Annotated in this window: 77 protein-coding genes, 2 tRNA genes and 3 pseudogenes (1 of these 82 running past the window's edge); 37 read left to right on the forward strand and 45 right to left on the reverse strand. The window is 45.6% G+C overall.

Going from position 1 to position 83,062, the window contains the following annotated elements:
* The 4 genes from fusA to S2091_RS14750 all read left to right on the forward strand — a co-directional run.
* On the forward strand, positions 1-64 hold the 3' portion of the coding sequence (gene fusA, locus S2091_RS14735; RefSeq protein ID WP_105532710.1) for an elongation factor G. 2,048 nt of this gene lie to the left of the window's left edge; 64 of the gene's 2,112 nt are visible here — the last part of the coding sequence; its start codon lies beyond the left edge, outside the window; the stop codon is at positions 62-64.
* Positions 65-325: 261 nt separating this feature from the next.
* Positions 326-1,381: an alkene reductase gene (locus tag S2091_RS14740; protein WP_105532711.1), complete on the forward strand. Its 1,056-nt coding sequence runs from the start codon at positions 326-328 to the stop codon at positions 1,379-1,381.
* A gap of 165 nt (positions 1,382-1,546) precedes the next feature.
* Complete coding sequence (locus tag S2091_RS14745) at positions 1,547-1,792, forward strand: hypothetical protein (protein ID WP_105532712.1); 246 nt, start codon at positions 1,547-1,549, stop codon at positions 1,790-1,792.
* A gap of 202 nt (positions 1,793-1,994) precedes the next feature.
* Entirely contained in the window at positions 1,995-2,768 is a 774-nt protein-coding gene (locus S2091_RS14750) for a quinone oxidoreductase family protein (RefSeq protein WP_105532713.1), read from the forward strand.
* Positions 2,769-2,990: 222 nt separating this feature from the next.
* Here S2091_RS14750 and S2091_RS14755 read toward each other — a convergent pair whose 3' ends face one another.
* Positions 2,991-4,535, reverse strand: coding sequence for a sensor histidine kinase (locus tag S2091_RS14755; RefSeq protein ID WP_105532714.1), 1,545 nt, complete (start codon positions 4,533-4,535; stop codon positions 2,991-2,993).
* 1,033 nt (positions 4,536-5,568) lie between these two features.
* On the opposite strand from S2091_RS14755, the gene S2091_RS14760 reads away from it, so the two are divergent.
* Positions 5,569-6,411, forward strand: a complete 843-nt coding sequence (locus S2091_RS14760; protein WP_105532715.1) for a Crp/Fnr family transcriptional regulator — start codon at positions 5,569-5,571, stop codon at positions 6,409-6,411.
* Between the two features lie 406 nt (positions 6,412-6,817).
* Here the strand turns inward: S2091_RS14760 and S2091_RS14770 are convergent, their stop codons facing one another.
* The 5 genes from S2091_RS14770 to prs form a co-directional block, all read right to left on the reverse strand.
* Complete coding sequence (locus S2091_RS14770; RefSeq protein WP_105532717.1) at positions 6,818-7,462, reverse strand: 5' nucleotidase, NT5C type; 645 nt, start codon at positions 7,460-7,462, stop codon at positions 6,818-6,820.
* A gap of 51 nt (positions 7,463-7,513) precedes the next feature.
* Entirely contained in the window at positions 7,514-7,879 is a 366-nt protein-coding gene (locus tag S2091_RS14775; protein ID WP_105532718.1) for a hypothetical protein, read from the reverse strand.
* A gap of 105 nt (positions 7,880-7,984) precedes the next feature.
* Complete coding sequence (locus S2091_RS14780) at positions 7,985-8,503, reverse strand: O-acetyl-ADP-ribose deacetylase (protein ID WP_105532719.1); 519 nt, start codon at positions 8,501-8,503, stop codon at positions 7,985-7,987.
* Between the two features lie 146 nt (positions 8,504-8,649).
* A complete protein-coding gene (locus tag S2091_RS14785; protein WP_105532720.1) occupies positions 8,650-10,119 on the reverse strand; it encodes a nicotinate phosphoribosyltransferase in 1,470 nt (489 codons plus the stop codon).
* Positions 10,119-10,982 carry a ribose-phosphate diphosphokinase gene (gene prs, locus S2091_RS14790; protein WP_105532721.1) on the reverse strand — a complete coding sequence of 288 codons (864 nt, stop codon included), beginning with the start codon at positions 10,980-10,982 and terminating at the stop codon, positions 10,119-10,121. Before prs ends, S2091_RS14785 begins: the two co-directional genes overlap by 1 nt.
* 210 nt (positions 10,983-11,192) lie before the next feature.
* Here prs and S2091_RS14795 point away from each other — a divergent pair, with 210 nt between their 5' ends.
* The 6 genes from S2091_RS14795 (at position 11,193) to S2091_RS14825 (ending at position 20,866) form a co-directional block, all read left to right on the forward strand.
* Positions 11,193-11,882 carry an NUDIX hydrolase gene (locus S2091_RS14795; RefSeq protein WP_105532722.1) on the forward strand — a complete coding sequence of 230 codons (690 nt, stop codon included), beginning with the start codon at positions 11,193-11,195 and terminating at the stop codon, positions 11,880-11,882.
* 25 nt (positions 11,883-11,907) lie between these two features.
* Positions 11,908-14,004 (forward strand): hypothetical protein, encoded by a 2,097-nt coding sequence (locus tag S2091_RS14800; RefSeq protein ID WP_133166921.1) that lies wholly within the window; start codon positions 11,908-11,910, stop codon positions 14,002-14,004.
* A 675-nt stretch (positions 14,005-14,679) separates the two neighbouring features.
* Positions 14,680-14,970, forward strand: coding sequence for a co-chaperone GroES (locus tag S2091_RS14810; RefSeq protein WP_105532725.1), 291 nt, complete (start codon positions 14,680-14,682; stop codon positions 14,968-14,970).
* 74 nt (positions 14,971-15,044) lie between these two features.
* Positions 15,045-16,691: a chaperonin GroEL gene (gene groL / locus S2091_RS14815; RefSeq protein WP_105532726.1), complete on the forward strand. Its 1,647-nt coding sequence runs from the start codon at positions 15,045-15,047 to the stop codon at positions 16,689-16,691.
* Positions 16,692-16,893: 202 nt separating this feature from the next.
* Entirely contained in the window at positions 16,894-19,194 is a 2,301-nt protein-coding gene (locus S2091_RS14820) for a M28 family peptidase (protein ID WP_105532727.1), read from the forward strand.
* Between the two features lie 541 nt (positions 19,195-19,735).
* Positions 19,736-20,866 (forward strand): ABC transporter substrate-binding protein, encoded by a 1,131-nt coding sequence (locus S2091_RS14825; RefSeq protein ID WP_105532728.1) that lies wholly within the window; start codon positions 19,736-19,738, stop codon positions 20,864-20,866.
* 152 nt (positions 20,867-21,018) lie between these two features.
* Here S2091_RS14825 and S2091_RS14830 read toward each other — a convergent pair whose 3' ends face one another.
* From S2091_RS14830 to S2091_RS14850, 5 genes are all read right to left on the reverse strand, one after another.
* Complete coding sequence (locus tag S2091_RS14830; protein WP_105532729.1) at positions 21,019-21,897, reverse strand: DNA ligase; 879 nt, start codon at positions 21,895-21,897, stop codon at positions 21,019-21,021.
* Positions 21,898-22,038: 141 nt separating this feature from the next.
* Positions 22,039-23,298, reverse strand: coding sequence for a hypothetical protein (locus S2091_RS14835; RefSeq protein WP_133166922.1), 1,260 nt, complete (start codon positions 23,296-23,298; stop codon positions 22,039-22,041).
* Between the two features lie 153 nt (positions 23,299-23,451).
* Positions 23,452-24,993, reverse strand: a complete 1,542-nt coding sequence (gene nagZ, locus S2091_RS14840; protein WP_243405437.1) for a beta-N-acetylhexosaminidase — start codon at positions 24,991-24,993, stop codon at positions 23,452-23,454.
* 390 nt (positions 24,994-25,383) lie between these two features.
* Positions 25,384-25,460: transfer RNA gene (locus S2091_RS14845), tRNA-Pro, on the reverse strand.
* A 237-nt stretch (positions 25,461-25,697) separates the two neighbouring features.
* A tRNA-Pro gene (locus tag S2091_RS14850) sits at positions 25,698-25,774 on the reverse strand.
* 213 nt (positions 25,775-25,987) lie between these two features.
* On the opposite strand from S2091_RS14850, the gene S2091_RS14855 reads away from it, so the two are divergent.
* Positions 25,988-28,036 (forward strand): M13 family metallopeptidase, encoded by a 2,049-nt coding sequence (locus S2091_RS14855; protein ID WP_165794998.1) that lies wholly within the window; start codon positions 25,988-25,990, stop codon positions 28,034-28,036.
* A gap of 105 nt (positions 28,037-28,141) precedes the next feature.
* A complete protein-coding gene (locus S2091_RS14860; protein ID WP_105532733.1) occupies positions 28,142-28,972 on the forward strand; it encodes a spherulation-specific family 4 protein in 831 nt (276 codons plus the stop codon).
* A 59-nt stretch (positions 28,973-29,031) separates the two neighbouring features.
* On the opposite strand, the gene hrpA is transcribed toward S2091_RS14860, so the two are convergent.
* A complete protein-coding gene (gene hrpA, locus S2091_RS14865) occupies positions 29,032-32,883 on the reverse strand; it encodes an ATP-dependent RNA helicase HrpA (RefSeq protein WP_105532734.1) in 3,852 nt (1,283 codons plus the stop codon).
* Positions 32,884-32,955: 72 nt separating this feature from the next.
* Here hrpA and argA point away from each other — a divergent pair, with 72 nt between their 5' ends.
* The 7 genes from argA (at position 32,956) to S2091_RS14900 (ending at position 38,186) form a co-directional block, all read left to right on the forward strand.
* Entirely contained in the window at positions 32,956-34,266 is a 1,311-nt protein-coding gene (gene argA / locus S2091_RS14870; protein WP_105532735.1) for an amino-acid N-acetyltransferase, read from the forward strand.
* 17 nt (positions 34,267-34,283) lie between these two features.
* Entirely contained in the window at positions 34,284-34,556 is a 273-nt protein-coding gene (locus S2091_RS14875) for an oxidative damage protection protein (RefSeq protein ID WP_105532736.1), read from the forward strand.
* A gap of 407 nt (positions 34,557-34,963) precedes the next feature.
* Complete coding sequence (locus tag S2091_RS14880) at positions 34,964-35,566, forward strand: bacilysin biosynthesis protein BacA (protein ID WP_105532737.1); 603 nt, start codon at positions 34,964-34,966, stop codon at positions 35,564-35,566.
* A complete protein-coding gene (locus S2091_RS14885; RefSeq protein WP_105532738.1) occupies positions 35,563-35,964 on the forward strand; it encodes a DUF2000 domain-containing protein in 402 nt (133 codons plus the stop codon). Before S2091_RS14880 ends, S2091_RS14885 begins: the two co-directional genes overlap by 4 nt.
* 6 nt (positions 35,965-35,970) lie before the next feature.
* The gene (locus S2091_RS14890; protein WP_105532739.1) at positions 35,971-36,717 is read left to right on the forward strand and encodes a formylglycine-generating enzyme family protein; all 747 of its coding nucleotides are present in this window, start codon (positions 35,971-35,973) and stop codon (positions 36,715-36,717) included.
* 123 nt (positions 36,718-36,840) lie between these two features.
* Complete coding sequence (locus tag S2091_RS14895; protein ID WP_105532740.1) at positions 36,841-37,479, forward strand: molybdopterin-dependent oxidoreductase; 639 nt, start codon at positions 36,841-36,843, stop codon at positions 37,477-37,479.
* A gap of 86 nt (positions 37,480-37,565) precedes the next feature.
* Positions 37,566-38,186, forward strand: a complete 621-nt coding sequence (locus tag S2091_RS14900; protein WP_105532741.1) for a LysE family translocator — start codon at positions 37,566-37,568, stop codon at positions 38,184-38,186.
* A 103-nt stretch (positions 38,187-38,289) separates the two neighbouring features.
* Here the strand turns inward: S2091_RS14900 and S2091_RS14905 are convergent.
* From S2091_RS14905 to S2091_RS14915, 3 genes are all read right to left on the reverse strand, one after another.
* A protein-coding gene (locus S2091_RS14905) for an IS3 family transposase (protein ID WP_423828244.1) occupies positions 38,290-39,653 on the reverse strand; the annotation gives its coding sequence in 2 pieces (ribosomal slippage) (positions 38,290-39,158 and positions 39,158-39,653; 1,365 coding nt in all).
* Positions 39,654-39,747: 94 nt separating this feature from the next.
* The gene (locus tag S2091_RS14910) at positions 39,748-40,038 is read right to left on the reverse strand and encodes a YciI family protein (RefSeq protein WP_105532742.1); all 291 of its coding nucleotides are present in this window, start codon (positions 40,036-40,038) and stop codon (positions 39,748-39,750) included.
* Between the two features lie 209 nt (positions 40,039-40,247).
* Positions 40,248-40,799 (reverse strand): FKBP-type peptidyl-prolyl cis-trans isomerase, encoded by a 552-nt coding sequence (locus S2091_RS14915; RefSeq protein ID WP_105532743.1) that lies wholly within the window; start codon positions 40,797-40,799, stop codon positions 40,248-40,250.
* Between the two features lie 195 nt (positions 40,800-40,994).
* Between S2091_RS14915 and S2091_RS14920 the strand changes: the two genes are divergently transcribed.
* The 3 genes from S2091_RS14920 to rarD all read left to right on the forward strand — a co-directional run bounded on the left by S2091_RS14920 (position 40,995) and on the right by rarD (position 43,777).
* Entirely contained in the window at positions 40,995-42,128 is a 1,134-nt protein-coding gene (locus S2091_RS14920; RefSeq protein ID WP_105532744.1) for a cupin domain-containing protein, read from the forward strand.
* A 338-nt stretch (positions 42,129-42,466) separates the two neighbouring features.
* Complete coding sequence (locus S2091_RS14925) at positions 42,467-42,697, forward strand: hypothetical protein (protein WP_105532745.1); 231 nt, start codon at positions 42,467-42,469, stop codon at positions 42,695-42,697.
* 177 nt (positions 42,698-42,874) lie between these two features.
* Complete coding sequence (rarD, locus tag S2091_RS14930) at positions 42,875-43,777, forward strand: EamA family transporter RarD (RefSeq protein WP_105532746.1); 903 nt, start codon at positions 42,875-42,877, stop codon at positions 43,775-43,777.
* Between the two features lie 56 nt (positions 43,778-43,833).
* Here the strand turns inward: rarD and nadC are convergent, their stop codons facing one another.
* From nadC to S2091_RS24070, 3 genes are all read right to left on the reverse strand, one after another.
* Positions 43,834-44,733, reverse strand: coding sequence for a carboxylating nicotinate-nucleotide diphosphorylase (gene nadC, locus S2091_RS14935; protein WP_105532747.1), 900 nt, complete (start codon positions 44,731-44,733; stop codon positions 43,834-43,836).
* On the reverse strand, positions 44,733-45,866 hold the full coding sequence (gene nadA, locus S2091_RS14940) for a quinolinate synthase NadA (RefSeq protein WP_105532748.1): 1,134 nt from the start codon (positions 45,864-45,866) through the stop codon (positions 44,733-44,735). Before nadA ends, nadC begins: the two co-directional genes overlap by 1 nt.
* A 275-nt stretch (positions 45,867-46,141) precedes the next feature.
* Positions 46,142-46,282 (reverse strand): hypothetical protein, encoded by a 141-nt coding sequence (locus S2091_RS24070; protein WP_165794999.1) that lies wholly within the window; start codon positions 46,280-46,282, stop codon positions 46,142-46,144.
* On the opposite strand from S2091_RS24070, the gene cysS reads away from it, so the two are divergent.
* Positions 46,276-47,664, forward strand: a complete 1,389-nt coding sequence (gene cysS / locus S2091_RS14945) for a cysteine--tRNA ligase (protein ID WP_105532749.1) — start codon at positions 46,276-46,278, stop codon at positions 47,662-47,664. The two genes, S2091_RS24070 and cysS, sit on opposite strands and share 7 nt — an antisense overlap.
* A gap of 50 nt (positions 47,665-47,714) precedes the next feature.
* Here cysS and S2091_RS14950 read toward each other — a convergent pair whose 3' ends face one another.
* The 3 genes from S2091_RS14950 to S2091_RS14960 form a co-directional block, all read right to left on the reverse strand.
* Positions 47,715-48,974, reverse strand: coding sequence for a YncE family protein (locus S2091_RS14950; RefSeq protein WP_105532750.1), 1,260 nt, complete (start codon positions 48,972-48,974; stop codon positions 47,715-47,717).
* A gap of 62 nt (positions 48,975-49,036) precedes the next feature.
* On the reverse strand, positions 49,037-49,882 hold the full coding sequence (locus S2091_RS14955; protein ID WP_243405438.1) for a creatininase family protein: 846 nt from the start codon (positions 49,880-49,882) through the stop codon (positions 49,037-49,039).
* Between the two features lie 378 nt (positions 49,883-50,260).
* Positions 50,261-51,640, reverse strand: coding sequence for a tetratricopeptide repeat protein (locus tag S2091_RS14960; RefSeq protein WP_105532752.1), 1,380 nt, complete (start codon positions 51,638-51,640; stop codon positions 50,261-50,263).
* Between the two features lie 95 nt (positions 51,641-51,735).
* Between S2091_RS14960 and S2091_RS14965 the strand changes: the two genes are divergently transcribed.
* Positions 51,736-51,972 (forward strand): antitoxin, encoded by a 237-nt coding sequence (locus tag S2091_RS14965; protein ID WP_105532753.1) that lies wholly within the window; start codon positions 51,736-51,738, stop codon positions 51,970-51,972.
* Positions 51,972-52,376 (forward strand): type II toxin-antitoxin system VapC family toxin, encoded by a 405-nt coding sequence (locus S2091_RS14970; protein WP_105532754.1) that lies wholly within the window; start codon positions 51,972-51,974, stop codon positions 52,374-52,376. The genes S2091_RS14965 and S2091_RS14970 overlap by 1 nt, the downstream gene beginning before the upstream one ends.
* Before the next feature lie 9 nt (positions 52,377-52,385).
* Here S2091_RS14970 and ftsB read toward each other — a convergent pair whose 3' ends face one another.
* The 9 genes from ftsB to S2091_RS15015 form a co-directional block, all read right to left on the reverse strand.
* Positions 52,386-52,673: a cell division protein FtsB gene (ftsB, locus tag S2091_RS14975; protein ID WP_105532755.1), complete on the reverse strand. Its 288-nt coding sequence runs from the start codon at positions 52,671-52,673 to the stop codon at positions 52,386-52,388.
* 26 nt (positions 52,674-52,699) lie between these two features.
* Complete coding sequence (gene eno / locus S2091_RS14980) at positions 52,700-53,983, reverse strand: phosphopyruvate hydratase (RefSeq protein WP_105532756.1); 1,284 nt, start codon at positions 53,981-53,983, stop codon at positions 52,700-52,702.
* Positions 53,984-54,085: 102 nt separating this feature from the next.
* On the reverse strand, positions 54,086-54,937 hold the full coding sequence (gene kdsA / locus S2091_RS14985) for a 3-deoxy-8-phosphooctulonate synthase (protein ID WP_105532757.1): 852 nt from the start codon (positions 54,935-54,937) through the stop codon (positions 54,086-54,088).
* On the reverse strand, positions 54,934-56,565 hold the full coding sequence (locus tag S2091_RS14990; RefSeq protein ID WP_105532758.1) for a CTP synthase: 1,632 nt from the start codon (positions 56,563-56,565) through the stop codon (positions 54,934-54,936). The genes kdsA and S2091_RS14990 overlap by 4 nt, the downstream gene beginning before the upstream one ends.
* Positions 56,566-56,982: 417 nt before the next feature.
* Positions 56,983-58,233, reverse strand: coding sequence for a radical SAM family heme chaperone HemW (gene hemW / locus S2091_RS14995; RefSeq protein WP_105532791.1), 1,251 nt, complete (start codon positions 58,231-58,233; stop codon positions 56,983-56,985).
* 2 nt (positions 58,234-58,235) lie between these two features.
* Positions 58,236-58,847 carry an RdgB/HAM1 family non-canonical purine NTP pyrophosphatase gene (gene rdgB, locus S2091_RS15000; RefSeq protein WP_243405439.1) on the reverse strand — a complete coding sequence of 204 codons (612 nt, stop codon included), beginning with the start codon at positions 58,845-58,847 and terminating at the stop codon, positions 58,236-58,238.
* A complete protein-coding gene (gene rph, locus S2091_RS15005; protein WP_105532759.1) occupies positions 58,847-59,575 on the reverse strand; it encodes a ribonuclease PH in 729 nt (242 codons plus the stop codon). The genes rdgB and rph overlap by 1 nt, the downstream gene beginning before the upstream one ends.
* 69 nt (positions 59,576-59,644) lie before the next feature.
* Positions 59,645-60,592 (reverse strand): PP2C family protein-serine/threonine phosphatase, encoded by a 948-nt coding sequence (locus tag S2091_RS15010; RefSeq protein ID WP_105532760.1) that lies wholly within the window; start codon positions 60,590-60,592, stop codon positions 59,645-59,647.
* A gap of 58 nt (positions 60,593-60,650) precedes the next feature.
* The gene (locus S2091_RS15015) at positions 60,651-61,664 is read right to left on the reverse strand and encodes a serine/threonine protein kinase (RefSeq protein ID WP_105532761.1); all 1,014 of its coding nucleotides are present in this window, start codon (positions 61,662-61,664) and stop codon (positions 60,651-60,653) included.
* 168 nt (positions 61,665-61,832) lie between these two features.
* On the opposite strand from S2091_RS15015, the gene S2091_RS15020 reads away from it, so the two are divergent.
* From S2091_RS15020 to S2091_RS15050, 7 genes are all read left to right on the forward strand, one after another.
* A complete protein-coding gene (locus tag S2091_RS15020) occupies positions 61,833-62,723 on the forward strand; it encodes a YicC/YloC family endoribonuclease (protein ID WP_105532762.1) in 891 nt (296 codons plus the stop codon).
* Positions 62,724-62,752: 29 nt separating this feature from the next.
* The gene (gene gmk / locus S2091_RS15025) at positions 62,753-63,403 is read left to right on the forward strand and encodes a guanylate kinase (protein ID WP_105532763.1); all 651 of its coding nucleotides are present in this window, start codon (positions 62,753-62,755) and stop codon (positions 63,401-63,403) included.
* Positions 63,404-63,464: 61 nt separating this feature from the next.
* On the forward strand, positions 63,465-63,668 hold the full coding sequence (gene rpoZ, locus S2091_RS15030; protein WP_105532764.1) for a DNA-directed RNA polymerase subunit omega: 204 nt from the start codon (positions 63,465-63,467) through the stop codon (positions 63,666-63,668).
* A 161-nt stretch (positions 63,669-63,829) separates the two neighbouring features.
* Entirely contained in the window at positions 63,830-66,151 is a 2,322-nt protein-coding gene (locus tag S2091_RS15035) for a RelA/SpoT family protein (protein ID WP_105532765.1), read from the forward strand.
* Positions 66,152-66,335: 184 nt separating this feature from the next.
* Positions 66,336-66,761: a DUF6249 domain-containing protein gene (locus S2091_RS15040; protein WP_105532766.1), complete on the forward strand. Its 426-nt coding sequence runs from the start codon at positions 66,336-66,338 to the stop codon at positions 66,759-66,761.
* A 10-nt stretch (positions 66,762-66,771) separates the two neighbouring features.
* On the forward strand, positions 66,772-67,371 hold the full coding sequence (locus S2091_RS15045; RefSeq protein WP_165795000.1) for an RNA polymerase sigma factor: 600 nt from the start codon (positions 66,772-66,774) through the stop codon (positions 67,369-67,371).
* Positions 67,372-67,394: 23 nt separating this feature from the next.
* Positions 67,395-67,784, forward strand: a complete 390-nt coding sequence (locus tag S2091_RS15050; RefSeq protein ID WP_105532768.1) for a DUF5056 domain-containing protein — start codon at positions 67,395-67,397, stop codon at positions 67,782-67,784.
* 130 nt (positions 67,785-67,914) lie between these two features.
* Here the strand turns inward: S2091_RS15050 and pip are convergent, their stop codons facing one another.
* Together pip and S2091_RS15060 are read right to left on the reverse strand one after the other, a co-directional pair.
* Positions 67,915-68,880 carry a prolyl aminopeptidase gene (gene pip / locus S2091_RS15055; protein ID WP_105532769.1) on the reverse strand — a complete coding sequence of 322 codons (966 nt, stop codon included), beginning with the start codon at positions 68,878-68,880 and terminating at the stop codon, positions 67,915-67,917.
* Positions 68,881-69,151: 271 nt separating this feature from the next.
* A complete protein-coding gene (locus S2091_RS15060) occupies positions 69,152-69,472 on the reverse strand; it encodes a DUF190 domain-containing protein (RefSeq protein ID WP_105532770.1) in 321 nt (106 codons plus the stop codon).
* 145 nt (positions 69,473-69,617) lie between these two features.
* Here S2091_RS15060 and crcB point away from each other — a divergent pair, with 145 nt between their 5' ends.
* Positions 69,618-69,998 (forward strand): fluoride efflux transporter CrcB, encoded by a 381-nt coding sequence (gene crcB / locus S2091_RS15065; protein ID WP_105532771.1) that lies wholly within the window; start codon positions 69,618-69,620, stop codon positions 69,996-69,998.
* 27 nt (positions 69,999-70,025) lie between these two features.
* The gene (locus S2091_RS15070; RefSeq protein ID WP_105532772.1) at positions 70,026-71,324 is read left to right on the forward strand and encodes a voltage-gated chloride channel family protein; all 1,299 of its coding nucleotides are present in this window, start codon (positions 70,026-70,028) and stop codon (positions 71,322-71,324) included.
* A gap of 17 nt (positions 71,325-71,341) precedes the next feature.
* Here the strand turns inward: S2091_RS15070 and S2091_RS15075 are convergent, their stop codons facing one another.
* The 7 genes from S2091_RS15075 to S2091_RS15105 form a co-directional block, all read right to left on the reverse strand.
* A complete protein-coding gene (locus tag S2091_RS15075) occupies positions 71,342-71,722 on the reverse strand; it encodes a nuclear transport factor 2 family protein (RefSeq protein ID WP_105532773.1) in 381 nt (126 codons plus the stop codon).
* Between the two features lie 19 nt (positions 71,723-71,741).
* Positions 71,742-72,191, reverse strand: a complete 450-nt coding sequence (locus S2091_RS15080; protein WP_105532793.1) for a molybdenum cofactor biosynthesis protein MoaE — start codon at positions 72,189-72,191, stop codon at positions 71,742-71,744.
* 16 nt (positions 72,192-72,207) lie between these two features.
* Positions 72,208-72,477: a molybdopterin converting factor subunit 1 gene (moaD, locus tag S2091_RS15085; protein ID WP_105532774.1), complete on the reverse strand. Its 270-nt coding sequence runs from the start codon at positions 72,475-72,477 to the stop codon at positions 72,208-72,210.
* A gap of 13 nt (positions 72,478-72,490) precedes the next feature.
* The gene (locus tag S2091_RS15090) at positions 72,491-73,714 is read right to left on the reverse strand and encodes a molybdopterin molybdotransferase MoeA (RefSeq protein WP_105532775.1); all 1,224 of its coding nucleotides are present in this window, start codon (positions 73,712-73,714) and stop codon (positions 72,491-72,493) included.
* Between the two features lie 432 nt (positions 73,715-74,146).
* Positions 74,147-75,097 (reverse strand): alpha/beta fold hydrolase, encoded by a 951-nt coding sequence (locus S2091_RS15095; RefSeq protein WP_105532776.1) that lies wholly within the window; start codon positions 75,095-75,097, stop codon positions 74,147-74,149.
* A gap of 31 nt (positions 75,098-75,128) precedes the next feature.
* Positions 75,129-76,604 (reverse strand): M20/M25/M40 family metallo-hydrolase, encoded by a 1,476-nt coding sequence (locus tag S2091_RS15100; protein ID WP_243405440.1) that lies wholly within the window; start codon positions 76,602-76,604, stop codon positions 75,129-75,131.
* Positions 76,605-76,736: 132 nt separating this feature from the next.
* Complete coding sequence (locus S2091_RS15105; RefSeq protein WP_105532777.1) at positions 76,737-76,988, reverse strand: hypothetical protein; 252 nt, start codon at positions 76,986-76,988, stop codon at positions 76,737-76,739.
* A 466-nt stretch (positions 76,989-77,454) separates the two neighbouring features.
* Here S2091_RS15105 and S2091_RS15110 point away from each other — a divergent pair, with 466 nt between their 5' ends.
* Positions 77,455-78,168, forward strand: coding sequence for an IS6 family transposase (locus tag S2091_RS15110; RefSeq protein WP_105532778.1), 714 nt, complete (start codon positions 77,455-77,457; stop codon positions 78,166-78,168).
* 75 nt (positions 78,169-78,243) lie between these two features.
* Positions 78,244-78,867, forward strand: a pseudogene (gene tnpC / locus S2091_RS15115) (IS66 family transposase); the annotation flags it as partial.
* 427 nt (positions 78,868-79,294) lie between these two features.
* Here the strand turns inward: tnpC and S2091_RS15120 are convergent.
* From S2091_RS15120 to S2091_RS15150, 6 genes and pseudogenes are all read right to left on the reverse strand, one after another.
* Positions 79,295-79,522, reverse strand: a pseudogene (locus S2091_RS15120) (RHS repeat domain-containing protein); the annotation flags it as partial.
* 249 nt (positions 79,523-79,771) lie between these two features.
* Positions 79,772-80,110 (reverse strand): hypothetical protein, encoded by a 339-nt coding sequence (locus S2091_RS15125; RefSeq protein WP_133166923.1) that lies wholly within the window; start codon positions 80,108-80,110, stop codon positions 79,772-79,774.
* An 11-nt stretch (positions 80,111-80,121) separates the two neighbouring features.
* A pseudogene (locus S2091_RS24815) lies at positions 80,122-80,679 on the reverse strand (RHS repeat-associated core domain-containing protein); the annotation flags it as partial.
* 616 nt (positions 80,680-81,295) lie between these two features.
* Complete coding sequence (locus S2091_RS24820) at positions 81,296-81,961, reverse strand: RHS repeat-associated core domain-containing protein (protein WP_423828245.1); 666 nt, start codon at positions 81,959-81,961, stop codon at positions 81,296-81,298.
* Positions 81,962-82,146: 185 nt separating this feature from the next.
* Positions 82,147-82,437 (reverse strand): Imm32 family immunity protein, encoded by a 291-nt coding sequence (locus tag S2091_RS15145; protein WP_133166924.1) that lies wholly within the window; start codon positions 82,435-82,437, stop codon positions 82,147-82,149.
* Positions 82,434-82,979, reverse strand: a complete 546-nt coding sequence (locus S2091_RS15150; protein WP_105532786.1) for an RHS repeat-associated core domain-containing protein — start codon at positions 82,977-82,979, stop codon at positions 82,434-82,436. Before S2091_RS15150 ends, S2091_RS15145 begins: the two co-directional genes overlap by 4 nt.
* Positions 82,980-83,062 lie beyond the last annotated feature (83 nt).

The raw sequence follows: 83,062 nt of genomic DNA on the forward strand, positions 1-83,062 counted from the left end.
CTACGCAATCGTGCCGAAGCATATTCTGGAGCAGGTGATGGTAAAAGCTGCCACAAAACACTAACACTAACTTTAGCTTCGAATTAAATTTTATAGGTGAGCTAGATTTATAGCCTATGAGTTGTTTCATTATTTTTTTAAACTGTGCTTATGTGCGTTACATAATATTATATTACTCCAGACTGCTTAAATTTACGGAGCCAGAATGAAAGAGACGAGGAGCAACGTCTTAGGCGTCATCCGTGATGCTTTTTCACCCCGCTCACTTGCACTTCGCTGCCCTGCAACGAAGTGCATTCACCTTAATTAAATGAAAGAAAGAACTATGTCCGCACTATTTAATCCGATTCGCATCGGCGATCTTGATCTTCCAAATCGCATCATCATGGCACCACTGACGCGTGCGCGCGCTGTGGGCAAGGGGCGAGTTCCCAACGAGTTGATGGCGCAATATTATGCTCAGCGCGCATCGGCGGGCTTGATTATCAGCGAAGCTACCTCCGTGACTCCGCAGGGAGTGGGTTACGCCGACACCCCAGGCCTATGGTCTGCCGAGCAAGTTGCAGGTTGGAAGCAAGTCACCTCCGCCGTGCATGCTGCCGGAGGACGCATACTGGCGCAACTCTGGCACGTGGGCCGCGTCTCCGACCCAATTTTTCTTGATGATGAATTACCGGTAGCTCCTAGCGCGATCGCTGTTGAAGGTCATGTAAGTCTGCTGCGCCCAGAGCGCCCTTATGTCACTCCACGCGCTCTTGAAATTGATGAATTACCTGGGATTATCGCGGCGTTCCGCCAAGGCGCAGAAAATGCCAAGGCTGCAGGCTTCGACGGCGTGGAAATACATGGTGCCAACGGATACTTACTCGACCAATTCCTACAAGATGGCTCGAACAAGCGCGCGGATATCTACGGTGGCTCAATCGAAAATCGCGCACGACTGTTGCTTGAAGTAACAGATGCGTGCATCTCGGTATGGGGCGCATCACGTGTCGGTGTGCATTTAGCACCGCGCGGCGGCTACTACTCCATGTCAGACTCAAATCCCGCAGCCACCTTCGGCTACGTTGCGCGTCAACTCGGCGAGCGTGGCATTGCCTTCATTTTTTCACGCGATGCCCTCGTTGATGCCCCGCTTAGCGCAGAACTGAAAAAGGCATTCGGTGGAACTTATATTGCCAACGAACAGCTAACTGGAACCACTGCCGAACAAATTCTCGCTGACGGTAGCGCCGATGCAATTGCTTTCGGCCGGTTATTCATCGCTAATCCTGATCTACCTCGACGCCTATTAGTGGGCGCACCATTGAACGAGCAGCGGCCGGAAACTTTCATGACGGCTGGTGCCGAGGGCTATATCGACTATCCCGCCCTTGCTTAAGTAACCTTAATCGGAATCAACTAATGGATTCCGATTAATGCATTAAAGATGATTTATTTTCATAACAAAACTGTTTGATCAATCGCTGAAAGTTTGCATAGCGCCACTTGAAGTCTAGTTAAATAAAACTAGACTTCAGCAGGCCACGTTAAAGCATGGTTTCCGTTGCTGTGGGGTGCTGACAAGATCAAAGAAGGCCTGAATGGGGACGACAAACCGGTCCCACTCGGGATGCCGACGGGAGGCGAAGTCAAGCTCAAGTCAGGTTTCTTTATTAGTCTGTTAACGCTAGATCCTGCGGCAGAACTTGTCAGTTACAAAGGGCCACTCTTCGTCGCCGTTGGGACCAAGGATACGATTGTGTTTCCGCAACCAGCCATAGGTCAGAGTTTAATTAAATACCACCACTGACAAGGCGAACTCTTTGTAGGACCCACGGATCATTTTTTCAATGTATCCCAAGACGAAAAGCAGATTGACGAATTGATCGCTGTTACCGGCGTATTTTTTGCAAAGCACGCTCACTGAGCGAGCACCTTATGTAATTCAAACTAGGGCAACGTAGAGCAGCAACCTGGCGGCTCCGCTTTCAATTTTTTATTGGGGAAAAATTATGCTGGCAGTTCAATATCAAGCTTATGGCGGCTATGAAGAAAATCGCGTGGACGACCTTCCTCGACCACAACCGGTGGATGGTGAGGTGTTGCTGGAGATGCGCACTGTCGACATTAATCCGCTCGACAATACGTTTCGATCCGGGCACTTTTATGCCGCTACCGCAGACAATTTACCTCGCATTGGCGGTCAGAACGGTGTCGGGGTAGTGATAGAAACAAAAAGCCCAGCCTTCGCGGTAGGAGATCGCGTGTTCGTATCCGGGAAAGGTTTTGGCCTGGCCGCAGATGGTACCTGGCGTCAATTTATCGCAATGCCGGCAGCAGGTTTGAAACGCGTTCCCGCCAACATCGACGACGATCATGCGGCTGCGTTCCTGGCCGGTGCCGGTTATCCGATCGGCTATCTGGCACTCACCGAATTTGCACACTTCAAACCGGAGAAAACGGTATTGGCACCCGGCATTGGCGGTGCCGTCGGCATGGAGACCGTACAGATTGCAAGGCGGCTGGGCGCATCAATGGCGATTTTTACTGCGAGTACCACGCACAAGACGGAACTGGCACGCGCAGCCGGTTACGAGCATGTGATCGACCTGTCACGCGAAAAGCTCCAGGACGGTGTGATGCGCTTGACGAACGGCAATCTCGCTGCTGGCGGGCTCCAACCGACGATTGCTAACGTGTTTCCCTTATCCGAGGCGGCTGACGCAGTGCGCCATCTGATCGAAGACCGGCCATTCGACCGTGTGTTGATGAGAGCCAATGGATAATCGGCCAGCTCGATGATCTCTAATTAAGAATGCGCCCGGTATCCGACTCTTTTTAAAGTCCCCTATTTCTATTTCAAAAACTAGCTCAATAAACTAGTGCGGCCGAATTAACGCTGCGATACCACTGCGGGCATTTTCGCAAACAGTCAATTAGATAGCTGCATTCTGATGGAATAAAAATGTACTTATTTAATTCCGATTTTCACCGCCGCCTCAATCGTGTTAACTCGACAGAACCACTTTGGGCACTACAATTTCAACAATGGTGCCACGTGGCGAGGCCATCTTTACACTGATATATCCGCCCAGAATACCCGTAACAATGTTGTACGCGATTGTCATACCAAGTCCATTCGTGCCTTGCCCCATTTGGGTTGTAAAAAATGGTTCAAATATACGCTGAAGAACTTGCGGATCCATACCTGCGCCATCATCAGAAAAAGTAATTTCGACCATGTTTTGATCCATTTCCCTGGCAACAATTTCAATACTGCCTGGCGAGTTTTCGTCAAATGCATGCGTCAACGCATTGTCGATCAAGATGTTAAATACCATCGTAAGACTATCCGGGTATGAATCGAGCGCCAAGCCCTCAGGTAGCCGCATTTGCACGTCGCAGCGAGCCTTCTGAAAATAAGGGTGACGCTCAACCAATATCGCGTTCAACAGTTCGGCCAATTCAAAGCGCTGTCGACGCTCATTACGCTGATCCATCGCGATGAATTTGAAGGAAACGATAATATTGGCTGCCTTCTGCAATGATCCTTCGATCAAAGCACAACAATCCTTGATCTGCGCCGCATGCTTGACGAATGTCGAACGCGCCATCCCCTTGCCGAGCGAGGTTTCAAATTCCGACGCTAAATCCGATAACGTTGTGGCCATTAACAGGCCATTACCTATTGGTGTATTAAGTTCATGCGCGACACCTGAAACCAAACCGCCCAGCGCGACTAACTTCTCGGCTTGCACCAGTTGTTTTTGAGTAGCCTGCAAATGCTCTACCAACTTTGTCATTTCATCATTGGCAATAGCCAACGCCTGAGTGCGCGCTGAAACTTTTTCTTCCAGTCCCTGATTGGCTTCCGCCAGAGAACGATTCGTTTCCTGCAGCAATGCGCTATGGTGCGAAATCGTACGCCAGGCAAGCATTGTTGCCACCGTCAAAACCATCAAAACAAGAACCAGCAATAAGTTAAAAAAGTTGCGCTGCCATGCCCGCATATTTTCATAACGCCGCTGCTCCGATAGCTGTATAGAAGCAATTTTGTCCTGCAATACACGCTCGAACTCGACATAGTTATTCAAGCTTGACGTGATTGGCCGAACGATCCCCATCCAGTCAGCGTTTTTGGCAGCGGTGAAAGCTGGCGTAATATCATCCCGGTAAAAGGTATCGTATAACCCGCGTAATTCGCGCAAGTCGGTTTCCGGTATCTCCGGCCTAGTCTTTAGCTCTTCCCATAACATTTGGTTCTTTTTTATTTCCGCTTCGATGATATTAAAATGAATGGAAATAGGATGATCATGCAGAACGCTGACGTCCAATTGCTTGTTGTGCATAAAGCTCGCATACAGCTGAAAGCGTAGGTTCTTAGTATTCGCGTCAATTTCCTGCAAGGGCAGAACCGATTTCAGATAGACAGAATTAATGGATTGTTGCGCGGCGTCAAATTGATTCTCTACGATCAGCAACGCTACCGTAAACACGAATGAACTGCCTGCCAGAAGGGCGATCAGAACCACGCCGAGTGTTTTCAACTTCATCGACTCTTTCCCCTGTCCACTTGTTCTTACGACTACCCAGGCATTTTTTCCGGTCACATAGAGATCAAAAACACTGGCAGTTCGAGTCCGGGCGATAGCCTCTCGCAATAAATTAGTCTAGGCGAATTTAGGCTTTATTGCATAAATAAAAGTACTCTACCAGTCGAGGATCAGGTCAAGGAACGTTCTCCCCTGCGTAAGCGGGCTGCCTTGGTTCCTATTGAGCCTTTTTCTTATTTGAATTATTAAAAATAATTCATGTCGTTAACGGGCGACAGACCATTTCCATTTCTAAATAAACTCGGTGTAAATGGATGTTTTTACAGGAGACGATAAAGTTCAGGGTGATTACTATCAGCTACGCACGCTGAATTAATGACAGCGGTATTAATCGGCTGATAGCTAATGCACAAACCCGTTCAACGAAGCTATACAACTTCCCAAAGTTGTCTTGCCATAGTGCAACAACGAAAGCTGAAATGGTGTCCGATGCAAATCCAATAAATTGTTTTTGGTGTTTTTTTGATGCTCATCAGCTATTTCTTGCAAAAATGTTGCGCCAACATTGCTCCACAATTTACTACTAAAAATCGCCTATATCACCTATGTCGCCTCTCGACAACAGAAATAATCCCAGTTAATTCAAAGGCTTACCGAATTACAGAAAATCCCTGTCGCCTGATGACGACAAAATTTAGCCAAAACCAAAGGCGCCGACATTGCTTGCCAGCATTAAATCCATCTAACTAATTGAATATTAAAATATTTTTCATTCTGGCACAGCGATTGCTACTACTCGATACAACGATAACTGGAGCGCGCCGCGCAGATTACACAAAACATCGAAGGCGTGAAGACCGTCAACAATCAATTGAGTATCAAAGCCGCAAGTTGATTGATGACTTCTAGCTGCGATGAAAAAATATTCAGTTGATACATTCAATATCGTTGCAGCGGCATTTAATCGTCAAGCTGGTATTTCTCGTTTGAGGCGGTACGTTTAATTTTTCTAGTGAAATTCACGGAGGAAAACATGAATAACTCTTCATCCAAAACAATTTCAACAAATGCGCGGTTGGCTTTCCAATCCACAGCTTTACTCACTAAGACGTATTCCTCTGCTGCGGGAAAGTTTACCCCGAGCCCGATCGGTGCGACACAAAATGATCTGCTAGCATCGCTTCATCCCGACGAACTGGCGTACTTGTTGCCGCACCTTGAACTAGTAAAGCTTCCATTAAACAAGGAACTGCATCAGCACGGCAGCGAGATATCGCATGTTTATTTTCCAACCACGGCAATCATCGCATCGCTGTTTTTACGGGCGGATGGAAACGAGACGGAAATAGGCGTGACCGGCCATGAGGGTCTTATAGGCACGTCGATTTTGATGAGCGATCGCGCGCTTGGAACCGCCAGGGTTCAAAGCGCCGGTTTTGCATACAAAATGGATGCAGCAATACTCAAGGAGGTCTGCATGCATTGCAGCAAGTTGCATGATCTGTTGATGCGCTACATGCAGGCCTCATTTTCCAAGATGACGCTAATCTCAGTGTATGAAAATCATTGCACTGTCGATCAAAAGCTCGCGCGCTGGTTGCTTGACCGGCTGGATCGCTCTGCCACCAATGTATTAAACGTGACTCAGGAAATGATTGCCACCATGTTATGTGTGCGGCGTGAAAGCATTACCGAGGCGGCGTGTAGATTGCGAAATGCGGGGTTAATCAGCTATCTTCGCGGCATTATTGTTGTGCTTGATCGAGATGGATTAGAGATCAATGCAGGCGAAAGCTACACCATGGCCAAGCAAGAATTCGATTTGATATTGTCTGATCCCAATTCGAATCTGAGGGGACATATGTACGCCACATGATGTCCGAAAGAGTGAATGGGATTTATCAAAAAATTCAATAAACTCGCTATCTTCTTGAAGTCATTGATGCGATAGGTCACCTGACCTTGAACAGCAATTTGCTGGAAATCGCTCGAATTTTCTTCAAAAATAAAAGCAACATCTTCACTGCCCATAGATACAACCACCATCGAAGTGGTAGGCGCGTAGTAAAAGAAGGAGAGTCCTGCTCCTCGCGCTTAACACTTCCGTTCTTGTATTGCTGCACATAGGCGGTTGGCTGAAACTTGATAAATTTGACGTTAAACATGATTTTCATTTTTTTAAGTTAGATTCTTTCAAATCTACTTCGCTAAAATCTTCGTTCCAACAACATTAATTCTTGCGTATATGGCAAACACGTCGTACCGCACTAATGCATAAAAATTTATTCAACGCATCTGGATTCACTAAGCCACCACGATGCAAAGGCCTGCAAATCTGGATGAAGCGAATGCGCGAGATTTAATTCTCCCCCCAGATTAGGACTACCATTCGGCTCGCGCATGATCAGTGCGGCGTGAATATCATCTGGAATACCACGCAAATACGGTAAAAAATCATCAACAAAGGCAATCGGATTCAATTCACGTAACGCCGCAGCTTTTGGACTAATGCCAGTATTCGAACCGGAAGTGGCAATTACTCTTTCAATAGGGAATCCGCATTCTTGAAGATTTTGAAGGCGCGCATGCTGAAATTGAGATTCAATTGCTGACACGCAAACCAGTTCGTATCCGGCAGAGCACAATTCCTCGCAAGCTTTTACCGCATTTGGAATTGCAGGTATCGATTTCCAGTATTGCTCATCAAAGCATGCGCGAAATTTGATCAGTTCCATTCCGTCGAGACGGCTCACATCCCAGCGATCAATTGCCCAGTAAGCGTTCTTGTCGCGAAGATCCGGCAACAGCCCAAATGCCCTCTCCCAAGCCAGGCGATAAGCTGCGTTATAGTCCAACAATACGCCGTCGGCATCAAGTGCGATGATTGAACCTGATCTTTGTTTAAATGAATTATTGTATTTTTTCATCTGCAGCTCTTAAGCAACGAGGCCAATCTTTAAAATAAATTACTCAGGTTGTTATTTATAAAAAATAATCACCTGAATACCGGCTTGTTCAGCCAACTCAACAGCATGTCGGGTCCCGAGTGCCAATCCTGGTTTTCCATATTCTGGATGAAATGCAAGTAGCAAATCGATTCCTGTTCTGATCATTCGATCATTGAGCCCTTTCCAACCGTTATCTGGGTAGGTTTCGTAATCCTCCTTAGTCTTTTTCATCAATTCAACGACAAATCCGAACTCAGGGGCAACCTCGTTGGCGAAAGCATCAACACCAGAAGTATCGCCAGTAATAATTATGGTTTCCTTTGGAAGGAAAGCAAATTCTCGACGCAGAGCTTTAATATCAGTCCAAGTCGTCGAGCCAGTTATGAGTACACGCATTTTAGAACCAACTCCACGTCACATTGCACAAGGAGGGATATTTAAAGTCTACGAAATAAATGACAAGGTTATATACAGGATTTGTAAATTCATTCGACATACCAGTTATACAGATGCTTCATTCAGCACCTTTTCATAAACAGCAAGGTCACTGCCAGAGAAACAGCAAAACATAACCTCTTTAATATTACTGTATTGCTGAACTGCCGCTCTCACTGTAATGACAGCAACTTCTGCGGCCAATTCAATTGGGTAACCATAAATTCCAGTGCTAATACTCGGAAATGCGAGCGTGCTGATGCCTTGCTTGGCTGCGATATCAATCGAAATGCTGTAGCACAATCTCAGGAGATCAGATTCTCCATTTGTACCTCCGCGCCAAACCGGCCCAACTGTGTGAATAATATATTTTGCTGGTAAGAGATAGCCTTTTGTCAGCTTCGCCTCCCCAGTTTTACAACCACCTAACAGTCGACACTCGTGCACTAAATCCACCCCTGCTGCCCGATGAATCGCGCCATCAACACCACCACCGCCAAGCAATGATGAATTAGCAGCATTTACGATCGCGTCTACCTGCATCTTTGTAATATCAGCATGAACCGCTTTGATTATCGCAGGCATAGAATTACTGAGCTCCTTAGGGATTAGTTTGCGCGATTTTTTTATGCTGATTCGGTTATCAATCAATTGAACAATGGAAGATTCAAACGTCTTCCACTGTTATCCGCAGAAAATTATCTTCAAAAAAGGTAAGCGAAACAACACTCTTAAATTGTGGCAGCCAATCTAGCCCTGACTTCAGCAAGCGTCACTTCATTAAGTAATTTTCCATTTTCAAACACAGGAACAAATTCGCACTCGTTGACGTTATTCCAGCTTACTTGGTCCTTCAGATAAAATTCGCCTTGATCATCTTTGTAGACGGCCACTAATCCTTTAGCTGAGTTTTTGGTGCCGTCACCGGTTTTTGGCGCTTTAAAAATTTCACGATTTTCTCCGGAAATTTTGGCGAAAGTCGCTTTCACGGCGAAGCCATCGGTGTCGCGAGTGACGTGTTGATAGGTGTAACTGCCAATTCCAAACACCACATTGGTTGAGGCAAATCCCTTGGCTTTCAACCCTGCACAAATCGCCGTGGCGCGTTCTATGGTGATGGAATCGCCATAAATCAGACCGACATGCGGGTCCAGGATTTTATAACCTTGCTTAGTTTCGCTACCGCCAAACACTTCCCACAAACATTCAATCGCGCCTTTGTATTCTGGTGTACCGATTTCTGCATCGGCATCGCCGCAAATCATTTTAACGGGGCAACCGGTATCCGGGCGGAACACCACTTTGCCATCGCGCGCTACTATTTGTTCTTTCAGTTTGACAGTGAAATCCGTCATCACTTGCCAGAAATCCCAAGAGTCCGACACGATGCTCACGATACCAGCCGGATAGATGTCTTGAATCAAGCGACGGAAAGTTTCAAGCTCGTTGTCCATACCACCCGCACACATCACAGAATGCTCAGTTGCTGCGACACTGCCGCCAACCAGTTCAAGGTCACTATTTGCTCCGTAATAGTCTTCTAGAAAATCGATGGCAGGAATAGTATCGGTGCCAGTAAAACTCAGTAAATGCGCAGCACCGCTCATTGCAGCAGCTTCAGCTCCAAACATGCCGCGGAAACTAAAGTCGTGCCCTTGCCAATTTACAAAATCAGTACTGCCATCGGTTTCCAGTGCATAAGCGGTAAGTAATTTTTTGTATTCATGTGCTGTCGTGGCGCTGGTGCACATGCCCCATACATTGGTCGACAGAATGGTTTCCAAATAATTGGTGAGCCAGAAAAAACGCTCGTCCGTATTAAAAATAACCAGGCATGGAACTCGTAACGGATAAACCGAACCTTCCGGCAGGGCCATGATTTTGATCGGTAAATAGCCGAGGTCGTGAAGATCCGCAATATGCTGAGTGCCAACGTTGTTTGGACCTAAATAATTGTTAATGCGGCGGGAAAAACGGCGGATCACTTCGTCTTTTGGCTGTTTAAAAAAATCTTCTTCCCAGTTTTTTATCAAGAAGCTTTTTATGAAATACTGCAAGCCAAAAAACACTAAATAACTGGTATATTCGCGACGTGTTGTTCTGGCGGTTAAATTACTGAACACAACTTGGGTATTGTCTGGATATTGACGACGATGATCGACTTTGTAGCCATCAATTGCGGTAGCGGGATTCAAGTTCATTATTTTTCTCCTTGTGTTGGCATAAAGCGCCAAATGTTTTTTACATTTAATAATTCCGTTGCGACCAAGTCTTGCAAACTGTTGGTGGTGTATATCGCATCAATGCCACTTTCCGCTAATTTTTTCTCATCCGCAGTGTCTTCATAATGCGATACAACCAAGACAATTTTTTCGCAGTTTTTGGCTTTGAGTTTCTTCGCCAATTCGATAAAGGTTCGACCGCCGGCACAAATATCATCGACAATCACCGCCGTTTTTCCGCTTAAATCATCACAAAAAACTTCGGTGCCGATAATTGCCCCATTCCGTACATCACGTATTTTGTCCGCCCGAACTACCGGCAAGCCGCCCAGTTGACTGGATAATTCAAAGATTTTTTTATTTGATCCGGCATCCGGCGAAATCAAAATAAGATTCGCGCCAATTTCACTAACGACTTCCCGGATAAATTGATGGTTTTTTACACAATAGACATTATTTAATAAGGCGACCACCACATCGCTGTGCGGATCAAAAACACAAACCTTTTGATAATGCTGTTGATTGATTAAATCGGCATAAACCTTGACCGATAATGCCTCACCCTGATTACAAACACGGTCTTGCCTTGCACCGGGAAAATACGGAATAAATAAGTCGATGTTAGTCGCACCTTGGCGACGTAATGCATCGGTCAGCAGTAGGAGCTGAATGAGCGATTGATCTCCGCTGTAGCGAAACATAATTTCCACATGGGAACTGCTGGGCGCTAAAATTTGCAGATGATTTTCACCGCTCCCAAATTGAAAAAGCTTAAATAAATCTCCGGCTTGTTGAGGATTTGGTAAAAAATAGCGATTCTTGGTTGTAACGTGGCTATCCATTTGTTAACCCTGTTTCGAAGTAATCAGAACACAGTCAATTCTTGCTTGCTTGACTATGCTTTCTTTTATTTTATCGAGGGATAAAATAAAACATGAGATGATATTAATGTCCGTGAGACACAAAGTCAAGCGAGGCGTCACAACTTTTATCAAACTGTAACTTATGCTATAAAGAAAGTGTCCCAAAGACATAAAATACGAAATGACAAAATGAATACGATATTGCAAATAGAGAAACCTTTATTCACTGTGGACAGTGTGCTATTCACTGTTCACGATGGTGTTTTGAAAGTGCTCATGGCCAAGCGCGCAGAATCGCCGTTTGAGGGATATTGGGGACTGCCCGGTGGATTTATTGATATCAATGTGGATGAAAACACTGATATGACTGCACGTCGAAAGTTGCTGAACAAAACGGGCTTAGTGCCGAGCTATTTAGAACAACTGCAAGTCATTTCTGGACCTAAGCGTGACCCGCGGGGATATAGCGTAACGCTTGCCTATTATGCGTTGGTAGCACATCAAAACGTTGAGTCTAAAATCGCGTCCGTAGAGAGCGCCTGTTGGTTAAGTGTGAGTGAATTGCCCAAGTTATTGATCGCATTCGATCATCGACACATCATTGATATTGCGCAGCAGCGACTACAACAAAAAACACTGTATTCAATGATTCCAGTATTTTGTTTGCCTGAAAAATTTAGCATCGGTCAATTGATCAAAGTGATTGAAGCCATCATCGAAAAGCCAATTCAAAGAAAAAGTTTAATGCGGCGAATTGAAGCATCAGAAATGTTTGAAATTTCCAATGAAAAAATATCTTCAGGAGGACGCTTAGCTCAGCTCTATTCCCTGAAGCCGGGAGCTGACATTGTTAACTTCGAACGCAATTTAAGTCTTTAATATAAGAAAAACCGTTAAGGAAAATATGATGGCATTTAACGCGCCTGCGCCGATTCTCGGGTTATCAGAGAATAGTGAATTCCCAGAAGTTATCGACGATCTTTCATCTTTGTTCTCAGTCACGCAACCAGATAGCGTAGATGGCATCGTTTTCGAAATACTCGATAAATACGCAATAACTCTCGATACGCAAAGTTATCCGGCGAGCCTCTATGCGGAATCGCTCCTATACATGGTTTATTGGTACCACCGCCTACGTGACCCCATCCGCAAGAATGGGATCGAAATTTGCATCGGTAAATATCTAAACGTGGATCCTCAATCCGCCGTAGTGAACGCGTTGTTGTCCGATCAAGAGCTCAAAATTCAGGCAAAGCAGCGAATTGATCAGGGTGTCATGGTTCGTAAGACTATCGACGTACTAGTAATGCGCGATGGACAAAGCGGACGGGAATTCCTGACGTTGAATCGGACTTTTTTTCCTGAAGGCTTGTCTCTACCTGGCGGCCTACTCCGGGATGAAGACGAACAAAACGAAATCGGAATCCCAGCCCACATTTTTGCAGCACTTCGGGTAACGGGCACGAAAGTGTTCGGATCTGCAACGTTGGAATATGGAATTTCGGAATCAGACGGTCGTAAATACTATTTCGTCCGGAACGAAGCAGGAAAAGTCGCGAGAATCTATATGGATAGAACCATTTCTCACGGATATCGCGATCACCTTAAAGAAATCGCTGTTCCGTCAGATCCGCGTCATATCGTCGACACAGTTGGATTCCTCGTAGAAATTTCCGATACCGAAGGCGTTGAGGGGCGATGGCTTCCTGAAAGCATGATTACTACGCCGAACGCGAAAGAAGGCTCGTTTGCCTTCGGTCACCACAAACAGATTGCCGCTGCGCTCATTGCGAAAAATTTTAGCAAAACGCAGGGAATTTCTCATCACGAGTGGATACGGGAATCAGTAAATAATCCATTGGATGTATATCGTGGATTGCGGGTACGGTTTGCGTTGAATAACGACAGTTTGGATACGCCAATCATAGAATTGTTGCCAGTAGTTGAACACTTCCGCAGCCAGATGATGCTCCCGGCGATAGTAGGGAAGTGTCGCGACAATGCAGCACTTGCGTCGATGCGCGATCAGTTACTGCATAAACTTCACCACGTTACGATCCAGAATGGCCCGATGTGTCCTTATGCCCCGACGTTACGCATCTTGTTCGAAGCTGTAGGTTTCTTTGATGTAGTGTGCCGTACCGAGAAGAATCTGAGCACCCATTTCCAAAAGAAATATTGGTATCGATACGAAGAGCTGATGCACCGAATCCCGGATGTGATCATCATTCCGACTTTTGACAATATTTCCGCCACTGATCTCATGAGAATCCGAGGCACTCCAATCTATTTTATAGGGGTATCAACGGAGCCTGTGTATGTTGATGAATTCTGGCAGTCTCCACTCGAATTCCTCATTCACGACCTTAATCATGCCTGGAAGATGATGGACATGGACAGCAGATTTTTGCAAAAACAGCCAAAGTTGAGCAGAGATGAACTCATGAATAAATCCAATACGTTCATCCGTGAGTACTTCCCGAGTATCGCCATCCGAAAAACAGATACGGAACAACAGAAAGAAATGAAGAAGCTCAAGAAAATTCTCCTGTTTGAAGTCAGTCACGAAGACGCGAGGCCTCTGTTGCCGAATATCGTTAATGAGGCACTTCTGGAAGATGAGGGATACGAGTTTCCGGACGACGTAGTACGTTATGAAGAAGATGTGAATCAGGCCTATTTGGAAAAGCGCACTATTCCTGGCATTACTGCGCTTTCCTACGTAAGGCATAAACTGCAACATGGTTTCTTTGACCAGACTGACTCGCAGAACATCCAGATAGTGTCCCCAAAATATCGCACGGTAGAGTGGATTGTAAGAGCGACGGAAGAATTACTAACGGAAATGCAAGCGACAATTCCACCTGCGGTTCAGGCGGAAGGTTTGACGGAATACCTGACGCGACAGGCCTGCTCCCGAGGCCCCACGATTCTTCACTCACCAGAAAACCTAGACCCGGTTGTGGGAGAGTATGGGGATGGAACGATTATTCAGGCGTAGCTTAGCGGAGCGCAACACACATGGATATTCAAGTGATTCGAAATTTGGTTCTTGCTGCCATTGCTAAAAACGATGGGCTATGGAGCTGGTATCAAATAGATCGCGCGCTAGCTACCGAGCGCCCTGAAATCAGTGCAGTCCTTATACCTGCGCTCTCTACTCTTGAAAGCGAAGGAAAAATAAACTCTCGGCAATCGAACGAACATCCTAGCCTACCTCGATATTCAATAACAGCAAATGGGTAATAAGGGAAGCCTGTGATAACGCGGAATAGCTAAAACCAGGACACGTCAAGCGGAGTAACCTGATTCGAGAGTCATTCAACACAAGGAAGATCATTTAATTAAAAGAATAAGTCGCCATACTTCAAACCAAATAACTTCCTTTATTACATATCAAATATGCATCAACCATTTATATAAAATCAAGTTACAACCGAAATAATTCAAAGTTAGCTGAATTTTAACAACAACTTTTTCAGCTAAAGAAATTATCTTCACCTCTTGTCCTTGAAAATCCAGACCTTCGCCCATATAATTAGCACTCGACGGGAGAGAGTGCTAACAATGTCTCTTAATTACGGCACATTGCCGTTGCGACATTGTTTAAGCTTGTACGTGTCCCCTTACTTTCGTTAAAACCTTTTTTGTTACAACCATTATTTAAGGAGTGTGTATGAACCTTCGTCCCCTGCATGATCGCGTTATCGTTAAGCGTCTGGATCAAGAAACAAAAACAGCATCTGGCATTTTGCTCCCGGAAGCAGCCGCTGAAAAACCAGATCAAGGTGAAATTTTGGCAGTTGGTAACGGCAAAATTTTAGATGATGGCAAAGTACGTCCATTAGAAGTTAAAGTTGGTGACCGCGTTTTGTTCGGTAAATACTCCGGCCAGGCATTCAAAGACAATGGCGTTGAATTGTTGATGATGCGTGAAGAAGACATTATGGCGATCGTTCAGAAGTAATTTTACTTTCTGATATCCACACAAATTTTTAGACTGACGCACAAGCGTTAATCTCAACAGTTCAGGAGTTTCACATGGCAGCTAAAGAAGTAATTTTCGGCGACGCAGCGCGCGCCAAAATGGTTGAAGGCGTTAATATTCTAGCTAACGCAGTTAAAGTAACTTTAGGCCCTAAAGGCCGTAACGTTATTCTGGAACGCTCATTCGGCGCGCCTACTATCACTAAAGATGGTGTTTCTGTAGCAAAAGAAATCGAACTCAAAGACAAGCTCATGAACATGGGCGCGCAAATGGTTAAGGAAGTTGCTTCCCGTACTAGCGATAACGCTGGTGACGGTACAACTACTGCTACTGTATTGACGCAAGCTATCGTTCGCGAAGGCATGAAATACGTTGCAGCCGGTATGAATCCAATGGATTTGAAGCGCGGTATCGACAAAGCAGTTGCAGCAACAGTTGAAGAACTGAAACGCATCGCTAAGCCATGTACAACAACTAAAGAAATCGCTCAAGTTGGTTCGATTTCAGCTAACAGCGACACATCTATCGGTGACCGTATCGCTGAAGCGATGGACAAAGTTGGTAAAGAGGGCGTTATTACTGTTGAAGACGGTAAATCATTAAACGACGAATTAGACATCGTTGAAGGTATGCAGTTTGACCGTGGCTATTTGTCACCATACTTCATCAACACTCCTGAAAAGCAAGTAGCGATTCTGGAAAATCCATTTGTTCTGTTATACGACAAAAAAATCTCCAACATCCGTGACCTGTTACCAACATTGGAACAAGTCGCTAAAGCTGGTCGTCCATTGTTGATCGTTGCTGAAGATATCGACGGCGAAGCATTGGCAACTTTAGTTGTGAACAACATCCGTGGCATCTTGAAAACTTGTGCAGTTAAAGCACCAGGTTTTGGTGACCGTCGTAAAGCTATGTTGGAAGACATCGCTGTATTGACTGGCGGCCAAGTGATTGCTGAAGAAGTTGGCCTGACTTTGGAAAAAGTAACTTTGGCTGACTTGGGTCAAGCTAAACGCATCGAAGTAAGCAAAGAAAACACCATCGTTATCGACGGTGCTGGTCAAACTTTGGCGATCGAAGCACGCGTTAAACAAATCCGCGTTCAAATCGAAGAAGCGACTTCTGACTACGACCGTGAAAAATTGCAAGAACGTGTAGCTAAATTGGCTGGCGGCGTTGCAGTGATCAAAGTTGGTGCTGCTACTGAAGTTGAAATGAAAGAGAAAAAAGCTCGCGTTGAAGATGCTCTGCATGCTACTCGCGCAGCGGTTGAAGAAGGTATCGTTCCTGGCGGTGGTGTTGCTCTGTTGCGCGCTCGTGCAGCGATCAACGTTAAAGGCGACAACCCAGATCAAGAAGCTGGTATCAAGATCGTTCTGCGTGCGATGGAAGAACCATTGCGCATGATCGTTCAAAATGCTGGTGAAGAAGCGTCTGTTGTTGTAGCTGCTGTATTAGCTGGCAAAGGTAACTTCGGTTACAACGCTGCTAACGGTACTTACGGCGATATGGTTGAAATGGGTGTGTTGGATCCTGCTAAAGTAACGCGTTCAGCGTTGCAAAATGCAGCTTCTATCGCTTCCCTGATGTTGACAACCGATTGCATGATTGCTGAAATCGCTGACGACAAAGCAGCCGGTGGTATGGGCGGCATGGGTGGTATGGGCGGCATGGGCGGTATGGACGGCATGATGTAATTAACCTGACCAGATTTAATCTGGTCGCGTTTAATAAAAAGCCTCGCAGTGAAAACTGCGGGGCTTTTTTAATGTGCGTTTAATGTGTGTCAATTCAGACTTAATCCGACATAAATTGCCTGAATCTTAAAATAGATTTGACCGGACTTTTACTCTTGGTATTTAATGCTTTAAGTCACTAAATCACCATAAGGTTCCAAGCATGTCTACACAGCTTCCCGTAGTACAAAAAATAAATTATGTCGCTGGCCTTATTGCGCTGATTATCCTAATTGCTGTAGCCGCATTCGGAATCCAATCCGAGCGACCACCGAAACCGATTACAGCAGAAGCGGCCACTAAAGATTTTTCCTCCGCACGAGCCATGTCTTATTTACGGCATATTGCGCAAGAACCGCATGCAACCGGCACCGACGCGAACGCTAAAGTTCGTCAATATCTGTTGACCGAACTCAAGGCTCTAGGACTGACGCCACAGATTCAGTCGGGAATGGGAACCTATAAATCTTCGCGTGGCGGCTCCATTGCCATGGTTCACAATATTCTGGTGCGAATACCGGGACAAATACCAGGGAAAGCGTTATTGCTAGCAGCACACTATGATTCAGTACCCGGTGGCGCTGGAGCTGCCGATGATGGCGCTTCAGTCGCGGCAATTCTTGAAACAATCAGAGCCTTGCAATCCGGTGCTCCCTTACAAAACGATTTGATTTGCCTCTTTACCGATGGCGAAGAAGCGGGCTTGCTGGGGTCTGAATTATTTACCGCAGAAAATCCTTGGGTTAAGGATATTGGATTAGCGTTGAATTTCGAATATCGGGGCAACGGCGGCCCCGTCTTAATGTTTGAAACCAGCATCGGCAATGGCGAATTAATTACCGGATTTGCTAACTCGGTCACCCATCCCGTATCCAACTCCCTGCTGTATGAAGTCTACAAATTGATGCCGAATGACACCGATTTCACCAACTTCAAAGCCGCAGGTATTCCGGGAATGAATTTTGCCGCGATTGAAAATCCAAGCAGTTATCACACCCAGCTGGATCGTCCCGAATTATTAAATGAAGGCACTCTCCAGCATCAAGGGGACATGATGCTGCCGTTAGTGCGCTATTTCGGCAACCGCCCGTTGATTGATCTAAAATCCTCGGATCACGTTTATTTCAATGTGCCGGGGCATGGATTAATACATTACCCGGTAAGTTGGGTATTTCCCTTATTTGCATTGGTCATTGTGCTGTTCATGCTAGTGTTGATCGCTAACATGAAAAAAGCTGAAGTACGCTTGGGACGAATGTTTATCGGCGCCCTTGCCTTCGTGCTGATAACGATGTTGCTGGCCGGAGTCTGTCACTTGTTATGGGGCGCGGCAACCTGGCTTCACCCTAGCTATCAACTACTACAAAATCCATACAATAGTCATTGGTATTTGCTGGCATTTGTTGCGCTCGTGATTGGATTTTTTGGTGCAATCCAATCAGGCTTGGCACGCTGGCTCAGGCCACTGGAACTGGGACTTGGTGCGATGTTGTGCTGGATAGTACTGCTCGTTGCATCAGGCTTTTTAATGCCGGGAGCAAGCTTTGTCCTCACCTGGCCGTTACTTGCCGTACTGGTGGCGCATCTCACACTATGTTCAGAACGAATTCGTAACACTTCCATCAATACAAAAATGTGGATCCTTCTGGTCGGAACACTACCGGCTGTTATGTTATTTGCGCCGCTGATACGTATGCTGTTCATTGGGTTAAGCCCACAAATGTCAGCGGTAATTGGCTTGGTCGTTACCTTATTGCTCGGCATCATAGCCCAGCTACTTGCATTATTGACGCGGCGATTTTTATTGCCAGCCCTCCCCGTCGTTGCGGGCGTGGCTTTTCTCGCCGCAGGCTCACTCACAGCCAATTTTGACATTGAACACCCACGCCCCAGCAATGTGTTTTATGCACTAGATGGCGTAACCAACCAAGCTCTTTGGTTGTCTGATGACGTTGAGCTGAGTAGCTGGAGCAAGAATTTTTTTCCACAAAAAACCAGCATGCGCGCAGTGCCCGAAATTTTTGGCGAAGGATCACGTTCGCACCAATACTGGACCAGCGCGGCACCTGACTTTGGTGTGCCAGTACCAGGCATCGATGTGTTGCAAGATGTTGTCACGGACAATCTGCGCAACGTGGTCGTCCAGATCAAATCAGCCCGGCATGCGCCTCGCTTATATGTAACGATAGAAGGCCAAGAAGTATTGAATTCGCATGTACAAGGGCAGGATTTTTCAATAATTTCTGGATCTAAATGGCGGCTAAGAACACTGGGCATGCCAGATGATGGAATAAATATCGCCTTGCAATTTGAGCCTGGAAAATCATTTAAAATAAGAGTACTCGATGAAACTTATGGCCTGCCACAGGCTGGATTTCCGGTACGCCCTCCGGAAATTATCACCAAGATGAGCGGCTCAGAAAGCGACACCATCTTGACTGTTCAAGTGAAGCAATTTAACTAAGTAGCCTTTTATATGCAGTGGCTTCGATTTGATCTGACACACTTTATAAAATCAGATCTAAGCCACACCATTTACATCACAATTTAATTCCCATTCAATTTCTCGAATTCGCAAAAAATTAGCAAACCAGAGCAAACCCTGCGGCGCTAATTCACGACAACGCTAGATCACAATGCTGCCGATTTCTGGTGGGATGCGACATTGCGCATCACTGAATTCAGTTCCTAACCGGCAGCGTTTTCCATCTGAAATTTCTACCCTTGGTAAGAAATGGTTTTCCATTCGCCATGATGGTTTACACAAAACTCCTTATACCTAGCATCTTTGTGCGATAGCAATTACTTGCACTACCTTTAGATAAGATTAAGCTAACGAACTTAGCAGCATGCCAATTTTCACAATTTTTTTGATAGCACAACCTTAAGTTAGCGAATATTTTCGCGTGTTTCGAGCATATTTTTCGCTAAACAGCTGCAGAACCAGATACACTTCGAACTGCTCAAAATTTAAGCACAGAAATACACCTCTCGAATTAAATCCCATGAAAATTTCAATTTATTTAACCATGCTGTTGTTCAGCATGTCGGCACTTTGCCACGCCGAAAATGGCGTCACTAGCAACACGATTACGATCGGGCAATCCGCCGCATTTACGGGTCCCGCGCAACAATTAGGAATTGGCATGCGTGATGGAGCGTTAGCTTATTTTGATCACATCAACTCGCAAGGTGGCGTGAATGGCCGCCAAATTAAACTAATCAGCTTGGACGATGGCTACAATCCCGATAATGCAGCCGCCAACACGCATCAATTGATTGATAAAGAAAACGTATTTTCTTTATTTGGCTACGTAGGAACACCAACATCTAACGCAGCACTACCTTTAGTAACTGGCGCTGAAATTCCATTTTTTGGTGCACTAACCGGTGCCCAATCTTTACGCGAACCGTTTAATCGTTACATTTTTAATATACGCGCAAGTTATTTTGAAGAAACTGAAAAGATTATTCAACATAGCACGACCTTATCCCTAAATCGTATCGCCGTTTTTTACCAAAATGACGCCTACGGCAAAGCTGGTTTAGAAGGGATTACACGCGCATTAAAACTACGCAAAATCGACGTGCTCGCGGTCGCCACAGTAGAACGAAATAGTGTTGATGTGGCTAAAGCGGTGGAGCAAATCAAAAAAGCCAACCCACAAGCCGTTGTGATCATTTCTCCCTATAAATCCTGCGCTGCATTTATCAAGGAAATGAAAAAAGATAATACGGTTAGCCCTATCTTCTGGAATATTTCTTTTGTCGGCACTCAGGCATTATCCTCGGAACTTGGTGCCGAAGGACGCGGTGTAATGATTTCACAAGTGGTTCCAGCACCTGGAGTGGAAATTACTGCGATAGTGAAAGAGTACCGAAAATTATATTTAACCAAACCAGATCGCCAAGCTGATTTTGTCAGCCTGGAAGGTTTTATAGCAGCTAAAACCTTTGTGGAAGGACTAAAACGTGCGGGAAACTCACTAACTCGCACTAGTTTCATTCACGCTTTAGAAGGAATGAACAAATATGATGCGGGCGGTTTTGAAATTAAATTCAGCCCAACTAATCATAACGGATCACATTTTGTTGATTTGACGGTGATTGGTAAAGACACCAAATTAATGAACTAGGAATAGCATCGCAACAGGAAAGTCATCCGCATGCACTTAGCATGCTGCCGGAGATACTGGGCTAACGTATAAACAGCCCAGCTTCTTTAGATGCTTTGATTTAGGGGGCTTGAGTAGGCCGACAAACCGTTAGCGACAGCCTCTTTTTAATTCTATTCAATCTCCCGAATCCGCAAAAAATTAGCGAACCTGGGCAAACCCTGCGGCGTTAAATCACGATAACGATAGGTCACCATGCTGCCGATTTCTGGTGGAGTACGACGTTGCGCATCACTGAATCCGGTTCCTAACCGGAAGCGTTTTCCATCCGGCATTTCTACCTCTAATGCACCCATCATGCCCAGATACTTGCCTTTGCCAGGTAAGTAGGCAATGACTTTCGCTTCGGCATCCAATTGCATTTTTAATTTAAGTAACACCTCAGAACGGCCGGTTTGCCAAACTGCATCAGCCCGATGAAGCATCAGCCCTTCTCCTCCGGCACGCACAATTTTCTGCAACTTTAATTGCAAAGCAGCGTCGTCAACCACCGTAAATTGCGCTGGCACCTGCAGCCACGGGGCGTTCATTTTAGCGACTGAAGATTTCAGCATTAGCAACCGTTCGCTAAAAGTACCAGCACCACCCGGCAACTCGACTACTTGATAAGTAATGGCCTTCCATTCGGCATCCAACGGTACAAGCCGCCTAGTGGCGGCAGATACGCGATCAAAGCTACGACGCCCCATCCATAACTCACCGTCCAGCGCATGTGCAGGCAGTTTTGCGACGAACCAAGCTGGCGCGTTGATAACCTGCCCGCTTCTAAACCGCAAAGCCTTACCATCCCAAATCGCCCTGACTCCATCCAGCTTTTCACTGACCAAATAATCTGCCAGATTAATTGAGGGATGATAATTTTGCGCTAATAAAATAGCCGGTTTACTGAGATTTACCTCTGAGGCATTGGCAGCGCTCAACAATGTAATGGGCGCTAAAGCCCCACAAAGTACTAGCAACGAGGTTAGTCGGCGTAATGCTGGAAGTGTCATAATGGTAGCCTTTCGTTAACAAAAATTTAACCAAACAGATATTAAATTAATATTAAAAAGGCTGCTGAGAATATTCATGATAACGAAGATGTGAATTAATCACCTTGCGTTATCATCTCAAACGCTACGCCCTAAATCGGGTCAATGCAGCGTTTCAGAGGACGATGGCGAGATCATAAAAAACGCCCGCGTGTCCATAATCAAGCCGCCCTGATCTGGCGCGGACTCCAGCGCATTCATCTCCCCTTCGGTGAGAGGCAAAACTTTATCGATATCACGGGAGCGGCTAAATACCTTGTTGCGCCACTGATAAACTTCATCGAGTTTTTCGCGCAGCAAGTAAGAATGATTGTGGTCGTTGTAATAGTCATCAAATTGACCCCGGCCCAAATAAATCGCATTAGATCCTTCATAGCCGATTTTATTTTTAGTTTTAGGATCCGTATTTAAAATGTAGCCCCAATCACCCGGCACAAAATTCCTAGGTGGGATGTTGTAGCGCATTTCAAGTAATTTACCGTTTTCCCATAAGCGATTTGCATCAAAGTCTTCCTCAAAAAACCAGAATGCGCGCGGCTCGATATTCACCAACGGTTCACCATCTGCCATTAAACGGCGCTCTACTCGGGCAAGTTCATGCGGGCTTTTTTTGATGCGATGGTAATAATCTAAAATGCCTTGCACCATCACCAATTTGGTCGCTGTATAACAACCGATTGAATATTTATTTTGATTTTCAAACGCATCCGCAACCGCAACTGACGGCGATACGCCGCGCAATGGCGTGCCTTTGTTCCAGTATTTTTTATTCCACTTGGCTTTACCACCATCCGGCCAGCCCCATTCCAACAACTCTGCCCAAGCGACTGTATTTTGACGAATTTTGACATGATCAATAAATGTCTCAGCATTGCATTGCTCGCCCGAGAACTCCGTCAGACGACCATGCTGCATGAGCGCTAAAACGATTTCTTTTTCTGACACGGTGAGCACAGTTATCATCGATCCGCCTGCCGATGGAAGGCTAATAAGCTGGTCGCGAATTTGCATTTCTGGACGGGAGCGAAAATTCAAGGTGGAAAAATCATTCGGCGGCGTAGCTAACGTAAATAATAAGCTTGCCGCTTGCGGATTTAATTGACGTTGAATGAGTGTCGCATTAATTCCTAACTGAATAAAATACACCGACATCTGTTGATCTATTTCATTCAATTGAGCAATTGAACATGAAAACTTAACGCCATCTTCGCCATGATTATTATTGGTATAAGCGGCACGATGCTGAGTAACATCATCGGAATAATGCGAATTACCAGCTTGCACGCGAAAACTCATCAATGTGAATAAAACTAATACCGATAACAACGCCGGCAGCAACATTGATGTAACAACTGATTTCATTTTTTCCTTTTTTATTATTGGATATACGCCTTGATTAACCGTCACCCTTGCGTGGGAATGACAATCGGGCAACTTGGGCGATAACAATGCCATCGCCAACCAAATTGCCCTTCTCTAAGCTTAGTCAATAATTAAAAAAGTGGTAAACGCGAATCAAGCACCGATTAACTTCTCAACTACTGGGGTCAACGCCGCTGGACGACATCCATATGCGGCTAATCGGCCTTGCGCATTCGGAGCCAGGTCGAGATCATACGGCAAACGACCTGCAACCAACCACATTTTATCGTGCGGCAACGCCGCTAATAGCTGTTGCTGGCCTAAAACCAACATTGCGTTGTAAGTTTGCAGCACAATTTGTTGCGCGCCTTCTGCAAAGGCAATAGCCGCCGCCACATCTGCGTCCTTAGCTTCCGAAGACAACGCGAATTCACGCACATTCACTCCAGCCTCCAGCAGCGCCGGCAACATCGAACTGCGTGCTTCTTTATTACGTGCCACCACCGCCTCATCCACTTCACTGCGCAAGCGTACTTCCAGCGTAATCAGCGTTACCGGCAATTGCAGATTCAACGGGCGGAAATCACCTTGCACGCGCAACGCGGCTTTTTGCACTTTTTTCGCGAGCGCCAACGCTTCCGGTTGCATTAAACCTACTGGCTTAATCGGCGCATTACGCCATTCGCTGACCGCTGTAATTTGCTTGAGTTGCTGCACGCGCTGGTAAGCGTCATCAATTCGCTCCATCGAAATAGTGCCTGACAAGGCCGCTTCCACGACGGCATCAATCGCCACTTGCTGACGCGCTTCCAGATGTGAAATCAGCGCAATATCAGCACCCGCCTGCAAGGTAGCCAGCGCGCCTTGCGTTACGCCGACACCGTCAGAAATCGCCGCCATTTCCAGGCAATCAGAAATAATCACACCGTTAAATTTTAATTCGCCACGCAATAAATCCGTCAGCACCGCTTTGGACAACGTTGCCGGTAAATCAGGCTCAGATTCAATCGCAGGAAAAACCACGTGCGCCGTCATAATAGCGTGCACGCCTTGCGCAATTGCTGCATTGAATGGAGGTAACTCCATGGCGTCTAAACGCTCTCTGCCATGCGGCACCAGCGACATCGAGTAATGGGAATCGGTGGACGTATCGCCGTGACCGGGGAAGTGTTTGGCGGTAGTGATCACACCCGCAGATTGCAGCCCGCGCATCGCGGCCATGCCATATTTAATTACTGTGTCGGGATCTTCACCGTAAGCGCGCACCCCAATCACGGGATTGAGCGGATTATTATTCACGTCTAATACCGGCGCTAAAATCATATTGATACCGATCTGGCGCATTTCATCGCCGCTAATCCGGCTGAGTTGTTCGCACTCTTGTACCGAACCCGCCGCCTGAAAAGCCATCGCTGCAGGAATCGGCGTAACACCTTGCTCAACCCGCATCACCATTCCGCCCTCTTGGTCAATGGAGATTAACAAAGGTATATCACTAACGGCGGCATTAATTTCCTGCAAATTCCGACACAGCGCCGCTACTTGTTCTGGCGACTGCACATTACGGCGAAACAAAATAATCCCACCGACCTTTTGCTCTTGAATCTGCCGGGTAATATGTGGATTCACTTCCAATGCATCAAAACCCACCATAAATAATTGGCCTATTTTTTTACGCAGCTCTTGATTCATCATTTCTTCTTTCTGGTGGTTTTGTTGACGCTACTTTGTTAAATGTTGAGCAATCTGTTGGTTACCTCATGCGGAGACTGCAATTCAATCAAGCTTAATCGTCATTCCCGCGCAGGCGGGAATCCAGGAGCACCAACAAATGTTGCCGGCACTTCGTGCACTGGATCCCCGCCTGCGCGAGGATGACGTTATTGAGGGTTACTAGCTAATCAAAGCAACATTGGCAATCAATGATTACTCCCATGAAAGCAGCAATCATAAGTTCCCTAAAATGGCGCGTCAACAGGTATTTAAGTGGTATTGTGAAATAAATGATCAGGATGAAAAGGCGAGGCGAATAGAAAAATCTTTAGACGAAAAAAAAGACCGTCTAAAGACGATCTTTTTTAAATTTGGTCGGAGTACAAGGATTCGAACCTTGGACCCCCTGGTCCCAAACCAGGTGCGCTACCGGGCTGCGCTACACTCCGAAGACAAGAATTATAGTTACCAACTGGCGTTACGTCAATAACTATCGTTATTTATTTTAACAAAACACGTAAGCTCGGTGACGCGCATTGCTTTTTTCCATATGAACAAGCTAACTGAACTCTATCCATATTTACTAACTTCAATCCGTTTCATTTTTTCACGTTGCAATCAACAACAGCAAAAAATAACGGGCGTAAAAAAAGACCGTCAACGACGATCTTTTTTACAAACTTATTTGGTCGGAGTACAAGGATTCGAACCTTGGACCCCCTGGTCCCAAACCAGGTGCGCTACCGGGCTGCGCTACACTCCGAAGACCCGCATTCTACGTTTGCGCGCTGCAAACGTCAATAACTATTATTGATTTTTAGCACTTTTCTACATTCGCCCCTAGATTGACAAGCAATCAAGTGCGCCTCTAAAATGCATTCTTGTTAAAACATGCTATCAAGCAAACGACAGATAGCCTCCATCTGCCCAACAAACAGGCAATCGGTGCGATTACCTACTTATAAAGATGATTCCCATGTTCAAAAAAACTCCCTTGCAAATTGGTTTTGCCGCTGCATTATTATGCTTTGCCGCACCAAGCTTTTCAGCTGCCAGTGGCTTTGTGAATGGCCTGGTGATTGAGCCGCAAACAATGGACCGCAGTGCCGATCCCTGCACAGATTTTTTTGAATTCTCAAATGGGCAATGGCTCAAAGATAATCCAATCCCGGAAGATCGTTCACGCTATAGCGCCTATGACGAAGTTACTGAGCGTAATTTAAGCGCCTTAAAAAAAATCGCTGAAAACGCCGCAAAAAATCCGGACAAGGCAACACCAGCGCAGCGCATAGTTGGCGCGTATTTCCATAGCGGCATGGATGAAGCAGGCATTGAAGCGGCCGGCGCAAAACCATTAGCTGAAGGCTTGGCGCAAATAGCTGCAATACAAACCCGAACACAATTAATGGACGCGATTGCGCAACAGCATCAAATTGGCGCAGCGCCTTTATTTAATTTCTACATCGACCAGGACGCCAAAAATACCCTGCGCTATATACCGCAACTGGCACAAGGTGGCTTAGGCTTGCCGGATCGTGACTATTATTTAAAGAGCGACGCTAAAACATTGGAAATTCGCAGCAAATACAGCGCGCATTTAGAAAAAATGTTTTCATTATTGGGCGACACACCGGAAGTCGCCAAACATAACGCGGCCATTGTCTTAAGCATGGAAACCCGCCTTGCGCGCGCATCCATGAGTAAAATTGAATTGCGCGATCCGCAAGCGTCTTATCATTTAATGACCTTGGCTGGCTTAGCCAAAATAGATCACGGTACCGATTGGACTAATTATTTCAATCAGATTGGATTAAAAGCGCCAGGCGAAATTAATGTTGCCCAACCCAAGTTTTTTGCTGAAGCGGGACACATGTTAAAGAATGTCAAAATCGCCGACTGGCAAACTTATTTACGCTGGAATTTAGTCAATGCTTCAGCCAATGATTTGTCGACAGCGTTTGTGAATGCGAATTTTGATTTTTATGGCCGCACTTTAGCAGGCACCAAAGAACTACAACCACGCTGGAAACGAGTGCTGACCAATATCGATAAAAATGTTGGCGATGCCTTAGGTGAATTATATGTAGCGCAATTCTTTAGCCCGGCTGCCAAAGCCGGCGTGCTGGAAATGGTCAACAATATTAAAGTCGCCATGCACGAAAGTATCGACAACCTTGCCTGGATGAGCGCGACAACCAAGCTGCAAGCGATCAAAAAACTCGATGCGATTAACGTCAAAATTGGTTATCCGGACAAATGGCGTGACTACAGCGCTTTAGTCATTGATGCCGACTCTTACGCCAACGATAATATGCGTGCCAATCAGTTTGAGTTCAAACGCATGATCGCCAAACTCGGCAAGCCGATTGACCGCAACGAATGGGGCATGACCGCGCCAACCGTTAATGCTTATTACAACCCGACCATGAATGAAATCGTATTCCCGGCTGGAATTTTGCAACCGCCGCTCTACCATTTAGACGCGGATTTAGCCAGTAATTACGGCAACACCGGCGCAACGATCGGCCATGAAATGACCCACGCATTTGACGACGAAGGTCGCCAATTTAACGCTGACGGAAATTTAAAAAGCTGGTGGACTAAGCAAGATGAAAAGAACTTCATTCAACGCGCTAGCGCAATTGAAAAACAGTTTGATGAATTCAATCCTATCGACAATCTGCACATCAACGGCAAACTCACTGCAGGTGAAAACATTGCCGATTTGGGCGGCATGAAAATCGCCTTGCAAGCTCTGAGGACTGCGCTAAAAGGCAAACCGCAAGTTGAATTGATTGATGGCTTAACGCCGGAACAGCGTTACTTCGTCGCTAACGCGCAGAGCTTCCGTGGCTTAACCCGCCCAGAACAATTGCGCCTGCAATTAGCTACTGATCCGCACGCACCAGAATATGCGCGGGTGTTAGGCCCAATCGCCAATATGCCTGAATTTACTGCGGCATTTAACTGCCCTGCTGATAAATCACCATTACGCCCTAGCAACAAATTGGTTAATATTTGGTAGCCTGGTTTGAATAATTAAGGTGCAATGAGGGTTGCACCTGGATACATCAACATTTTAAAAAAATAAGGAGGGTATATAAATACCCTCCAAAACTAAAGAATTCAAATGAAAAAAACGCCTTTACTGATTTCTTTATTATTAGCAATCAATCTCATTGCCTTAACTGCATGCGGCGGCGGGGGCAGCAGCTCTTCCCCAGCGTCTTCAACAACGCCTCCTGTAACTCCACCGACCACACCTCCGGTGACACCAACCGGTGCCAGCATTTTGGTTCCTCTATATGAAGACCCTTCAGACACCAAAACGTGGAATGCCATCATTAGCGCAAAAGCTGCAAATCCGACTGTTCCCATCGTCGCCATCATTAACCCGAATAACGGCCCGGGAAACTCACTTGATCCAACTTACGCAGCAGCTGTTGCGCAATTAAAGGCAGCGGGCATTATCGTGTACGGCTATATTGCAACCAATTCCGGTGGGCAAAGCCTCACTTCGATGGAAGCGCAAATGTCGCAATACGTACAATGGTATGGCACGACTGGTATGTTTTTTGACGAAATGGCTTACTCCAGCGGATTCGAGTCCTACTACAGCGCGCTGACTCAGTACGCAAAAAGCTTAGGTATGCTGACCACCATCGGTAATCCCGGCAGCGACACACTGCCCTCTTACATAGGCACCGTCTCGACCATCGTTATCTTTGAACAAGCAGGTTATCCGACCACCAGTTTTCTATCTGGTGGTTGGCACGCTACCTACGCGCCGTCCAATTTTGCTTATATATCGTATGGAGTTCCTACGTTCAGCGCGGCAACCGAACTCGCCAATGCGCCGTATGTGCAGTATCAGTACATTTCGGATCAAACCGGAGCTAATCCTTACAATGCACTTCCTTCGTATTTTGCCTCCGAAGTTAGTACGTTAGCTTCGAAGTAGATTGCATACTGGGCTAACAGTTTTTAGGTTAGCCCAATTAGTCGTACATCCGGCACAATCTAGCGCTGCAAACTCTCCCAAACTTTCTGTAACCTCTTCGCTGAAACCGGCATCGGTGTTTTTAATTCTTGCGCAAATAAAGACACACGCAATTCTTCCAGCATCCAACGATATTCCTGCAACTTAACGTCGCTGCTTTTAGCTTGGGAACTAGTCCGCTGCCAACCGGAAGCCGCTTCCGCCCATTCTTGCATTAGCCTTGTATCTCGCGCCGGATCAGCACGCATCTTATCCATGCGCACCGTAATCGCTTTTAAATAACGTGGGTAATGCACTAATTGCGTGTACGGAGTTTCCAGAATAAAGCGCTTGCCGACTAAGGCTTGTAACTGCGCCAACATGTCGGTAGTCGCTGGCGATTTAATGCCTTGCAGCTTCTTCGGCAAACTATAATATTCTGCCAAAATAACACCAGCCAAACGAGCGATTTCATTGGCTAATAAATTTAAACGCGGCCGCCCTTCTTCTTTACGCTGCATGAATTGTTCGGCATTTTTAGGTAAAGGCTGCTGTAAAAAAGCACGCTCGAACGCCAGTTCAATAATTTGCGTGCGTAATTCTTCTTGTGAACCTAAACTCATGAACTGCATGCCCATCTGCTGCAAACCGGGGATGTTTTTTTCTAAAAATTTAAGCTGTTCTTTCAGCTGCAAGGCAAACAAACGTATTAACCCGGTGCGATGCACTTTAGCGGCGACTTCCGGATCATCAAATACCTGCAACTGGCAGCAACTGGCTTTATCAACCAAGGCCGGATAGCCGATTAACGTTTGCTTGCCCTGCGCAATTTCCAACAACTCAGGCAATTCGCCAAATGTCCACGCGGTGAGGTTATCACTTTGAATTGCACCTGCGGGCGCGCTAGCTTCAGCAGTTTTAGTGTTTGATTTAGGGTCGACACTTGCAGGCTTAGTTGTCGTGGTTGCCTGCAAACCTGCACTTTTCTCTTGCACTAGCTTCTGAAAACTCTCGCGCGCACTGCCACCCAATTCAACCCGCAAAGTAGCTAAATTACGCCCCATTTCCAACTGCCGTCCATGCTCGTCGATGATTTTAAAATTCATCACCAGATGCGCCGGAATAGTTTCAAACTTAAAGTCACTCGGCTTGGTTTGTAATCCAGTTTGGTCACGAATGTCGGCCATTAATGCTTCTAAAAAATTGCCTTCGCCAAACTTGGCACGGCTACAAAATCCGGCAGCGTAATCAGGAATTGGCACGCAATGGCGGCGGATTTTTTGCGGCAGCGATTTTAATAGTAACTGCACTTTTTCTTTGAGCATGCCCGGCACCAACCAGTCACAACGATCCATCGTAATTTGGTTCAATGCAAATAAAGGCACGGTCAAGGTAACGCCGTCACGCGGGCTGCCCGGCTCAAAATGGTAACTCAGTTGTAAATCCGTACCGGCTTGCGCCATCACTTTAGGAAATACGTCGGTGGTTACGCCAGCGGCTTCGTGGCGCATTAAATCGTCACGCTGCAAATACAGTAATTTAGGATTTTTTAAGGTGGCTTCTTTGTGCCATTTTTCAAAAGTAATTCCGTTAAAAATTCCCGCCGGAATATGCTGGTCGTAGAAGGCAATAATTAAACTATCGTCCACCAACACATCCACGCGGCGTGATTTATGCTCTAAATTTTCGATCTCGCGCAGCAGTTTTTGATTGTGCGCAAAAAATGGCGCACGGGTATCGAACTCACCGGCCACCAACGCATCGCGAATGAATATTTCTCGTGCATCTTCCGGGTGCGTTAATCCGTATTGAATTCGGCGCTGGCTGTACACCACCAAACCGTACAACGTCGCTCGTTCAAAGGCCGAAACCTGATTGGCGCGCTTTTCCCAACGCGGTTCACTGACGTTTTTCCTCAATAAATGCGCGCCGATTTTTTCCAGCCATTCCGGCTGAATCTGGGCAATACAACGTGCATATAAACGACTGGTATCAACCAACTCGGCGGCCATAATCCAGCGCCCGGCTTTTTTGACTAAATTGGAACCGGGCCAGATATTAAATTTAATCGCACGCGCACCCAAATACTGGGTAGCTTCTTCGCCTTTAAAACCTAAATTGCCGAGCAAGCCAGTCAACAACGACGTGTGCAATTGCTCATACGTGGCGGGCGTTTCATTCAAGCGCCAGCCTTGCTCTTTAACGATAGTCAACAGCTGCGAATGCACTTCGCGCCATTCACGCAAGCGCAATTGCGACAGGAAATTTTCACGGCAATTTTGTTGCAATAAGCGATTCGATTTTTTATGCAAAATCGCATCTTCAAACCAGCTCCACATTTTTAAATAGCTGACGAATTCGGATTTTTCATCGGCAAATTTTTTGTGCGCCAAGTCTGCCGCCGCTTGCGCCTCCATTGGCCGGTCACGCGGATCTTGCACTGATAAGGCCGCCGCAATAATCAATACCTCATCCAAACTATGCTGTTCCACTGCCGCCAGAATCATGCGCCCGATGCGCGGATCTAGCGGCAATTTGGCAAGCTTAACTCCAAGCGGGGTTAATTTATTCTCTTCATCTAAAGCGCCAAGCTCTTGCAGTAATTGATAGCCATCCGCAATCGCACGCCCTTGCGGTGCTTCAATAAACGGGAAGCGTTCCACATCACCCAAGTGCAGCGAACGCATCCGCAAAATAACCGCAGCTAACGATGAACGCAGAATTTCCGGCTCAGTAAACGGCAAGCGCGCGTTAAAGTCCTGCTCTTCATATAAACGAATACAGACACCGGCAGCAACCCGACCGCAACGGCCGGAACGCTGATTTGCCGCTGATTGCGCAATCGGCTCAACCTGCAATTGTTCGACTTTATTGCGGTAGCTATAGCGCTTAACCCGCGCCAATCCGGTATCCACCACAAAGCGAATGCCCGGCACGGTAAGCGACGTTTCCGCCACGTTGGTGGACAACACGATTCTTCTGGCGTTGGTACTTTTAAATACTTTTTCTTGTTCCTGCGCCGACAAACGGGCAAATAACGGCAAAATCTCAACATGCGCGGGATGATGTTTGCGCAAGGCTTCGGCGGCATCGCGAATTTCACGCTCACCCGGTAAAAACACCAAAACATCGCCGGAACCAAGTCGGCATAATTCATCGACCGCATCGGTAATGGCGGTCATCAAATCGCGGTCTTTGTCTTTTTCGCCCTCTTGCACTGGACGGTAGCGCAACTCTACCGGATACAGCCGACCGGATATTTCCAGCACCGGCGCAGGTTTATTCTCGCTACCGAAATGCTGGGCAAACCGGTTCGCATCAATCGTCGCCGAGGTGATAATGACTTTTAAATCAGGACGCTTGGGCAGCAGCTGCTTTAAATAACCGAGCAGGAAATCAATATTTAAACTACGTTCATGCGCCTCATCAATGATGATGGTGTCGTATTGTTTAAGTAACGGGTCGCCCTGTGTTTCTGCCAACAAAATCCCATCAGTCATCAGTTTGATGGAAGCGCCTTTGGATAAGGTATCGGTAAATCGCACTTTAAAACCGACATGCACGCCCAATTCCGAGCCCAATTCTTGCGCCAGACGTTTGGCGGTCGACGATGCCGCAATCCGGCGCGGTTGCGTGTGGCCGATCAAACCGGCTGTGCCTCGCCCTAATTCCAGGCAAATTTTAGGTAACTGGGTGGTTTTACCGGAACCGGTTTCGCCGCATAAAATGATGACTTGATTATCACGAATGGCGCGGGCAATTTCATCCCGCTTGCCTGACACCGGCAATTCTTCAGGGAAAGTGATGGGCGGCAGAGGATTACGGAATGGCGGCTCAGATTTAACAGGTGGTTTGGCTGGCGAGCGTTGCGCTGGTTTGGTTGGTATTGTCATAGGGGCTAAATTATAGATTGTTTTAACTACTGACTTATCACCGCAGATAAAAATTACCCTATAATTCTGCACATGGAAAATGCTGAACAATTCGTACAATGGCTGCGCTCGGTCGCGCCCTACATCCACGCCTTTCGTGGCAAGACCTTCGTGGTCGCCTTTCCGGGCGAGCTGGTGGTGGCTGGCGTCCTACCCTTTTTAGCCGAAGATTTATCGCTGCTGCACGCGCTCGGTATTAAAATTGTAATTGTGCACGGCTCACGCCCGCAAGTGGCCGAACAATTAGCATTACGTAATGTGGAAGGCCGTTTTCATAATGGCATCCGCATCACCGATACCGCCGCGCTGGAATGTTCCAAAGAAGCCGCAGGCGAATTAAGGTTGGATATTGAAGCCGCATTTAGTCAAGGCTTACCTAATACGCCGATGGCGCACTCAGAGATTCGCATCATTTCTGGCAATTTTGTCACCGCCCGCCCAATCGGTATCGTCAACGGAATCGACTACGGCCTAACCGGTATGACCCGTAAAATCGCCTACGATACCATCCACCGCATTCTGGATACCGGCAACCTAGTGTTGTTATCACCACTCGGTTTTTCACCGACTGGCGAAGCATTTAATGTAACGATGGAAGATGTTGCAGTATCTGCTGCCACCTCATTAAATGCCGATAAGTTAATATTTATCACCGAAACGCCGATGTTGTGCGACCAAGACGGCGATGAATTGCGTGAATTATCATCGCAACAAGCAAAAGCCGAATTAGCCGCCAATTATTTACCGACCGACAGCTCGTTCTATTTAGAGCACGGCGTAAAAGCCACCAACGCAGGCGTACCACGGGTACACATTGTGCCGTTTAACCTGGACGGCTCCGCCCTGCTAGAACTATTTACCCATGACGGCGTAGGCACCATGATTACCTACGAAAACCTGGAAAGCCTGCGCGAAGCAACCATTGACGACATCGGCGGTATTATTAATTTGATCGAACCATTGGAAGCCGATGGCACCTTGGTAAAACGTGGCCGTGAATTGATCGAGCGCGAGATTAATAACTTCTCCGTTATTGAGCATGACAATGTTATTTTCGGCTGCGCTGCTTTATATGCATTCCCCGCCGACGGCATGGCAGAAATGGCCTGCTTAACGGTGAACCCCGATGTGCAAAGCCAGGGCGATGGCGAACGAATTTTAAAACACATGGAAAAACGCGCCCGCCGCGCCGGATTTTCAAAATTATTTGTACTAACTACCCGTACCGCGCACTGGTTTTTAAAACGCGGCTTCGTCACTGCGACGGTAGACGACTTGCCCAAAGATAGACAACGCATGTATAACTGGCAGCGCAAATCTATCGTCTTAATTAAACAACTGTAACTGTCACTGGAGTCACCATGAGTCGCATGATTCAATGTATCAAATTAAACAAAGAAGCCGAAGGCCTGGACTTTCCACCTTACCCGGGCGAGTTAGGTAAAAAGATTTACGAAAGCGTTAGCAAAGAAGCCTGGGCTGCCTGGCTCAAGCATCAGACCATGCTGGTTAATGAAAACCGTTTAAACCTGGCCGATGTCAGAGCACGTAAATATTTAGCTACGCAAATGGAGAAACATTTCTTCGGTGATGGCGCGGATGCTGCTGTGGGTTATGTGCCGCCGACTGAGTAAGTTTGCATGATTAACCATTAATAAAAAACGCTCAAATTCGAGCGTTTTTTCTTTTTGGAAACATAATTTGGTGCAGCATTTTATCTCAATATAATCGAGACACTTTTACTGCGTTGTGCGCTTGTCATGCCAACATTAACAATTCCAGCCTTACCTATCATTCTAAAAGTTGATGTAAATAAATACATCAATAGATAGATATCTCCTTCAATTCAAATAAGTATATTTTAAATATTAATATCTATTTATCTACTTTTTTAATATATACTTTGATTTGATTATTTGGCAATGCTCATTTTGCTACTCATCAATCACCTACATTCCAACTTCGACGGATACCTGATTTAAAGTTAGCACAACATCTATATTTTCAGAGTTTTAATTTATTTAATAACCATGAAAGCTTAATGATTATGTTTTATAAATCCATAGCAAAAGCCAGCGACTATAGCGGAAATCTAGATGCATACAATGTTATTGCAACGTTAGGGCCGACAGGCACAAGTAGCGAAAACACTGCTCTCTTTTTTGGAACAAAAATGCGGAGCAAGCCAAAAATCAAGTTATTCGATACATATGAGGATGCAGAACATTTTATTTTCTCGTCTCAACACTCACTAATGTTAGTGGCTAATGCCTATAAACGGATAAACGAATTTTATATTTCCGATAGAACTAATCCATTACTGTCCTTCTTCTTCAATACGCCTCCGTATGGCATCGCGACAAAAACTGGCGTTGATCTCACTGAACTTAATCGTGAACGGATTTTACATATAGCTAGTCATCATGCTCCCAAACATTTAATTGCCAAACTTTTGCCCAATCATCAATTTAATGTATTAGATGCAGCATCAACAAGTTTAGCTGCAAAGATGGTTGCTAAGGGAGAAGTTGATGCTTGCTTAACGACAAAAATAGCATGTGAAAAAGAGGGATTAGTACTTCAATCGCACGAGGTGGATATTCAAATGTTATGGACTGCATTTACTAAAAAGGTTCAACAATGAAAAAATGCGTAATTATTGTAAATAAAGATCTGCCACTCGGATTAAAAGCCAATATCTCTGCCGTTCTCTGTATGAGTCTTGGGAAGATACATCCAGAAATTGTTGGTGCTGATTTGATCGACGCTGACAATAATATATATATAGGTATCACTACAATTCCGGTACCCATTTTAGAAACACATACAGATGCCATAAAAGCAGCCAAAATTCTCGCAGATGAAGATACCACCCTAGCCATCGTTTTTAACTGTTCAGCATTAAGTACTAAAGATTACACGGCCTACGAAACGAATATACGTAACAAGAAAACTTCCGACATTGTATTTCATGGATTATTAATGTACGGCGAAAAGATATATGTAAACAAAATTACTGGGAAATTTCCACTGATGAGGTAAGAGGTCATGACAATTAACATGGTAAAAATTTCCCCCATCGCATTCAAGATGGGCAGTGACAAATACAAAAATGAACGCCCTGTGCGACAGGTTAATTTGTCTGGCTACTACATTGATCTTTTCCCAGTAACGAATACTCGGTACAAGAAATTTATCGAAAGCCAAGGTTATAAAAACAGGCAATATTGGACTGATGATGGATGGGATTTCATACACTCAAAAAAAATTTCAAAACCTCTTTATTGGTGCAATACCAACTGGAATCAACCAAACCAACCTGTAACTGGTGTGTCTTGGTGGGAGGCGCTAGCATTTTCCCGGTTCGAAAATAAAACACTTCCGACCGAGGCTCAATGGGAGTACATGGCAAGTGGAGGTGTCAATATTTACCCATGGGGTGACGACACTCCTACCCTGTTAAAGGCTAATTATGCCGAAGGTTGTGAGCCAACTGATTTAGAACGTCGAAGCACCAATGTCGATCATTTTTTACATTCACGATCCCATTGTGGCTGCTGGGATGTCGCAGGTAATGTCGGAGAATGGTGTCTCGACAATCATAGTGAAAATTATGGCTGGGATATAGAAAAGAAAAATCCAATATTCCTGACAAAAGAAACCAAGGCACATATCGTCAGAGGTGGCTCAGGTTTGCATGACGACGAATATCTTAGATCAACCAGCAGAGATTATTATGCACCGACCATTCGCGACAATATCGTTGGTTTTCGCTGTGTAATTAACATGGAATAACAAAAACATCATTACACAAACAATTCGAAATTAGACAGCTCCTCGTCATATACCGACATGCTGCTGACACTGACTTAAATTTTTCCAATGTTTCAACCTATGCATCCGACTTAAGAGTGAAATATGCACAAAAAAACGACTCCAAATATTGAAAAAAAACCTTCTTCCCTACGCTATTTCCAAGAAGGTCCTTCAGATATCAATTTAAAAAATTGGAAATTAAAAATATCTGGAGAAGTCAGTAATGAACTATCAATAAGTTATGACGACATTTTAAAACTCCCCAAATCCTATTTTCACAGAAGAAGCGTGTGCGTATGTCTATGGAGTATAAAAAGACACTGGGAGGGCGTACTTCTGAGTGACGTATTAGCACTCGCTGGCGTTGATAAAAACGATGATAAGTTATTCATGAAACAAATTAGCCATCCTACTGACAAAGGCGTCTACGATTCGACCGTTCATTTATCATCGGCGTTAAAACGGAATGCAATCCTCGCTTATGAAGTTGACGGCGAAATTTTAAAATCAGAACAAGGCTTTCCGCTTCGATTTCTTGATTTTGGTTTGTTTCTATACAAATGCGTCAAGTCCGTTTCAGAAATTAAAATAACCAGGGAAAATAAACTGGGGTACTGGGAGGATTATGCTGGATATGATCTCGATGGCACAATTCAACCTAAACGCTATTATGCCGTTGACTTACATAAAAAATTTTACTTTGACGGTAATGGCGAGGTTTTTGATCATGACATCGAATAATTATAGTTATCGATGCACACATACAAATTTATCATTATTTGATAGAGACCCATCCCCATTTTGCACACTTAACAATTGGAATATTAATGAATGAATTTCTAACCGTAGTGCTTTCAATGTCAAGTTTTGCATTTGCAACGTCCGCTTCTCCAGGCCCCGTCAACATTGTCGCAGCGATGTCCGGCGCGGAGTTTGGAATAAAACGAAGCTATGGTTTTGTCTTGGGTGCCACAATCGGTTTTGTCGCCATTTTGTTAGGTGTTGGAATCGGCATTGGACATACGCTTGCATCGAACAAAACGATTTCCAATTCCCTGGCCATTGCTGGCTCCATATATATGCTGTATCTGTCGTATCAACTGGCGACCTCCAAGCCAAGTAAGTCAGAATTAACGACAATACCTGCACCACGCTTTATCAGTGGCGCTGTCGCTCAGTGGCTCAATCCAAAAGCGTGGATAGTCTCGATTTCTGCTATTTCCATCTATGTAGCAAACAGTTCAAATTACACTCTGTACTTATCTATTTTTGGAGCGATTTTTTTTATTGTCTGCTTCCTCTCCATTCTTGGATGGGTCATTATGGGTAGCAAGGCATCGGCATTATTGAATGGTAATTACAGCGTATTCAATAAAATTATGGCGGGTTTATTAGTGCTTTCAGTTACGTATTTTTTAGTGCAGTTTGTTATTTTCGGAAAAGCCTAGTTACTCTGGATTATGTGACGCCGACCGAATAATTTTTTGCTTTAGTTGGAGTGCTAAAAACCACTTAATTGAACTGACCCCATTTAGTTGGACAGATTAATTGCTAGGCTACCGAGGGCTGATTTCTGTATTGCACAGGACTCAGCCCTTTTAATTTCAGTTTAATGCGGTCGTAATTATAGTAGCGAATATAGTTGGCCAGTCCCTTCTCAAGCTCTTCAACGCTTTTAAATTTATTCAGATAGTAATATTCTGACTTCAACACTCCAAAGAAGCTTTCCATTGCCGCGTTATCCAGGCAATTTTCTTTACGCGACATACTCTGTACAACTTGGCGTTGCTCCAGTATCCGTTGGTAAGCCGACATTTGATATTGCCAGCCTTGGTCTGAATGCAGCATGGGTTTATCGTCCGGTTTGAGCTTAACCCATGCTTTCTTGAGCATGTCGCTCACCATCTTGAACACGGGTCTGCGGGACGTCTCATAGGCAATGATTTCGCCATTGTACAAATCCAAAATGGGAGACAAATAAAGCTTTTCTCCTGCCACATTAAATTCCGTGACATCCGTCACCCATTTCTGATTCGCATTTGCAGCGACAAACTGGCGCTGCAATAGATTTGGTGCGATACGACCGACACTACCTTTGTAGGAACGGTATTTTTTGATTCTGACCAATGATTTCAAACCTAATTCTGCCATCAACCGCTGTACTGTTTTATGGTTCACATTGACACCCAATTGCTTGATGCTCGCCGTGATACGACGATACCCATAACGCCCCTTATGGCGCGCGTAAATTGTGCGGATGTGCTTCTTCAAGTCGGCATACTTATCCTTCACCATCAACGCTTTTTGTTGATAGTAAAACGTACTGCGAGCTATTCCCGCAATCTTAAGTAAACCAGCAATGGGATAGTTCTGCCTTAGTTCCTGGACTACTTGCGCTTTTTGAGTGACGCTTCCAGTGCCTGCTCCTGAACTAAGGCTTTCAACTTTTTTAAATAGGCATTCTCCATACGCAGATAATTCACTTCTTCCAGCAATTCTTCGCGGCTGCGGCTCTCATCTGTTTTGGCAGGTTGTGGCTGAACTTTTTTTGGGGGCGACATGGCTTTGGGGCGTCCTCGGGTACGTGGGGTTAGGGCTTGAATGCCCTCGCTATGATAACTGCGTTCCCAATTGCTGAGAATGTTCAAATTGCGAATATCAAACAAGATCGCCGTCTCACGGTAGGAAAGCTGCTTATCCCACATAGATTGAAGTACAGATAGTTTGAACTCTGCGTTGTAATGACTGAATTTTTTATCCAGCCCCGCTTCGCCGTGTAGCGCGTACTGCTTTGACCATTTCTGTACGAATGAGCGATCAATTCCATATTGTTGCGCAACGGCTACATAACCCATTGAACTATCAAGATACCGTTTGACTACGGTCAGTTTGAATTGCTTTGTGTATTTACTCATGAAAACATCCCAAAAGTTTGGACGGATGTCCAACTTTTGGGGTGCAGTTCAAAATGAGCGTTTTTTTATGGGACAAATACACGTTAATTGCTCATCAAGCCAGCTTTAGTGATTCAAGTTTTACATCGGCTAATTTGCAATTAAAATCCATAATTTGATATTCTGCGACGTCCGCCTGCACAAAACTGTCTTCAGCCAAGATGCTCATCAGTTGTTGCTTCTCAATACTTTTTACACCAATCACGCCACCCATCCCGCTTTTTTTAGGGCCGCCAAAAAGAAAAATTCCTTCATTCAGATAACGCATAACCCATTCACCATGCGCTTTCATTTGCGGCTCAACTTGGTCCAACGATTTGATGTAACTGATATTCAGTAAAAACATAATGACTTCCTTTACGTAAAGTTAGCCCGATCAACTGATGTGAACTAAAGGTATTCACTAAGACCAAGCGAGGCAATCAGTATCACTGCCAATCATTACGCAATAAAGTAGTGGTAAGTTAATTCATTAAAAACCATCAGTTTGCAAAGATGCTTGCCAGAGCAAAAAAAACCGCATAACAATGCGGTTTTTTCTCAATACGATTTGGCTTAATGAATCGAATGCGTACGATATTCATCACCCAAACCACCAGCATCATCTTCATCGTCATCATCTTCATGATGACCATAACTGTCATGCACATGTTCGTGCTTGATTTCATCTTCGGTTGCCGCACGCACTTCAGTGACGTGCAAACTAAAACGTAGCGCGATACCGGCTAATGGATGGTTACCATCCAAAACAACCTTATCGTCAGCGATATCGGTAACGGTAAAAATCAGTTCGTCTTCGTTGTCATCCTCTGAATCAGGAACTCCTTCAAACTGCATTCCAACTTCTAATGGACTAGGCAGGCGGTTGCGTGGCTCTACTTTAACCAATTCAGCATCGTACTCACCAAAAGCATCATCAGGATCTAATTGAATTTCTGTCTTGTAGCCGGATTGCTGACCTTCCAACGCTTCTTCGATTTTTGGCAAGGTATTTTCATAACCACCATGCAAATAAATCATTGGATCATTGCCTTCCTCAATCACATTACCTTGCGCGTCAGAGAGGGTATATTCAACGGTCACCACCGTATTTCTGCCGATTTTCATACAACTTCCTTTCAATTAATCCACATATTATTGCGGTGGGATTATACCTAACTAGTTTGGGACTTACGTAAAATTGTTCCAGCAAGGCGCGCCGACGCAGCCAGTACATAAGTACGGCAAGGAGGCGTAACGCTGCTGGGGCGATTTTACGTAAGTCCTATAGTCAATTCGTTGCGCTATACATATAATACCCCCATGAAAAAACTTACACTACTAGGCAATATCACGCCGACTGAATTTTTACGCGACTACTGGCACAAAAAACCGTTATTAATTCGTCAGGCAATTCCAAACTTTAAGGCTCCCATCGAAGCGGCCGAATTAATCGGCTTAGCGGCACAGGAAGAAGTCGAATCGCGGTTGGTTAGCCATTTTAAACAGCAATGGAAAATGGAAAATGGCCCATTCACGGCTTTGCCCGATATCAAAAAGAAAGAATGGAGCTTATTGGTGCAAGGCGTTAACTTACATCACCAAGCAGCCGATGCACTGTTGCGCCAATTCAACTTCCTACCCGATGCACGCTTAGATGATTTAATGATTAGCTATGCCAGCGAAGGCGGCGGCGTTGGCCCACATTTTGATTCTTACGATGTATTTTTATTACAGGCGCATGGGCAACGACGCTGGAAAATCAGCGCGCAAAAAAATTTGGATTTAATTGATGGCATGCCCCTCAAAATTCTGAGCAACTTCACGCCAGAGCAAGAATTTGTACTGGAACCCGGCGACATGCTGTATTTGCCGCCCCAATATGCACATGACGGTATTGCGCTTGGGCCATGCATGACCTATTCAATTGGTTTCCGCGCACCGGCTTACCAGGAATTAGGCGAAGCATTTTTACAATTCATGTCCGATTCAATCGATTTGCCGGGCCGTTACGCTGATCCAGATCTTAAACCCGGTAAGCATCCGGCCGAGCTCAGCAAAGAAATGCTTGAAAAAGTAGCGCAAGAAATAAGAAAAGTGGAATTTACCAGTGAAGATATCACCGTCTTTATGGGTGAGTACTTATCCACACCCAAACATTCGGTGTTTTTTGATCAACCCAAAAAACCGCTCACGCCCGTTAGGTTTTTAATAGCCGCCAAACAACGCGGCATTCAGTTGGCGCTTAAGTCACGAATGTTGTATCGCGGTAAAAATATTTTCATGAACGGTGAATCATTCGGTGTTAGTGGCGTTGATAAAACATTACTCACTCAATTAGCGGATACACGCAGCTTAGATGGCGCATTGTTAGCCACTGCTTCCATTGATATGCAAGAGACTTTATGCCTGTGGTATGAGGATGGATGGATAAATTTACAATCGCCTGGCCGCTAAGAAAATAGCTGTTTGTGACAACTTAGTGACATTGCGTTTTACTGTACCAGCCGTACAAAATATCAAGATTTGGCGCTTTTCTTCCAAGAAATGGGTGATTATTTTGAATTCAACATAAATAATTGGCTTTTTTAGAGAAAACATACGGAAAACAACACCAAATACTGTCACATTCACAAAAACATCACTATAATACGTGCCTAGGAAACTTTCGATAGTTTCAACCGGTTTAGGCTGGTTGGGGTTAGAGAAAAAGCCTATTGAGCGATAATTACCGGTAATTATTCATCGCAAATTTCGATCTGCCTTTTATTGATCTTTATACTGAAAGTTCACAAATGAAAAAATCACTTATTTTAGTTTCCCTGTTAGCAATCGCTTTAGCTGCATGCGGCAAAAAAGAAGAAGCTGCTCCTGCACCAGCACCAGCTGTTGAAGTAACTGCACCAGCTGCTGCTTCAGCTCCTGCTGCTGCTCCAGTTGCTGCTGACGCTGCTGCTTCAGCTCCTGTTGCTGCTGACGCTGCTGCTTCTGCACCAGCTGCTGCTGCTCCAGCTGCATCTAAGTAATTCGTTACTAAGAAAAAGCCGACCTTCGGGTCGGCTTTTTTTCGTCTAATGGTTTGCAACGAGCCACTACTGACTAGTCAAAACATCCTCGCTTTAAATTCTCATCTTCAGCAAAAATTAACGTAATACGTTAAACTCGCGTCCTTCTGCAACATTGCACCACATAAAATTATGTCCATGCGCAAAGGCATCATCATGGCGGCTTGCTCCTATTCGGTTTGGGGCTTATTTCCGCTGTATTTCAAATCGATCTCCAATGTTGCGCCGATGGAGATTTTGGCACATCGCATTCTTTGGGCAATGCCCTTTCTTTTGCTAATCATCGCCTGTCGTACGCAATGGGCCTGGATCCCGAATGTAATAAAACGCCCCAAAGTTTTAGGCGGATTTATCGCTAGCGCGCTACTGCTCTCATGCAATTGGTTTATCTATATTTGGGCGGTCAATAATGGTCACGTGATCGACTCCAGCTTGGGCTATTTTATCAACCCGATCGTCAATGTATTGCTGGGATTTATTCTATTGAAAGAACGGTTACGCCCAATACAATGGCTAGCGGTTGGCATTGCTGGCTGCGGAGTGAGCTGGTTAGCACTGCAAAGTGGTCACATGCCGTGGATTAGCCTGGCATTAGCCATTTCCTTTGGCATCTACGGTTTATTGCGCAAAACCGCTGCGCTAGGCGCTTTAGAAGGGTTGTCTCTTGAGACAATTATTTTATTTCCATGCGCCTTGGCTTATGTAACTTACCTAAGCAGCCAGGGAGCCAGCACGTTTACAACTACATTAGCCATTGATAGCACAACAACCTGGCTATTGTTGGCAGCAGGCCCGATAACAGCGATTCCCTTATTGTTATTTGCCGCTGGTGCGCGACTGATTCCGATGTCTACTTTAGGGCTTTTACAATATATCGCACCTTCAATACAATTATTGCTTGGCGTTTGGCTGTTCCATGAGCCATTCAATGGAGCGAGGTTGGCGGGATTTGTGATTATATGGAGTGCGCTGATTTTGTATTCAGCGGAAGGGCTTTGGCGCGCATATCAGCAAAATAAACAAAGAATGGCGGCGGTTTAATCTAAATAAACGCCCTGCATTATTGCAATGCAGGGCTAGCATAATAACTTATATCGTTACGACGCAATGACCCGCAAAGAAAAATCGATTGCCTGAATATCTTTAGTCAAACTGCCGATAGAAATACGATCCACGCCGGTTTCAGCAATGGCACGCACGCTGCTGACATTAATACCGCCAGAGGCTTCCAGCACAGCTCGGCCAGCACTCATCACTACCGCTTCGCGCATCGTCGCCAGATCAAAATTATCCAGCAGAATTGACACGGCGCCAGCAACTAACGCTTCATCCAATTCCGCAATGCTTTCTACTTCCACCTGTATCGTCACGCCTGCGTTCAAGGCCTTAGCTGCTGCCATGGCCTGAGTAATACCGCCAGCAGCAGCGATGTGGTTTTCTTTAATTAAAATGCCGTCATACAACGCCAAGCGCTGGTTTTGACCACCACCAACGCGCACCGCGTATTTTTGCGCCAAACGCATTCCTGGCACAGTTTTACGTGTATCTAAAATCGCAGCTTTGCAACCTTCCACCAAATTCACATAGCGCCGCGTTGCGCTTGCGACGCCTGAAAGCAATTGCAAAAAGTTGAGTGCGCTACGTTCTGCAGTCAACAAGGCACGGGCCGGTGCGTGAATCTGACATACCTGACTGTCAGCCCGCATTAAATCGCCTTCGGCGTAATGCCAATGAATGCGAACCTCTGGATGGCAACGCAACATAACGGCTTCAAACCAAGGTGCACCGCATAACACTGCCGCTTCACGTACCAGCACTCGAGCTTCCACCCATGCGGCATCGGGAACCAAGAGTCCAGTCAGATCACCGCTGCCGATGTCTTCTGCTAAAGCCGTCTGTATATTCGCTTCAAAAGCGGCGGCCAAGGCTGCGTCAAACGGGGCAAACGGGTTTGATAAATTAGTTGATGAATTAGTTAATAAATTAGATGAAGTCATTATGCTGGGCCTATTCCTTGAAACAATTTTTGTTCTGCCGCCAAATCGCTACTTGGACGCACATTGGCTTTTTTATCAGCAGCGAATTGCAACATGCGATCTATGCATAAATGCGCTGCTGTACCGATCTCGGTATCCACAATAACTTCATTGCTGCCACTTTCCAGCACCGCAGCCAAATTGCGCAAACCATTCATTGCCATCCACGGACAATGGGCGCAACTCTTGCAAGTAGCGCTGTTGCCAGCAGTTGGGGCAATGATGAGTTTTTTATGCGGCGCGGCTTGCTGCATTTTGTACAGAATTCCGTTGTCCGTTGCGACGATAAATGTAGTCGCTGGCAAAGTTTTTACCGCATTAATCAGCTGTGAAGTGGAGCCAACTACATCAGCTAACGCCACCACTGCGGCAGGTGATTCAGGATGCACAAGAATTTTGGCATCAGGATATTCCTCGCGCAGCAATTCCAGTTCAACACCTTTAAATTCATCGTGTACCAAACAAGAGCCCTGCCACAACAACATGTCGGCACCGGTTTGCTTCTGGATATAATCGCCCAAATGTTTGTCCGGCGCCCACAGAATTTTTTTACCTTGCGCATGTAAGTGCGCAACGATATCCAAACCGATGGAAGAAGTCACCATCCAGTCAGCGCGTGCTTTCACCGCCGCGCTGGTATTGGCATACACAACCACGGTGCGGTCAGGATGTGCATCGCAAAATGCGGCAAATTCGTCAGCAGGGCATCCCAGGTCGAGCGAACAGGTTGCGTCTAAATCAGGCATTAAAATACGTTTTTGCGGGCTGAGAATTTTGGCGGTTTCGCCCATAAAGCGCACTCCGGCAACCACCAGAGTCTGCGCTGCGTGGTCACGCCCAAAGCGCGCCATTTCCAGCGAATCCGACACACAACCTCCGGTTTCTTCGGCTAACTCTTGTAACTCTGCATCGACATAGTAATGTGCAACCAGCACCGCTTGCTGCTCTTTAAGCAAACGCCGGATCTTGTCTTTTAACTCGATCTTTTCTTGTGCGGATGGGGCATCCGGCACTCTTGCCCACGCTTCGCTGGTACAGCTGGAACCCAGCTCCATTTGCGGACGTTCAAATTCAATAATTGTAGTGGCTTGCATAATGACTCAATTCTTGCCGTTACTCTTCAACGCACCAGCGGGCTGGCGTCTCATTGTCTGAGCGGCATAAAAATAAGAAAATTTTAAAGGAAACCGCATTATGCCCCAGCTCCAAAGGCTTTGCTGATCATTATCGACCTGTCCTTGGAGTGGATCAAGCCGCCGGCCTTACCAACTCTAGTGACAAAACATTACTTATTCTCAATTATTACCAGTTACTCAATGAAACGCTAGATTAACTTTGTCAGATTGTGATAAATTAGCGCCCTAAACCCTCACATGCCACCATGTCTAAACTCCTCTTCCGCTGTTGTCGCTGCTGCCACCCGTCTATTGCCCGCTAAGGCAATGCGCTGTATTGCGTTGCTGCTGTAAAGCGCAACACCGTTAAATTCTATTCCGTTTTTCCATGACACCACTACATCTCTACGATAATTGGGAGCGCAAGTTGCGCCCTTTTCAACCTTTGCGTGCCGATTGGGTTGGTCTGTATTGCTGCGGCCCGACAGTGTATGACTATGCGCACATCGGTAATTTGCGTACTTATTTATTTGAAGATTTGTTACGCCGTGCGCTGGAAATGAACGGCTATACCGTTCGGCACGTGGTGAATATTACCGATGTCGGACATCTCGTTTCCGACGCCGATGATGGCGAAGACAAGATGGAAAAAGGCAGCCGCAAAGCGGGTGAATCGGCTTGGGATATTGCCGATCGATTTACCATCGCGTTCAAGCACGACTTGCGCGCGCTGAATATGTTGGAGCCACAAATCTGGTGCAAAGCCACGGATCATATCGCCGAACAAATTGACTGCATCGCTACAATGGAGCAAAAAGGTTATACCTACACTACCAGCGACGGCGTGTATTTCGATACATCAAAACAGGATGATTATGGCTTTTTGGCACGCATTAAACGCGATGAGCAGGAAGCCGGAAAACGGGTAGCAATCGGCGATAAAAAAAGCGCCACTGACTTCGCACTCTGGAAATTTTCGCCCGCTAATGAAACACGGCAAATGGAATGGGATAGCCCCTGGGGGCGCGGCTTTCCTGGTTGGCATAGTGAATGCTCCGCAATGTCGGCCAAATATCTGGAGCCGTGGTTTGATATTCATTGCGGCGGTGAAGACCATATTCCGATTCATCACACCAATGAAATTGCACAATCTCAGGCTTGCTACGGCACGCGGCTGGCTAACTTTTGGTTGCACGGTTATTTTCTGCAAATTGATGCGGGCAAGATGTCCAAATCGAGTGGCGATTTTTTACGCCTGCAAACCTTGGCAGAACAGAATATCGATCCTTTGGCATACCGCTATTTATGTCTCACTGCTCATTATCGTAGTCAGTTAAATTTCAGCTGGGATGCTTTGCTTGCAGCACAAACTGCCTTGCAACGAATGCGTGAGCATTACTATTCATGGCCACCTGCGACACAAGCCAATGCCGATTTTTTGCAGCGCTTTCAGGCTGAAGTAAACCTTGATTTAAATCTGCCTAAAGCACTGGCGATTATGTGGGAACTACTCAAATCCAAGCTACCAGACGCCATAAAAAAAGCCACCATGAATCAATTTGATGCGGTACTGGGTTTAGGCCTTAGCGAATGGAAACCAGAGATAATTTCTGAGGAAGTGCGCGAGCTGGCGCAACGTCGCTGGCAAGCCCGAGCTGAGAAAAACTGGGCGCTAGCGGATCAATTGCGCGCCCAGATTCATGCTTTAGGATATGAAGTTGAAGATGGTGTAGACGGCGTGCAGATTAAGTCACGACAGATTGGTGCTTCTGCGTGACTAACTGAGCCTACACCTAAATAACTGCGTAACTGCGTAACTGCGCTAACTCAGCGCAGATTTCCGGTATGTCCCAATGAATAGCGACCCGGTTGCGGCCAGACTGTTAAACCGTGCGGCTCTTTGCCAACCGCGATTTTAGTCACTTGTCCATTGCTGGTGTCGAACCGGTAAACTTCGTCATCAAAGCGACCTGACAACCATAACTCTTTTCCGTTAGCGCTGACATTACCCATGTCCGGACTACCGCCACCAGGAATAGGCCATTGCGCGACAATTTTTTCGCTGGCGAAATCAATCACGGTTACACTACCTTTACCACGTGGTTTGCCGTGAATTTGATGTGAGCCGCGGTTGGAAACGTAAAATTGTTTGCCATCGCGACTTGGATAAATTCCGTGTGCAGCAACACCAGTGGCAATAAAACCGATTTTGGTAAACGCGTCTCCATCAATAATATGCACGCCATCTGCCTCCATATCCGCGACGTAAAAACGCTTGCCATCAGGCGAGCTGCGGATGTCTTGCGGCATGCCTTTTTTAGAGCTACAAATTTCTGTATCAGCCGGATTAATTGGGCCGGTGGAAGTTGGAACTGCTTTGAAACGGGTACTAGGCATGGTCAATTTTAAGTAACCGACCACGCTGCGATTGACCAGATCAATTTTGGCAATGCTGCCTTCAAATTCGCAGGTAAACAGCGCATATTTTCCATCAATAGAAAAGTCAGCATGATTGATACCTTTACATTGCGGCACGTCAATTGCGTATTGCAATTTCATGGTTTGCGGATCACGGAAATCTAAGCGGTGCATAGCTTCAGCGACGACGATTGCGGATTTACCATCCGGTGAAAAATACAGATTGTAAGGGTCATCCACCGGCAACGCTTTGCCCGGTTTGCCGGTGCGCGGATCGATCGGCGTCAAGCTCCCATCTTTACGACCTTCGGCATTATTCGCCACCCACAAGGTACGTAAATCCCAGGATGGAACAATATGTTGAGGAGAATAACCGACCTTAAACCTGTCCACCACTTTCAAGCTAGCTGGGTCAATTACGGTAACGTCGTTAGAGCGAAGATTCGGTACATAAATGCGCGGCAAATCGTCTTTGACGACCGGGTTAAACATATTAGCGCCGTTTTCGCTGTATATATTTTGCGGGTTGATGACCGGCGGCATACCGGGGACGGTCACAATCGATTTAATGGCAGGTGCCGTAGCAACGTTAGGAGTGCTGGCCTCTGGAGCAGCAAAAATAGCCGCTGTCGCAAACAAGGTTAAGCCAAATAGAGATATTTTTTTCATTGTGCTTCTTTATAAATAGAACTTAATAGTATTCATTGCGGTTCATCTTCAGGTTATGGATCTTAGTGTCCACTAGTAGCAGCGCGAATTGCTGCGACAGAACCATCTACAATTAGTTGTACACCTAACTGGCCTAATTCAGCAGTTGCGCGGCGCGGATCGCCGTACACGCCATCATGCTCAGTCGGTTTCGGGTTATGTATCATAGCATCGCTACGTACCAAATTTTTATCAATAGCCATCGTTAATGCTGTATCGGCCAATCCGGCATGCGTACCAATTTCCACATCGGTAAAGCCACGTTTTTTTAAAATTGCATCAAAACCAGCTGAACTCAACCGGTAATATTCCGATAGAAAAATAACCCGGCTACTCGGGTCTTTAGCCCATTCCTGATTCAACTTTTGCGCGACCCGTTCCAGGTTTTTCTTATACCCGCCGTGGTCGCCTAAAAAAACAATGTAACGAAAACCGTGCTGTTTAAAACTACGTGCAGTGCCTTCAAGCACGGCGTCAAATGCAGCATCCGGAATAGAAATGGTGCCGGCAAATCGCATGTGTGCAACGGGGGGATTGATGGAACCTTCCGGCACATACGCAATGACCGGTGCCACCAGCGCATTACCCAATTTTTGAGCAATCTGATCCGCTAACGATTTGGCACGAAAATTATGCTTGCCTAATGCGACGTAAGGCCCGGTTTGCTCGGTGGCACCTATCGGTATCAAAATCGTGTTAATAGGGTTATTAACAGAACCTGCGGCTAACCGGTCGCGCACTTCGGAGCTGGTTAATTCTTCAAGTTGCACCGCGCTACTTGCGATTTTAGGTTCAGCCGCCGCGGGTAATGCCAGGGCGAACCAGCAAATAAGTACCGACGATAAGTGATGCTTCAACAAAATACGCAAAATTCTATCCGGTGTCTTGATAACAAAGGCGTGATTATCTCACCCTGGCGAGCATTAGGGAATATTGAGTTTGGTTTGAAGGTGATTTTGACTGATTTAGATCAAAAATTAATTATTAATTTAATTGAATAACTATTTTTAACATACTACTGCATGCAATTTCATAAAATGTATTTACAGGAAATAAATACTTTGGCCTTTATATATACTGTCAAAAAGTATGATTTTTACTGATCGGAAAGCTATTAGATACGTTAAAATTTTCAAAAAATAGATGGGGTATATAAAAACTGCCCATTTTCCGCATTCCTGAACAAAAAATCTGTAATTTTTCTGCCCAAGTCGCCCCATTAACAGATTGCTTATGACAGTTACTTATTAAAGCTGCTTACTCACTTGCCACTCCTCCAAAGCTGCTGACACCATATCAATTACCGACGCCCAACCACCTTCCGTAGACTGCCGAAATAATCGCATCTGCTGCGGATACCAAGGCGTGTCGGTACGCTCGGTCAGCCAACGCCAATCCGGTCGATAATCTGGCAGCAGTAGCCAACAAGGCACGCCCATTGCGCCAGCTAAATGCGCAACGGCGGTATCGACGCTAATCACCAAATCCAGACAGCGAATTACGGCAGCGGTATCTGCAAAATCATTGAGTTGCGCACCTAATGCTTGCAATGCGAGTCCAGCAGGTGGGTTTAACGCCTCGTCTTCGCCCTGCCCTTTTTGCAAACTAATAAAGTGTACTCCCGCTACTGCACCTAGTGGCTCCAGCACTTTCAACGATTGAATTGATCGGTCCGCATCGTTTTCAAATAAAGCCAGTCCCTTCCAAACCAAGCCAACCCGTAATCCATCATTAGGCAACACGTTTTTCCAATATGCGATCTTAGCAGCCTCGGCATGTAAATAAGGAATCGGTGTAGGAAAATTGCCTGCACTAGTTTGGCAATAATGCGGCAAACTCATCGGCGGCGTCCAATAATCCCAGCCGGAAGCGGGCACCACGTCGTTGAATGAAAAAACTTCATCAACGCCAGATAAGGTTTTAAATAATTGAGTTAAACCGGGATGGCAAATGAGGGAAATACGACTGGCTCCGCGCTTTTTTAATTCGGAAATATAGCGGCAGTAAAAAATCATATCGCCATGCCCCATCTCAAAACCGATGATGATAGATTTGTCTTGCAGCACTTCGCCGCACCAACGTGGGCAAGTAAAATGGCCGGCTAACACCGGATAAGGCCAGCGGTCTTCCAAGCACCGCCAACCTTCTTCCCAGCGTTCCTGGCGAAGCAAAATATAGCTCAGGTTAAAGCTGGCTTTTTTAAAATTGTTATCCATGCTAAGCGCCGTACGATAACACTGCTCCGCTTCAGTTTCACGCTTTAAACAAGCCAGTAGCACGCCTAAATTTGACCATGCTGCGGGTGACTGGGGATTATGTTGTAGATAGTACCGATATAGTTGTTCAGATTCGCTAAAGCGTTTTTGATTCATGAGCAAAACGCCCAACATCAAATACGCCTCTTCCAATGCAGGTCGTGCCGCTAACGCTTGCCGATAAAAGGATTCTGCTGCTTGAGTATCACCGGCCTTAGAACGCAAATGTCCCAAATTCGCCAACGCCTCACCAAACCCAGGCTGCATTGCAATGGCTTGCCGAAAACACTGCTCCGCCCCATGCAAATCACCAGATTGCATGCATTGGTTACCCTCAAAGAAAAGCTCTTCCGCTGGGCTGTGGTTGGTCATTTTGTTTGCAATAAATTACAATATAAACAATACACACATGTATCTACATATCAGGAGTATAGTATATTCACGCGCATTAAAAGGAGTGAAATCAAATGCATCTAACCAAAATTTTCCGAAATGGAAATTCACAAGCAGTTCGCGTACCAGCAGAATTAGCTTACGAACGCACTGACATTGAACTGGAAATTGAACGTATAGGCGATGAACTGCGCATTCGCCCAGCGCGCCGCTCACTCACAGGTGTGCTTCAAAAATTCGCCAGGTTTGAATCAGATTTTATGATTAATGGGCGTGAAGAACAGGAACAATCTGAACGCGAGGATTTGTAATGGCGCGTTACATGCTCGACACAAATATCTGCATCTATCTAATGAAAAACCAACCAGAACAGGTCGCCAGACGCTTTGCACAATGCTACGTAGGCGACGTGGTAATTTCTGCCATCACATTTGCTGAACTGGAATATGGTATTAGCGCATCACCAAATAGCACGCAGGAGCGCCGCAACCTTTCTGAATTAATTGAAGATATCCCTGTCATGCCTTTTGATATTGCAGCAGCAACCGCTTATGGCCCAATTAGAAAAGCCACGCAGGAGCGTAAAAAAGATCATCTGGATAAATTAATTGCGGCGCACGCTACATCACTTGGCGTGATATTGGTGACCAACAATGAGCGGGATTTTTCCAGCTATCCGGGCATAACCATTGAGAATTGGGTTAACCCGATTTAATGAAAGCGACTACTCAGATTTTTTCGGTGCATCTAAAATCTGAATAAACACTTCGCCCTTTTTGAGCATACCCAATTCAAAACGGGCGCGTTCTTCTACCGCGTCAGTACCTTCTTTTAAATCGTTTACTTCCGATTCTAATTTGGCGTTACGGGTTTTGAGTTCTTGAATTTTGATGTGGGCAACATCCACTTGGTGCTCCATATCCCACACCCGCAACCAGCCGCCCTTGCCAAGCCAGAGTGGGTACTGGATGAGCAATAACAGGGCGGCAAGGACGATGGCGATCAGACGCATAGCGGGTTATGGTTATTTCAACGAGCTTATTTTAAATTATAAAATGCATCGCGACCTGGGTAGCTCGCGATATCACCTAAATCTTCTTCAATACGCAACAGTTGATTGTACTTAGCCATACGATCAGAACGTGACATAGAGCCAGTTTTGATTTGTAAAGCGTTAGTACCCACCGCGATGTCAGCAATGGTACTGTCTTCGGTTTCGCCTGAACGATGTGAGATAACGGCTGTATAACCAGCACGTTTTGCCATTTCAATCGCAGCAAAAGTTTCGGTTAATGTGCCGATTTGATTGATTTTAATCAGGATCGAATTGGCGATGTTTTTTTGGATACCTTCTTTTAAAATCTTGGTGTTGGTCACAAATAAATCGTCACCAACTAATTGCACTTTTTTACCCAATACTTTAGTCAAGGTAGCCCAACCTTCCCAGTCGCCTTCTGCCATCGCATCTTCGATAGAAATAATTGGATATTTATCGCACCAGGTCGCCAATAAATTAGTGAAGTCGGTCGCAGATAAAACCAGGCCTTCGCCTTCCAGATGGTATTTGCCATCTTTGAAAAATTCACTAGCTGCGCAATCCAGACCCAAAGCGATTTGTGTACCTGGTGTATAACCGGCAGATTCAATCGCTTGAATAATCAGTTTGATTGCTTCTTCATGGTTTGCTACCGACGGTGCAAAACCGCCTTCATCGCCAACCGCAGTCGTCAAACCTTTATCTTGCAGGATTTTTTTCAGGTGATGAAATACTTCAGCGCCGTAACGGATCGCTTCTTTAAAGCTTGGTGCGCCGATTGGAATAATCATGAATTCTTGAATATCCAGATTATTGTCTGCGTGCGCGCCGCCGTTAATGACGTTCATCATTGGCACTGGTAATTGCATTGCGCCTGAACCGCCGAAATAACGATACAACGGCAAGCCAGCTTCTTCTGCAGCTGCTTTAGCAACAGCCATCGACACTGCCAAGATCGCATTTGCGCCTAAACGGCTTTTATTTTCAGTGCCGTCTAAATCAATTAACGTGCGATCCAAAAATGCCTGTTCATTGGCGTCCAGTCCCATTATCGCTTCAGCGATTTCAGTATTAATATTTTCGCAGGCTCTTAAAACGCCTTTACCCATAAAGCGCGATTTATCGCCGTCACGCAATTCCACCGCTTCACGTGAACCGGTAGAAGCGCCAGAAGGTACGGCTGCACGGCCCATTACGCCTGATTCCAGCAACACATCGCACTCTACAGTGGGATTGCCGCGAGAATCCATAATTTCACGTCCGATAATGTCAACGATTGCGCTCATATGTAGCTCCTAGAAGGTAGTAAAAATTTAATAATGATAATGAAAAATCGCGCAATAAAAAAATACCAAACAGCAGTTTGGTATTTTTTACTGCGTCATAAATTAAGCAAAGTTGGACTCTAAAAAGCCCTGCGCCTTGACGATCTGATCGAGAGCCGTCAGCGTCGTCAGCAATTCTTTCATACGCGAGAGTGGCACTGCATTAGGGCCATCGGATTTTGCTTCGGCCGGATTTGGATGGGTTTCCATGAATAGTCCGGAAATTCCCACTGCCACCGCAGCACGCGCCAACACAGGTACAAATTCGCGTTGACCGCCCGAGGTAGTTCCCTGACCGCCCGGTAATTGCACCGAGTGAGTTGCATCAAACACGATAGGGCAACCGGTTTCGCGCATGATCGCCAATGAACGCATGTCGGACACCAGGTTGTTATAACCAAAACTGGCACCGCGCTCACAGGCCATAAACTGATCAGGCAAACCTTGAGCCAATGCAGCTGCACGCGCTTTATTGATGACATGTTGCATGTCGTGTGGTGCTAAAAACTGCCCTTTTTTGAAATTCACTGGCTTGCCTGAAACAGCGCACGCTTCAATAAAGTCGGTTTGTCGACATAAAAAAGCTGGTGTTTGCAGCACATCAACTACAGCTGCAACGGCTGCAATTTCATCAATAGAGTGCACATCAGTCAGCACTGACACGTTTAATTCGCGCTTCACATCAGCCAGAATTTCCAAGCCTTTATCGATGCCCAAACCACGGAAAGAGCTGCCTGACGAGCGATTGGCTTTATCAAACGAGGACTTATAAATGAACGGGATATTTAACTCGGTAGTGATTTCTTTTAAATAGCCAGCCGTATCCATCGCCATTTGGCGCGATTCAATAACGCATGGGCCAGCAATCAAAAATAGCGGGTGATTCAGGCCGATTTCAAATCCACACAGTTTCATTTTGAGTCCTTGTTTGCCAAAATTGCTTTCACGAATGAAATAAACAATGGGTGTCCATCACGCGGAGTTGATTTGAATTCAGGGTGATATTGCACGCCCATATACCAAGGGTGAACTGCGCGCGGCAATTCCATGATTTCACATAAATCTTCAGTTGGAGTACGTGCTGAAACGATCAGGCCAGCTTGCTCAACGCGCTCTAAATAATGGTTATTGGCTTCATAACGATGGCGATGACGCTCGGTAACCTTAGGGCCGTAAATTTCTGCTGCCAAAGTTTCTGGTTTAACTGAACAGGTTTGCGCACCTAAACGCATCGTGCCACCTAAATCGGAATTTTCATCGCGCGTTTGCACTTTGCCGTCATGATTTTGCCACTCATTAATCAAGGCGACTACCGGATGATCGGTGTCCGCATCAAATTCGGTGGAATTGGCATTTTTCAGGTCAGCCATATTACGGGCGTATTCAATTAAGGCAACCTGCATACCCAAACAAATACCTAAATACGGAACTTTGTTTTCACGTGCATAACGTGCTGCGTTAATTTTACCTTCGACGCCGCGTTTACCGAAACCGCCGGGAACCAAAATACCGTCGAATTTCTCCAACGCTTTCGTGCCGTGTTTTTCGATCTCTTCCGAATCAACGTACTCAATATTCACACGGCTTTCGGTGTGAATACCGGCATGACGCAACGCTTCAGTCAGTGATTTATAAGATTCAGTTAAATCGACATATTTACCGACCATACCGATAGTGATGTCGCGTTTAGGATTTTCCAGCGCGTGGATTAATTTAGTCCACATGGATAAATCGGCCGGCTTTGGATTGATCCCTAAACGTTCACAGATCAAATCATCCAAGCCTTGATCGTGCAACATTTGTGGCACTTTATAGATGGTGTCAGCGTCCCATAAAGAAATGACGCCTTCTTCATGCACATTAGAGAACAGCGAAATTTTAGCGCGTTCATCATCAGGAATTGGGCGGTCAGCGCGGCACAATAAAGCATCTGGCGAAATACCGATTTCACGCAGTTTTTGTACGCTGTGTTGGGTAGGTTTGGTTTTTAACTCACCAGCTGAAACCAAATACGGCACTAAAGTCAAATGCACAAAAGCGACGGTATTTTTTGGTGAGCGCAAGCTTAATTGACGGGCTGCTTCCAAAAATGGCAGTGACTCAATATCACCAACGGTGCCGCCAATTTCAACCAGTGCGACATCATAACCATCCGCGCCACGGCGGATATAGTCTTGAATTTCGTTGGTAATGTGCGGAATAACCTGAACGGTTTTACCGAGATATTCGCCGCGGCGTTCTTTGCGAATGACCGATTCATAAATCTGCCCAGTAGTGAAGTTATTCACTTTTTTCATGCGGGTAGTAATGAAACGCTCATAGTGACCAAGATCCAGATCGGTCTCTGCGCCATCATCGGTAACAAATACTTCACCGTGCTGGAATGGACTCATGGTGCCCGGATCTACGTTGATGTAGGGATCCAGTTTTAACATGGTGACTTTGAGACCGCGCGATTCTAAAATCGCTGCGAGAGAGGCGGCGGCAATGCCTTTGCCTAGGGAGGATACGACCCCACCTGTTACGAATACATACTTAGTCATTGCAGAAGGTGCTATGCAGCACGAGCGGGAAATTCGAATTATACATCAATGCCCGATAACTCAAAAGCCCCCTGTAAAGAAAATTGAATATTATCCGCAACGTAGGGTGGGCACGGTTTTGTGGTGCAGCCAGGGTTTCGACTGGCATGCCAGTCGCTGGCGTAACGGTTTGGCTATGCAGAGCCAAACTCCTACGCATTCATATGGCTCTTGTAAATGCCCACGCGTTTCCATTAATAACGAATATCTTCAACTGAAATCCATTGTTTGTCTGCGGTTACGCGTGGGCACAAAACCGTGCCTACCCTACTCAGCTGTCAAAAAAATGGTTTTTCGTTGCAAAAAAACCACTTAATACATTGAATTTTTACAAACATAGTAGGAGCATATGAAATTGCTGTTTTTGCTCTTTTCAATTCAATTTTTCAAAAACATCTGCTGCAAATCATTTAAAAACCGCATCCCTAATTCCGTAGCACGTATCTGTTGATGATCCCGATATATCAATCCTTTTTTCTCTGCGTTGTGCAAAGAATGCTCTATCGTCGTCAAACTCAGACCAGTACGCTCAGCAAACAAATTAACCGGGAATCCGTCAGTCAACCTAAGCGTATTCAACATAAATTCAAACGCCATATCATCGCGTGTTATCTCATTAGACTCCTGAATTTCACGCCCTTCACTGACCGCCTGCATATACGCTTTAGGATTTTTATAACGCATTTCACGCACCACGCGGTGTGGGAATGACAATTTGGAATGGGCACCTGCGCCTATCCCCAAATAATCACCGAATTGCCAATAATTCAAATTATGGCGAGCCTGGTGCTTTTCCTTAGCATAGGCGGACACTTCATAATGCTGGTACTCGGCCGCCGTCATTATTTCGGTGATTTCATCTTGCATTTCTGCGCTAGCATCATCGTCCGGCAACGCTGGCGGATACTTGGCAAACAGCGTATTAGGTTCCAGCGTTAAATGATACAAAGACAAATGCGGTGCGCCACTGGCAATCGCGGTTTGCACATCCAAACGCGCCTCAGACAAAGTTTGCTTAGGCAAGGCATACATTAAATCGAGATTGAAATTATCAAAATGCGTTTGGGCTATTTCGATGGCCCTGCGCGCTTCATCACCATCATGAATCCGCCCCAAGGCTTGCAGGTGCTGACTATTAAAACTTTGGATGCCGATGGATAAACGATTTACACCACTAGCACGATAAGAGCGGAATTTTTCCGCTTCAAATGTGCCGGGATTCGCTTCCATGGTAATTTCTACCGCACCATCCAGTGGCAGCAAAGTACGCACGTCGGACAATAATCGATCCAATCCCGCCGCCGATAACAAGCTCGGCGTACCGCCACCAATAAAGATGGTATAAATTTTACGCCCCCAAATCGCGGGCAAAGCGCGTTCCAAATCCAGTCGTAATGCTGACAGATATTCATCTTCAGGGAAGCCATTCTTAGCCTCATGCGAATTGAAGTCGCAATAAGGGCATTTTTTGACGCACCAAGGAATGTGGATATATAACGCCAGCGGCGGCAAAGCAGCCAAACTAAGGCTGCCCGGCTGCATAAATTTTTGCGCTACATTGGCGTTTAATTCAGCGGGAGTATTTTTTTTTGTGCTCGGCAAGCCTGAGACTGGCTTAATCGGAATAATCATCACAACTCAGTTAATTTTTCCAGCAATTGACGCATTGCCAGCCCACGGTGCGAGAGCTGGTTTTTTTGTTCTGGCGCTAACTCTGCTGCTGTTTTGCCTAATTCCGGCAGCCAGAAATGCGCATCATAGCCAAACCCATTAGTGCCGCGTGGCTCAGCGCAAATTTCACCATTCCAGCGACCGTCAGCAATAATCGGCTGCGGATCGTCAGCGTGCCTGACCAAAACGCAAACACTATAGTAATAGGCCGTTTTATCATCCAGATTACTTAAGGCTGCAACCAATTTTTGATTATTCCGTGCGTCTGATTTAGGCTCACCAGCAAAGCGCGCCGACTGTACGCCGGGCTCACCACCCAGGGCATTGACGCACAAACCCGAATCATCAGCCAAAGCGGGGAAACCAGTGCTACGTGCTGCATGCCGGGCTTTGGTTAAAGCATTTTCAATGAAGGTATTAAAAGGTTCTTCGGCTTCGCTTACGCCAAAGCTGGTTTGCGTGTGCACTTCAATACCGAGTGGCGCCAACATCGCGCTCAACTCCTTGAGTTTACCTAAATTGCCTGAGGCCAAAATCAACTTATTTGCTAATTTATCCATCAACTTACTCATTAAATATCCAACACCTGCTTTTGCAAAGCGATTAAATCAACAATGCCGTCATGCGCCAAATCCAGCAAACGATTCATGGTTGGGCGATCAAACGTAGCGCCTTCCGCAGTACCTTGAACTTCCACAAACTGGCCGGATTCAGTCATCACCACATTCATATCGGTGTCGCATTCAGAGTCTTCCATATAATCTAAATCCAATACCGGAACGCCTTGGTAAACACCCACCGAAATAGCTGCCACAAATTTTTTCAATGGAATATTCAGAATTTTATCCTGCCTAACCAACATCGAAAACGCATCGTAAGCCGCCACCATAGAACCGGTAATGGCTGCAGTGCGGGTACCGCCATCTGCCTGAATTACATCGCAATCTAAATGCAAAGTACGTTCACCGAATGCCTCTAAATCAAAGGCAGCACGCAAGGAGCGGCCAATTAAACGTTGAATTTCCTGAGTGCGACCGCTCTGCTTGCCTTTGGCCGCTTCTCTGTCCATACGCGTATTGGTTGACCGCGGCAACATGCCGTATTCTGCGGTGAGCCATCCTTGGCCACGGCCCTTTAAAAAGCCGGGTACTTTATCTTCAATACTTGCAGTGCAAATTACCTTGGTATCGCCGAACTCAACCAGCACAGAACCTTCTGCATGTTTGGTGAAATGACGGCTAATGACGACTGGACGCAACGCATTGACGTTACGCTTACTAGGCCGTTGAAAATGAATCATTATTTATCCTAGTCAGGTTTTATTAAATATAGTTTTATTATGTTGAATTTATTAAGCAGCGCCGAAATATTACGATTTCAAGCCCACTTTTGATGATTTTTGAATCGCCTTACGAATTTCCTCAATCGCTTTTTCGATATCAGCCTCATCAAAACCATCGATCTCTTCTCCACCCTCTTGTATTCCGGAGCGCTCATCGTCAAGTATGGTCGAGTGTATCGTCGTGGTAACGGCACCGATCGGCAGTGTGTGAGTAGTAACCGTTGATGGATTATCATCCCCACCTTCCCACATCATCGCTAACGCCGTGACATTGTCAGAAGATTTGCCGGCAATAGACAATGCTTTATTCAGTAGTTCTGGCACGGCGCGAACGATCGTCCGCTCACGCAGATGTTGTAATAACACGTGCTCCGGCAACACCGACCACAGCCCATCCGAACACAGCAACATTACGTCGCCCGCCTGCAAATTAACCCGGCGCGACATTTCTACTATCGGTAAATTAGGCGCACCCAAACAGTTAAATAGTTTATTGCGATCTGGATGGGTATCACGTTGTGAAGCATCAATCGCGCCTTGCGCAATTAATGTTTCCAAACGTGAATGATCTCTGGTGCGTAGCAATAACTGCCCATTACGCATCCAATATAAACGTGAATCACCGCAATGCGCCCAAAATGCCGTGTCATGCTGAATCAAACAAGCGACGATGGTGGTGCGTGGCGTATCGGGTAAATTATTAATAATTTTAAAACGATGGATTTCTTTATGTGCAGCCAGAAAACTTTCTTCTAAAAATCGTTCCGGCCGACCTATGCAAGGCTTAGCCTGTTGCTGAAACAGATTCCCAATAGTTTGCATTGCGATGGTAGCAGCCATTTCTCCCATGATATGGCCACCCATTCCATCTGCTAACAAAAGCAATAATGAATCACGCGTAAAGCAATAACCCATTCTGTCCTGGTTAACTTTTCGCCCGCCAATATGGCTTTCTTGATATACAGAAAAACGCATCGAATTTGCCCTAATAAGTAAGTCCCGCTACAACACTATTTTTTATTTTTTAATCCGATTACAGGGAGTTTCCTGTAATCGTCTTGCTATCAAGCTCATCGTTCTTAGGCTTATTAATGCCATCCATCAGCTTGGCGTAAAACAATTTAACTTTCTCCAGCAAGCTTGGCTCTTTCTTCTCTTCAATTTTTAACATTAAAGCTTTTTGCAAGGCAAACACACTTGGCGGACGCTCTAACGGATCTAGCCTTAAGCACCAACGCACCACTTCGATTAACTCAGCAGAATAAGATTCATCCAACTTGCGATAATGGCGCTCCATTTTATCGCTTACTTTACGCTGATCAGATGGCTGCGGTGGCGCGCCGGCCATACACGCGAACATGGCAGCACCGATGCTATAGATATCGGTCCACGGGCCTAAATTGGCATTTTTCTCATACAGTTCTGGCGCAGCAAAGCCCGGCGTATACATTGGGTACAGCTTCGGCAAATCGGTGCGCAAGGTTTGTCTGGCTGCACCAAAATCCAACAAAATCGGTGTACCGTCCAGACGCAAATAAATATTGGCGGGTTTTAAATCCAAGTGCAGCAGTTTGTTAGTATGCACTTCACGCAAACCATTCAACACCTGACTAAACATCTTACGAATAAAACGTTCGGTCACAATCGGCCGCTCAGGCTTATCGCGACGTCGCAAAATATGTTCTTGCAATGAACAGCCTGATTCATACGCCATCACCATATATACCGTGTCATTGGCGCGGAAAAAATTCAACACGCTAACCACATTGGGATGAGAAATACGCGCCAAAGCACGGCCTTCTTCGAAGAAGCACTTCAAGCCTATCCGGTAAATCGGCAAATTTTCAGGAGAAATCGCAGGAGCCAACTCACCTAGCTGGCGCAACACCAAAGAACTAGGCAAGTATTCTTTGATCGCAACAGGAGTACCCTCTTCATCTGAAGCTAAATACACGATACTAAACCCGCCAGACGCAATTTTCTTTACAATGCGGTATCCAGCAACTTCTAACCCATCGGGCAGTGGGGCATTATTCTGTGCAGCCATATCGTCCTGTGTATGTACTTCGATTAACGTCAATCTCTCTATTTATTGCCACTTATTGCCAATTCTTCAGCGCTAACCTGTTAAATTTTTAGTCAACAGCTAGTATACTTGGTAGTCGATTTTGAATGCATCAAAACCTTAACGAGGAAAACCGTGAGTATTTATAGCATGACAGGTTATGCTGTCACAAGCCGCGACGTTGACGCCGGCAGCATGACAATTGAAATTAAAAGTGTTAATTCACGCTTCCTTGATTTGCAATTCCGAATGAATGACGATTTCCGTGCTTTTGAACCATCATTCAGAGAAGCAATAATAACACGCATTACTAGGGGGAAAGTCGAATGTCGCTTTAGTTTTGCACGCAAAGAACAACAACAAAATAACAAAACCATGAACCCGGTGGTGTTAAGTCAATTAGCGCAATTTCAACATGATCTGAAAATCCAGTTTCCTGAAAGCGCCGCTTTAACCATGCATGAAATGTTACGCTGGCCCGGCGTTATTGAGGAAAATACCGTTTCCGACGATGGGTTAACAGCACACGCCATGGAATGCATGCTCGGCACCTTAGAAGCCTTTGTGCTAAGTCGCGAACGTGAAGGTAACGCCTTACAGGTAGTGTTAATCAATAAAATTAGCGAAATGGAAGCAATTGTTGAACGGATTAGCCCAATCATCCCGCAATTAATTGCGCAGTTCCAACAAAAATCGGTGAATCGCCTGCAAGAAGCATTAGGAATGACTAACGGTAACAATTTACCGACCATTTCACGCGAAGAAGTAATGGACAGAATCCGCCAAGAAGTGGCTTTGTACGGTATTCGCATTGATATTGCCGAAGAATTAACCCGCCTTTCCGGCCATTTAACAGAAACCCGACACATTCTTAACAAGGGCGGACAAGTAGGTAAACGCTTGGACTTCATGATGCAAGAATTGAATCGTGAAGCCAATACGCTAGGATCAAAAGCAGCCCTAAAAGAACTGGCCGATGCCGCGATGGAGCTAAAACTGTTAATTGAGCAAATGCGCGAACAAGTGCAAAATTTAGAATAGAGCAATTAACGACATCCATAGGAAAAAATATGTCACACCTAAATACCCATGCAGGCAGCCTGTTTATGGTTGCAGCGCCATCTGGCGCGGGCAAGTCGACCTTGGTCAATGCCTTGCTGGCCAAAGAATCTGATTTACGGCTTTCCATTTCCTACACAACCCGCCCGCCGCGTCCGGGCGAAGTCGATGGGCGTGAATATCATTTCACGACCGTCGAAGATTTTTTAGCACGTAAAGATAACAAGGAATTTTTAGAATGCGCCGAAGTGCACGGCAATTACTATGGCACATCGCGCATTTTGATCAATCAACACATGCAAGCTGGCACCGATATGTTGCTGGAAATTGATTGGCAAGGCGCTCAGCAAGTCAAAGCCCAATTCCCACATTCTGTAGGAATTTTCATATTACCGCCCTCAATCGATGCGTTAGAACAAAGACTTAAAAAGCGTGGACAAGATAGCGAACAGGTAATAACACGACGATTATTGGCAGCTGGCGGGGAAATTGCACACGCTCCAGAGTTTGAATATGTTATTATTAATCAGGAATTTGAAGTGGCTTTATCTGAATTGGTCGCCATAGTCAAAGCAACCCGATGCCGATTCAATCAGCAAGCAGCACGAAATTCAGCACTGTTTGCACAATTTGGCATCCACGCCAATCTAAGTCAGACCTAAGCCAGATAATCTTTAAACCACCTCACTCATTTATATAATTTGCAAGAATAAGGGAATTACCATGGCTCGTATTACCATTGAAGACGCTTTAAAACACATTCCAAATCGCTTTCAGCTCACTTTGTGCGCAACTTATCGTGCACGTCAGCTTCTGCAAGGTCACACTCCAAAGATCGACTCTAAAGATAAACCAACCGTTATCGCCCTGCGTGAAATCGCTGAAGGCAAAGTTGGTATCGAAATGCTGAAAAAAGTCCCACTGTAATTGCCAGCTTTGAATATAATTTAATTCAGCTGCCTTATTCAGCTAATTACATGCCGTGATGATAGGACTATCGTCACGGTTTCGTCATAACAAATCTTTTTTACTTATATTCACGTTATTTTGATTGACGTTAACAGTAATGTTTTTTATCGTTTCCAAGAATGAGCCTGACACCCTCCGAACGCTCTCCAGCAGAAACTCGATCTAGAGCCAAAGGAAAACGCTCGTCAGTACCTGTCTCAGCAGTTAAAGCAGATCATCAGGCGAATCCTCAGCCTGACAATAATGCGGATCGCCAAGCCGATCCAATAGAAATCCCCCAACACATTAGCCACGTTTCGATTACGCAGTTATCCGAAAAGCTCAGCGCCTATCTTCCTGCCAGCGATTTAATCAGCGTTCGGGATGCGTTCCGGTTTTCCGATGAAATGCACCTCGGTCAAATGCGCCGCTCCGGTGAGCCATATATTTCGCACCCGATTGCTGTCGCAGAGATTTGTGCCGACTGGAAGCTTGATGCACAAGCCATTATGGCGGCGTTATTGCACGACGTAATGGAAGACCAGGACGTTAAAAAAGAAGAATTATTAGAACGTTTTGGTGCGCCGGTGGCAAGTTTGGTGGATGGTTTATCCAAGCTCGAAAAAATTGAATTTCAAAGCCAGATTGAAGCGCAAGCAGAAAATTTTAGAAAAATGCTGCTCGCCATGGCGCGCGATGTACGGGTTATTTTAGTCAAACTCGCTGACCGCCTGCACAATATGCGCACCTTGAGCGTGATGACGCCAGAAAAGCAGCGCCGCATTGCCCGCGAAACCATGGAAGTGTATGTGCCGATTGCGCACCGCCTAGGTTTAAATAATATTTACCGCGAACTGCAAGATTTATCCTTCGCCCACCTTTACCCGCTGCGCTACCGAACCTTGGCTAAAGCGGTAAAAGCGGCACGCGGTAATCGACGCGAAGTGGTTGGAAAGATTTTAGACGCGGTGAATAGCACGCTGGAAGCCGCTGGCATTAACGCTGAAGTTCAGGGTCGCGAAAAAACACTGTACGGTATTTACCGGAAGATGCAAGACAAAAACCTCTCGTTTTCGCAAGTGCTGGATGTGTATGGATTCCGCGTAGTAGTGAATAATTTCACCGAAAGTTATTACGCGCTAGGTATTTTGCACGGTTTATATAAGCCGATGCCGGGCAAGTTTAAAGACTACATTGCCATGCCAAAACTCAATGGCTACCAATCGTTACACACTACCTTAATCGGCCCTTACGGTACACCTGTCGAATTTCAAATCCGCACCCATGACATGCACCACATTGCCGAATCTGGCGTGGCGGCACATTGGCTGTACAAGGATGAGCAGGTTTCTTTATCTGACCTGCAAGTACGCACTCACGCCTGGCTGCAATCGTTACTCGATATTCAAAAACAAACCGGTGATTCTGCCGAATTTTTAGAGCACGTCAAAGTCGATTTATTCCCTGACTCGGTGTATGTTTTTACGCCAAAATCCAAGATTATTGCACTCTCCCGTGGCGCTACTGCGCTCGATTTTGCCTACACAATTCATACCGACATTGGCGACCAGACTATCGCCGCCAAAATTAATCACGAGCCAGCGCCATTGCGCACGGAATTACGCAGCGGTGATATCGTAGAAATTATTACCTCGCCCAATTCACGCCCTACTCCTAACTGGTTAAGCTATGTCCGCACCGGTAAGGCGCGCTCGGCAATTCGCCATTATTTGCGTACTTCAAATTTAACTGAATCAACCGAACTTGGTCGTCAACTTTTGTCGCAATCGCTGACGTTACTCAATCTGACGCCAAAACTGCCCGAAGATATCGTTGAAAAACTTCTGTTCGAATCGGGCGCCAAAACGCTGGAAGAACTGTATGCCGACATCGGTATCGGACGACGCATGTCCACTTTGGTGGCGCGCCACATTTTAGATTTAATTGAAGACGAACCTTCTTCGATTCCGTTTTTGCAATTGCTCAATGAAAATCCAACCGTCACCAAACTAAATCCCGTACTGATTTATGGCTGCGACGGTATTTCTGTTGAGTTGGCTAATTGCTGCCTGCCGATCCCAGGCGATGAAATTATTGGTCAATTAAAACGCGACCAAGGTTTAGTGGTGCATACCTGCGACTGCCCGACCGGGAAACGTCAGCTGCAAAAAGAACCGGAACGCTGGATTGATGTCGCGTGGGGCCAAGAATTAAACCGTCGCTTTGATTGCAAAATCACCATTTTTACGACTAATGAGCGTGGCGCATTGGCACGGGTGGCTGCTGAAATTGGCGACTCGGATGCCAACATTATTAATGTTGAAATGGAAGGAAGTTCCTCTGATTCCTTGTCGCAAATTTGCTTCACCATTCAAGTTGAAGGCCGAAAACACCTGGCACGCCTCATGCGCAATGTAAGGCATATTATTGGCGTTTCCAAAATTATGCGCGGCCAAATTTAAACATAATCGTTTTAGTAGCAATTCACCCAATGCGATCCGCATTGGGTAATACCTCTGCAATTTAGTCGCCGCATCGCCATTTTTATCAACATAAAACCTGCTCCAATTTTTTCATAATAATTTGAATCCAAACATTGGATTACTTGCATCTAATGAATACATACACAAATTCAGGAGTTGCGACATGTATTCAAATGATTCAATCAGTATTATTTCTAGTCAAATAGTACCAATAGTCGCTATCATCATGTCAATCGGCACGCCAGTCGCAATTGTGATGGCTATCTTGCATTACAAAGCGAAACGAAACCAAATGTTGCATGAAACCATACAACAGCTTGCACAAAAAGGGCTTCCCATTCCACGCGAATTACTGAATGGTGTTGCAAATAATAGCGATTCAAATAAATCCGATTTTGATAATCCAGGGAAAAAATCAGCTCTAAGTAAAGGCATCATCCTGATTGCGATTGGTATCGGAATGTCGATCATGTTTTATGTATTACCTGATCGCATCAATAACGCTTGGGGTGTTGGTATGATTCCATTACTGATGGGAATCGGCTACCTGCTGATCTGGAAGTTAGAAAATCGCGATCAAAATAATTAATGCTGACCACGTGAATACTCCTGTGACGACCGCATCCGAGCCGGGTACAAATGATTTAGCCCTCGTGACACGGGTGCTGTTGAATGATGACCGGCATGCGTTCACAGAGCTAACCCGCCGCCATCAATCGACAGTGCGTTTGCTGTTGCGTCGACTGACAAAAAACGATCATGCTTTGGCAGACGATTTGGCGCAAGAAACCTTCATTCTGGTTTATAAAAATTTACGGCAGTATCGCGGTGACGCCAAATTTTCCACATGGATTTTTCGTATTGCCTACAATAGTTTTTTAGCTCATCAGCGCTCGGCACAAGCAAAAGAATTACACGTAGAAGACTCCGTGCAGCTAGAGGAATCTTCACAAGATATTTCGTCCGGCAGTTCAGACATGAAGCTAGATTTGCAGCGTGCGATGGCATGTTTATCCGACAGCGAGCGTGCCGCCATCGTCCAATGTTATTACCAGGACTTGTCACACGAAGAAGCGGCTTATGTATTAGATTGTCCGCTAGGGACTGTGAAAACTAATGTGGCGCGTGCCAAGGAAAAATTAAAAACCACCTTATCCGCATGGGCACCTGCCGCCACACTGACGGCAGGTAATATATGAGCAACCACACGCTAGGAGCACACATGGAAAACCAGCCAAAAATCAACTCCGCCATCAACTTAGATAGCGACAGTGCAGAACAAGACGCCTGGCTTGAAACCTTGCTACAAGAAGATGCTTCGGAGTCACACTACTTGGATGACAACGGCTTTAGTACACGCGTCATGTCCTCACTACCGCGCAGTCGTGCGAGCAAGGATTATCGCTGGATATTATGGATCGCCGCATCACTGGGAATATTAATTGGTGGTTTCTGGCTATCAGGTTTTGAACTGTATTTTCAAGCTCTGTCCAGTTCATTTGAAGGAAATGCAACATCGTTGAATTGCTTAATAATATTGCTGAGCCCAATTGCTTTGTTATATTGGTTCGCGGCTACTTTGTTTAAATGTCCAAATTGCGATTTAATTTAACGACTAATTGTCGTTATTTTTTGCAGCAAATTGCTGCAAAAAATAGGATTGTACTGTGAAGGTAGTTGCTGAATAGTGCATCGAGAACTAATTCAGCAACCAGAATAAATTTACCGCTAATCCATCAATCCTATTCAAACCGCCGTTGCAGCTTAAACTGCTCGGTTGCTGCGACTAACGCGGCCGCGGTGCCCGGCTCTAATGCAGCATGGCCGGCGGTTGGAATAACCTTCAGCACGGATTCGGGCCAAGCCGCATGCAAACGGAACGCGCTGGTGGGCGGGCAAATAACATCGTAACGACCTTGTACTATCACTGCAGGTAAATGGCTGATCTTGTCGATATTCTTAATCAACTGGTCTTCTTCCATAAATCCACCGTACACCATGTAGTGCGCTTCTAAACGCCCCAATCCCAAACTTACCTCTTCTTTTTCAAACGCTTCAACGGCACTCGCCTGTGGTTCTAAAAACAGGCAGCTGCCTTCATAACGACTCCAACTACGCGCTGCCGGTAAATAAAGTGCAGGGTCATCGGAAAACAGGCGCTTTGCATAGGCATCCAATAGATCATGCCGCTCATCGGACGGAATGGCTGCGGCAAATTCGGCATACACTTCAGGGAAGAAGTTTTTCATGCCATTAATAAACCACTCCACTTCGACTTGAGTGCACAAGAAAATTCCGCGCAACACAAAACCCAGACACGCGGAAGGATGTGCTTCGCCGTAAGCCAGTGCCAGCGTAGAGCCCCATGAACCGCCGAACACTAACCATTGATCGATCTTTAGCATGGTACGTATCGCTTCAATGTCCTGGATAAGTAACGGCGTAGTGTTATGACGATATTCACCTAGCGGCGTGGATTTACCGGCACCGCGCTGATCAAATAACACAATGCGGTAATAGGCCGGATCAAAAAATTGCCGATGACTCGGCGACAAACCCGCGCCGGGGCCGCCGTGTAAAAACAATACTGGCTGACCGTTGGGATTACCGCACTCTTCCCAGTACAGACTGTGCCCGCCATCCACGGATAGATGTCCGCTGCGGTAAGGTTGAATTTCAGGAAATAAAGGGGAGATGATTTCTGGCATAGGGGTTCCAGGTAAAGGATTAAAAACCGGTAATAATAAAGTTAAAAGCCAAAATTAAAGACCGAATTAAAAGGTGAAATCAGAGGGTGAAATAGCCCAAAATATATACTCCCCCTATTTTTTAAAAATTCTAACGTATCGAATGGGTTTCCTGTCGATAAAAAAGTAATTTTTCAACAGTATATTTTATTCCCGATATAAAATTTTGCCAACAACGCCAATTAACAAATAATATACAAGGGTATTCAGGAAATAAACATCAAATTAAAACTCAACCTTGAGCGCCCAAGCTACCAAATTCAACCGGCATCTTGACATAAAACATGTGCACCTGTTCTTTCTCGATCAGAGCAAACAGTTCAACTGATTCGCTTTGCTCCACCACCATCGTAACCAGCACCGGTTGATCTGCCAGCTCAAAAAAGTGGGCAGAATGCATGCGGCTATGATGTCCAAACCCCATAGCCCCCATAAAAACTGTCGCACCTGCGATACCCTGTGAGCGCGCCAGATCAAGCAACCATTCATACAGCGCCTGATGACCGTGCCGTTTGTTTTGCTCCATAAAAAACTCTAACTGATAGCCTTGCATAGTGCCTCCCAGAATGAAGTCTAAGTATAGATAAATTAGCGATAAGCAACAGCAATTCAGATCAAAATACGCTTAATTTGTGTCTGCGGCAATCCAACTCAAGTAAAATCAATGCCGCTGGAAAATAAAAAAGGGCAATCATCGAATGTTTTACTCTATCGTCGTCATCAGTGTTGGCGCTTCCTGCGGTGCAGTTCTGCGCTGGGTTCTTGGCATGCAACTCAATGCGCTATTTCCCACTATTCCACTAGGAACGTTGGCAGCCAATTTATTTGGCGGCTATATGATCGGATTAGCTATCGGCTATTTTGGTGAACATCCTTTAATTAGCCCGGAAATGCGCTTGCTGATTATCACCGGCTTCCTCGGTGGCTTGACGACCTTCTCCACTTTTTCAGCCGAAGTAGCCTCCTTATTACAGGAAGGCCGGTTTGGCTGGGCACTCGGCACCATCGGGCTGCATGTGGTGGGATCGGTGCTGTTGACGATATTAGGCATCATGACGATCAGTTATTTTCGCACTTAGTTACCCCGTCCTTTACTCTTCCCTTTTATGAAAAATCCGTTCCGCTTTGAGCAAATCGCACTACTTCCCTACATGGCAAAATGGCTGGCTTTAGCTAGCTTGGTCGCTGTTCTGGCAGGAACGGCTTCGGCCTTGTTTTTATTTTCCCTCGATATCGTAACGGCGTGGCGTCTGGCGCATCCGCCCATTATTTGGCTGTTACCCGTCGCCGGCTTTATGGTTGGCTGGATTTACCTGCACTTAGGTAAAAATGTTGAAGCAGGCAACAACCTGATTATTGATGAAATTCATGATCCTAAAAAAGTTATTCCATTGCGCATGGCACCTCTGGTCTTAATCGGCACCATTACCTCGCATTTATTTGGCGCATCAGTTGGTCGCGAAGGCACGGCAGTGCAAATGGGCGCGAGTTTGGCTGACCAATGCACGCATGTGTTTCGTCTGGCAAAAAAGCAGCGCCGCATCTTAATTATGGCCGGCATCAGCGCCGGTTTTGCTTCGGTATTTGGCACGCCATTAGCTGGTGCAATTTTTGGATTAGAAGTATTAATGATAGGCCGCATGCGTTATGACGCAATTTTGCCATGCTTTATCGCCGCCATTATTGCCGACCAGGTTGGACTTCTATTGGGAGTACATCACACCCATTATGTAGTCAGCGACATCCCTGCCATATCGGTTTGGAGCTTAACTGCGACGCTCATCGCGGGAATATTATTTGGAATGGTCGGCATGCTGTTCGCCAATGCCACGCACGGCTTATCCGACTTCATGAAAAAACATATTCGTTATGCGCCACTTCGTCCTTTTATTGGCGGCACAATCGTCGCCGTCGCAGTCTATGCACTCGGGACCCAACGGTATATCGGGCTGGGCATTCCAACCATCATTGAGTCATTTCAACAGCCATTACCCTGGCACGATTTTTTAGGCAAAATGGCCTTCACCATCACCTCGCTTGGCACCGGTTTTAAAGGTGGTGAAGTTACGCCGTTGTTTTATATTGGTGCCACACTCGGCAATGCGTTAGCGCCACTGCTACATTTACCGTTCCCCATGTTGGCAGCACTGGGTTTTGTGGCAGTTTTTGCCGGCGCCGCCAATACGCCAATTGCCTCCACCGTCATGGCAATTGAACTATTCGGGCCAACCATAGGAAGTTATGCGGCCTTGGCTTGCGTGATTAGCTATGTATTCTCCGGCCATACCGGAATTTACCGCGCCCAGCGCGTGGGGCATTCTAAACATCGCTACCTGCCTGAAGGATTGAAGCTCAGCGAACTAGATGCTTATCGGAAGCGGCGCGGTCAACAATCAGACGATTAATGCTGTATTGCTTAAGCTTAGAAGAAGCCATTTTCATTGGGTGAGTCTTTAATAATTTGTTGACCGACATCCCATAGCTCAATAATTTTATCGTTCTTGAATTTGAACATATGGAACACCGCAACATCCATGTTGTTCAAATTCGATTGAATATGTGAATATGTCGTCACGCGATCGCCCTCTTGCAAGACGCTTTTTACCTCGAGCTGCATATCGGTAAATTTCAATGCCGCTTGTTGCATCCCTAATTTGAGTGATTCTCTGTCGCCTTTGTGGTGCTGATTGTGATGAATAAATGCATTATCGACATAGTTCGCATAAGCCTCATCAACTGCACCAACCACCAACAACTTTAGAAAAGATGTGGCGATATTTTTTAAGCTATTGGTCTCAGACATAGTGGATTTCCTTGACGAGTTATTCCCATTTATCCAGCGCACTTAAATCCGTAGATCGGGCATCCACCCACTGCGCACCGTGCTCACCCACTTCTTTTTTCCAGAATGGTGCTTCGGTTTTTAAATAATCCATAATGAATTCACAGGCTTCAAAAGCAGTACCGCGATGTTTACTAGCGACCGCGACCAAGACAATTTGCGCACAAACTGGCAACACGCCGATACGGTGAATCACCACCACATCATTTATTTCCCAACGCTTCTCTGCTTTCTGCACTATGTAGACTAGCGATTTTTCTGTCATGCCGGGATAATGCTCCAACTCCATGTGCAAGATTGCGCTTCCTGCATTCGCTTCGCGCACCGTACCAACAAAACTGACTATGGCGCCGATGTCACGATGTGCGGCGCGTAAAGCTGCCAGTTCAGCACTAACGTCAAAGTCGGCAGTTTGTATCGCTATTTTCATCAAACGTCCTTCTTGATTACCCACCAGTCACTGGGGGGAAAAAAGCCACTTCATGGCCGTCGGCTATCTCAACAGACTCATCGCACATTTCCTGCTGATATGCTGCGCGCAGGTTACGACCTTGAGCCAGAGTTACTGCCCAAACGCCACCACGACCGATTAACCACTGCCTGACTTGCCCGACTGTGACAACTTCCGGTGGCAACGTAACCGTCTGCTCAGAACAACCGAGTTGCTCGCGCACACTGGCAAAAAAGCGTAGCTGAATGGTGAATCCCGCAGTCATTGTTCAACTTTCATTAGAGTATTTCCGAAAATGGGATGAACTTAACCATGTCACCCGTTTGAATAGTTTGCCCGGCCGGATTATCCACCAAGCCGTCGCCCCATACCGTGGAACTTAATACGGCGGAACCTTGACTTGGATATAAATCCAAGCCGCCATTTGCATTCAATTTAGCCCGTAAAAATTCATTACGTTTGTCGGCTTTAGCCCACGTAAAATCGGCGCGCATAGTATAAGATTTTGGTGCCACATCGGTTACGCCTTGCAAGCGCAATAAAAACGGGCGCACAAATAATAAAAAGGTGACGAAGCTAGAAACCGGATTACCCGGCAAGCCTAAAAAGAATGCGGAGCCAACTTCACCAAACGCCAATGGCTTGCCAGGTTTTACCGCAATTTGCCATAGGTTTAAGCGCCCTTCTGCTTGCACCGCTGGTTTGATGTGGTCTTCATCACCGACCGAAACGCCGCCCGAAGTAATGACAACATCATTCTCTTGCGCAGCTAGTTTTAGCGTCGCACGCGTAGCGACTAAAGTATCGGGAACGATACCGTAATCATGAATTTGGCAGCCCAGATTTTCGAGTAAGGCAGTAATTAAAAACCGGTTGGAATTGTAAATAGCACCGACCGGCAGCGGTTCGCCCGGCATCACCAATTCATCGCCGGTAAAAAATACCGCTACTCTTAACGGACGTTGCACTGGCAGCGTTGCAAATCCAACCGACGCAGCCAAGCCTAATTCTTGCGCCCGCAGACGCGTACCCGCGGACAAAATAACGCTGCCACGGCGAATGTCTTCGCCAATATGGCGCACCCATTCACCGGCTTGCGGCGTATGCAATAACCGCACTGCTGCACCTTGTGGCGTTTCGATGACTTCACATTGCTCTTGCATGACGACCGTATCGGCACCGTCCGGCATTATCGCGCCGGTAAAAATGCGCGCTACGGTGCCGGGTTGCAGAGCTGTTCCAATATGACCGGCGGCGATGCGCTGGCTAATTAATAGCGGTGTTTTGCTGTGGGCATCAGCTGAATTAAGTGCGTAGCCATCCATTTGGGAATTTTCGGCACTCGGTACATCCATCGTCGCGCAGATATCGGCCGCCAAGATTCGGCCATTGGATGACAACGTGGGCAAATGGATGGGGTCTGAGATTGCGGCTTGTGTAGCAGCGGCTAATAAGGTCGAGAGTGCCTCGTTAACACTGAGTAATGGTGCTGAATTTTTCATATTGTGAGATATATTTTAAATGGGTGTAGGGTGAGCAACTTTGCCCACGCGTTACCTTCGACTAATAATAACCCCAAATAATATCTATTGTTGATCAACGGTTATGCGTGGTGAAGCAGGTTTTTTGAGGTATGCCACTCACCTGCGTATCGGTCTGTGCATGCTGGCACAGACTCCTTGCCTATAGGGATAAAGGGGAACAATGCGTGCCCACCCTACAATCCAACATTAATTTTAAGCTTACTGCGGCATATGTTTCCACATTCAACACTAGGAGTAAAATTTTACATTGAGGTTAAAATATACTATTGAAAAATGGCTTTTATCGATGGGAAAGTCATTGAATATCTATATTTTTCAAAAAACAGGGAATATATGAAAAGTGTTTATCCACACTAAACACTCTCACCTTTACTGATTTCCCATATTTACCTACTTAGGTGCCTGCAACTTAAAACGGAAAAACAAATAATCTTCCGCACTTTGTTGCGGGTCTTCTATCATCGGTAAATGTCCGATATTTGGCATGATGACGACCCGTGACTTCGGCATGAGTTTATACAATATTTCTGCCGTCGCGACGTTAAGCACTCGGTCTTGATCACCCCAGACAATTAAGGTTGGCGTCTTTAATCCGGTGACTCTTGCTTCAATCGAATCGCTGGTGATTTGATTAAAAATCTTTTCAGACAGTGCCGAATTTTTAATGGAAGTCTGCGCCAACACATTCAGTATTGGACGCGGAATGTACGGGGGCTTATTCATGGAGAAATTAAACGCCTGAGCAAAGTCATCTTCATTGCTAACTAGTAAGGGATTATGCTTTTGTTTGCCGATCAGCTTGGCAAGCTCGCTTTCTGGTGCACTCCAAACACCCGCAGGATCAAGCAACCACAAACTCATCACTTCGGTCGGATGCGCCGCCGCATACGCCAAGGCGATTTGCCCACCCATCGAATTGCCGCCCAAATGCAGCGTTTGAATACCTAATACATGCGCCAAAGCGCGCATCCGTTCAGCCTGCGCTCGGGCAGTAAAATCAGTGACATTGTCGGAGCTATTCGGATGTGACGATTCGCCAAAACCGAGCAGATCGGGAATGATGACGTGGTACTGCGGTGTAAGCCGCTGCGCAACGCGAGTGAAGTTATCTTTGTCGGCACCGAAACCATGTAGCAGCATCAACGGCTCGCCATGCCCACCTTCCAAATATGCATAGTGAAAGCCATCTGGCAAAACAATTTCGTGGCGGGTCAGTTTGGCGCTATTGCGTTCGAAATTAACAAAAAAACTGGTCGCTTGTGCCGACATGACATAAATAAAATAATACAAGCCGAGCACAGCTGCGAATACCAGTACCAACAGCAATTTAATATAACGCATCTGCGCTCTCCAATTTTTGTTTTATAACGATTTAATCTGGCTTGCTAGGCGCTAATTGCTGCAATTGCTCCGGCATTTCCGCCAAATACCACGTCAACATCGCCAACATCGCTACTTGCCGTCTTAAATTTTCGGGCTCCACTTTATCCAACGTATCGGCTGGCGTGTGATGATAACTGAAATAATTACGCGTATCTAGCATCGGCTCAAATGAGGGCACGCCGCTGTCGGTCAGCTGACTTACATCTTCGCCACCGGCATATTCTCGGCGCTCCAAAATTGGAGTGCCTATCGTACGGAAAATCGACTTCAATGGTTCAATTAGTTTTTGATCTTCTGCCACCGTACTAAAAATAAGTCCCATCGGACGACCAGCACCGCTATCGCTTTCAATCACGGCAAAGTGTTTGTTCAATTTATCTTTGTTGGCGTTGAAATAGGCTTTACCACCGCGCGTACCATTTTCCTCATTCATCCAGCCGATCATCCGCACAGTGCGACGCGGATGTAAACCAAGACGTTTAAATACATCCGCCACGCCCATCGCCACAACCAACCCAGCGCCATCATCAGTCGCGCCAGTAGCTAAATCCCAGGAATCCATATGACCAGACACAATCACCACTTCATCTGATTTATCACTCCCCGGCAGATCGGCAATCACGTTATGACTATCCGCATCGGGCAGCGTTTGCGGGGTTAATGTCAGGTGCATTTTTATTTCACCTTTGGCGGCCAGACGTGTCATTAACATGGCATCTTCAGCAGTAACCGCTGCGGCCGGAATCGGTGTCGCATCTTTACCCCAGCCTGTCATGCCAGTATGCGGAATACGGAAATCCGCACCGCCAACCGAGCGCACCAAAGCAGCTGCCGCACCCAGTTTAGATGCCGTTGCAGGCCCAATAAAACGGTACATACCAGCTTCACCATAAGCGTTACCTGCGTGACCGTTGTTCGCTAGATTTTGATCATAGGCCACATCAAACAGCACGATCCGCCCCTTAACGTCAGCAGCATGAGCATGTAACTCTTCCATGCTATGCACCACCAATATCGGCAAAGTTAAACCTGACGCAGGTGTGGCACTTGATCCACCCAACGCAGTAAGAACAACCTTTTGCGAGATACCAGCTGGACGATTTGGATACTCCACCAACTCAGCCGTTTCCGCACCACGCACCCAATGCGGCACTTTAACAGGCTGTAAATTAACCTGCATCCCAATACGGCGCATATCGTCAGCAATCAAAGCAACCGCCGCCTCAGCGCCAAGTGAGCCAGATAAACGCGGACCAATCTGATCAGTCAACTCAGCTAAACGATCATAAGAATAATCGCTACTCATTGCCGCATCACGAATCCGCGCCAGCGTAGCAAAATCAACGCCATTCGCTTTCGTAACTGCCACCGTATCTGCATGCGCCACATTAACGATTACGGCACTAAAACTGCACGCAACAACTACAATTAACTTTACGAGAGTTTTCTGTTTAATCATTTTCATTGCATTTCCTAATCAAAATTAAAATCTCAGCTTGCTGCAAAGTTCAAATATTCAGCGCTGATTAAAATATGTGCCGGGTCTGGCGACGCTTAAATATCATAACTAACAACACGATCAGAAAGCGTTGCTTCCTTACCGATACGCTCCCCCTAATGCATCAGGCACACTTGGCTGCGCAACGAAAACAGCATGTGGGTCGGCCATTGAAATGACATCAAGGCTGACGGTATTTTTATTAGTATTTAAAGTGGCAACTGGGGTAGAAGTTGGAATTGCGCTTAGCTTCGCTTTTATATCGACAGAAGTAGTCGCTTGCAGAGATACCGCAATCGCAAATAACAAGGTAATCCCAAGCCCCTTCAAACTTGCCGACGCGAATGTCATTACGCGCTCCTCTTTAAGGATTATTAAGTCTAACAATTAATAATCATTTTTTGCAGCTTGGCAAGGCGAATTTTTTATAAAAGCCAACTTAAAGCAAACTAACTACGACTAAGCAGTTACCACCGATATTGATAACATTGCATATTAGCATGATAATTACTAAAAACAACTAGTTGTTGCTAGACAACAAAAAGCCCTTTGATCAACACAAGTCAAAGGGCTTTTTATTACTATAAAGATATAGTCAATCAAAAAAATAGAACTGTTTGAACGGTACTGTCAGGTTAACTTTGGAATAAATGCAGCTTAAAAATTTCGCCGAAAAATGCTTAAATTTGGACGTTATTTATTGAAATATGAAATCAAAATTCACTATTTCGCTCCATTGGATAAATCGTCGACGCATGATTTCACGATAGTTTTTAGCGGCACTGTCAGGTTAACTAAGAACGATTTATGATGTTGCATGAATTCAACAAAACCTCTTTATTTTCGTCGTCGATTTCCCTCTGAAATCATCAGCCACTGTGTTTGGCTCTACTTTCGCTTTTCTTTAAGTTACCGTGATATTGAAGAAATGATGGCCAAACGTGGTGTGATCGTCTCCTATGAAACCATACGCGACTGGTCGCATAAATTTGGCGGCATCTACGCAAAACGGTTACGCGCTCGATCAACAAGACCCAATGATCACTGGCATCTTGATGAAGTGTACCTTTCTATAAACGGCAAAGCACATTATCTTTGGCACGCCGTCGATCAAGATGGTGAAATACTGGATATCTTAGTTCAGCCACGTCGTAATAAATACGCCGCAAAAAAGTTCTTTCGCAAATTGCTCAAAAAATTGCACTACATTCCACGTGTCATCATTACCGACAAATTGCGAAGCTACGCAGCTGCCAAGGCTGAAATAATGCCAGAGGTTAAACACGTCCAAGATAAAGGTGCAAATATTCGTGCCGAGAATTCACATCAGCCAACCCGCGAGCGCGAACGGCGAATGCGTGGATTTAAATCAGCCAGACACGCCCAACGATTTTTAGCTAGCTATAGCGTGATTGGATCATTTTTCTGCCCAGGCCGACATGTTCTGGCGGCTAAAAACTATCGTGAAATCATGCGACAGAGGTTTATTCAATGGAATGAAATAGTGAGTTTTGGTTTCACATTTCAATAAATTCCGTCCAAAGTAAGCATTTTTTCGTCGAAATTTTTAACCTGCATTTATTTCAAAGTTAACCTGACAGTGCCCTTTCTTGCTAATTGGCAGGGTCATCTGATGGTGGATAACTATGGCGGTTACAAACATCTATTCAAGCAAGGCATCACCGAACTGGCTTGCTTAGCGCATGCCCGGCGCAAATTCTTTGATTTGCATATGGCGAATAAACATCCGGTAGCGGAAGAAGCGTTGCAGCGGATTGCCGAGTTGTACCGGATTGAAAGTGAAGCGACAGGTTATTCCGCTGAAGAGCGCCAGCGATGGCGAGCTGAACACGCCAAACCGCGCTTGAATGCGATGCACTTGTGGTTACTGCAAACACGTAAAACCAGCGCGGAAGGTGGTGCGCTGTCGCGCGCCATTGATTACAGTTTAAAACGCTGGCCAGCGATCTTGCGCTATGCCGACAGCGGGCATCTTCCCATCGATAATAATCTGATTGAGAATGCAATCAGGCCAATCGCTATTGGAAAAAAGAACTGGTTATTCGCCGGTTCAGAACGCGCCGGAAAACGGGCTGCCGCAATTCAAACTTTACTGGCAACAGCCAAAGCCAACGGCATTGAACCGTTCGTCTGGTTGAAAGATACCTTAGAAAAATTACCTACCTGTCCAAATAGTTGCATCGACGAACTCCTCCCGCTACGCACCTAATAGCAAATCTGTCGTCTGAACAGGTGGTAGCGCCGGACGGTTACGTTTTAGGTCATCCTGCTTACGATTATTGGTGGTTTTTTAGCTGGTTCTTGGAACTATAAAATGCAGTAATGCGCAGCAGTGATCGGTGACTTGGCAGCAGCATCGTATTCCGGCTGGTTGTGGGCAAACGGTGCGTAAATGAGGGCAATGGATTTTTATTGTCCACACGCTCGCGTAGCGATATGTACGGTTTGTCCATAATCCGACGGCGCGGAATCGGTAATCAACTCACGCGCAGATCGCAACATTTATCGTACTTTTATAAAGGGTGATTGACCCTCTTTTTATAGCGCTGACATTATGATGGCAATTTAATTCGCGTTATGATTTAAGCGTGGTTTGGTCGATAAAATCGAACGATGGTAATGTGGTAAACGGCTTGTTATTGTGCTGAAATCATATGATGAAAGATTGGTCGGAAGTACGATGGAAGCGGAGCGCACAACACAATAAAACAAACTTCCAGCCCAGAGGGATCTATGCCACACAATGGATTTCCACCGACATAGCCATATGTGGAAGCTTGCCTTCCAAAAAGACCAAGAGGATCAGATTCCAAATAACGTCCAGTTGAGGGATCGAAGTCACGATAAAAGTTCTGATTAATCCCAGTCTCTGCATCAAGTTAGCTGCTCGACGCATTTTTACCGTACACGGAGGCGTTCCCCCTATATACCGTAACGGTTTGCGCGCAAATATAAAAGGTTATTTACCTGTTTTTGTAAAATTTTTCCTAGATGCACTTTTTTGACTTGCTATTAGTTCTTCAATGTTGCGCTTTGCCCGACGATGAAGTACCGCGCAATAATTTTGCGCGGTACTTCATACACGATGCCGCGTTCACTATTTTGAAACCGACTTATAATTCTGCGTGATTTGTAAAGCCAAGTACCGTAGTGCCGTCTGTCAATATAAAACTAGATGCCAGAATATTTTCGTTTTTAAAACTAAAAATTGGCCCAGACACTTCAAATTCTGGAGTTCCCTCTTGCGCAGATGATACTGTAACCACGGCGAAATTATCATCGTCGAAATATCCAGAAAACCGTGCATAAATATCTGCCTCATTATATTTTTCGTCAAAGAACATAAATCCAGAAATTTTGTTTACATCTATCTGAAGATGAGCCCATCCCTTTGTCATTATCCAGTCGCCCCTAAAGTCAACTGACATAAACCAAGTCCAATTTAATTTCATTTCACAGCCCTTCATAGTGCATCACCGCAACCCCATAATTCACCGCAAATTACATCGCCAGTAATAGTGCCAGAAGAATCTCCCTCGCTGATTCCAATGCCAATAGTTATCACAAGTCCAAGTGGACCAAGAATTCTTGCAAATTTTTTCCAATTCCCACCTTTTATATCACCGAGGCCTTTTCCTGGTATATGCCCGCGCCGTCTCATTTGATCGATAGCCTCGCCTCTCAGGCGATTTTCGCACTGCTCTGGAATTCCCGCTGGAGCGCCTTTCTTTCCATGTTTGTTAAACCAACCTTGTTGATTATAGAGACCGGCTTCATTACCTTGTGGATCGAACACATGAATTTCCCATATTTCTGTTCCTGGTACAGGATCAACACGTCCAGTCCACCCACTTCCTAGATTAATCGAAGCCAACCCAAACGGATCAATTGAAGAAATTGGGTTTCCGCCCACGTAGCTATATGTTGACAAGCTTCCAGCAGCTAAACCGATCGGATCAGATTCAATATAACGCCCATTATTTGGGTCGTAATCCCGCGCATAGTTGTAATGCAGATTGGTCTCTGCATCAAGTCCAACCTCCCCTCGTCGTACACGCGTACGCGAGCTGAATCAATGATCAATCGAGATTTTAAAGTCGCCATTAGTGAGCAACTTAAACGTAAATGTTGCGTCCCCGTCACTGAATCCTACCGGATATCCCCATGAGAAACCACTTGATGTTCGAACGAGATCACGCTTAGCAATCAAATCCTTTACACATAAGCTTCGATCTAATTTAGCGCCAACAAATATCTTTACGACTGGCTGATCGAATTCATATCTTGGCACAATTGTCGTTCCAATAGTCAGGACCTTTTGTCCATCGTTCGACAAGTACACTTGTGGGTACCAATCCTTGGTTATCGAAACTGACTCCTCCAGTTTAGGCGACCCAATCCTATATACAGAAATACCTGACACCGGAGATACCTTCGCACAAAATGTGTTACCACTTGAGCAAACTTTGTACTCATATGGCTCACGAGATGGCGAGTCTGCAATGCATAGGTTCATTTTTAAAATGAATAGCAGAAAAAAAATTAATCTCATAAGTTATCCTAGTTATTTTCATTTGAAACGCATGGCTATAGAGGCCTCGTCCACACTTGATCTTCACAAAATGCTGCAACAGAATTCAATTAAATAATCGCTTGTACCATGATTGATTTGCGTTAATGATATTGCTTATATCCTGTTGAGTTATGCCAGTTTGACCGTAAGCACCCATGATGTTTTTTGCATAACCTTCTTTTGCCGTAGTTTTTCTTTTCCCGTCTGGACATGTTGTGGATTCATATTCGTCAGGCAGGCGCATAAGATGCCCAGCTTCGTGTGACACTTCCCAGATAAAGTTTCCTTGTCCGGCAGTGAACCATGTACCAGCGTTATTGTCTGTTACGACCGAGGTTCCAGGCCCCGCGACTAAATTGACAGTGTTTCCTGGCCCTGTCACAACGGAGGTCGTAACAATATAGTTTCCGAATTGGCCAGACCACTGGCTGGAAATGCTTTGATTCACACTTGCAATTAGTGCAGGAGTCGCGCCATTGCCTGTATAGGTAATTGGAATAGTTACCTGCACATTATTTCCGTTGACTGTTACGGTTGCATCTTCTCCAAATGGATCTATGTATTGATTTGGCTTCCCTTTGACATAGCCATAAGTACTAATTCCGCCATTCAATCCAATTGGATCTGACTCGATATATCGTCCACTATTCGGATCGTAATTTCGGTGATAGTTATAGAAGAGATTAGTCTCTGCATCAAGTGAGCTGCCCGACGCACTTTTACCGTACACGGAGGTGCTTTCCCTATATGCAGCAACGGTTTGCGCAGAATTAAAGAAGTCACTTCCCCTGTTTTTTATAAAATTTTTCTAGACGCACATTTTTGATTTGCAATTAATTCTTCAGCGTTTCACATCACGTGACAATGTCATGCTGCGCAATAATATTGCGCAGCACCTCATACACTGCGTTATAGTTATTTTTCAAGATTATTTTTTACTGGAAAAACAATCACATCTGGATATACTGATTTCCATTCTTTCCATTGATCTTGCAAATGAAAGTGATCAACATCACAGATCTGTTGAACTTCAACCTTGTCTGCGCATTCAATTAAAAAAGCAGCAACCGCACGGAAAATTTCTGGTGTGGCCTGAAAGGAAACTTCTGTACATTCAGATGGTTGTCCATCAATGACGTTTTCATTTTGAACGTGACAAAAAATTTTAAAAAACGAATTCATAATTATTTCAATATCTCTCATCATAAAGGAACATAATCTGGTGTAGGGACGTCATTAGGGTCTGAATAATAATATGGATTATATGGATCGACCGAACGACCTACATCTGTCACCAAATCATACAAAAACAACAAATCTCCAGCAAAACTAATTGCGATTCCTTTACCAAGTAAATACTTAAGCAATTTTTTATTTTTTGGAAGTTTTTTTGGACATTGCCCATGACTTCCAGTCCCATCCTCACTTATTGCAGTAATTAAATTTTTATTATCATCGTAAATATGGGCATGTCTTTGTTGACCAGGAACGTGGGGAGGATCAATACGGACAATATAATTTGTACCTGGTACATCTATCATCAAACCTGAATTAGCAAGACCTTGAGAATCCGTCCAAGCCAATGGATTTGCACCAACGTATGCAAATGTCGAAAGTTGGCCACCACCAAATCCCAATGGATCGCTTTCATTATATCGACCCGTCGTAGGGTCATAATCCCTAAAGTAATTCTGATTCAAATTAGTCTCTGCATCAAGTGAGCTGCCCGACGCACTTTTACCGTACACGGAGGCGTTTTCCCTATATGCCGTAACGGTTTGCGCGGAATTGTAGAAGGCTCTTCCCCTGTTTCAATAAAAAATTTTCCAGA

The sequence above is a fragment of the Solimicrobium silvestre genome, from assembly GCF_002976435.1.
GTDB lineage: Bacteria > Pseudomonadota > Gammaproteobacteria > Burkholderiales > Burkholderiaceae_D > Solimicrobium > Solimicrobium silvestre.

Coding starts and splice junctions, on each gene's coding strand:
- S2091_RS15070 (WP_105532772.1), top strand. CDS start 70,026: ATGAAAAATCCGTTCCGCTTTGAGCAAATCGCACTACTTCCCTACATG.
- S2091_RS15010 (WP_105532760.1), bottom strand. CDS start 60,592: ATGCGTTTTTCTGTATATCAAGAAAGCCATATTGGCGGGCGAAAAGTT.
- S2091_RS15035 (WP_105532765.1), top strand. CDS start 63,830: ATGAGCCTGACACCCTCCGAACGCTCTCCAGCAGAAACTCGATCTAGA.
- S2091_RS14895 (WP_105532740.1), top strand. CDS start 36,841: ATGCACAAAAAAACGACTCCAAATATTGAAAAAAAACCTTCTTCCCTA.
- S2091_RS14925 (WP_105532745.1), top strand. CDS start 42,467: ATGAAAAAATCACTTATTTTAGTTTCCCTGTTAGCAATCGCTTTAGCT.
- prs (WP_105532721.1), bottom strand. CDS start 10,982: ATGGATAGCCACGTTACAACCAAGAATCGCTATTTTTTACCAAATCCT.
- S2091_RS15020 (WP_105532762.1), top strand. CDS start 61,833: ATGACAGGTTATGCTGTCACAAGCCGCGACGTTGACGCCGGCAGCATG.
- moaD (WP_105532774.1), bottom strand. CDS start 72,477: ATGACTGCGGGATTCACCATTCAGCTACGCTTTTTTGCCAGTGTGCGC.
- S2091_RS14920 (WP_105532744.1), top strand. CDS start 40,995: ATGAAAAAACTTACACTACTAGGCAATATCACGCCGACTGAATTTTTA.
- S2091_RS14750 (WP_105532713.1), top strand. CDS start 1,995: ATGCTGGCAGTTCAATATCAAGCTTATGGCGGCTATGAAGAAAATCGC.
- rarD (WP_105532746.1), top strand. CDS start 42,875: ATGCGCAAAGGCATCATCATGGCGGCTTGCTCCTATTCGGTTTGGGGC.
- nagZ (WP_243405437.1), bottom strand. CDS start 24,993: ATGATGAATCAAGAGCTGCGTAAAAAAATAGGCCAATTATTTATGGTG.
- nadA (WP_105532748.1), bottom strand. CDS start 45,866: ATGCAAGCCACTACAATTATTGAATTTGAACGTCCGCAAATGGAGCTG.
- S2091_RS14910 (WP_105532742.1), bottom strand. CDS start 40,038: ATGTTTTTACTGAATATCAGTTACATCAAATCGTTGGACCAAGTTGAG.
- S2091_RS15145 (WP_133166924.1), bottom strand. CDS start 82,437: ATGATGAGAGATATTGAAATAATTATGAATTCGTTTTTTAAAATTTTT.
- S2091_RS14755 (WP_105532714.1), bottom strand. CDS start 4,535: ATGAAGTTGAAAACACTCGGCGTGGTTCTGATCGCCCTTCTGGCAGGC.
- S2091_RS14800 (WP_133166921.1), top strand. CDS start 11,908: ATGATGGCATTTAACGCGCCTGCGCCGATTCTCGGGTTATCAGAGAAT.
- S2091_RS15075 (WP_105532773.1), bottom strand. CDS start 71,722: ATGTCTGAGACCAATAGCTTAAAAAATATCGCCACATCTTTTCTAAAG.
- S2091_RS15100 (WP_243405440.1), bottom strand. CDS start 76,604: ATGAAAATGATTAAACAGAAAACTCTCGTAAAGTTAATTGTAGTTGTT.
- S2091_RS14775 (WP_105532718.1), bottom strand. CDS start 7,879: ATGCGTGTACTCATAACTGGCTCGACGACTTGGACTGATATTAAAGCT.
- S2091_RS15105 (WP_105532777.1), bottom strand. CDS start 76,988: ATGACATTCGCGTCGGCAAGTTTGAAGGGGCTTGGGATTACCTTGTTA.
- S2091_RS15090 (WP_105532775.1), bottom strand. CDS start 73,714: ATGAAAAATTCAGCACCATTACTCAGTGTTAACGAGGCACTCTCGACC.
- ftsB (WP_105532755.1), bottom strand. CDS start 52,673: ATGCGTCTGATCGCCATCGTCCTTGCCGCCCTGTTATTGCTCATCCAG.
- S2091_RS14950 (WP_105532750.1), bottom strand. CDS start 48,974: ATGAAAAAAATATCTCTATTTGGCTTAACCTTGTTTGCGACAGCGGCT.
- S2091_RS14825 (WP_105532728.1), top strand. CDS start 19,736: ATGAAAATTTCAATTTATTTAACCATGCTGTTGTTCAGCATGTCGGCA.
- S2091_RS14885 (WP_105532738.1), top strand. CDS start 35,563: ATGAAAAAATGCGTAATTATTGTAAATAAAGATCTGCCACTCGGATTA.
- crcB (WP_105532771.1), top strand. CDS start 69,618: ATGTTTTACTCTATCGTCGTCATCAGTGTTGGCGCTTCCTGCGGTGCA.
- S2091_RS14770 (WP_105532717.1), bottom strand. CDS start 7,462: ATGAAAAAATACAATAATTCATTTAAACAAAGATCAGGTTCAATCATC.
- S2091_RS14830 (WP_105532729.1), bottom strand. CDS start 21,897: ATGACACTTCCAGCATTACGCCGACTAACCTCGTTGCTAGTACTTTGT.
- S2091_RS14855 (WP_165794998.1), top strand. CDS start 25,988: ATGTTCAAAAAAACTCCCTTGCAAATTGGTTTTGCCGCTGCATTATTA.
- gmk (WP_105532763.1), top strand. CDS start 62,753: ATGTCACACCTAAATACCCATGCAGGCAGCCTGTTTATGGTTGCAGCG.
- S2091_RS14860 (WP_105532733.1), top strand. CDS start 28,142: ATGAAAAAAACGCCTTTACTGATTTCTTTATTATTAGCAATCAATCTC.
- S2091_RS14780 (WP_105532719.1), bottom strand. CDS start 8,503: ATGCCTGCGATAATCAAAGCGGTTCATGCTGATATTACAAAGATGCAG.
- S2091_RS15040 (WP_105532766.1), top strand. CDS start 66,336: ATGTATTCAAATGATTCAATCAGTATTATTTCTAGTCAAATAGTACCA.
- S2091_RS14960 (WP_105532752.1), bottom strand. CDS start 51,640: ATGACCAACCACAGCCCAGCGGAAGAGCTTTTCTTTGAGGGTAACCAA.
- S2091_RS14990 (WP_105532758.1), bottom strand. CDS start 56,565: ATGACTAAGTATGTATTCGTAACAGGTGGGGTCGTATCCTCCCTAGGC.
- rph (WP_105532759.1), bottom strand. CDS start 59,575: ATGATTCATTTTCAACGGCCTAGTAAGCGTAACGTCAATGCGTTGCGT.
- S2091_RS15050 (WP_105532768.1), top strand. CDS start 67,395: ATGGAAAACCAGCCAAAAATCAACTCCGCCATCAACTTAGATAGCGAC.
- S2091_RS14970 (WP_105532754.1), top strand. CDS start 51,972: ATGGCGCGTTACATGCTCGACACAAATATCTGCATCTATCTAATGAAA.
- S2091_RS14795 (WP_105532722.1), top strand. CDS start 11,193: ATGAATACGATATTGCAAATAGAGAAACCTTTATTCACTGTGGACAGT.
- S2091_RS14810 (WP_105532725.1), top strand. CDS start 14,680: ATGAACCTTCGTCCCCTGCATGATCGCGTTATCGTTAAGCGTCTGGAT.
- S2091_RS14760 (WP_105532715.1), top strand. CDS start 5,569: ATGAATAACTCTTCATCCAAAACAATTTCAACAAATGCGCGGTTGGCT.
- S2091_RS14835 (WP_133166922.1), bottom strand. CDS start 23,298: ATGAAATCAGTTGTTACATCAATGTTGCTGCCGGCGTTGTTATCGGTA.
- S2091_RS14915 (WP_105532743.1), bottom strand. CDS start 40,799: ATGAAAATCGGCAGAAATACGGTGGTGACCGTTGAATATACCCTCTCT.
- S2091_RS15125 (WP_133166923.1), bottom strand. CDS start 80,110: ATGAAATTAAATTGGACTTGGTTTATGTCAGTTGACTTTAGGGGCGAC.
- groL (WP_105532726.1), top strand. CDS start 15,045: ATGGCAGCTAAAGAAGTAATTTTCGGCGACGCAGCGCGCGCCAAAATG.
- eno (WP_105532756.1), bottom strand. CDS start 53,983: ATGAGCGCAATCGTTGACATTATCGGACGTGAAATTATGGATTCTCGC.
- rdgB (WP_243405439.1), bottom strand. CDS start 58,847: ATGAGTAAGTTGATGGATAAATTAGCAAATAAGTTGATTTTGGCCTCA.
- rpoZ (WP_105532764.1), top strand. CDS start 63,465: ATGGCTCGTATTACCATTGAAGACGCTTTAAAACACATTCCAAATCGC.
- S2091_RS14880 (WP_105532737.1), top strand. CDS start 34,964: ATGATTATGTTTTATAAATCCATAGCAAAAGCCAGCGACTATAGCGGA.
- S2091_RS14900 (WP_105532741.1), top strand. CDS start 37,566: ATGAATGAATTTCTAACCGTAGTGCTTTCAATGTCAAGTTTTGCATTT.
- S2091_RS15060 (WP_105532770.1), bottom strand. CDS start 69,472: ATGCAAGGCTATCAGTTAGAGTTTTTTATGGAGCAAAACAAACGGCAC.
- nadC (WP_105532747.1), bottom strand. CDS start 44,733: ATGACTTCATCTAATTTATTAACTAATTCATCAACTAATTTATCAAAC.
- S2091_RS15110 (WP_105532778.1), top strand. CDS start 77,455: ATGAATTCAACAAAACCTCTTTATTTTCGTCGTCGATTTCCCTCTGAA.
- S2091_RS14875 (WP_105532736.1), top strand. CDS start 34,284: ATGAGTCGCATGATTCAATGTATCAAATTAAACAAAGAAGCCGAAGGC.
- hrpA (WP_105532734.1), bottom strand. CDS start 32,883: ATGACAATACCAACCAAACCAGCGCAACGCTCGCCAGCCAAACCACCT.
- pip (WP_105532769.1), bottom strand. CDS start 68,880: ATGCCAGAAATCATCTCCCCTTTATTTCCTGAAATTCAACCTTACCGC.
- S2091_RS14740 (WP_105532711.1), top strand. CDS start 326: ATGTCCGCACTATTTAATCCGATTCGCATCGGCGATCTTGATCTTCCA.
- S2091_RS15080 (WP_105532793.1), bottom strand. CDS start 72,191: ATGAAAATAGCGATACAAACTGCCGACTTTGACGTTAGTGCTGAACTG.
- kdsA (WP_105532757.1), bottom strand. CDS start 54,937: ATGAAACTGTGTGGATTTGAAATCGGCCTGAATCACCCGCTATTTTTG.
- S2091_RS14785 (WP_105532720.1), bottom strand. CDS start 10,119: ATGAACTTGAATCCCGCTACCGCAATTGATGGCTACAAAGTCGATCAT.
- S2091_RS14820 (WP_105532727.1), top strand. CDS start 16,894: ATGTCTACACAGCTTCCCGTAGTACAAAAAATAAATTATGTCGCTGGC.
- argA (WP_105532735.1), top strand. CDS start 32,956: ATGGAAAATGCTGAACAATTCGTACAATGGCTGCGCTCGGTCGCGCCC.
- S2091_RS15015 (WP_105532761.1), bottom strand. CDS start 61,664: ATGGCTGCACAGAATAATGCCCCACTGCCCGATGGGTTAGAAGTTGCT.
- cysS (WP_105532749.1), top strand. CDS start 46,276: ATGACACCACTACATCTCTACGATAATTGGGAGCGCAAGTTGCGCCCT.
- S2091_RS14965 (WP_105532753.1), top strand. CDS start 51,736: ATGCATCTAACCAAAATTTTCCGAAATGGAAATTCACAAGCAGTTCGC.
- S2091_RS14890 (WP_105532739.1), top strand. CDS start 35,971: ATGACAATTAACATGGTAAAAATTTCCCCCATCGCATTCAAGATGGGC.
- S2091_RS15095 (WP_105532776.1), bottom strand. CDS start 75,097: ATGCGTTATATTAAATTGCTGTTGGTACTGGTATTCGCAGCTGTGCTC.